The sequence below is a fragment of the Reichenbachiella faecimaris genome (genome assembly GCF_900176375.1).
Lineage (GTDB): Bacteria > Bacteroidota > Bacteroidia > Cytophagales > Cyclobacteriaceae > Reichenbachiella > Reichenbachiella faecimaris.
Genome location: NZ_FWYF01000002.1, coordinates 160,161 through 275,503, shown reverse-complemented (window position 1 = coordinate 275,503; position 115,343 = coordinate 160,161). Strand labels below are relative to the sequence as shown.

Sequence of the window (115,343 nt, the reverse complement as noted above, 5' to 3'; positions counted from 1 at the left end):
TTTCTACCTAAGTTCAATCCTTCAATATTGTCGGCCTGGATGTGATAACCACCCATGACTCTAGAGATGCCAGCCATCTCACCTGCTTTAGTAAATGTTGGGAAATGTAATGTCACTGTATCTCCCAGGTTGTTTGGTTCGGTCAGGATACCTGGTACCAAATCAACTGAGGTTCCGAAATTGTCATCTCCTTTATACAGTTTAAGTACTTCTGCACATCCACCACTGATGGTGCTGTGGCCTGAAACATAACTAGGGAATGGTGGACATAGGAAAGTTTCGGGCGAATAAGGTCGCCATTGTTCGCCTTTCATTTCTGTCATACCGACTTCTGGCCCTCCCCATGCTTTGATCACTTGATCTTGGTAATAATCGTGTACCAAGGCGTATGGTCTGGCATAGTCATAAAACATTTTTGAATCCCAACAGGCAATAAATCCATCCATGGCTACTGCTTCTACCAGGAAGTACATTTTGACATCTTCATCAAGTGTATGATTGTCGCGGATAGATACATTTTGAGCAAAGATCAACCAATGACCTGCTTGCTGAACTGAACTTGGACCATCTCTCATAAATTCTACTAAGGCACGATTTTCATCAGTGAGATTGGCTTGTAAATCAATCACTTCTTTGACTTCTTTTTCCAGTTGCTCAGAGCCAACCATTGGAGGAGGTCCTGGGCGAAATTGACTTGATGAGTCTAACATCAATGGTTTTACCAATTGCCAGTAGGGCGTCAAGCAGCTTGGTGCAAATTTGCCTCCCTTGCCGTCGGAGAAGTACTTGGGCTGCCATCTGTTGATGTCCACATTTTTGTCTACTGTATTTACTGGAGCATATTCTGTGTAGTCATAGTACGGCTTGCCCATTTCACCAGAAAGTTCTCCGTACTGATTTGACCCATCTCCTTTTCTTCCTTCTATTACGGCCCTGGCTGCCAAGTTGCCAATACCAACAGGCGTTGTAGGATCTAAGGACATGTCATCAGGGTCAAGTCCAAGCTCCACCATAAATTCTCTGTACATTGTAGAATCTGAATAATAATATTCGGACATAGCTCTGTAAGCAGCATAGCTGATGGCTATTTCTTTGTTGCGCGTGGTGAGTTCAGCTGCAGGTCGTCTATCGACGTCTGTTAGATAGAGGGGTGTGGCTTTTTCATCGTATCGCGTCCAGGCGTCAAAAATGGAAGTGAAAATCAAGCCCAAAAACCTACTGGTTATTGTTGGTCTTGGCTTAAACATGTCGGTATCATTGGCGGTAGCTTTTAGGGCCATTTGCCCCCATTGATAAGCTACATTTTCTTTGCCTCTTGGCTCTTCTTTTTTTTCAGTTGTGGTCTGACCTGGGCTACACGCCGTGGTCAAAAAAGCGATAAGTATCGCAAAATGCATTAATCGATTCATATTACTTGTTTTACTTGTTCGTTCATTAATATCATTCCTTCTCATCATTCCAGCTTGGAACAAAGTCCCTCAACATATCTTGGCCATGTTTTTTGCCAAAGCGATAGGTAAATGTGAAGTTCAATAGGTAATCTGCGAAGGCTGCGTCTCCATTTCTGTATTCCCCTGTTTCAGCCGTTATTTGTTTGTCCGAATAGCTTTGTACTCTATTTCTTACTATTGCAAAGGGGATGCTTGCATTGACAGCAAAATTATTTTTGCTATATGCGAGACCTGGTTCTACAGATATGGCGTATCCTGGTCGTCTATATCCTGCACTACCACCTATTAGATCATCAGATGGGACACCTTCTAATCGGCCACCTGCATAAAGGCTAAAGCCATGGATCTTGGTGTTGTAGAATGAGCCTACTCTTAGAGCAAATTGATCTGGACATGAAAATTCGCTAGAGCCTGATCTGGTGAGAACACCATTGGTTTCTTTTGGATTCAACAAATAAAAGAGATTAGAAGTCAGTACAATTTTTTCAGAGAGGATGTGATAACCTTGTATATCTAGTGTAATGCCTGTGCCACCATCTCCAGGCTGAATAGATTGATCCACCACAGTATATCGCGTTTCATCCTTATTGTCACCCTGATTATGAAAGTTGTCTTTGTAGTTGTAGCTGCCTGTTGGCAGTTTCAATCCAAGCCCCACAGCGTAATTGAATTTTTTGCCTTTAGCAGGATCTACCAACCAATACCCAATACCCATTCGAATGTCAGATAATCCGCGGGCAGAGGTTTCGTTTCTATCACCCAGACCATTTGGAGGATTGCCGCCATGCTCGTACATGGATGAGCGATTATGATAAGTAATCGGAACAGTAACCGTGCCGTACAGTCTGTCTGTAATGCCGTAGGTCAGTGAAATGTCCAAAAAATAGCTTTTATTGATTACTTCTGTACCATTTTCTATGCGGTCTTTTTCTTCATGGTTTCCACGAAAATGCCGAAAAGATTTGAAGTAGCGAAATCCAGTATTGGCGAAAAATTCACCTTTTGAGGTGCCGAATGTATTGGATAATCCAGAGGAGCATCCACTAAACCCTCTAATTGCTACACAGCCCTGGGCAGTAGATTTAAAAGAGCAGATAGTTAATACGGCCAGTATGACAATACTTTTAGCTTTCATGTTTTGTTTTTTGTAATTGAAAATTAAAACTCAGCTTTGGGTTAGTATTGCTAAATCAATGATAGTTCATAAGACAGTTGAATTATATCCTAAAGGATGAAATGGCTATCTTGGCGGATGAAACTGACTAATGAAAGGATAAGATATGCACTGCCTGATTGTAGATGACGACCCCTTGATTTGTGACTTATTGGAGCACTTTTGTTCCAAAGTTGATTTTGTATCGAATGTTACTGTAACCAACAGTGGCTTTGAGTCTATTAACTTGATTAGCCAAAATCAGTTTGATGTTATTCTGCTGGACTATAATCTTCCTGATATTACTGGAAAAGAGATACTCCAGACTGTGGGGCTGGGCACCTTTGTCATCATGATTACGGCCAATCGTGATTTTGCTTCAGAGTCTTATGACTATGAGCAGATTGTTGATTTCTTAGTTAAACCCATCGATTTTGCTCGTTTTTTCAAAGGCATGCAGAAAGTTCAAAAACAGAGTCACCCGTCTACCCATGATACAGATCAGATTTTTGTCAAGGATGGAAATAAATTGGTTAAAGTGGACTTGAAACAAGTCAAGTACATTAAATCGGCAGCTAACTATGCCGAGTTGGTATTTGAGGAAAGGAAGTTACTCACGCTGATGACACTTACTGAGTTGGCCGAAAAATTGCCCAATTACTTTCAACGAGTTCAGCGATCCTATATCGTAAATGTCAATCACATTGATAGTATTGCCAGTGGAGATGTGCAAGTAGGTCAAGAAGAAATTTCTATTAGTGACCTTTATGAAAAGGAGTTACTGAACAAGATAAAATTGCTAAAGTAGTCGTAATTCATTCCTGAAATAACTCAAGTTGTATTGCAATAGCTTTTTAAGCTCTGAGCGTTTCTGATCATCTAAATTCACTAGCTGATTAGGTATATGCTCATTCAATTTGTGCAATGCTAGGCTTCTGATATGAGTAATAAGCTTGTGCTTAATGGCTATCCACTCTGTTTCATCTTGATTCTCAAAAGCTTGATCTATTCTTACCACATAGGCTTCAAATTCAGAAATGAGTAACGAAAGGAATTTCTTAATCTTGGTCTTGTCCTGATCGTATTGTGCATAGTTAGTGGCCAATTGAGGCTGGTCAAAAATAGACTTGCCTAGCAGAAGAATTGCCAAATCCATCATCTGATCCAAGTCGTAAGGCTTTTGTAGATAGTAGTGGCTGATGAGTTGCATCTGAGGTTCCTCCAGGGCAGACATCACAATGATAGGAATGTCGTGTTTCTCTTTGATGGAAACAAGTTTGCTGCTCACATCCACACTTTCCAGCATCAAGTCGCTAATGATCAGGTCAGGCATTTGTTTTTCAATGAACTGTTGGGCATACGCCCAATTGTTGGTTTGCTCTAATTCCACATTTGGAGATTGTATCAATTGGTTGATCAGGAGTCTGGCTGATTCGTCGTCTTCAATATGAAGAATCGTCATGGTTTTGTCAATATCTGACAACGAAAGGTGGTCAACCATGACGGATGAATTGGTAGCCCGTTCTTCAGCAATGAGCAAGGGGAGCTTTACTGTAAATATGGAGCCCATCTCCATTTCTGATTTCACTAATAACTCTCCAGCAAACAGATCAACCAATTGTTTTACAATGGAGAGACCAAGTCCAAAGCCTTCTGTTGAAGATTGACTTGGTTCTTCTTGATAGAAACGCTCTCTTATTTTCTTCAAATTTTCGGGCAGAATGCCCTTTCCCGTGTCTGCAATTTTAATTTCCAATGTACGGCTACGCTCTACATTTACGTCAATGGTCACTTTTCCGGAGTCGGTAAACTTGATGGCGTTGACGATCAGGTTAGTAATGATTTGAGTAAAACGTAAGGCATCTGTTTGATACCAATTTTCTTTGAGTTCAGCATCGATTTTTAGCTCAAACCCGAGACCTTTATTGATTGCATCAAATCTGTAACTGGCGTGAATATCAGAAAGCAATTCGGAAATCTTGGCAGGCTTGTACTTCAAATGCACCCGTCCTTCCAAAAGTTTTTGATGGTCTAGAATATCATGCATCAATCCAGCCAATGACTGCGCACTTCTATGAATGGCATCTACGATTGGTTCTTGTTTAGGATTTGGTTTATTCTTTTTTATGAGTTGGGTCAAGCCCAATATAGCATTGAGGGGTGTTCTCAATTCATGACTCATGTTTTGTAAGAATTCATCCTTTTCTTTTATGGCTTTTTGTTCCTTGTCCAGTGCGCATTTCAAATCATCCATCTGCTGGCTAATTCTGGCTTTCATAGTCATAAAAGTTCGGGTGAGTACACCCAACTCGTCTTTCCTGTTTTCAGAGAACTTGATAGTGGGCATGGATGCCTGATCATAACTGCCAATCGCCTCTGTGATCGACCCAATTCTCAAAGCCAGAATTCGAATGAATATCACTGCAATAACGAGTGCTGCCAATGCCACTATTGGGATAATTTGATAACTGTATTTTTTAATATAAAGCACACTACTTAGGGCAATATTTTCTTTTAGAAAGGCCAAAAGAAATATCTGATGCTTACCATTTGAATAGGCAATAGATTTGATCTCTGATAAGAATATATTCCCTTTCTTGCTCTTTAGGGTTTCAAATCGACTGGAATCAGTGTGCAAAGTCGAAAATGGAATGGCAAAATCCGCATCAAACCTTTCATAACTTTTAAGTTGTTTACTAAAACATTTGGTCATGTCAGAAGCAAATAAGTACTGCCCATATTGATCTATAAGCATCAATTCTATACCTGATGTCATGATGTTTTTGAGGCTCGTGTAGAAATTTCTGAGATCCAAATTGATAACAACCATATGAGTTGGCGTTTGAGCTGTATTGTAAACCAGACTGACAGCCCTAATCGTTGGGGTCAGAGAAGGGCTTACTACACCAAATTCTTCATTTAAGCTGATGAGAGAAAAGTAAAACTCACTTGGCTTTAAGTTTAAGGCTTCTTGAAAATAGGGGCGATCACGCTTGTTTTGAAGCTTATTCTTTCTGGTAGGGATAACTTCATTGCCTTTTTTGTCTAATCTTATAATTTCTTGTCCTTCTTCTATTAAGCTAATCAGTCTGACTTGAAAGTAATTAGGTTTATTCTTTAAGGTGACATAAAAAAGGTGTTCAATTTCTGTTTGGAGGGTGGGTGTTGGGGCATCAGCATAGGCCTGTAGTTTGGCATTTTCGGCCATAATCGAGATGTCATTTTCGACTTCAGATAGCAAAGAGTAAAAGGCCTGCTCCGCAAGGTTAGAACTGTGTGCAATTCTCTCTTGACTAAAGGTGCCAATGATGGCTGAGGCCCTATTATAGATGAGAAACCCAGAAACAAATATGGCCAAGATGATCAGTCCAATAAAAAAAAGACCAAATCTAGTGACGATAGAATTCCAAATTTTTACTTTCCCTGATGCCATAAATCAATTAGTAAAGCTAAAGCTAGATAAATTTACGGAACAGCCATGAATTGCTTTTTTTGAAAGGACTTATTTGATGGAGTTCAGTAGGGATTGAATTGTTTTTTTTACTTCCTCTTTTGTGGGCTGATCAGTTAATTGTCCTAGGTCATTGATTTTCCCTTTGACTCCTTGAATAAGAAGTTTGCTTTCAGGCTCTACAAGAACCTCAAGTGTAGTCATAATTAAATTTAATGCTTCAAATGCTTTTTGACCAGAAGCAGCTGCTACAATCAGTGCCACTGGTTTTTCTGAAAGCAATGTGGTTGAAACCAGCCACTCAATCGCATTTTTTAAACTTCCAGGCAAACTAAAAACGTATTCGGGTGTACAGACTATGATACCGTCAGCAGCCTCAATCTTCGTTCGAAAATCAATTATGGCCTGTGGAGGGTTGTCGCCATCTAGATCAGGGTTGAAATGGGGCAACTGATCCAGGTCATTGAATAATTCTAATTCAATCAGATTTGAGAATTGTTCGGCAACGTATCGCAAAAGTGCCTTGCTTGAGGATTTTTTTCTTGTACTTCCCGAAATGGCAAAAATCTTTTGCATCTCTATAAAGTTGGGGTTCCATCTGCTAAATACAACTCACGCAAACTAAAGGCAGAAGGCGAGGAGCCTTGCTGCTCCAATTGATCCAATTTGTTTTTGGCTAGTGCCAAGCTCGGCACCTGTCCTTTTTCAACCCACCAGAGTACAACCTGATGACTGTCCATTTTTTCAGACCATTTCTTTCTACTTTTTAAAAAGTAGCTATGCACGGTGTCATAGGTGTATGATCTGAGAGATTCATAATCTTCCCATACGGACATGTTTACAAAAATTGAGGGGTCCTCAAAGGGTGTTTCTACCTCTATGGCCGCATCACCATTTTCATCTTTGAATCGCCAGACGAATCCAGGGCTTTCTTCTGCCAGTAGATTGACAGGAGCCAGAAAATCTCTAAACTCCTTCATCATGGGGTTATCAAGATCTGCTTTCAGTTTGGTGATATTGAATTGGGCAAGGTGGTATTTAATATTGCTCATAGGTAATTAGCATGTGAAGTTATTAAATACGCTGAGTGATATGACTGGTTGAGAATAATTCATGAGCAATCTTCATGATGACCATTAGCCCTTTTGATTCCTAATAAAATGCGTCCTCAAAATGCTCAATTTTGAATTGTGCATCTATAGCAATAATGTCAAATCGTATATGGCCTTGCCAATTCATTTGAGAAATATAGTGTTCGGCTCCCTCTATGATAGATCGCTTTTGATTGGTAGAAACAAAATCTTCGGGATGACCAAATTGGCTTGAGCTACGATATTTTACTTCTACAAATACTAATGTATTTTTCAAAGTCAATATCAAGTCTATTTCAGACCGCTTGTGTCTGTAATTTCTTTCATTTAGCGAATACCCCTTATTCAGTAAAAAAAGTAGGGCATGCTCTTCGGCCTTTTGGCCAATGTATTTAGTGGGTCGGTTAGCGTGCAATGTGATAGGGTTTTGTTGAGCTAATCTATATACAAAGCAGGATTTTTCATTTATCAGCTGGTAAATACTATTGAATGACATCTAAAAAATGAGATATTTCAGTAGATGATTTTCACTATTTACCCAGTTAGATTGAATGAAACTATAGTGATTGTTGAAATCGATAGAAATTTCATAAAAATCAACAACTGAGTTGATGAGTTTTGCAAATAATTCAATTTTAGGGTAAAAAAATAACGAGATATGTAATAATTCACGTAAATATTGAAATATTAGGTATAAAAAATACGTAGTAATACGTAAAAACACTACTTTAGCATCTCAACAGCATTAAAACACCCCCAGAAAGTTTGAATTTTCAGCTAAACAACGAAATTCAGTTGTTTTTTTGACCAATACCTAACTGAGCTGCATAATTCAAGGAGAAAAGCTTGAAAGTCAAAGGTTGACTTTCATGAGGAAAACAATTTAGAACTAAAAATTACATGCTATGATTAATCTGTTGACGAATGTAGTGCAAGACTCAGTCGCGGTAATGGAAGCTCCAGCTGCCGTAGTTGCTGAAGTTCCCGCTGAAGTAACTGCCGCTGTAGCGGACGCTGCTGCTGCTGGTGCTACTGCACTATTCACTGCCAATAACATTTGGATGATGTTGGCAACAGCTTTAGTGTTTATTATGCACTTGGGCTTCGCGGGCGTTGAGGCTGGTTTTGGCCAGTCAAAAAACACCGTAAACATCCTATTTAAAAATACTATTACACCGATCATTGGTTTGATTACCTACTTGATTTGTGGATTCAACTTGATGTATCCAGGTGATTTTGGAATCATTGATGGTGTGCTTGGATTTGCAGGGTTTGGTTTGGACGCTGGCGACGGTGCTTCAATCGACTATGCAGGTGGAGGATACACCTATTGGACAGATTTCTTATTCCAAGGCATGTTTGCCGCTACTGCTGCTACTATCGTATCTGGAGCGATTGCAGAAAGAGTAAAGCTTTCTAGTTACATGATCTTTACGTTACTCTATGTAGGTATTGTATACCCAATCTTAGGTAGCTGGAAATGGGGAGCAGGATTCCTTGATGCTGCTGGATTCTATGATTTCGCAGGTTCTACACTCGTTCACTCTGTAGGTGGATGGGGTGCTTTGGCTGGAATCATTGTGATTGGGCCAAGACTAGGAAAATATGTAGATGGTAAAGTAATTGACAAGCCAGGTACTTCAGTGCCACTAGCCGTAATTGGCGTGTTCCTACTTTGGTTAGGGTGGTTTGGTTTCAACGGAGGATCTGTTCTTTCTGCTGATCCAGATTTAGTGTCATTTGTATTGGTTACTACTTGTATGGCTGCTTGTACGGGTGGACTATTTGGCTTCTTGACCGCTTATGCAGTGTTCAAAAGAATGGATTTGGGTATGGTGCTCAACGGCATCTTGGCTGGTCTTGTAGGAATCACTGCAGGTGCTGACGTGATCTCTGTAAACAACTCATTGATAGTTGGGGCAGTAGCTGGTATCATTGTCGTCCTTTCAGCTATTACACTTGATAAATTCAAGCTGGATGATGTAGTAGGAGCTGTTTCAGTTCACTTGTCATGTGGAATATGGGGTACACTAGCTGTGGGAATCTTCTCAATGAACCCAGAGCATTCTTTTGCAACTCAACTTTATGGTGTAGCGATGTATGCTATTGCTGCATTCCCAATTGCCTTCATCTTGTTCTTTGTATTGAAGAAAACTGTAGGGGTGAGAGTGTCGGAACAACACGAAACAGAAGGTCTCGATACACACGAACACGGTATCAGAGGATATACAATCGTTTACGACGAATAATAAAAAATGCCTGCTGGGTATGTCTGCTAACATGCTCCAGCAGGTCTTAATATCACAAATCTGTATAACAAATTTATGAACCAAAACACAAATTTAATCATGAAGAAATTTCTATCTATTGTTATGGTAACAATTTTGAGCTTATCATATAATAATACTTTCGCACAAGAGGAAGAATCAAGTGCACCAGCATTATCAATTTCTGGTAGTGCAGATGCCTATTATAGAGCAGTATTGAGTGGTGGAACTAACGATGCCAGTGACGGATCATCTTTGGCTCCTTCTACTTCATTTGCAAACCAGACTGGTTTTGCTCTAGGAATGGCCAATGTAATATTAGGCCTGGAAGGCGAAAAGTCAGGATTCGTTGCCGATCTTGTATTCGGGCCAAGAGGAACTGACGCAGTATTTGGATCTACGACAGCTTCTTCCAGTATCGTTAATCAACTATATGCTTACTGGAATGTAAGTGAGGCGGTGACGTTGACAATTGGTAACTTCAACACCTTTTTAGGGTACGAGGTAATCTCTCCAACAGCCAACTATAATTACTCAACTTCTTATATGTTTTCTTATGGGCCATTCTCGCATTCTGGTCTGAAAGCAGATATCACCTTAGGTGAAGCGTCTTTGATGTTGGCGGTATTGAATCCAACGGATGCTACAGACTACAATCCAACTGGAGATTATTTCTTTGGTGCTCAGCTTGGATTTGGAGGAGCATACCTAAACACTATTTTGGGGGATGATTTCTACCAAGTCGATTTAACAGCTGGATGGGATTTGACTGATGCGATTTACTTAGGAGTAAACGCTACTAAAGCTAAGGACAACTTTACTGGAGCGGCACTTTATGTGCAAAATTCCTTCTCTGATGATTTCTCTTTGGGAATCAGAGGTGAGTACTTCAAAGATGAAGGAGTGGGTGCAATAGCATTGGATGAAAATGTGATTGATTTGACATTGTCTGCCAATTATTCAGTAGGGGCATTGACAATCATACCAGAATTCAGAATGGACATGTTGTCTTATGACGGATTCGTAGAGGATAACGATGGATGGGATTTGACAGATCCTGATGATCCATTTTTGATCAACCCAACGTTGAGTAAAAGCCTGTCATCATTTACGCTGGCAGCGGTATATGCGTTCTAAGAAAATCTAGGATTTAGCTTTTGCCGGGGTGCTCTCGAGGGTGCCTTGGCAAATCTTTTAAACTAGTGCTGAGTCATCTGGTTTTTAGAAGCGCAAAGTGAAATAGAATTAAAGTAAAACAGTAAAAGCTAAAATTTAAGTAAAATGGCAAAAGCAAAGTTAGAGTACATTTGGTTGGATGGATATAAGCCAACACAAAGTCTAAGAAGCAAAACTAAAATCGTAGGAGACTTCGATGGGAAGCTAGAAAGCTGCCCAATGTGGTCATTCGACGGAAGTTCTACCGAGCAAGCAGAAGGAGGTTCTTCTGACTGTTTGTTGAAACCTGTAGCGATCTTCTCAGATCCTGACAGAAAAAATGCATTCCTCGTAATGACTGAGGTATTAAATGCAGATGGTAGCTCACACGAAAGTAACGGACGTGCGACTATTGACGATGATGATAATGATTTCTGGTTCGGATTCGAGCAAGAGTATTTCTTGATTGACAACAATACCGGCAAGCCTTTAGGTTTCCCAGAAGCTGGTTACCCAAGACCACAAGGACCCTACTATTGCTCTGTAGGAGCAAGCAACGCTTATGGTAGAGAAATCATAGAGGAGCATTTAGACCTTTGCCTTGAGGCAGGTGTGAATGTAGAAGGAATTAACGCTGAAGTAGCAGCCGGACAATGGGAATTCCAAGTGTTCGCTAAAGGTGCTGCTGAAGCTGGTGACCACGTTTGGATCGGAAGATACTTGCTAGAAAGAACTGCTGAGAAGTACGGAGTTTCTATCGAGTGGAGACCTAAACCTATCAAAGGTGACTGGAATGGATCTGGTATGCATGCTAACTTCTCCAACTCAACGTTGAGAACATGTGGATCTAAAGAAACTTATTCTACAATTTGTGAGGCTTTTGCTCCTTTCGTAAAAGAGCACATCGAAGTATACGGTGCTGAGAATGATCAAAGATTGACTGGTGCTCACGAGACACAGTCTATAGACAAGTTCAGCTTTGGGGTATCTGATAGAGGTGCTTCTATTCGTATTCCAATCGCTACAGTAGAGAATGGCTGGAAAGGATGGTTGGAAGACAGAAGACCAGCTTCTAATGGAGATCCTTATAAAATCGCAGCTAGAATTATCAAAACTGTAAAAACAGCTAAAGTTGCTGACGCAGTAACTGCATAAGAAAGTTTATTTCAAATTGACAAAAGGGAGACTCATTTTTGGGGTTCCCTTTTTTTGTGTCTTTACTTTGAAAATGACGGTAAGCCGAAAGAAAGCGCGAAAGATCAACTAAATCATCAGGAAAGTGGCAGAACAGCTCAGCAGTATGATCATCAAAATCACTACGAAATGTTTCATTATTTCTTGAATTAGTTACATATAAGACAAGCAATAATGAGGCCACCCTCAAATTTCTTTTCTCAAAATTTCTAATGGGCTCTTTTTGAGAACTGGTCTTATATTGAATAATCCAATGATAACTGTGCCTAAAGTGACGGCAACAAATATCAAAACGGTGTAGTAAGTACTGAATAGAAAGTCGTTTTCAAATACAAACTCTGCAAGTAAGTAGCTGAATGTATGGGCCAGAAAAAGCCCAGCTAATGAGGCAATGGCACCCAAGGCAAAATACTCAATACAAGTAATCCAAAATATCTGATAAGAGCGCGCCCCAATCGTTCTGAGTAGCACACTTTCCTGTACCCGTTGTGTTTTGCTGAGCACCACAGAACCAGCCAATACAATCAAACCTGTAAGCACACTAAACCCTGCCATAAAGTTGATAGCGAAAGAGACTTTGTTGAGTACTTCTTCTACCGTTTTAATGATCAACTCAAGGTCTATAATAGATACATTGGGAAACAAACGCACAACCGCCTGTTGAAATCTGGCTGAGACATCTGTTTTATCCACTTTAGTTACAAGTACATGAAACTGTGGCGCTTGCTCCAATACACCAGTCGGGAAAACGATCAGAAAGTTGGTCTGCACCCTTCGCCAATCTACTTTCCTGAAACTTCCAATATACGTTTTGATCAATGCCCCCTGCACATTGAATAGCAGTTCGTCCCCAATTTTCCATTTTCGTCCTTCGGCAAATCCTTCTGAGACAGAAACGAAAATTGAGTCATCAGCTGATTCTACTCTTGATTGTAATTTGCCTTCAGCCAGAGTTTCTGAGTTGATCAATGAATCGCGAAAGGTCACACGATACTCTCTGTTGAAGACCCAACTTGGAATCTCTAGTGTAGAGTCCCTTTCAGCTGCTTTCTTATTGATACCATTAATTGCTTTGAGCCGCATCGTGACGATGGGTACATCTTGCGCAACTGGTAGATCATAGTCCAGAACTAACGTTTTCAATTCTTCTTTTTGCTTTGTTTGGATGTCAAACAGCACCATATTCGGACGCTCATCAGCACCAGTGAGTGTGATTTGCTCGACTAAAATGAATCTAGAAAAAAGAAGGGTAGAAATGAGAACAGCACAGATGCCAATAGTCAAAAGTAGAATTGTACTTTGATTATTTGGTCTATGCAAATTCGCAATACCCTGTTTTACCAAAAAGGAGGACGTCTTAGCTGACACCTTTCTGGCTGCAGCCATCAAACCTTTGGCTATTAGAGCCAACAGGCCAAAGGTGACGGCTAGACCTCCTACAAAAATCAATGACTGTTTCCATTCACCAATTTGGAAATAGGCAAATCCAAGAAGGAAAAAGATCAGAGTTGTGAATACAATAAAAGAAGCCTTACTTATTTTGGACTCATTTGACTCAAAAGTCGCACGGATAGACTGTAAAGGTGAAATTTTGCCCAACCTAATTAAAGGAAGTAGTGCGAATAGTATGGCGATGATTAGTCCTAATAAAATGCCTTCAAGAATGACTGTACCAAATATTTTGGGTTCGAAGGAAAACGGTAAAATTTCGCCCAGTAGCTTTGGTAAATAATACTGAAGTCCCAGACCAAGTCCAGTACCTATCATGGATCCAATCAGTCCCATAAACAATACCTGATAGAGATAAATATAAAAGGCCTGTTTGCTTTTGACTCCCAGACAGCGAAGGATAGCTACTGATTGATTTTTTTCTTTGAGATAGATATGAACTGCTCCTGCTACTCCAATACTTCCTAGTAGGAGTGCTATAAAGGCTGCCAAATTTAAGAAGATGGACATATTGGCGAAAGCTTCACTGGTGTCTTTTTTGCGCTCCTCTACTGTTTCACTTCTCAATTCCAGTTCTTTCAAACGATCGTCATAAGTGGCGATGATATCGTCAGCAGTAGCTTCAGTTGGATATTTGTAAAATTTTGAAAAGGTGACCCTGCTGCCTTTTTTTATCAATCCGGAAGCAAAGGCATTGCTTTCAGATATATAAACCACTGGTGCGATAGAAGTGGACACACCACTTTGACCAGGTACATTTTTTAGTTTACCTCTGATTTCTAAACTCAAACTCCCGATTCTTACCTCGTCACCCAACTCTACATTGAATTGCAGCATGAGCTTTTCATCCACCAGGGCATAAGGACCATTGGTCAAATCACCAGCTGCCCAATGTGGTTCGGTTTCGATTTTCCCATAATATGGATAAAATCCCCGAATTCCTCGAACCTGAACCAGCCTGGTGCCATCTGTTCGTGGGAAATAGACCATAGACCCAAATCGGGTTTGGCTTGACCTTTCTTCCCCAAGGGAATCCAATAGATCATATTGCTCTCTGGTAAATGGTTTGTTGCTATAAATTTCTAAATCTGCACCTAAGAGAGTTTTGGCTTGTAGCTGAATCTCTTCATCCAAATTTCTTTTAAAAGAATTGATGGCCACCAATGCGGCTATGCCAATGGCAATAGAGGTGGTAAACAAGAAAAGCTTGGATCTACTTCTTCTGCTGTCTCGCCAAGCCATTTTTAACAACCAGCTACGTGAATATTTTTTGACACTTACCGAAATTTTAGTGTCCATATCAGCTGGCAATAGAGGCTTTCAACGAAGATTCCATCATCTTGCCACCCTTGAGATGGATCACATGATCCGTTTTTTGAGCCAATTCAGCATCGTGAGTAACCAGGACGAGAGCAGTGCCCTTTTCTCTATTTAGACTGAATAGCAAGTCCTCAATTTTTTGACCCGTTTCTTCGTCTAAGTTGCCTGTGGGCTCATCTGCAAAAAGTATTTTGGGCTCGTTAGAAAAAGCTCTGGCTATGGCCACACGTTGCTGTTCTCCACCTGATAGTTGTGAAGGATAGTGATCTATGCGTTCAGCCAGCCCTACCTGTTTAAGCAGGTTTTTGGCAACAGATTCAGCACCTTTGTCACCACGTAGCTCCAGGGGCACCATCACATTTTCAAGGGCTGAAAGGGTAGGGATCAACTGGAAATTCTGAAAGATAAAACCCACATGCTCATTACGAACTTGTGCACGGTCATCTTCACTCAAACTATTCAATTTAATTTGGTTGATTTCTACATTTCCGGCATCAGATTGATCTAATCCCGCTGCCAGTCCCAAAAGTGTGGTTTTTCCACTACCTGATGGCCCCACGATAGCTAGGGATTCTCCAGCTTGAATGGAGAAACTGATATCATGGAGTACTTGTAGCGATTTAGATCCGCTTTGGTAAGTTTTTGAAAGTCCCTCGACCTTAAGAATTGTAGACATGTAATCTGATGTTTCCGAATTTTACGGAAAGTAATGCCAGAAGTTTATGAATGCAAGCGAAGAGATTGAGATGATTATCTTTTCCAAAGTTTCGATCTTTGGAAAAGATGTCCAATATTAATTAAAATTCATATCACGATTAAGCTCGTATGACTCTTCAAGCCACTGTACGAATTTATTCTTTTCGTCTACCAGTATCGTCTGAGGTTTGATTTCTTGATCTGTCAATTCGTAGCCCATGATGATGATTTCTTCTCCCTCTTTGATCAGGTGCGCTGCTGCACCATTCATGCAAATGGCTCCAGAACCTCTTGGCCCTTCGATCACGTAAGTTTCCAATCGTGACCCGGAAGTGTTGCTTACGATTTGCACTTTCTCACCTTTTCTCAACCCCACCAAATCGATAAGGTCTCTATCAATAGTGATACTGCCCACATAGTTGAGATTCGCTTCGGTTACTACCGCTTTGTGAATCTTCGATCTCATGATCCATCTCATACGCTTCTTGACTTTAATGTTGCACCGCGAAATTAAATAATTTTCAGGCCACTTAAATCTAACCCTGCAAAATTAGGGGTTTTTACCTAAACTTGATTAGGATCAAAAAGGTTTGGAATATGAGAAATTCCTAAGGTTAAAATTTTCATCCTTTTTTGTCAAATAACTATCTTGTATCTTCTAAAAACTTCAAAATATGAAAATCACCATTTTTTCTACTCTACTAGCTCTTTTAAGTTTTTCTTCATTTGCTCAGGCTCCGCGTGAATTTGAGATGAAAGACGGAGATACCACTTATGTAATGAAACAATACTTCATGGGATTTCTCATGCGAGTTCCTGATAAACCAGAATTGGATTCTGCCAAAGTGATGGAAATACAACTAGCACATCAGAATTATATGAGTGAAAATGCTAAAACAGGTGCTTTGCTTGTGGCAGGTCCTTTTGGTGACGATGGAGATATGCGTGGCATTGTGATATACGATGTGGCCACCAAAGCTGAAGCTGATAGTATCATCAGTAACGATCCAGCAGTGAAAGCTGGTCGGCTGGCTATTGATGTCAAACCGTGGTGGGCGGCGAAGGGGTCTACCTTGAAATAAATAATTCTTAATCGCGCTATCCATCTGTACTAACCTAATACTTATGAAATTAAGCTTTGTAAGCTTGCTGATACTTAGTAGCCTCTCCTCACTTGCCCAAGAATATTATATTCAAGTCCAAAATGCGCAATCTGGTAACCCTATTCCATACGCGCACATATCTAGTAGTGACAAACTAGTAACCATTACTGATCATTTTGGGCGAGCCAGGATTCCTCGCAGCTCTGATGTCAGTTATAAGATATCATGCATCGGGTACAGATTATTGACTTTCAGTGACCAATTGTTGTCTGTGGATGAAATGACAATTATCAAGCTAAACCCTGATGAAAAAATACTTGATGCTGTCACCATCACACCTACCACATTAGAAGATATGATAAAGGAGGTATATGACAATATCCCAAATGCTTATATAACTAATCCACATTTGCTGAAAGGGGAGTTGATAGAACAGTATATGGATACCTTGGGTCATGCCAATATTAACTCTTGTGCCAAAATACAAGTGCAGAAAGAGTCCTATACAAGACAGCATAAGAAAGGAGAGGTAAAAATTGATTCCTTATCAAGAATATATGATGTAATTAGTCCACTTTATACCCAAATCCATGCGGGAGCTCACATTCCTCATCGATTTGATTTTGTGATGAAGCGTGAAGAATTTATTAATCCTTTGACCTTCAATAAGTACAATTATGAATACTTGGGAGAATTTGAACTTAATGAGAGTTTGGTGGATGTGATTGGCTTCGAGCCAAATCCCAAGTCCCTAATAGAAGGTCAGTTTGCCGGGAAAATATATCTGGATATGAAAGAAAAAGTGTTTCTCAAGGGCGAGTATCATTATACCCAAACGGGAATATTTAGCAACCCAGAGTCTCGTTGGGTAGATCGACGGCAATTCATTACTGAATACAAACCTAGCGAAAATGGCTGGTACTTTGCCTATACATGGGACGAGGCAGTTCGGGAAAGCGACAATTTTTTATTGAGTCAATATTTCAAAACCAAGTCTATTGACTACGATACGGCAGTGAATTGGGGATATGAGGAAAAAATTCATTTTCATGATATTGTAGAAAAGGAGCCAGCAGATACATTAATCGTTAACAATGAAATGCAACTAAGTGACTCTATTCCACAAGTAGCGTTTATCAGAACTTCAACTGGATATTATAGATTCTTGTCCAAAATTGAAGCTGGTTATGGAATCAAGTTTTATAGCCTAAACCCAGCCTCTATTCATGCGAATGGTGTAGTCGATTATCAAGGAAATTCTTTGTTGATTGATGAAAGTACATCCATGCAAACTATCGATATTGGACTTTATTATTTTGTTAGATACCAACTAAAACAAAACGTATTCTTCCAATTCGGATATGCAGAAAATTTCTGGAATGATACTCAAAAGCGAAATTGGGACTTAGGCATGTTGTATAGGTTGTCCTTAAAGTCTTTGCGTCCATCAAATCTCAATGTGAAGGTCAGTTATACTCAGTTTGTCAGCCAGTTTCGGTTCGATAAACGGGCTGGACTAGAACCATATTTTCAGCAAAGACACCACGGCATTTTAGGAGGATTGGGTTATGAAATTCGATTGAATGGACTGTTCAAATTGGGTCTTGAATACAACTACTTTCATTACATAAACACAAATGAAAAGTTCTATTTAAAAGAGAAGTATGGTCTGTTCAATTTGTTTAGTAAGAAGCATGACTACGATTCTGACTTGGTAGGCTGGGAGGTAAACGGTGAATCTCAATCCTTGCCAGTAAATATATTCGATAATCATTCGTTTGACCTTACACTTATTATCGCCCTTGATCGGTAATTGAGTTATCAATAAATTCCTATCTTCGGAGAATGAACAGGTCAGTTATACTCATTAGTATGTTTTTCTTGTGGAGTTGCCATCCAGAAAAGAAGCAAGAATCATCAACCCCAAAATCTGCTTCTACCAAAGTTGGATCTGAAACAAAAGATGCTAACAAGAAAACCATTCTTTTCTTTGGCAATAGTATTACGGCTGGATATCAGCTAGACTTGTCAGAAGCTTTTCCAGCCTTGATTCAGGAGCGTCTAGATTCATTGGGTTTGGATTACCTTACCGTAAATGCTGGCCTAAGTGGAGAGACTACAGCCAGTGGCAATTCACGGGTGGAATGGGTGATGAAAAATGCCATGGATATTTTCGTGCTTGAGCTGGGTGCTAATGACGGATTGAGGGGGATCAGTACTGAAGAAACAAAGAAAAACCTTGAAGCTATTATCGAAAAGGTACGAAAGAAATACCCAGACTGTAAAATACTATTGGCTGGTATGATGATTCCACCAAATATGGGACAGGAGTATTCAGAAAGTTTTCAAAAAATATATCCAGACTTAGCTAAGAAATTCAACATTCCTCTGATTCCATTTTTGTTAGAAGGTGTAGCAGGTGTCCCTGAATTAAACTTAGAGGATGGCATTCACCCTACACCAGAAGGGCATCAAATACTTGCCGAAAATGTATGGAGTCAATTGGCTCCTATACTATAATCACAACCCAAAATATGTTTGAACTTTTAAAATCCCTTGAGAATTTTTTCAATATTGCCGTCAGCTATGTCTGGGGTTTGCCACTGCTGGTTTTGCTTTTAGGCGGAGGTTTATTCTTTACATTATATGCTCGCTTCCTTCCTTTTCGTTATTTCAAACATGGCATCAACGTGCTACGAGGAAAGTACGATGACCCTGAAGAAAAGGGTGAAATCAGTCACTTTCAGGCCTTGTCTGGTCACTTGGCAGCCACAGTCGGCATGGGCAATATCAGTGGTGTGGCATTGGCCATTGTGGCTGGGGGACCAGGTGCAATATTCTGGATGTGGGTAAGTGCTCTATTGGGTATAACCACTAAATTTTTTACATGCTCTTTGGCTGTGATGTATAGAGGCAAAGATAGCCTTGGAGATTTGCAAGGCGGTCCCATGTATGTGATTAGAGAGGGCATGCCAAAAATATGGAAACCACTTGCCGCCTTCTTTTGTATCGCAGGACTCTTTGGTGCAACACCTATTTTTCAAGCCAATCAGATAGTACAAGTTACCAAAGATGTAGTGCTGAAACCCATGGGGTGGATGGGGCAAAATGAGTTGATGGTAAATATTGGAATTGGGCTAATCATCACCTTTTTTACTGCACTGGTTATTTTCGGAGGGCTCAAAAGGATCGCTGATGTAGCTTCTAAACTGGTGCCAGCCATGGTGGTAGTCTATGGACTGAGCGTAGTTCTGATTATGCTGATTAATGCTGGATCAGTCGTGGAAAACTTCTTTCTGATTTTCGAAGATGCTTTTACAGCAAATGCAGTGCTGGGAGGAGCAGTGGGTGCAGTAATTATAGAAGGAGCCAAGCGAGCGGCCTTCTCCAATGAAGCTGGGATAGGTACTGCGCCCATGATGCATGGAGCAGCCAAAACGAACGAACCCATTCGTGAAGGATTGGTGGCCATGCTAGGGCCAGTAGTAGACACACTGATCGTGTGTACCATGACGGGGCTGTGTATACTTTCTACTGGTGTATGGCAAGCTGGTGGCAATGATGGCATTTCACTTACAGCACAGGCATTTGAGCAATCCATCCCTGTGGTAGGACATTATATTTTATTTATTCCAGTCTTGATTTTTGCATTTACCACGGTTTTCGGAATGGCATATTATGGTAAAAAATGTTTCTCTTATCTATTTGGAGCAGAGCATGGTTATTTATTCAACTATTGGTATGTAGCCATCATTGTGATCGGATCCGTTTGGTCGCTAAATGGCGTAGTGAATCTGATCTTTGTGATGTATGGGCTGATGGCGATTCCTACTATGGTTTCGGCAATTTATCTGTCTCCAAAAGTGCTGAAGGAGGCAAAAAGGTATTTCGCTGATTTGAATGAATAATTAAAAGTGATTAATGAATATTTGAACTAATGTCATTAATCATTATTTCATTTTTCACTATTTCTTTAATTATCACCTCGGCGTGTATTCTTGAATTTTCTATAAACCATTTATTGGTTTGCAAACCGCCGCAAATGACTCCAGCTAAGTAAATACCCTTGACATTGGTTTCCATGGTTTCGGGATTGTGAGCTGGTGTTTGCATTTCGTCCGATTCGATTTTCACGCCCATTGATTTTAGGAAGGTAAAATTAGGTTGATATCCAGTCATGGCCAGTACGAAATCATTGGCCAATGTTTTTGAGCCCTTGGACGTTTGAATGTCCACTTCCTTTTCGCGGATTTCAGTAATTGACGAATCGAAATAGGCCAAAATGGAAGATTCTTTGATCCTATTCTCAATATCAGGCTTTACCCAATATTTTACCCTTGGATTAATCTCAGGTTCGCGCACGACCATAGTGACTTCAGCTCCTTTTCGATAGGTCTCCAAGGCTACATCCACTGCTGAATTGGCTGCACCCACTACAATGATCTTTTGACCGAAATAGGGATGAGGTTCATCATAGTAGTGTTTTACTTTGGGTAGATGCTCACCAGGCACATTTAATAAGAATGGCAAGTCATAAAATCCAGTGGCAATTATCAGGTTCCTTGCGATGTAAGTGGTTTTTTCTGAAAGGATTTCAAAATATTCACCTTTCATTACTTCTTGAACGCCTTCATACAAATTCACATTCAGTTCCCATGAGGTGGTTACTCGTCTGTAATACTCTAATGCTTCTGCTCTTGTAGGTTTATTATTGTGAGAGATGAAAGGTACTCCCCCAATTTCGAGTTTATCCGAAGTAGAGAAGAAAGTCATATTCATGGGGTAATTGTAGAGCGAATTTACCAGACAACCCTTCTCTAAAATCTGATAAGTAAGGTTGTTCTTTTTTGCTTCTATACCACAAGCCAGGCCGATAGGGCCAGCACCAATAATCACTACATCTAATTTATCACTCATATTTCGAATTTATGGATTGAAAGAATAGACGCCCAAAGGAGTGATGCAGTAATCCATTGGGATGTCATGTGGTTCGGTAAACGGGATTTCATCTAGTGGAGGTGCCAGACTTAGTCCTACCTTCACACAGTCTTTAGAGCATTCAGTCAAAAATCGATCATAATACCCTGCTCCATAGCCCACACGCTGACCTAAGCGATCAAACACGATCAGTGGGATAAGAACTACATCCAAATCTTTGGGTAGTACAATGGTGCCATTTTGAGGTTCAGGAATTCCGTATTTACTTTCTTTCAGTTGTTTATAATCTTCAAACAGATAGTGGGTTAGCTCATTGCTAGTAGTACTGCATCTGGAAACTACAATTTGTTTGCTTTTAGATTTGAGCCACTCGATTAGAGGCCAAGTGTTTACTTCCTTGTTTTTCTCGATAGACAAAAAAGAATGAACCATTGAACTGGTGTGCCCATCAAAGAATTTGTGGAAATGATAGAGCAATCTCGCGTTCTTCTTATCAAAGTCCCTGGCTCCGAGCATCTTTCTTTTACGCAAATAAACAGTGCGATACTTTTTCTTGTCGATAATGGGAGTAGACTGACTCATATCCCGAAATTAATACATATCCATAGAGGCATATATTTCGAGACGGTTATTTTTGATAAAATAGTTGTGACTTTTTAGATGATGTAGGATTATAACTACAAAGATTAATTCATTGGATACACATACAAACCGTAATGATTGGGATGAAGAAGAGGCAATGATAGCCAGAGCAAAGACAGACTTGCTTTTCTTCGAACCCATCTACAACAAGTATTATGAAGTAATCTTCAGATATATCCATAGAAAAACGGACGATGAAGACTTGGCCGCGGATTTAACCTCTAAGGTTTTTATGAATGCTATGCATTCGTTGGACAAGTTTGAGTTTAGGGGTGTTCCTTTTGGTGCTTGGCTTTATCGTATTGCTACAAATGAAACGAACAGGCACTTTCGTGACAATAAGAGACGGCTCTTGAGTTTGGAAGACCAGAAGGTGAGTTTGGTAATGACTTGTAGCGAACTGGATGAGGTTGACATGGAGCAAAAGCAAAGAGTGCTGGCCGAGTTGATCAGTGAACTGGAGGACGAAGAGATTAGAATATTGGAATTGAAATTCTTTGAAACCAAGAATTTCAAAGAAATAGCCTTCATTTTGGATAAAAAAGAAAGTGCTGTAAAAATGAAAATGTATCGATCACTCGATAAATTGAAGAGGCGATATGAAAAAATGAATAAGGGGAACAATGACTAGATACGATATCAGATTGAGGAGAAAGGCATTGAGTAAAGGTCAGATTCAGAGGCACATGGATTTCAAAGGGCTTTATCCTAATGAACCAAAAGAGAGCGGTAAAGGTCGCTGGTTTAGGATATTGGCGATTGTGCTAGCAGCTTTAGCTATTGGTGCAATGATGTATGCTGGTATCAAGCGAATTGAAGAAAGGCCAGCACCTACCCAACAAGAAGATGTAGATATTTTTGATGAATTCAAAACCGAATAAATAGAAGACAAAAGACTCGCCCGGGATAGTCTTAGTTCTGATTCGCCAAAGTGGTGAATGTATTACTAACATAAATTCAATAATCATGGAATTAAGAAAAAATCCAAAGATCGATTTGGAACGGAAGAGGAATGCCTTTTTTAATATAGGGCTAGCGACCAGTCTGATGCTTGTCATATCCGCCTTTGAGTGGCGGTTTTATGGGGATGGAGGTTTGGTTAATCTCGGCGAAATAGATGATGATTTTGAGGAAATCATGGAAATACCGCAAACGCTGCAGCCCCCTCCACCACCCCCAGTAGTGGTGCTGCCGAAGATAGTTGAGGTGCCGGATGAGGAAGAGATCGAAGAAGATGTCAAGTCAATTATTGATGTTGAAATAAATGAAGATGATACTTTCGAAGATCCAATTTTTGACGAGCCATTACCACCAGAAATAGTTGAGGAGGTATTGATATTCGTTGAGTCAATGCCAGAACCTATTGGTGGTATGTCGACCTTTTACAAACATGTGGCCAAACAAATGAAGTACCCCAATCAGGCCAGACGTATGGGCATAGAAGGCAAAGTATATGTACAGTTTGTGATTGATAAAAACGGGAAGCTCACGGAAGTACAGGCCATCAAAGGTATAGGAGCTGGTTGTGATGAAGAAGCAGTCCGTGTAATTAAAAATGCCCCGGATTGGTCACCAGGTAAGCAAAGGGGTCAGCCAGTAAAGGTTCGAATGATACTTCCAGTCACTTTTAAACTAGGCTAATAAAAAAGGCGAATCATCTGATTCGCCTTTCCTTTTCATATTTTTCATTGTCTTAGTTGATACTCAATATCCTTACTGTAGAAACCAAAAAGTCAGCAATGGAAGCAGCTAATTCATTGTCTGCACTTCTGCCTATGATATAGGCAATGAATAAGAAGTAGATGACTAACAGAATAAATGCTTTGAGCTTTCCTATGTATTTGGTAGACGTAAAAATCACTACGGCAAGCACCGTTAGTATTAGCAACAAGAATCTTAATTCACTACTCAAATCTACGATCTCAGGTGGCATGTGAATAGGGCCATGGATGATACAGAAAATAAACAATGGAAATCCTAGGGCGAAACACACGTCAAAGATGTTGCTACCCAAGGCATTGGATATGGCATCATCATATTGTCCACGTTGAGCATCTTTGATAGAAATGATGGTATCCGGGAAACTGGATGCGGCAGAGGCCAGTACCAATGCTACAAACATCAAAGGAATACCCAAGCCATTAAAAGATCCAAGATAAGGGACTTCATAAACCTCCGCTCCCATCCATTCGCAGGCTACCACAAGAAGGTAGCATACCATAGCAATAGATAAAGTAGAAAATATGAGTAATGGCCAAGCGTTTTTGCCTGTAACTTTATTGTTTCTAATAAAAAGATCTTCAAGGTTAAAGGTGATGACACTGATGAAGAACGATGGGGCTGGCCCGCCATCTTCTTCCTCTTCTTCCTCTTCTTCCTCCTCTTCTTCGGTCTCAGATGATTCTGAATTTTTCTGACTGCTCCTCATCGACATAAACATGTATGTAATATATACCACATACACACCCATCAGAATGAGTCCATGATACCAATCGAGCTTGGATCCGCTAATTAAAACTAGAAAAATCAATTCCGTGATAATCAAAGCAATCCCATCTCTTAGCATCACTTTTTTAGAAACCTCAATTCTTTTTGCTAGCCCAATGCCAATAACAGCAATAACAGATACTGCAGGAATAACCATACTGTTGAAAATGGCACTACCAGCAGTTGTTCCTATCCCACCAGAAAAGCCTGATGCATCCATTAAAACAAAAAGAAAAAATAGGGAAGTAAATACTTCTGGCATCGAACTCGCAATCGCATTAATTGATGCTCCCCGTACGCCTTCTGAAAGATTTCTGCCAATGTATTCTGATGCAGTCATGAAACCATCTCCGGCTCTCCAAATTACTACACAGCTTATCGCGATTAAAATCAACGGTATAATGATGCCCATATATTGTATTAATTTAAGTTATGCTTGGTTCAGAAACTAATTGAATTTAGAAAGCACAACTCAATATATATAATGTTTTTAAAATGCTGATTGGGTTTCTAAATTAAAGCATTTTTTTAAACTAATAGCAAAATGGCATCAAATATGTAAGTTTTACGTTATGCTCAATTTCCATAAAAATGAAAACTTTATGGACAAATTGAAAACAATTAACTACCGTCTGCCATACTGACCTATATAGGAAATAACTTAGTTGATGAGTTTATTTTGTGGCACCACCAAATCAAGCGACCATTCAGTCCTTTTAATTTTGTATATTTATTTTGAAGCAAAAGGTATTAAAATGGACATTCGTACTCAGATGAGCATTCTCATTCAGCTCTCCTTGGTGGATAAGCAGTTGTCCCCACTAGAAAAGCGAATGATTTATACCTTGGCTGAGGCTAACCATATACCAAAAAAGGACATTGATCAATTATTTCGAGGACTTATTAGCTGAAAAGCAACATGAATTGCCAACCATAGAAAATCTTTCGGAAGATGATAAATTTGAATATCTATATAATCTAATTCAGTTGATGAAAGTGGATAAAAAGGTATATTTAAGTGAAATTAGATTTTGTGAGGAACTTGCAGAAAGACTGGGCTACAAAAAACAAGTGGTGAGTGCATTGAGTAGTCGGATATTTGGAGACCCAGCACTGAGCGCAAATAAAGAAATGCTCCTCTCAATAATAGAAAAGCATAAATTGATTTAATTTTTACCTTTGAATGCGCTTGCATTTATAAACCTTAATAAACAATGAGCATAAAATCACAACTAAGCATGTTAGTGAAGTTGGCAAATATCGATAACGACTTTGCGGACGATGAAAAAGAAATGATTTTAATGGTCGGAAAGGCCAATGGAGTTTCTGAAGATGAAATTTACGGTTTGTTAGAAAATCCAGAACCGTTACCACCATTGAATACAATGACTGACGATGATAAATTTGAGTACCTTTTTAATGTAGTTCAATTGATGAAAATTGACAAGGAAGTATTCCTTAGTGAGGTGAAGTATTGTGAAGAGGTAGCTGTGAAACTTGGATTCAAGAAAGCCGTCATTGCCGAGCTATCTGCCAAGGTCTATTCAGACCCAACTATAGTAGCCAACAGAGAGTCATTGAAAAAGGCTGTATTGAAGTACCAAAACTAGTGGTCATCACAACACCTAAGCAACTTATTGAAGGGAGGGCAAACCTCCTTTTTTTATGCCTTTTGGAAATAATAAGAGGAAAAAGAATTGGCTGGATTTTGGTGTCAGCAACAAAAAAAACAGAGCCTCTTTTAAATAGTAAAAATCCTTACCTTTGCAGATTCATTTTTGCTCATGTGGTATAAACTTTCACAAATCATACTCAAGCAGAGGCTCATTTTGATCCTTGCACTTTTCGGCATTACAGGCTTTATGGCCTATAAGGCTCAGGAAGTTAAATGGTCGTTTAGTCTGGCTAATATCGTCCCTAAGACGGATCCAGAAATGATCTATTTTAAGGAATTCAAAAAAGAATTTGGGGAGGATGGTAATATCCTGGCTATTGGTATAAAGGACAGCGCGGTCTATCTGGCAGACAATTTCCGCAAACTAAAATACATGACTGATGAACTTGCCAATATTAGTTATGTCAAAGATGTATTGAGCCTGCCAAGTTTAAAGCGATTGGTTAAGGATAAAGAAGACAATCGCTTCGAACTAGAAAATGTTTTTACTGATGTACCATCAGATCAAAAAGTATTGGATAGCTTGATTGCCTACTGTCAAAGTTTAAAATTTTACAGTGGTCAATTGCTTAATACCGAAAATGGAGCCAATATGGTTTTGGTGACCATTGAGAATGAAGTGATGAATTCCAAGGCTCGCAATACTGTTGTAGGTGATATCCTTCAAGTGACTGAGCAATACAAAGAACATACGGGTATCAATCTAAGATACGCTGGGTTGCCATTTGTTCGATATATCAATACAGTTAAGATCAAAAAGGAACTGAATATGTTTTTGGTCTTCTCAGTCATGGTGACAGGTTTTATCCTATTCCTGTTTTTCAGATCTTTCAAAGTAGTGCTTGTCGCACTATTTATTATAGGTATGATCGTGGTTTGGGTCATGGGGACGTTGGCCTTATTCGATTATGAAATCACGCTACTTACAGGTCTGATACCACCAATCATTGTGGTCATTGGCATACCCAATGCCGTGTACATGTTGAATAAGTATCACCAGGAGTATTTCCAACATGGCGATCAGCGAAAAGCATTAGAAACGATCATAAGAAAAATTGGGATTGTTACTTTGATAACCAACTTCACAACAGCAGTTGGTTTCTTGGTGCTGGCTTTTACGGACATTGTGGTTCTAAAAGAATTTGGTGTAATAGCAGGGGTCAATATTCTGGCAACATTTGTGGTCAGCTTGATTATGATACCTGCCGTATTTTCTTACCTGAAGCCACCTTCTAGTAGACACTTAAAGCATCTGGAATTTGCACCACTGGATAAAGTACTCACTGGTCTAGATCTTTTAGTTCACCGCCACAAGTATTACATATTTGCAGCAGCTGCCATAATTGTTGTATTATCAGCCTATGGTATATCAAAAATCGAGGCGCGTTCTTATATGGTAGATGATTTGCCAGAAGAGAGCCAGGTCAAACAAGACTTAAAGTTTTTTGAAGACAATTTTGCTGGGGTAATGCCGCTGGAGATCATTATTGATACAGGCACAAAGAAGGGTGTTCAAAGCCTGAAAAATCTCAAGAAAATCGACGAGTTTGAGACTTTCCTAAACTCACTGGATGATGTTTCTCAACCACTTTCTGTGGTTAGTTTTATCAAAGCTACCAGACAGGCATTTTATAATGACAATCCCGACAAGTATGCTCTGCCTAACAACAGAGATAAAAATTTTATTTTCAGATACCTGAAAAAGGAGTCTGATCAGAAAGGCATTTCGAAGGCATTTGTAGACTCTACTGGTCAAAAAATCCGAGTATCACTAAAAATAGCAGATATCGGGTCAAACAAATTGGATGTTCTTGTAAACGACGTCATTCAGCCTAAGATTGATGAGATTTTTGGTGAGACCAAAATGAAAGTGACCATCACAGGCACGACCCTCTTATTCATTAAGGGAAATAAGTTCTTGATTGACAATTTGATTACCAGTATGATCATTGCTTTCTTCATCATTGCATTGATCATGGCGCTGTTGTTCAAGAATTTTAAAATGATCATTTTGTGCCTTATTCCCAACATTATCCCACTGATGATTACAGGTGGTATGATGGGATTTGCAGGTATACCACTGAAGCCAAGTACTGCATTGATTTTCAGTATTGCTTTTGGAATATCAGTAGACGATTCTATTCATTTCTTAGCTAAGTATAGACAAGAGTTATTTGCCAACAACTTTTTTGTGCCTGTTGCGGTTAGTAAAAGTCTGAGAGAAACAGGAGCAAGTATGATTTATACTTCGATTATCCTCTTTTTTGGTTTTGTCATTTTTGCTGCATCCGAATTTGGTGGGACAGTGGCTTTAGGGGCATTGACTTCAACCACACTCCTGATGGCCATGCTGACGAATTTGATTGTGTTGCCTGCGTTATTGTTGAGATTCGATAAAGGAAGCAGAGATACGCACAGTCATCCATTAATTGAGAAGTATCCTGAATTTTACGACGAGCGGGAAGATGAGGAAATCGATTTGGATATGATCGAAGTGAAAGATTCTAATTAGCCCATTCATTTTTTAGAAATCAGTTTTTTAATACGCATTAGAAAGTAAAGCATTGAGTTACAAAGAATATAAGAATATCAATTACGCTGAGGTAGCAGACGAGGTATTAGCTTTTTGGAAGAAGAATGACGTCTTTCAAAAGTCAGTGGATGAGAGAGAAGGAGCAGAGACCTTTGTATTTTATGAAGGGCCACCATCAGCTAATGGTACACCTGGTATTCACCATGTAATGGCTCGTGCAGTCAAGGATATTTTTTGTAGATACAAAACACTGAAAGGCTATCAAGTAAAACGAAAAGGTGGGTGGGATACTCATGGCTTACCAGTTGAGCTGCAGGTGGAAAAGGAACTAGGCATTACCAAAGAGGATATTGGTAATAAGATCTCTGTAGAGGAGTACAACGCCAAGTGCCGTGAGGCTGTGATGAAGTTCAAAGACCAATGGGATGACCTGACAGAGAAGATGGGCTATTGGGTAGATTTGGATGATCCATATATTACTTTTGAAAAGAATTATATTGAAAGCCTTTGGCACCTGCTAAAGAAATTTTACGACAAAGGGCTCCTCTATAAAGGGTACACGGTACAGCCCTTTTCGCCAGCTGCTGGAACAGGGTTGAGCTCTCATGAGTTGAACCAGCCAGGAACTTACCGTGATGTGAAAGACACCTCAGTGGTTGCCCAGTTCAAAGTCAAAAAATCTGACCTCTCGTCCAAGTTATTTGATGGTGATGAGGAGGTGTTCTTCCTGGCTTGGACGACTACTCCATGGACCCTGCCTTCTAATGGTGCCTTGGTGGTAGGGAAGAAGATCAAGTATGTGAAAGTGAAAACTTTCAACCAATACACGTTCCAACCCATTTCAGTGATCCTTGCTAAAGACTTGGTAGGAAAATACTTTTCTGAAAAGGCTAAGAATTTAGCTCTGGAAGACTACAAGGAGGGAGACAAACTCATTCCTTGGCATATTGATGCAGAATATGCAGGAGCGGATTTGCTTGATATTCGCTATGAACAATTGTTCCCCTATGTTACTAATGACGATTTGGAAGCCCATGCTTTCAAGGTTATCCCAGGTGATTATGTAACCACTGAGGATGGTACAGGTATTGTCCATGCTGCAGCTCTTTTTGGCGCGGACGATTATTTTGTTTCTAAGGCAGCAGGTGTACCACCTGTGGTCGCTAAAGATGACAAAGGCGATGACATTCCTTTGGTAGACAAACAGGGAAGGTTCATTGCAGAGGTCACGGACTTTGCTGGTAAATATGTCAAAGAAGAATATTATTCAGACGAGGAAAGAAAATCGTCAGACTTCAAGCCTACTGATGTACTGATAGCCATTCATTTGAAGGAAGCCAACAGAGCTTTCAAAGTAGAAAAATACGAACACAGTTACCCTCACTGCTGGAGAACTGATAAGCCAGTTTTGTATTACCCATTGGACTCATGGTTTATCAAAACCACTGCTTACAAAGACCGATTGGTAGAGCTGAACAATACCATCAACTGGAAGCCAGCTTCTACAGGGTCTGGAAGATTTGGTAACTGGCTGGAGAATCTGGTAGACTGGAATTTAAGTCGTTCAAGATATTGGGGTACGCCATTGCCTATATGGGTAACGGAAGATAGGCAGGAGCAAAAATGCATTGGGTCTATTGCAGAATTGGAGGCAGAAGTGAAGAAGTCAATAAGTGCTGGTTTCATGACTGATGAGTTAGGTGAAGATTTCGATTTGCATCGGCCATTTGTAGATGATATTTTCTTGGTGAGTGATTCTGGCAAAAGAATGACGCGTGAACCAGATTTGATAGACGTATGGTTTGATTCTGGGGCTATGCCTTATGCGCAGTTCCACTTTATGGGAGATGACCCTAAGGATGCCAATCAGGCAAATGGAGGACTGAGTGACGTCTATCCTGCTGACTTTATTGCAGAGGGTGTTGATCAGACACGTGGTTGGTTTTTCACTCTGCACGCCATAGCCGTCATGCTTTTTGATAAAGTATCGTTCAAAAATGTAATTGCTAATGGCTTGGTGCTAGATAAGAGTGGCAATAAGATGTCTAAGAGACTGGGCAATGCTGTGAACCCATTTGAAACTTTGGCCAAGTATGGTCCTGACGCCACACGATGGTATATGATCTCAAACGCCAATCCATGGGACAATTTAAAGTTTGACATTGAGGGAGTAGCTGAGGTGCAAAGAAGATTCTTTGGTACGCTGTACAATACCTACAACTTCTTTGCCCTATACGCCAACTTGGACAAATTCAATTTTAGCGAAAGTGAAGTAGATGAAAGCAATAAGACTGAGAGTGATCGCTGGATCATCAGTAAGTTAAATACTTTAATCGGTCTGGTGGACGACGCTTACAATGAATATGAGCCTACAAAGGCCGCTCGAATGATTCAAGACTTTGTGATTGATGACATGAGCAACTGGTACGTTCGTTTGAATAGAAAAAGATTCTGGAAAGGGGAGTATAATGAAGATAAAATGGCTGCTTATCAGTCGCTTTATACTTGTTTGAAGACCATTGCCAAATTAGCAGCGCCAATTGCTCCATTTTACATGGATAGATTATACAGTGATTTGAATGCCGTTTCTGGACATGAATCTCATGATTCAGTTCACCTTTCAAACTATCCTGTGGCGAGTTCAGAATTGATTGATAAAGCATTGGAAATTAGAATGGAAATGGCTCAGAAAATTTCTTCTTTGGTTCATTCTTTAAGAAAAAAGGAAAAACTGAAGGTGCGTCAGCCGTTGTCAAGAATCATGATTCCTGTGCTGAACAAAGAAACAGAAATTCATGTGAAAGCAGTTGAGGAGTTGATTCTGAATGAGGTAAATGTAAAGGCCATTGAGTTTTTGGACGACACTTCTGGAATTCTTGTCAAATCTATCAAGCCGAATTTTAGAAAATTGGGTAAGGAGCATGGGTCAAGAATGAAAGATATTTCTCAGAAGATTGGTGCTTTTACTAAAGAGGACATTGCTCAATTAGAAGCTAGCAACAATTTTGAGTTGGATTTGGGTGACCAAAAAATTTCTTTGACGTTAGAAGATGTAGAAATCAGTTCTCAGGATATTCCTGGCTGGTTGGTAGCTTCTGAAAACGGCCTGACTGTGGCATTGGATATTCAGTTGTCGGCCGAGTTGAAACAAGAAGGAGTGGCTAGAGATTTGGTGAATAGAATTCAAAACCTAAGAAAAGATAGTGGGCTAGAAGTGCAGGACAAGATTGTCGTTCAGCTTCAGAGCAGTGATGAATTGCTGAAGGCCTCTGTTGAGTCATTTAGGGATTATATTTGTCAGGAGACACAAGCAAACGAATTGAATCTTGTTTCTGATTTAGAAGGAGGACAAGCTTTAGAAATGGATGAATTTGAGGTAGCTGTGAAGCTGGATGTTATAAAATAATAAAGAGATAGCGTGAAGTATTATAAGTATTATTTGTTGAGTTTGGGAGTGATCCTATTGGATCAAGTGGTTAAGTTGTTGGTGCACTTCAACATGGACATGGGTATGCCTGGTCAAATACATGTCATTGGAGATTTTTTTAAATTATATTATCTGACCAATCCAGGGATGGCTTTTGGGATGAAGTTAGGAACCGAATATGGTAAACTTTTTCTTACGCTATTCAGGTTGGTGGCCATGGTAGGTATTGGTTATTATTTGTATACTTTGATCAATAAGGGTGTCCATAAAGGTATGCTGATCTGTATCGCGATGATTTTAGGAGGAGCCATTGGCAATGTGATAGACAGTACATTTTATGGTGTGTTTTTAGACAATGCACCCGTGGGTTCGCCAACCCCATGGTTCTATGGACAGGTAGTAGATATGTTTTATGTTGATATATGGGAAGGACATATTCCAGACTGGATTCCGTTTATGGGAGGTAAGTATATGTCGCTATGGCCAGTATTTAATATAGCAGACGCGTCAATTTTTATAGGTGTATTTGCGATTCTCACCTTTCAGAAAAAATTCTTTCATGAAGAAGTTGAAGACAAAAGCACGGAAGAAGGAGCCATTCAAACTGAGACAGTAGAAGTAGAGGCTTAGGACAGGCTTCAATATCTAACAAAAAGGGCTTCAAGTTTTTACTTGAAGCCCTTTTTGTGTTTCAGTCATTGGTGATTCTAGTTCTCCAATAACTCAAGCAGTGTAGTCAATTTTCTTTTCAGGCTTCTTCTATCTACAATAAAGTCTAAGAAACCATGATCTAAAACGAATTCAGCACTTTGAAATCCTTTTGGCAAATCCTTACCAATAGTTTCCCTAATGATCCGTGGGCCTGCAAATCCTATCAGAGAACCCGGCTCTGCAATGTTGAAATCACCCAACATGGCATACGAAGCAGTTACGCCACCAGTTGTTGGATCCGTAAGCAAGGAAATGTAAGGAATCTTAGCTTCTGATAGCAAAGCCAACTTTGCAGAAGTTTTAGCCATTTGCATCAAAGAGAATCCAGCTTCCATCATTCTGGCTCCACCTGATTTTGAAATCATCAAGAATGGAATTTTATGCTTCAGAGAGTAGTCGATTGCTCTAGCGATTTTTTCTCCCACCACGGATCCCATGGATCCACCAATAAAACCAAAGTCCATACAGGCAATGACAATGTCTTTGTTGTGCATTTTCCCAACGGCACTTCGAACGGCATCCTTCAGTCCCGATTTTTCCTGTGTTGCGGCAATTCGGGCAGGATATGGCTTCGTGTCAGAAAACTTCAACGGGTCTGCTGAAGTCATCTCAGCATCCAATTCTTCGAACTCATTATTATCAAACAAAATTTCGAAATACTCCTTTGATCCAATTCTTACATGATAATCGTCCTCAGGACTCACGTACGAATTGTTTTTGAGCTCACGCATGTGTACGATTTTCCCACTAGGGGTTTTGTACCAAAGCCCGTCAGGAGCTTCTTTTTTTGCAGTAGTAGGCGTCTGGATGCCCTTGTCTTTTCTATTAAACCAAGCCATAAATTACCTTTTGTTAGAAGGATTGCAAAGATATATTAGTTGAGAGACTTTCGAATACGAGCCGTTATTTATTTGAGGTTCTACTCCTTGCCATCTGCATAATCTTGCAAATAAGTATAGTAAGCAGTCAGTTTTCCGCTTTGAGCTATAGTAGCTCTTTCTATTATTTTATCTGGATCCTCACCCAATAAACATGGCAGCACATTATTAACTAATTCTTTGCCAAAATCTTCGGAAGCATTCCTTGGGAGTTCACAAGGTAAATTATCTACAGACATCACTGTGATGTTTCCTTCATCAGAGAATGGAGGCAATTCTTTTCCTGTTGTAGGATCATAGTCAAATACAGGCTCGTCTATGGTTGCCGGGCGTATAGTAGAAGGTATTGACCCTTCAATGTCGCATGTCACATCCGCAACAATATTGATCTTAAAATCTCTATGTGTTGCCTCTTCTCTAGTGAAGAGCACGGGAGCTGAAGGATGCCAATAAGCACATGCGACCAACAGATCGGCACATTTGGCGTATTGATAAAAGTCAGATTCAAAATGCTCTGGTTGTTCAAAAAACTCTGTTCTTTCGAAATTTTTGCCGTCTTTGTGCTTGTTGTAGTCTCTGCTGTTGAGTTGAGTGAAAACAGGCTCCTGAAAATCTTCATTGACAAATCGCTCTGGGGTCACTTTCCGGATATTCAAGCCTAAAAGAACCTCCATTGCTCCTTTGGCAACTCGTCCGCCACCTGTGATTACAATTTTGATATTGGGAAGTTTGACCTTGCTGTATTCAGTCTTCATGTCTTCCAAATCAAAACATTCATGAGCACGTCTGATATTGAACAGGTTGTAACGTTTGCCAAATGACCAAATACCATTGTAAGCACCTACAATCCCAGCATATCTACCAAAGGCAATAATACGCTGGCCGTTTATATCAGTGAGTGTTTCATAGTCTATGAGGCGAATGTTTTTGTCCAGCACCTCGTTCAGCAATTCCCTATTATACTCTTGTTTTTTGATGGTATGTGAAAAGAAGAAATAGGTTTTGTTTGGGATCAATTGACCTAAAGGCACTTCTTTCACACCAAAGATGACGTCACAATCGTCTACTTGAGTCACTAGCTCTATGCCTTCATTGGCATAGTCTTCATCAGAGAAACATCTGATGTCACTATGCTGGCAGGCAAGGTCTACAGCTGAAAAATTTTCTTTGATGAATTTGGCTTGTGAAGGGATGATTGCCACACGTCGATCAATCGGAATTTTACCTTCTTTGAGGATACCAATTTTGGTCATTTGTAATGGGTTTTTGAATATAATATTGCGGCGCAAATATGTGGCATTTTTAGCCGATTTAAAATTTGCATTAGTCCAATTTAAAAAGGTGAATGGCGCAAAGGAAAGTGCGCTAAAGCTCACCCCTAAATTCTATTCTAAGAAGTTTCCTAAAATGGAAGAGGCTTCCTTGGTGGCATTTTTACCATAAGGGGCAATCGCCTGAATGAGTTTGCGAATAGGCATGGACTGGAGCCATACTTTGCCAGTGCCTTTCATGGTAGCCAAGAACATGCCTTCACCACCAAACACCATGGATTTGAGTCCCCCAGCCGATTGGATGTCAAAATCTAAGGTGGATTCAAAGGCTACTACACAGCCTGTATCGATTCTTAAAGTTTCGTTATTGAGTTGTTTTTCAATTACCGTTCCGCCTGCATGCACGAAGGCCATGCCATCTCCTTGCAACTTTTGTAGTATAAAGCCTTCTCCACCTATTAGACCCGAACCGAATCTTTTGTTGAGCGTGATAGAAACTTTGGTGCCTAAAGCGGCGCATAAGAATCCATCTTTTTGAACGATTAACTCCTGATTAGGTGATTGCTGTAAATCAATTGGAATAACTGTACCTGGATATGGGGCAGAAAAAGCAACTTTCTTCTTACTCGCACCCTGATTAGTAAAGTGGGTCATGAATAAGGACTCTCCAGTCAATGCTCTTGTCCCAGCCGAAACTAATTTTCCGAAGAAGCCTTGATCAGGCTCTGAGCCATCACCCATTTTGGTTTCAAAGACAATCCCATCTTCCATAAAAAGCATGGCTCCAGCTTCTGCAACTACAGTTTCTCTTGGGTCTAGTTCTACTTCTACGATCTGAATGCTCTCACCTTTGATCTCATAGTCGATTTCGTGACTTCTCATGTTTGTGTATCTTAAGTTTAGGGAATTATTTTTTGGAGTCGTCCAGGTCTTCTCTGTCTTTGAGTTTTTTGTCTTCTACATTTTTATTTAAAAACTGATTGAGTTCATCAATTTTTAATGAAGACTTTATTTCGCCAAAGGAGTTGATATTGACTTCAAACCCTTCTAATTCTGGGTTGACATTTGGTTTGTTTTTTTTCTCTTTCTTACTCATGAGTGGCTGCCTGATCAAAAGCTTTAGTTGCTTTTTTTATACGTTCAGACACTTCATTAGTTCCAAGCACTTCCATGATCTTCATTAAGTCTGGCCCGCCAGCTTCACCTGTGATCGCTACGCGCAATATTTGCATCACCATGCCCACTTTTGTTTCATGAGTTTCTACAGCTTGCTCCAATGCCTTTTGAAAATTGTCAGCATTAAGTTGCTTCCCTTCTATCTGTGTAGTAAATGTGTGGAAGACAGATTTCGCATTTTCATCCCATTTTTTCCGAACTACTTTTTCCACATACTCAGCAGGGGCCTCAAAAAAGTACTTGCCTTTAGAAAGCAATTCTGGAATGAAGTCAATTCGTTCTTGTAGCAATTCTGCTATGTCTTGAGCTTTTTGGTCGTTGCAAGCTATTCCAGCAGCATTGGTTTGCTCCAATAAGAAAGCACCCAAATCTGAAGCACTCATTTTTCGAATGTATTGTTGATTGAACCAAATGGCTTTGTCAATATCGAATTTGGCTCCGGCCTTACTCACTCTTTCAATGGTGAATGATTCAATCAACTCGTCCAAAGTGAAAATTTCATTTTCCGTACCAGGATTCCATCCGAGTAGCGCCAAGAAGTTCACGAATGCTTCGCTTAAGTAACCTTCTTCTTTGAATCCTTTCAGAGAAGCATCTTCTTCGGTGATTTTCCATTCCATTGGGAAAATCGGAAATCCGTGCTTGGCGGCATCACGCTTACTGAGCTTACCATTGCCATCGGGCTTCAACAATAAAGGCAAGTGAGCGAACTGCGGCATACTCGCTTCCCATCCTAAATATCTATATAGCAGCACATGTAGTGGAGCAGAGGGTAACCACTCTTCCCCACGGATCACATGCGTAATTTTCATTAAGTAATCGTCAACCACATTGGCCAAATGGTAAGTAGGCATGCCATCTGATTTCATGAGGACTTTGTCGTCCATAGTGGAGGTATGCACATTTACCCATCCACGGATCATGTCGTTGAGACGAATGTCTTCTTTTGCTGGCACCTTTATGCGGATCACATAAGGATCACCTGAATCCAATCGCTGCTGTACTTCTTCTGCAGAAAGTGTCAGCGAGTTTTTCATGGTATTTCGAGTGATCGAATTGTAATTCAAGGAATTGGCTTTAGCCGCCTTGAGTGTTTCACGCATTTCATCCAATTCTTCAGCCGAATCGAAGGCATAGTATGCGGTGCCTTCGTCGATCATCTGCTGTGCGTATTGCTTGTAAAGGTCTTTGCGCTCAGACTGTTTGTAAGGCGCATATTCGCCTCCCTGGTCGGTGCCTTCATCGATTTGAATGCCACACCAGGCTAGAGAATCCTTGATGTATTGCTCAGCCCCTTCGACAAACCTGGCCTGGTCTGTATCTTCTATGCGAAGTATGAATTTTCCTCCGTGTTTTTTGGCAAATAGGTAGTTGTATAGCGCTGTACGTACGCCACCAATGTGAAGAACGCCTGTTGGACTAGGTGCAAATCTTACTCTTACTTCGTTACTCATCGATCAATTTTTTACAAAAAAATATGCCGGAGGGTATCCGGCACGGCAAATTTATCAATATTTCGGTCTAGATTATACTACGGCGATGCAGGAAATTTCCACATTCACGTTTTTAGGCAGGCAGCTTACTTCCACCGTTTCTCTGGCGGGAGGATTGCTGGTGAAATACTCGCCATATACCGCATTGATTTTTCCAAAATTGCCCATGTCGCTCACGAAGATGGAGCACTTCACTACATTGGAGTAGTCCGCACCGGCTTCCTTTAATATAGCTCCCATGTTTTTCATTACTTGGTGGGTTTCTGCTTCGATGCTGTCGAGTAATAGATTGTCCGTACCAGGTACAAGTGCTATTTGACCAGATACGTATAGCGTATTCCCTGCTAAAGTAGACTGGCTGTATGGGCCTATTGGAGCTGGGGCATTTGCGGTGTTGATGATTTGTTTCACGATAGTTCGCTATTTGTTCAATTAAAATTTATTCCATGGTACAAAAATAGTCTTAAACAAGTGGAGCTGCCCACCATTGGCTAAATTCTTAACCCTCCAAAGTTTCCAAGCCTTGGACGCTTTACTGGATCGTCACCGATTGCCTTTGGCTTTTTTCTTCTCAGGCTTAAAAAGCGGGGCGGTGTACTCGCTGTAGAGATCGAAGAGATATTCGATCCGGGCGGTCTCGTCTACGAAAGCTTGCGGACGGTAGCACAAGTCCACGGCTTTGTCCAGTGCCTGATGTGCCTTGACGAGGACGGGCGGCATGGTGAGCGGATCGTAGAGATCAGCCAGCGAACTCTTTGGAAACGAAGCTCGGGCATCCAGCACCGCCTGTGCACAGGCTTCTACTTTCTTTTTATTCTTCGCACTTGGGTCTTTGGGCCAGGGGTAGTTGTTGTAGACAATGGTGTTAGAATATCTAAAATCACTTTTTAATCGCCCACAAACATTTCTTACCCAAATCATATGCATAATAGAAACCAAAACGCCAAAATGATATTTACTTGCATTTGGCACCAACTGAATAGTGTTACTTGCAATTACACTTGAATTTAAATAGGCAATGGGAATGTATTTTCTTCGTTCAGATGAAACTTCAGGCACAGCTAGATAATCCGAATCTGGTTGTGAGGTTTGAGCAAACAAGGTAGGTGTTAAGGCTTTTTTTCTAGTTGCTTCAGCCTTACTATCAATTCTGAACCTCTTTATTTTTTCAATACGGTCGATAACATGAGGTAATTTCTTAAGTTCATTTGGAGTAATATCCTTTAGCCAAAGACAGTACCTATAGTTATTATTAATCAAATTTTGACCACTTAAAAATGGTCTTACCCAATTTCTCGCATTTGGTTCTATAATCAAAAATTCTTCTTTCTCTTTTTCATCAGCAAATAGAAAATTGCCGTCATCTGTTGGTTTGTTGCCCCATATCATTTTGGGTACGTCACATATTGGATTGCTTGTATTTCTAATGATCACATCAGCAGCATTCACTAAATATGGATTGATATGTTTAGCATTTTCTTTTGTTGGCTCTCCTTTGATATCAGAATAATGATAAATGGCATTTTGTTTTTTATCATGTACTCCAAAACCAATAATCACAACATGAACTGCAGCATTAGACCTTGCCTCATTACTCCAGTTAAATGTCCTATGAGCAAAACTAATTTTGAGCTTGTATTTAATTAATTCACTCCATAACAAGCCAACTTGTTCTCCTTGAGATATACTACTCGTTGATACAAAGGCTACCTCTACATTTGATTGTTGAATATACTGGGCTGCTTTGACATACCATGCGGACACATAATCAAGCACTCCAGACCCTTTCACATCTACAAAAATGTGTTTCAGATCTTTCTTTTGTTCAGGACTCTGATAATGATGTCCTAAAAACGGCGGATTGCCCAAAATATAAGACAACTCGGACTTAGGTACCACTTCCTGCCAATCGATGCGCAGAGCATTGTCGTTCACAATCTTGGCGGACTTTTTCAGCGGTAGCCGTGCGAAGTATTCCCCAAACTCCTGGGAGATGACACGGTTCATCTGGTGATCCACCAGCCATAGGGCCACCTCGGCGATCCGTGCCGGCCACTCGTCGTATTCTATGCCGTAAAACTGATCCACGTCCACCCAGATGATCTGGTCAATCGCAATAGCCCTTTGTTTTTTGTAGGTCACCCGAAGGATTTCCAGCTCAAGCATCCGTAGTTCGCGATAGGTGATCACCAGGAAGTTGCCACAGCCACAGGCCGGATCGAGAAATTTCAGTGTGGAGAGTTTCTTGTGAAACTGGGCCAGTTGTTTGGTGTTTCCTTTCACTTTTTCAAACTCATCATAGAGTTCGTCGAGGAAGAGGGGCTTGATCAACCGAAGGATATTTTTCTCTGAGGTGTAATGTGCACCTAGATTTCTGCGTTCCTCGGGATTCATCACCGACTGAAACATGGAACCAAATATGGCCGGGGAGATCACCGACCAATCGAGGTAGCTACACGCCAGGAAGATCTGGCGCATCTCGGCATCAAAGTCCGGGATCTCTACGGTCTCAGCGAATATACCGCCATTCACATAGGGAAACTGCTGTAGGTCTTCGTCCAGATTGGTCGCCCGCTTGTCCATCGGTTTGTTGAGCACCTGAAAGAGTTTACTCAGGTGCATGCCCAGATCAGAGCCGTCAGGGTTTGTCCGCCGCTCGATGTATTGCAGCAGCAGGTCTTTCTCAAAAATCCCCGCATCATCCGCAAACAAACAAAAGACCAGCCGGACGAGGTAGATTTCGAGCTGATGCCCTTCGAATCCATAGGATTCCAGTTTTTCGTGCAGTTGTCCCACCAGTTGCGCTGCCTTGATATTGACTGGGTCTTGCTCAACAATCTTGCGTTCTTCGTACCCGGAGATAAACCCGAAGAGATGGGTCTTGTTCTGAAATTCTTTGAGAGGAAACGCATGCTCGGTCTTGTTGTCGAGATCATACAGTTTGAACCGCTCGAAATCCGACACCAGCACGTACCGGGGCAGTTCTTCGTCTTTGATGCCGGGGAAGTAATCAATGGCCTGTCCGTAGGCCTTTTCCAGATTGCCCCCTCGGGATTTATGCTCTACGATCAGTTGGCCTTTCCAGAATAGGTCGATAAATCCCTGTGCACCGCTGAGTTTTTTGACAGGCTCTTCAAAAGAGGCTACTCGCCTTCTTCCTACACCGAATACCTCAAAGAATTCATTCCAGAAGGTGTCTTTTTCTGCGCGTTCGCGCTTTTCGCCTTCCCATGTTTTGGCAAAGGCCAGCGCATTTTTTTTGATTTGATTTTTACTTAATAGCATTCGGCTAGGTTATAAAATAGACGAAGGTAAATATAATGAGATTGCCGGATCAAGATAATCCGTGAGGGTTTAATTGGAGGTATCCTGCTACTAGGTTTGTCTGCCTACTTGGTCTGGTGCTATCAACTACCTTTTCTGATGTTTCAAACATTAGGATTAGTGAGAACTAAAAAGTCCGCACAATCCACTCAAAGGACTACACAAAGCCCTCCGACGGCTGCAAAGTATACTTGCCACCTTGCACAAACCACTCTAAGGTCTGCATAGCCTCTATCGAACCCTGCACAGACCACTTGGTGGGCTGCACATACCCCTCTGAACCCTGCACAGAGCACATCCATCCCTGCATAGCTCGCTTGGTGGCCTGCACCCAGTACTCCACACCCTGCACAGGCTCTTGCTAGATTTGCATAGCCCTATTGCTAGATGATTGTGGTAGTTAATAACACATATTTTCATGCAATTTTATTTCCCTTATCAGGTATTTGTCGTATTTTCATCAACCAGCAGCATTTTATTTAACCTTTTAATAACTTAATAAAATGACGAAAGAACAAATCAACCGACTAGAGATGGCACAAGCCACCAATGCGTATCTCGATACCCATGCTGCCGTATGGAGTGCCATTCCGATCATCAGCAATTACAAAACCACGTTGATTCAAGCGATACAGGGTATACAAACGGCTTCGCTCGTGCAAGAATCTTCGCAGGTGTTTATAGGAGGGTCGCTTCGAGAGCTCAAATATCAGATCGCCCAAAAGATGGACATCCTCGACGACTTGCTAGAAGCATTTGCTGCCGACACAGCCAACGCCGAACTTTTGTCCCTATCCAGCAATTCGGCCTCAGACTACTTCCGACTATCCCACGAGGACTTTGAGATTAAAACCAAAAATGTAATCGACCTGCTAGAAACTAATTTGGAAGACATGACGGACTACGGGATGTCAGCCGAACAGATAGAGGAAGTGAAAACGTCTTTTGCGGTCTTTCAGGACAAGCGTGGAGTGCCCCGATCATATCAGATACAGTCTAGAATGGCTACCGATGATTTGGCCAGCCTCTTTGACGAAGTAAACAAAACACTCTCTCGAATGGATAATGTCCTCAAGCGATTCAAACGCGCCAATCCGAGTTTTTTCACCGGCTATCAAGCCGCGCGACACATTGTTAAAGATTGATATTGACTGCAACTAATATGCGCCAACCTTACAGGTTTTCAAAACCTGTAAGGTTTCTACTCTGACCAATACCACGTTGCTGCGATATATGGATACACCATTGTTATAGTGCTGTTTGTATGCTAAATCAGATGGTGCCGTTGGAAGTTTAAAAATGAAGGAGGGTCAATACGTCTATGTCCCTTACTCTACAGTTACAGATTTGGCTAAATTTCTTGGTTGATCTACGTTGCACCCTCTCATGACGGCAATGTGATAAGATAATAGTTGAAGTGGAATAACTGAAATTAACGGCATCAAAGCTTCCTCACAAGGTGGAACCTCAATGATGTAATCTGCAAGTGCTGGGATGAGTGCGTCCCCTTTTGTTACTACTGCTATCACTACACCCTTTCGAGCTTTTACTTCCTGAATGTTTGATACCACTTTATCGTACGAACTGTCACGTGTTGCTATAAATACAACTGGCATTTCCTCATCTATCAGCGCAATAGGTCCATGCTTCATTTCCGCAGCAGGGTAGCCTTCTGCGTGGATGTAAGAAATTTCTTTCAATTTTAAGGCGCCTTCGAGTGCCACTGGGAAGTTATATCCACGACCCAAATAGATGAAGTTCTTGGCGTCTTTAAATCGCTCGGCGATTTCTTCTACTACTGCGTTATTGTCTAGCACTTCCTTGATTTTCGCAGGTATGCGAGCCAATTCGACTAAAAGTTCTTTGTAACGTGTCTGAGTGATTGTGCCTTTTTTATGAGCTACGCTCAATGCGATCATCGTGAGGACAGAAAGTTGTCCCGTAAATGCTTTGGTACTAGCTACACCAATTTCCGGTCCAGTATGAAGGTATGCACCTTCGTGTGTTACTCTGGAGATAGAAGAGCCCACAACATTTACAATCCCAAGAATGATTGCGCCTTTTGATTTAGCTAATTCGATAGCGGCAAGTGTATCGGCCGTTTCACCCGATTGAGAAATGGCAATCACAATATCTCCTTCGTGAATCACAGGGTTTCTATACCTGAATTCTGAAGCGTATTCCACTTCCACTGGGATTCTACAATATTCTTCGAATAAATATTCGGCTACCAGGCCTGAGTGCCAAGAAGTCCCGCAGGCCAGCACAATGATTCGCCTTGCATTGATCAGTGCTTGAGAGTACTCGTAAATGCCCCCTAGCGTCAAGGTTCCGTTGGCCGCGTCGAGTCGCCCACGCATGCTATCAGCAATAGAATTAGGCTGTTCGAAAATTTCTTTAAGCATGAAGTGCTCATATCCCCCTTTTTCAAGCTCTTCAAGTTTCATTTCTACTTTTTGTATATAGGGCGTTTGCTCTACATCATCAATATTGGTGATTCTGAAATCCTCTCTATTGACAATGGCGATTTCTCGATCTTTTAAGTAGACTACTTCATTGGTGTATTCAATAATAGGCGTAGCATCAGATGCTATAAAGTATTCATCTGTCCCGACGCCAAGAACCATAGGGCTACCTTTTCTGGCTGCTATTAATTGATTTGGGTTTTCTTCGTTCAGAATCACGATTGCATAGGCTCCTTCAATGGCATGCAATGCCGATCTAACAGCTTGTTCCAAATCCCCTCCGTTTTGCTTTTTGATATCTTCTATGAAAGTGATTAATACTTCAGTATCCGTGTCGCTTTGGAACGTATAGCCTTTGGACAGAAGTTCTTTTTTTATGGTATCATAGTTTTCAATAATACCATTGTGAATGATTGACAAAGATTTGTCAGCTGAAAAATGTGGGTGAGCATTTCTGTCATTGGGCTCTCCATGCGTGGCCCATCTTGTATGGCCTATTCCGACAGAAGCCTTGATCGTCAGTTCTTCTACTGAAGACTCTAATTCAGCAACCTTTCCGGCTTTTTTGAAAATTTTGAGGCCATTGTCGTGAACTGATATGCCAGTACTGTCATATCCTCTATATTCCAATCTTTTAAGTCCTTTGATAATTAAAGGAAAGGCATCTTGGTGACCTATGTAGGCTACAATTCCACACATATATTATTTATTATTCGGGAAGCGTGTAATAAAGTTTGATAATAAAGCCAGTTTCTTCATCAAAAACGGAAAAATCTGGAGTGGTCACATCTTGAGGAACAAGGATTATGTGATCTACTTCTATGGAGCCAGTCTCTACTAGTTGAGCAAAGAATGTAGGCACACCAGTATACGTTAAAGACGTCTCATCTAAAGATGCAATAAGAGGCTCAGAAGAACCCGATATATACCCCGCATCAGAAAGTATGGCCGTCTCCCCTAGTATATTGGTAAGCAGCCCATTTGTGTTGATTTTGGAGCCATCAGCTTGATCCACATACAGAAATCTAAAATTCCCAACATTGGAGTTGTATGCACTATTCTCTTTAGTCTCTATCGAAAATTCCATCCGATTGATTTGAATGTTAGGGTTTGCAGCAAAAAATTGGTTTAATGCATCAAAATTTAGCTTTGGGAATATCCCACTAGCCGGCTGAAGGTAGATGTTTCCATCCCCAGTCGTGAAACCATTATAATTTCCAGTTTCACTTGACATTAACGAGCCAGAACGATCCGTCGATATTTGATTATAGTAGGCTCCATTTGAACCAAGAGAGTAATTCAGAAATAGGGAATCGACAAGTACAGAGTCTAATGAATTTCCATCTTCCGTGTAGGGGTCAACCACATGGTAATGCACCCTAATATTGGTAGAATCCACGTGATCAATATCCAATAAAACATTGTTTGCGGCATCCCCAACAATGGCTATGCCTTTGAACTCATACCTGAGTGCACCTGATGGTGAGACACTATTTCCTTTTTGTCCATTAGCTATGGCAAAAAGCTCATCACCTAAAGAAGCAGACAATTTTTTTTGAACCAGATAGTTTTTTTCGTCAATTAGATTAAGACTAGATGCTGATAACTTGATATCAAAATTTCCAAATGACTCATCAGTTCTATAGTTGGTAATAAAATCTGATAAATAATATCCTGATGTAAAAATGGTATCTGTTAATTGATAGACCGTAAAACTTTGGACATTAGAGATATCATCTGTATGGGCTTTATTAATATTGAGATTGATGACCGTTGAATCCACTACATAATAATGATCATCACCACTCAATCCTGATAGCGTATTGGTAAGGTTTATCTGAGAAAGCGCGGTAGATACAGTTGTTCCGAAAATTGGATCTGCATATTTGCCTATCAAAAGTCTAGAAGAATTACTAGTACGGATGCTGTCGATCCGTACATTAGTTGCCGCAAGGGGCAATTCTTCATACAAAACATTTACCCTTACGCCATCTGGATCTAACCCTAACCCAATGTCACTAGCGTCTTCACACGAAAAAATGGCTAGGGCTACAACAATCAGTAACCCAGGCCAGTTTTTATCCAACAAGTTCATTATATAAGTTGTAATAGGAGTCTAAAAAGTTATCGTCTTTTTGAATGGTTTCTACTTTTTTGTCTTTTGGAGCAGATGAAATCAATTTGTCAATGATTTCACTTGTTTCATTCTTAGACTTAATGACAGCATCGGCATATTCGATGCCTAGCTTCACAAAACCTTCGAAATCTTTTGTGTTTAAATGCTCCAACATACTCTCCTCGATGTCCATCATCATCACCTTGTTAATCAAATCTCCTTCAAACTTATGTTCGAATTCATTATCATATAGAGTGAATACAGACTTAGCGTCTTTGAATATAGGATCGTTCTTGTAAGTGGTTTTTAAATAAAGTGGTATGAGTGCTGTCATCCAATCGTTGCAATGCACGATGTCAGGAGACCAACCTAACTTTTTAACAGTTTCTAATACACCCTTGCAGAAAAAGATAGCTCTTTCGTCATTATCTGCATGAAAATTCTCTTCCTTATCAAAAAAGACAGACTTTCTATGAAAATAGTCCTCATTGTCAATGAAATAAACTTGAAGTTTGGCATTAGGAATTGAAGCTACCTTAATGATAAGTGGCTTTTCCTCATCGCCCACTGCGATATTTATGCCTGATAATCTTACGACTTCGTGGAGTCGATTTTTTCTTTCATTGATCAATCCAAACCTTGGAACCAATATCCTAATTTCCATTCCCCTCTCTTGCATCGCTTGAGGCAACGCTCTCACAAAATCGGCTACTTCTGTGGTTTGTAGAAAAGGATTAATTTCACTTGCCACATAGAGTATTTTGTACTTTGACATAAACCGTGTTTTTAGTTTGATAATTTCAAAATGACCACAAAATTACACTATTTTTGAATCTTTTTCAATAGTGGAATGGGGTTTAAGTTTATATAGCCGCCTGATTAGCAGGAATTAATGAAAATATTTGAAAGTATTGCTGGGTTGCAAGCCCATTTGGATTTACTAAGAGGGGAAGGCAAGGTGGTTGGGCTCGTTCCTACCATGGGTGCACTGCATGAAGGACACATTCAATTAATTAAAGAATCCATCAGCCGTTGTGAAATTACCGTGTGTAGTATTTTCGTGAACCCAACACAATTTAACAACCCAGATGATTTGTTGAAATATCCGAATCAACTAGAGAAAGATGAACAAATGCTACTTGACGCAGGTTGTGATATTGTTTTTGTGCCCTCTGTACAGGAAATGTATCCGGAAAAAAATGAGTCACTCACCATTAACTTCGGCTTTTTAGAGACTGTATTGGAAGGTGCGTTTCGGCAAGGCCATTTCTCAGGGGTTGGCACTGTGGTCTCCAAACTTTTAAATATTGTGCAGCCTGACTTGTCATTTTTTGGTCAAAAGGATTTACAACAATTAGCAGTAATAAAGAAGCTGACGAATGACTTGAATATTAGAACTAAAATCATTTCAATCCCAACAGTTAGAGAATCGAGTGGCCTGGCGATGTCGTCTCGTAATCAAAGGTTGACCAACGAGCAGAAAGTACTGGCAGCAAAGCTTTACCAAACTATGGAGAAATTGAAGACTCGTATAATATCTGGAACACCAATAACTGAAGCACTGGATCTGGCAAAAAAAGGCTTGCTTGAGCATCGTGAAATCGAATTAGAATATTTAGAAGTAGTAAACTCAGATTCCATGGTCACAGTTGTAGAAATGAGTAAGGTTGAAAACATCTCAATATGCATAGCAGCGCATATAGGAGGCGTGAGATTAATAGATAATTTGTATTTAAAACAAGAGGATTGAAAATATCATCAGTCATAAAATATGGCTTGTCACTTATGCTGGCGGGCGTATTATTTTATTTTGCTTTTCGAAATGTTTCTGTAGAGGAGTTTTTAGAAAAAGTGACAGAAGTTAATTATTGGTGGGTAGTGCTATCTATCATATTGTCATTGCTAAGCCATTGGCTCCGAGCCTATAGGTGGAATTTAATGCTGGCTCCTTTGGGTTATCAGAATCTGTCTAATGGAAGAACCTTTCTGGCTGTCATGAGTGGTTATTTAGCCAATTTGGCCTTTCCTAGGCTAGGTGAAGTGACGAGATGTGGGGTGATGAAACGGAATGAAAAAATCCCAATGAGCATATCATTTGGCACTGTCATCACAGAAAGGGTTTTAGATTTTTTGATTCTTCTTTCTTTAATCGTCCTTGATTTTTTCGTTGAATTTGAGCTCGTTTATGATTTTTTCATTTCATCTGTAGGATGGGATACTCAGACGGATCATACGACAAACATTGTAATCATTATAAGTTCGCTAATCTTGATAGGAATTGGGGGTATAATGATTTTGAAAAGAATATTGGAGCATGAGTTTGAAAATGTGCTGCTTCAAAAAGCCCACCGAATTTTGACTGACATTGTCAATGGATTGATGTCTATCCGAAAGGTCAAGAATATATTAGGTTTCGTGCTTTCGACTGTCGGGATATGGGTCTTTTATTATTTAATGAGCTATGTAATATTCTTCTCTATTACCGAAACCGCATCTCTGGGGTTCGGAGCGGGGTTATCAATATTGGCGGCAGCTGGAGTGGCTATGGCCATGCCCGTTCAGGGGGGGATTGGTGCCTATCATACCCTGGTGAGTGGGGTGCTAATTATTTATGGAATTGAAGCTACAAGTGGTCTGTTTTTTGCTACTTTGCTGCACACTTCTCAACTGATGTCTATTCTGTTTTTTGGAGGATTGAGTGCTTTAGGCACTGTTTTTATTGCTCGTTTGAGAAAAACAGAAATGGACGGAAATCCGTAGAGGTACTTAGAATAATGAACAACTAAATTTTTACATAAATGTTAATCATATTTTTAGTCTTTTTTGTGGTTGGGCTTTACGTAAGCAATAGGCTCAAAAGCAAGTTTAAAAAGTATTCCCAGATTGGGTTGCAGTCAGGCCTCTCAGGAAGAGAGATTGCAGAAATGATGCTTCGTGATAATGGTATTACAGATGTACAAGTGATTTCTGTTGAGGGTCATTTGTCCGATCATTATAATCCAGCCAATAAAACAGTAAACCTCAGTCCTGAAGTGTATGCTGGACGAAGTGCAGCAGCTGCAGCCGTGGCATCACATGAGTGTGGGCATGCTGTCCAGCATGCGACTGCTTATAGCTTTCTCGAATTCAGATCTGCTATGGTACCCATTCAAAATCTAAGTTCAAGAATATTGAACTTCATTTTGATTGGAATGTTCTTTTTTGGTTTTGCCATGAAGTCATTTGGTATGGACACCATTTTTCTTGTAGTAGTAGCGGCACAGTTTGTGATTACACTTTTTTCTTTGGTTACACTTCCAGTGGAATTTGATGCTTCTAAGCGCGCATTGGCCTGGATAGATCAAAGAGGCATTGTAACCAGTCAGGAGCATGGCATGGCCAAGGACGCGCTGCATTGGGCGGCAATGACCTATGTGGTGGCAGCGTTAGCGGCTATTACTCAACTGTTATATTTTGTTATGCTTTTCTTAGGAGGCAGAGACTAAGACTGCATATCACATAAAGATAATGTAAAGGATTTGAATGTTGTTCAAGTCCTTTTTTTATATATTTGTATGCATACATACTATTTTATATCAGAATAATATGTTGAAAATGTGGCTATATCAAACATATTTAGAATAATAGTTTATATAGAATGATAAAAACAAATTAAATTTTGCAACTAAAACAAATCCCAAAATGAATTTCGCATTGACAGAAGAACAATTAGCCGTTAGAGACGCAGCAAGAGAGTTTGCACAGACTGAGCTTTTGCCTGGTGTAATTGAGCGAGATGAAAATCAGCAATTCCCTAAAGAGCAGATTAAAAAAATGGGCGAATTGGGATTTATGGGAATGATGGTTGACCCAAAATATAATGGTGGGGGTATGGATACGATTTCTTACGTCCTTGCCATGGAGGAGATTTCGAAGGTTGACGCTTCTTGCTCTGTTGTCATGTCAGTGAACAATTCATTGGTGTGCTGGGGATTGGAAAAATTTGGCACTGAGGAGCAAAAGCAGAAGTACCTGACCAAGCTAGCCACAGGCGAATGTATTGGTGCTTTTTGTTTGTCTGAGCCAGAGGCGGGGTCAGATGCTACTTCACAGCGTACCACAGCAGAAGACAAAGGAGATCATTATCTGCTTAATGGAACCAAGAACTGGATTACGAATGGTAGCAGTGCATCTTTCTATATTGTGATGGCTCAAACTGACGTGGAGAAAAAACATAAGGGCATTAATGCCATTATTGTTGAAAAGGGCATGGAAGGTTTTACCATTGGTCCCAAAGAAAACAAGTTAGGAATAAGAGGGTCTGATACTCATTCTTTGATGTTTCAGGACGTTAAAGTTCCCAAAGAGAACAGAATTGGAGAAGATGGCTTTGGTTTTTCTATGGCCATGCAAGTACTTAATGGCGGAAGAATTGGTATTGCTTCTCAAGCTTTAGGTATTGCGAGTGGGGCTATGGAGTTGGCTGTTAAATATTCTAAAGAGCGTCAATCATTTGGCAAACCCATCTGCCAACACCAGGGAATCCAATTCAAATTGTCCGAAATGGCTACAAATATTGAGGCTGCAAGATTGCTCTGTCTACAAGCCGCGGCTAAGAAAGATAAGAAAGAAGATTTCGTGAAGGAAGCCGCTATGGCGAAATTATTTGCCTCTAAAGTAGCCATGGAAACCACGGTTGAAGCCGTTCAGGTGCATGGTGGGTATGGTTTTGTGAAAGAATTTCATGTGGAAAGATTGATGCGTGATGCGAAGATTACACAGATCTATGAAGGTACTTCAGAGATACAAAAAATTGTAATTGCCCGTGAGATATTAAAATAGTCTAAATAGCCCTTGGTATTAATTTATTTATAATCTTTGTATTTATTATACATTATATTAGATTTATACAATAATACCAATGGAAATTAGCTCAAATCGAAGGGCTACTCCGAAATAATTCAATGGAGGACTATAATAAGATCATTGAGTCTCTTTCAGTAAGATTCATCTCAGCTAAGAATATTAATATTTTACAACCACTAACGGTTGAAAACTATTATGATGTAGAAAATGTGTTCATCTATGTACACAAAGGAGAGGTGAAATTTGGCAAGGAAAAAGAGGTTGTAAAAGAAAACGAAATTCTCTTTGTCCCTGGCGGAAAGATGGTGGGTCTGACCTATGGAAGTGGGGAGTCCGTGAACCTTTCTAATGACGATTTCATCAACAACAAAGAGAAGTTCTTTCAGACTAGTGAAGAGTTTGTAGCTACCCCTGCGCATGAGAATATCACCATGATCAACTTTGAGGCGAAGGTTTTTGATACGGTCAATTTCTTCGCGTCTTTGGATATTCCTGCCTTTGTGATCAAAGGCAATCACAATCTAATTTCTTTGGTTAAGTTGATTGTGTCCGAAATTTATTCTGAATCACCTGGTAAGGCTAGAGTCGTCAATTTGGAGACCGATCACTTGGTGGTTGAGCTCATTAGACACATTCTCAACAAAGGACTGTTTGTTGAGCAATTAGCTACCAACTCAACATACTTCAAGGATCCAAGGCTCATTGACATCTTCTCTTTTATCAAAGACAATCTTCAAGAAGACCTGTCCAACAAGGTATTGGCTAATGTGGCCAATGTTTCTGAGGACTATGTAGGTCAATACTTCAAAATGCTGACTGGAATCAATCCACAGGATTATATTGAGTATCAGCGCATGGAAATGGCTGTGAATATGCTTCGTACTTCCAAGAAAAGCATTCGCGAAATCGGCAAAGAGGTAGGGTATAAGGATACCGCTTATTTCTGTCGAAGATTTAAAATGATGTTTGGTATTCCTGCCGGAAAGATGAGAAGACGGGAGACCTTAATGAATGTCTAAATTTTTATTGATCGAATGAATCCGGTCAGAAACCTGGATTAAGAAGTTTTCCTCTTTCTCAATAGCATTTCCAATCACTATCAAGTCTGCTCCAGCTTCCAGTGCTTTGTTGACTCGACTGATTGAATTCAATCCACCACCTACAACTAAAGGAACCTCAATGGATCTTGCCACTGTTGAAATGAGTTTTTGAGGAATGGGCTCATCTGCCCCACTACCTGCGTCTAAGTAAATAGTTTGCATGCCAAGCATTTCTCCAGCCATGGCAGTACAGGCTGCTATGGTAGGTTTGTTTGCTGGAAGCGGAACGGTATTGCTCATATAGCTGGCTGAGGTAGGGACTCCTGAGTTTACCAGCATGTAGCCCATGGGAATGATCTCCAATTTACTCTTCTTTAAAACAGGTGCGGCTAATACATGCTGCCCAATCAAAAAATCAGGGTTTCTACCTGATATTAATGATAGCAAGAAGATAGCATCAGCATTGGAATCAATTTGTATATGATTGCCTGGGAAAATGACAACTGGAATTTCACAGTTTGATTTTATAATAGAGACAACTCTAGAGAAATTGTCATTAGTGATCAAACTTCCTCCAACCAGAAGATAATCAACCTTATTTTCAACACAGAGGTTGATCAGTCGCATGAGCTTGCCCAAATCAGAGGTCTTATCTGGGTCGATAAGTACAGCTAGTGACTTGACCTGGTTTGCCTTTTTATCTTGAAGTTGATTCAGCAGCTTTTTCATCTTTAGGTTTTTTTGCTGTTGAGCGAGAAGAATTTTTCTATGACTAAAGGTATTAGTTTTTGTAAACCAATGGATATCACTGAGGCAGTTAATGGCGAAGGTTTGCCATTGGTTTCTTTAATTTTTTTCTTTTTACCTGTTTTGACTGTTGATTCTGGAGCTACTACTTTGAATAGAATAGTGACAGCCAAAACCCCAGCACTTATAACTGCTAGTGTTTTTAAAGTACTTGCTAATTTAGATTCTACTTCAGTGGCTTCATTTTCTAATGCTGCAGCCAACTGGCGCTCTTTGGATAATAATTGTTCTCTTTTCGTTGGTATCACCTGACTACTCTTCTTCATTCTTTGACTTTTCATTGGAAATATTTTCCATCAATTTGGTCTCGAAAAATGCTTTGAGTTTCCCTGACTTTAAGAAGTAAAAAACAAGGAGCAAAAAGAATAAATAGATACCAGCAACAATCAAATAACCAATGGATTCATGCTCGAAATAAGCATTCAGAAAGTGAGCCAAAGCTATGCTAAGAAAAGTAATCATCAGGCCAGAAATCACTAGAATGACCAAATAGGCAATCAATTGAGCCAAAACATTGGAAAGGTGTTCTGTCAAGTCAAGCTTAAATAGTTCGAACTTGACTCTGATGTATTCGGTAAAAGTTTCCTTTAGTTTACTGATCTTTAAAATATCCACTTGCTATCATTTAGGGCATAAATATAAAGGATATCAATCAGACGATGGATTACTTGAGAGAAGATAAAAATAGAGATATGTCTAATGTCCAGACGATGGGCATGATCACATAAACAATAAGAGTGATTAATAGAATGGATAAAATATTGAGCAAAATGCCCACCTTGATCATGTCTTTCATTTTAACGGTACCGGCACTAAAAGCAATCGCATTGGGTGCAGTGGCAACTGGGAGCATAAAGGCACATGAAGCAGCTAGAATCGCTCCAACCATTAAATAGTATGGGTGCGTATCAATTGATATGGCCAGTGCAGCCAAAATGGGTAGAACCATACTTGCCGTAGCGATATTGGAAGTGATTTCTGTCATGAAATTCACAGCAGCAACTATCAGTGAAATGAGTAGCACTAATTCTAAATTTCCCCAAGTGTTGAGCAATGCCCCTATCCATGCTGCTAGATCTGTTTTAGCCACTGCGTTGGCGATAGACAAACCACCACCATATAAGACAAGGATGCCCCAAGGTACTTTGCTCATCAGTTGCCAGTTTAATAATTTTCCTCCTTCAGTATTTGGGATAAGAAATAAACACAATCCTCCAAATACCCCTATCGTGGTGTCATTGAGCCCAGGTAGGATGGGATTGAGGAGATAAGTTCTTGACATCCAACAAATAGCAGTAAACGAAAAGACCGCCAATACTCGTTTTTCTTCCGCGCTCATTTTTCCCAATTCTGCCAATCTTTCATTTATGCCAGCATTGGACAAATTCATGTCAGGTGAAATTTTGAATGCATATTTGGTGATCACCAGCCAGGTGATCCCGATCATTAGTATGGAAAAAGGGAGGCCAATTATCATCCATTCCATGAAATTGACTTCCACGCCAAAGGTGTCTTTAACAATACCTGCAAATACGATATTTGGAGGTGTTCCGATTAAAGTTGCCATTCCACCAATAGAAGCAGAATAGGCAATGGCTAGTGGCAAGGCTTTAGCGAAATTCTTGTTTTCATCCAAATTAGCAATCACGGAAAGCCCTATGGGTATCATCATCAGTGTAGTAGCCGTATTGGAAATCCACATGGATAAGAAGCCAGTGGCAATCATAAAGCCTAGAATCAATTGGCTGGGATTTGATCCTAACAATGAAATAATGTTTAGCGCAATTCGCTTGTGCAGATTCCACTTTTCTATGGCTATTGCAATCATAAATCCCCCAAGAAAGAGGAATATGAGTGGATGTGCGTAGGGGAAAGTAGTTGACCTCATGTCAACTGCTCCAGTAAGAGGAAATAGTACCATTGGAAGTAGTGCTGTTGCCTCGATCGGAATGGCTTCAGTCATCCACCAGATCCCAACCCATGCTGTAGTGGCCAATACAGCTCTTCCTTCTTCACTCAGGCCATCTAAAGGCAAAAAGAAAAACAGTATGATAAATGAGGCAGGGCCTAATGTTTTACCAATAAGCTTTCTGTCAAGTCTCATTAGGTGTTCAACTCATTGATGGCCAGCCATGCCATAAGTCCCGGGCCATGTGATAGTGCATCTTCATCAATGTCGAATGTAGGTGTATGCACACCAGACACGATGCCTTTCTCTTCATTTCGAGTACCCAATCGGTAAAAACAGGCATCTACTTCTTGAGAGTAATAAGAAAAGTCTTCTGCTGCCATCCAGATATCTAGATCAACTACATTTTCTTTACCCAAATAAGCAATGGCAGCTTGTTTGGCCCTTTCTGTTAACTCTGGTTCGTTCTTTAGAAAAGGATATCCTACTTGAATATTAAAATCACAAGAACCACCCATTGATTCCGCCATACCTTCCGCCATTTTCTTCATCTTGAGGTGCGCTTCTTTTCTCCACTTTTCGTCAAGTGTTCTGAAGGTGCCTTCAATTTTCACTTCGTTTGGAATGACATTGGTTGCACCCATGGCTTGTACTTTTCCAAAGCTAAGCACACTTGGGATTTTGGGTGCTGCCATCCGACTGACTACCTGCTGTAGTGCTATGATGATGTGGGATGCAATCACTATAGGATCAACATTGTGCTCAGGAAGTGCGCCATGTCCACCCTTTCCAGTCACGGTGACGTACAACTCATCTGCACTAGCCATATACATGCCTTTTCTGAAACCTACTTTGCCTACGGGTATTAAAGGCATCACGTGCTGTCCTATGATGGCATTTGGCGTTGGATTTTCTAGAATGCCTTCCTTGATCATAAGTGAAGCACCACCAGGGAAAAGTTCTTCTCCTGGCTGAAAAATAAACTTAATGGTACCTTCAAAATCGCCCTTGACCTGATTCAGAATATTGACAGTAGTCAATAGTGACGAGGTATGTACGTCATGTCCACAGGCATGCATCACTCCTTCATTTTTTGATTTGTAGGGTTTGCTGCTGTCTTCTATGATAGGAAGGGCATCCATGTCAGCGCGAAGTGCAATAACTTTTTTCTTCGGGTTTTTGCCTTCAATGATAGCCTCAATGCCATTGCCTGCAATACCAGTTTTTGTTTTTACACCAAATTTTTTGAGTTGATCAACTACGTATTTAGCAGTCTCAGTTTCTTGAAAGGACAACTCAGGGTTGGCGTGTATGTGCTGCCTATTGGCTATTGTTTCTTTGTGAAGTGCTTCAGAAAGAGTCTTTATTTTGTCTATTAGCGCCATGAATGAATTTTTGGTAATTTAAAAAAATTATGCAAAGCCTTCCTGGAGTCTATTGTTATTAACAAAAACTATTAAAAATTTACAAAAATGACTAACTGCTTTTGCGAGATTGAATCTTGCGTGAATGCTAATTAAGGTAAAACACTCCCTTGAGTCTGGCTTCCTCCCAAGGCTTTTGCTCTCCGTTTGATAATATTTCTACGTTATTTCTTGTATTGATAAAAACGTCTTCGATCCTTTGAAAAATTAGCATTTGTTTAACGAGCTCTCCAGTGTAGAGTCCATTGTCTCCCGTGCCATCGGAAGCAGTAGCTCCTGGCTCAGTGGCATAGGCGATGATGGTTCCACTCGTGGCTGTTTCCCGAGCAAGTCCTGCACCTCCTCGTTTACCTGTTGGGAATGGGTTATTTCTACAGGCATCTAGAATAATCATATTGAGTCCTTCATCATTCGCATAATCTATGGTTCTTAATACCCCTGTCAGCGGAATGGTTTTCAATTTGACGTCTAGACTGGAATTTATGTTGGCATCTGTTGGTACAAGATAATTCACCCCATCCACTTCAAGACCATGACCAGCGTAGTAAAACATTGAAACATCCACATCTTGGATAAGGTCGCCATATCTGAAAACCGCATTTTTCATCTCTTCATAACCGACATTGATCAATTTGATAACTTCAAAGCCTAAAGACAAGAGTGCCTGCTCCATGGCTTCTGCATCCTTGGCTGGATTGGCCAGAGGAGATACATTAGCATAGTCGGAGTTTCCTATGACCAGAGCTATTTTTTTCTTTTTTAGATTGGAGTGTTCAGATTTATTTGCATTAGGTGTGGGATCTATATTCCTAGTGAGGAAAATGTCTTTTACTATTCTGTTTTGCTCGTGATCCAGCGCCTCAATTCGAATTTTATTTTTCCCAGGTGCTAATGCGATTTTGGTCTCGAATTCGCCGAAGTTATTTAGAGAGGCTTCTCTTCCATTGATGGTCAAGGCCTTGAGCCCTCTGATGTTTTCAATGGTTCCTTTTAGGTTTATTTCTCTGTTGCTTGTTTGTGAACCATTCAACCCCCGACTTATAGGTGGGGACAAAATCTTGATTTCTGCGGTTGCATTTCTTTGAAGTTCGAAAATTGCAATCTGGCCATCTTCAGAGCCAGCGGCCAGCAACTGATTATCATCCGAAAGTTTCAGTATCGTTGGCTTAAAAGTGGTACTGACTCGATGCATCAGGCTGCCTGATTGGATGTTGATCAAGTTAATTTCACTCTTGTCATTACTGATGTAGATTAGGGTTTCAGGACCAGGACCTGCTACTATCTGATCTACTCTATCATTGGTTTTTATGCGTTTGATTTCGTTTCCTGTATCCCAATCATAAACAATCAGCATATTTCTCCTTTCAGGTTGTTTGCCCGATTGCATACCTCCTTTGGGGATAAAAATTTCTTGCAGTCCTACGATGAAATAATTGCTTCCTTTGCTAGTAGTGGCGCTATGTATTATTGATTTAGAACCATGGTACTCTCCACTCTCTAGTTTCAAGTGTTTCAAGATATTTTGCGTAGCAGGGTTCCAGATTCTCACTTCTCCCAAGTTGGAGATTTGTGCTATATATTGTCCAAATCGGTCAAATCCTATAAACAAAGAGTTTTTAGAATCATTCCGGCTATCCATTTTGGCGTAGCTCATATTTACCGATAGGTCAAACAGTTCGATGTACCCTTCTTTGGTAAGGGTACTCATTATTTTTTTATCTGGGTCTAATGTGGCAAGAACTGGAACAGTCCCTGTTTCGCTCTGGAATATTTGATCAAAATTTTGATCTAATTTTAAGAGTTCCCCCTTTTTATTGAGTAGCGTAATGAACGCTTTACTAAAAGAGGTGAGTAGGTAGGGCGTTTTTGATTTGGTCTCTTTTTGCTTTACCAGATTGGGAACATCCCACAACTGAAGTAATCCCTTTTTGTCTGTGAGCAAGATTTGTTCGCTATCCAGAGAGAGGTCTATAGTAGATATCGGTTGACCGTATGAGGTCTCAAATTGTTTGTAGGGCAATAACGAGTATTGCTGAGCCATTGAGAGCTGGCTCAGCAATATCGCAATCAAAAAAGTAATCGTTCGGTGATTCAACTCTTAATTTGGGAAAATGATACTGAAACCAATATTTAAGGCCAAATTTCCGCCGTCTGGTACCTCGTCAAGTGACGAATGTATGTATCCAGTATAACTTAGTTTGGCATCAATACTGGTTCTTTCTGTTAAGAAAATTTTCATGCCTACATTTCCGCCAAGAGACCCAAAGCTCGGTGGCTCATCAGATTCACTGTCGATGGTTGATAGAAAGGTGTACTGTGCACCCACATAAGGCATGACAACTCCAGCATCAGTAAGAAAAGAATAGTTGCCCAATAGATTGAGACCAACCCCGCCCGAATCAGCTGCGTCACTAAAACTGGCAAATAGCAACGGGCCAGCACCAACCGAAATATTATCTGTAACATATATTTCACCTGACGCTACCAGAAAGGCCTGGGTAAAAGTGAAATCTCCAACGGTTTGAGACGTGATGGATAAATTAGCTCCCAGCACTTTATCTCCCTTTTCGACTTGGGCAGTAGCCACCAACGCACAGGTGCAATACATTCCCACTAAAAGTATTTTTTTGAACATAGTATTTGATTTGAATTAAGGAAATTATCTTTTTTGTCCTATATAAGATAAAGGAAGAAAAGCACAATCAATAAAACAATACCTGAAATTAGGTATTTAATTCACAATTTTAATCTTGACTGGTACCAGAACAGCTCTAGAAAAGTGATTTCGTAAGGTTACGAAATCAGTATTAGCCTCCAGGCGCGAATAGTACTCGCCTACACGCACTTTGTAATTGGGTTGGTCATAACTCACTCTGGGACGCTGATCTTCCAGCACTTCGTAAGTTTTCACCTTCACCTGATTGGCTTTGTCTCTATTGTTGCCAGAGTAAAGCTGTATAGAATAGCCATCTACGTATTTGATATTTTCCCGTGACTTTTTGATTCTGTAAAGTACAGTGTCTAATTCGGCCTTGATATGGTTCGTAGGAGTTATAAATTCGGCTGTGGAAGCGTAAGTTTTCGTTGTTGTAGCCACTTCTACTTCTTCAGTTGCTTCTTCTGCCATCGTATAGGACGGTCTATGTATGGACAAATCCTCTTCATATACAGAGCTACTTGTACTAGTAGATGCTGTCGGGGCACAAAATTGCAAAAGAGTGACAATAGTAACTATTGGAAACACGAAGCTTAACTTTGATAATATGGTTTTCAAAATACGAAATTTAAAATAACTCATGAATAACTCAAGGTACAAAGTCGACTCTTAACTTTCAACAATTACACATTTTCCTTGTGCCACATCTGCCTCTACACTCTTGAATTTCACATCTTCTTTCAAAGAGCCATCAGCATATTGTGCAGTCACGCGGTCGTTTCTGCCATATACTTTTTCTGATTTGATAGGGGCGGTTTTTTCAACTGGAGCTGTTCTATTGTTAGCCGCCAATGTAGACCCACTGTCTGCTTTTGATTCGCTATAGTTTTGAGCTGCTCTTTGTTGACGAGCCTCCTGGACTTGATCTGGTTCTTGGACCGCAATTTCCGCTTTGGTCAAGAAGGAAATCGTGTCTTCATTCACTCTTGCCAAGAACTGCTTGAACATTTCGAAGGCCTCAAACTTATAGATCAATAAGGGGTCTTTTTGCTCATGGACAGCCATTCTTACTGACTGTTTCAAATCATCCATTTCGCGCAAATGCTCTTTCCAGCTTTGATCAATAATTGCCAAGGCAATCATTTTCTCCATAGCCTTGATCATCTCTCGGCCTTCCGTTTCAATAGATTTCTCTAATCCAGCTACAACACCAATTTGTTTTTTACCATCACTAAATGGGATCTGAATTTCTTTTACAGTTGCACCTCTTGTCGTTTGTATGTTTTTCAAAACAGGAAGTGCCCGTTCAGACACCATCTTGTTTTTAGTATGATATGCATTCAGTGCCTCATGATAGAGTTTTTCTCCCAATTGCTCAGGGCCTTGACTGGTGAAGTTTTCCTGATCTATTTTAGTATCCATGCCTAGGATACCCAAGCAGTTTAATTTCAGACTATCAAAGTCACCAGTGGACTTGGCATTAATAGCAATATCATCAGCCGTATCGTAGAGCATGTTTAAGATATCAAGATCTAGCCTTTCTCCATACAATGCATTTTTTCTTCTTGAATAGATCACTTCACGCTGCGAGTTCATTACATCATCATACTCAAGCAAGTTTTTTCGTGTGGCAAAGTTGTTTTCCTCTACCTTGGTTTGCGCTCTTTCGATTGACTTGGTAATCATGCTATGCTGGATGACTTCTCCTTCTTCAAGGCCCAATCTGTCCATGATCCGAGCAATACGGTCCGAGCCGAAAAGCCTCATCAGGTTGTCTTCCAAACAAACGAAGAACTGAGAAGAACCTACATCTCCTTGACGACCAGATCTTCCTCTCAATTGCCTGTCTACACGTCGAGATTCATGTCGTTCAGTGCCAATAATGGCCAAGCCTCCAGCAGCTTTTGATTCAGGAGTTAATTTAATGTCTGTACCACGGCCAGCCATGTTGGTGGCAATAGTCACGGTTCCGGGCTTGCCTGCCTCTGCCACTACGTCTGCTTCTTTTGCATGTTGCTTGGCATTCAGTACCTGGTGCTTGATGCTCTTCATGGTCAGCATTCTACTGATCAGTTCGGATATTTCTACGGAAGTGGTACCTACCAAAACAGGTCTTCCTGCATGGGTCAATTCTACAATTTCGTCAGCTACAGCATTGAATTTTTCGCGGATGGTCTTGTAGACCTTGTCTTCCATGTCCTTTCTTTGGATTGGACGATTGGTAGGAATCACGATAACATCCAGCTTGTAAATCTCCATGAATTCACCTGCTTCAGTTTCAGCAGTACCTGTCATCCCTGCTAGCTTGTGATACATCCTGAAGTAGTTTTGTAGAGTGATCGTAGCATAGGTCTGAGTAGCGTCTTCAACCTTCACATTTTCCTTTGCTTCTATCGCTTGATGCAAGCCATCTGAATACCTCCTGCCGTCCATCACACGACCCGTTTGTTCGTCGACAATTTTAACCTTGTCTTCAACAACTATGTATTCTGTGTCTTTTTCGAAAAGCGTGTAGGCTTTGAGCAATTGATTGACAGAGTGGATTCTTTGTCCTTTTACAGAATAATCACGGATTAATGCTTCTTTCTTGTGAAGCATGTCGTTTTCACTCAATGAAGAGTCTTGCTCCAACTGAGCGATCTCCAATCCAATGTCGGGAAGTATGAAGAAGTTTTGATCTTCACCCTCACCAGTAATCAAATCTATACCCTTGTCGGTCAGCTCAATGCCATTCGTCTTTTCATCAATAGTGAAATACAATGGTTCATCTGCTTCTGGCATCAGTTTTTGGTTGTCTGCCAAGTAAATATTTTCGGTTTTTTGAAGAACCTGACGAATGCCGGTTTCGCTCAAAAACTTAATCAATGGCTTGTATTTAGGCAGTCCCCTGAATGCTCTGAAAAGGGCGAGTCCACCATCGTTTTCATTGCCTTCTGCGATTAATTTCTTAGCCTCATTCAAGAACTGAGAAGTAGTCTTGCGCTGTGCATCTACTAGCTTACTGATTCTTGGCTTGAGCTCATAGAATTCATGCTCATCACCTCTAGGAATGGGGCCTGAAATGATCAATGGCGTTCTGGCGTCATCAATCAATACAGAATCGACCTCATCAACCATGGCGAAGTGATGCTTGCCTTGCATCAACTCGTCTGGATGACGAGCCATGTTGTCTCTAAGATAATCAAAGCCAAATTCGTTATTTGTGCCGTAGATAATGTCGCTTTCATAGGCGGCTTTTCTTTGAGGAGAACTCGCCTGATGTTTGTCAATACAGTCAACTTTTAAACCGTGGAATTCAAAGAGTGGTGCATTCCACTCGGCATCCCTTTTGGCAAGATAATCATTGACAGTAATCACATGAACGCCACGACCAGATAGGCCATTCAAGAAAGCTGGTAACGTAGCTACCAGCGTCTTACCTTCACCTGTTGCCATCTCTGCAATTTTGCCCTGATGAAGAACAACTCCACCCAGCAACTGTACATCGTAGTGGATCATATTCCAGACTACGTCTTGGCCAAATGCTTTCCATTCGTTGTGCCAAGTGGCAGTTTCGCCATTAATTTCTATGTGTGGTTTACTTGCGGCAAGCTGCTTGTCCATCATGGAGGCTTGAACTGTCAGCTTTTTGTTTTCTGTCAGTCGACGTGCAGTATCTTTTACAATCGCAAAGGCTCTAGGGAGAATGTCAAGTAGTTTTTCTTCGAGCTGTTCGTCTCTTTTCTTTTCGAGTTCATCAATTTTATTAAAGACTGTTTCTTTTTCGACAATATCAAGATCAGGATTGTCTTCAACTTGCTGATGCAAAGCAGCCATTTCGTCATCTATGGATTGTAGATGTGCTGCTATTTCTTCTTTCAACTCTTGAGATTTTCCTCTGAGTTCATCGTCTGAAATTTGGGCTAATTTCTGATATTCACCATTGATCAAATCCACGTAAGGCAAAAGCTCTTTCAAATCTCTATCCGCCTTTGTACCAAATACTTTGGCTATGCCTTTTGTAATAATATTTAACATGAATATTTACTTTTTATGCAATGTCTGTTTATAAATGAGTCTATGCCTAGCACCAGTACTCCAAAATGCAGCGTATGGTGTAAATATCTCATAGACTCTATGTAATGAATCGGTAAATTTAATTTCTTTTTTGTTCTAGACGTGAATCTGAGAAGGGTAATAACAAAAAACGAACCGTTAGTTTTTTATATGTCAAACTGGCCGACAAAAACTTGTTCGGCTGGGCCAATCAGCCAGATGTTTGAGAATGACTTATCAACGTTTTGCTCAAATCTGACCTCTAATTTTCCACCCTTTGCCTCAATGAAAATTGGGCTTCTGAGTCCTTTGTCAGCTGCGGCCAATGCTGAGGCGGTGATGCCTGTGCCACATGATAAAGTTTCGTCCTCTACACCTCGTTCATAAGTACGAACATATATGGTGTGGTCTTCTTTTACCTGCACAAAATTGACATTGGTTCCATTTGGTTTGTACGCGTCGGAATACCTAGTAGTCGCTCCTAAATTGCGAACATCTTTTTTGTCGACATCGTTGACGAACTCTATGTGGTGAGGGGAACCATTATTCAAGAAATAATGAGAATCAAACTTTTTTGGGTTTTGCTGGTCGCGCATATGTAGATGAATTAAGCCATTTTTAATGTCAGCTTCATATTCACCATCTATAGTCAGGAAATTGGCATGATCCTGTATAATACCTAAGTATCTAGCAAAACTTACGGCGCATCTACTACCATTTCCACAGAGACTTTGGCTGCCGTCTGCGTTGAAATACACCATTTCAAAATCCAGCTTATCATGATGCTCTATCAGAATGAGCCCATCAGCTCCGATGCCGAATTTTCTATCGCACATTTTTGAGACTAAACTGGTTTCGTGAGAAAAGATCCCTTCACGGTTATCAATCATTACGAAGTCATTGCCTGTTCCCTGGTATTTATAAAACGTAATTTTCATGGTTCAATCCGTATACGCGCTTTAGTACTTATATGTCCACAAAACTAGAAACAAAAAAAGTCCCGATAGATCGGGACTTTTTAAATATTTTGGTGAGCGAGGATTAAAGTCTCTCTTTAATTCTAGCTGCTTTCCCTTTTCTACCTCTTAAGTAGTATAGTTTCGCTCTTCTTACTTTCCCTTTTCTCAAGACTTCGATTTTCTCGATGTTAGGAGAAAGCATTGGGAAAATTCTCTCCACAGCAATGCCGCTAGAGATTTTTCTTACTGTGAAGGTTTCGCCATTAGAGCTAGGGTTTTTGATTTGTAAAACAGTTCCCTGAAACTGCTGAATTCTTTCTTTATTACCCTCTTTGATCTTTACGTGAACATTCACAGTATCACCTGGGTTGAAAGAAGGCATTGCTGCTCTCTTTTCTTTGTATTCGTCTTCGATTAATTTAATTAAGTCGCTCATTTTATTAGCTTTATATGCCCCTCCAAAAATCGGACTGCAAATATAGAAATTTATTTATTAAATAGTTCAAAGGGATTCAAAATAAAATTTTAATTCCTTTGATCAATCTTCGGAATCTGGGTTTTTAAGCAAATCAGGCCTTTTGGCCTTGGTTCTTTGTACTTGTTGCTCAAATCTCCAGGCTTCTATTTTAGCTTGATGTCCTGATGTCAGCACGTCTGGCACTTTCCAATTGTTATATTCGGCGGGCCTGGTATATACAGGTGGTGCAATCAGATCATCCTGAAAAGAGTCTGTAAGAGCAGAAGTTTCATCGTTCATCACGCCAGGCAATAATCGAATGACAGAGTCTGCCACCACTGCTGCTGCCAGCTCACCACCAGTTAGCACATAGTCGCCAATACTGATTTCACGAGTGGCGAGATGTTCGCGAACTCGCTCATCTACACCTTTATAATGACCACAAAGAAGGATGATGTTTTTTTTAAGGCTCAATTCATTGGAAACCCCTTGTGAGAGTGTTTCTCCGTCTGGGCTCATGTAGATCACCTCATCATATGCTCTCTCAGATTTGAGTTTGGTAATACACTTATCAATGGGCTCAATCATCAACACCATGCCAGCGCCACCTCCAAAGGCATAATCGTCGATTTGATTATGCTTGTTGATCGCAAAATCTCTAAGATCGTGAACATGAATTTCGGCCAGGCCTTTATCGGCAGCTCTTTTTAGTATGCTCTGATCTATTGTGCCACTAAACATGGCAGGCACACATGTGATGATATCAATTCTCATCTTCAAGATATATGTCTATAAGGCCATCAGGTATGTCAGCGTCAATCCTATTGTTTTGGATATCTACCTTTTTGATGATCTCATCTTTCAGGGGGATCAGCACTTCTTTTTCCTGGTGTATAACAGAAATAAGTTCTTGCGGACCTATTTCAAAAAGCTCTTTTACCTTACCTATATAATTATCTTTGTCATAAAGATCCATACCTACCAATTGGTGCAAATAATACTCACCAGCCTCCAGGTCAGGCAATACACTCAAAGGTAAATAGAGTTGGGAAGCAACAAGAACCTTGGCTTCTTCTATATCATCAACTTCCTCGAATTTAGCAATGGCCTTACTAGCGCTAATTTGAAGATGTTCAATAAAAAATGGAATCAACGAATCGTCCTGTTGAACGAGCATTGATTCCATTTCTTGATATGCTAAAGGATTGTCAACATCTAAAAAGAGTTGAACTTCACCTTTTAAGCCGTGGGTCTTGATTACATGACCAATTTGGTAGCAATCATCAACCGTCATAATAAATTATTCAGCGGCTTTTTCTTCTTCTTTTGAAGCGTCTTCAGCTGGTTTTTCTTCCACTGCAGGTGCTTCTTCTTTAGCTTCTGATACAGGTGCTTCTTCCTTCACCTCTGCTACTGGAGCTTCTTCCTTTTTCTCCTCTACTGCTGGAGTTTCTGGAGTTGCTTCATCTGCAGGCGCCTCCTCTGTTGGAGCTGCTGCCTCGGCTGCAGGTGCTTCTTCAGTTGCTGGAGCCTCTTCGGCACTAGCTTCAGCTTTGGCTGCTACTTCAGCTTCTTCAATGGCTAATCTTTTCTTAGCGATCTCCTCTGCTCTTGCTGCATTCACTTTAGCCTCAGCTTCTAGCTTGGTCTTGTTAGCTTCATCTTTGGCTTTTGCCAAATTATCAACTTTTCCTTGAACCTTGCTTTCTTTCTCAGTCATCCATGCTTCGAATTTCTTGTCGGCATCTTCTTGGGTGATTGCACCTTTATTTACACCTACTTGTAAGTGTTTTTTGTACATCACACCTCTGTACGAAAGAATTGCTCTCGCGGTATCAGTAGGCTGCGCACCGTCCATTACCCACTTAAATGCTCTGTCTTCATCAATGCTGATGAATGCAGGATCTGAATTGGGGTTGTACGAACCTAGCTTTTCGATAAATCGGCCATCACGTGGCGCACGGGCGTCTGCTACGACTACATCGTAAATTGCCTGTTTTTTTCGCCCTCTTCGGGCTAGTCTAATTTTTACTGCCATTTTATATGGTATAGTTTAAATGTTGCGGATCACGTCCACTTGTATTAAAAAGTCCGCAAATGTAGTGTTTTTTTATGAATAAATTAAAAATGAACTAGACAATAACTTATTAGAATATCTAAAAGTACTCTGGATGGGTTTAAATTAATATAATTTGATAAACGATTATACGGTTTTTGATTGTTTGATGTGAGGACTATATTTGTGCCAGCAAAGACAAATTAGCAAATGGATAAATATTCTTATATCGCCAATGCACACAGTGGAGTGATTGACGATATGTACCAATCTTACAAAGCCGATCCCAATTCTGTTGACGTTTCATGGCAACGATTCTTTGAAGGCTTTGAGTTCTCTCTTCAAAAATATGGTGAAAATGGTGAAGCAAGCACAGGTGCTGTTTCGAATAAGGAACTCGCTGTACGTGATTTGATTCATGCGTATAGATCGCGTGGACATTTAAAATCGGATACGAATCCAGTTAGGCAAAGAAAGGATAGACGAGCACTTTTGGATATTGAGGATTTTGGGTTGACCAAGGAAGATCTTGATACCGAATTTGAATGTGGAAATATCATTGGAATAGGGAAGGCTTCACTGAAGAAGATTGTAGCTTCTCTTAAAGATATTTATGAGGGAACAGTGGGGTTCGAATATATGTATATCCGAAAACCAAATATTCTGGAATGGTTCAAAGAGAAGGTGGAAAGAGAAGCGCTTAACTTCAATCCACCTGTTGAAGAGAAGAAACAAATTTTATCTAAGCTTAATGAAGCAGTTGTTTTTGAAAATTTCCTTCACACAAAATATTTAGGTCAGAAAAGATTCTCACTTGAAGGTGGTGAAACCACAATCCCCGCCCTTGATGCTGCTATCAACAAAGGTGCAGAATTAGGAGTGCAGGAAGTCGTAATGGGTATGGCTCACAGAGGCAGACTCAATGTGCTGGTAAACATTATGGGAAAAACCTATGAGCAAGTGTTCAATGAATTTGAAGGTGGGTACGTTCCTGATCAAACTATGGGTGATGGTGATGTAAAATATCACATGGGATTCTCATCTCAGATCGTGACTCCAAAGGGTCATACAGTGGATTTGAAATTGGCACCAAATCCATCTCATTTGGAGGCAGTAAACCCAGTTGTAGAAGGGTTTGCAAGAGCTAAAATTGATGGTCTATATGAGAATGATAATTCGAAGATCATGCCGATTTTAATTCATGGTGACGCTGCGATAGCAGGCCAGGGAATTGGCTATGAGTTGGTGCAAATGTCGAAGTTGGATGCATACTCAACAGGTGGTACGATCCACTTTGTGATTAATAACCAGGTTGGATTTACTACTGATTTTGATGAAGCAAGATCGAGTATCTATTGTACAGATTTAGCTAAAACGGTTGATGCGCCTGTGCTACACGTAAATGGTGACAATCCAGAAGCTGTAGTGTTCTGTATGAAAATGGCTGTTGAATACCGCCAGAAATTCAAGAGAGACATTTTCGTTGACATGGTGTGCTATAGACGTCATGGCCACAATGAGTCAGATGAGCCGAAATTCACTCAGCCTTCTTTATACAATCTGATTTCGAAGCATGCGAATCCTAGAGAGGTTTATAATAAATCGCTTATTGATAGAGGAGATATTGATGCTGGATTGGCCAAGTCAATGGATAAGGAATTTAAGGCACAGCTGCAAGATCGCTTAAATCAAGTGAAGCAGGACAAGCTTCCTTATACTTTACAACAAAGTGAAAAGGAATTCTCAGAAATGAGACTTTCAAAGCCAGAAGATTTTGATCAGTCGCCTGACACTTCGATTTCATTGGATACAGTGAAAAAGGTAGGCGAAGCAATGTCTAAAGTGCCAAAAGGTTTCAAACCATTGAAACAAATTGAAAAGGTGTTGAAACAGCGCAAGGAGATGTTCTTTGATAAAAAGGAACTCAACTGGGCAGCTGCTGAAATGTTGGCTTATGGATCTATGCTCCTGGATAATAACACGGTTAGGATTTCTGGTCAGGATACCAAGCGCGGTACATTCTCGCATAGACATGCTGTAGTAAGAGATATGAACACCAATGAGGCGTATAGTTTCTTGGATCATATTGAAGGTTGTGAGAAAGACTTTAAGATATATAACTCTTTACTTTCAGAGTTTGGTTGTATGGGATTTGAGTTTGGCTATGCCATGGCTGATCCAAATGCAGTTGTAATTTGGGAAGCGCAGTTCGGAGATTTTGCCAATGGCGCCCAAGTGATGGTAGATCAGTTTATTTCTTGTTCTTACACCAAGTGGAGGAGAATGAATGGACTTGTACTTCTATTGCCGCATGGATACGAAGGCCAAGGCCCAGAGCACTCTAACGCTAGACCTGAACGTTATTTGCAGCTGGCTTCGGGGAACAATATGTATATCTGTAACCTGACTACACCAGCGAATTATTTCCACATGATCAGAAGACAGTTGGCGATGCCATTTAGAATGCCCTGCATTCTAATGTCGCCAAAATCTCTTTTCAGACATCCATTGGTAATGTCTAAAATGGAAGAATTTACCAAAGGTAAATTTAGAGAAGTAATTGGCGACGATTATGCAGAACCTAAAAAGGTCAAAAAGGTGCTGTTGTGCAATGGCAAAGTGTATTTTGATTTGCTAGAAAAGCAACAAGCAGATAAGCGTAAGGATGTGGCGATCATTAGAGTAGAGCAGTTGCATCCATTTCCGAAAAAACAAGTTTTGGCTGAACTGAAAAAGTACAAAGTAGACATGGTTTACTGGGTACAAGAAGAGCCAGAAAACATGGGTGCTTGGTCATTTATTTTGAGAGTATTCAGAGAGGTGACGAAAGATGTGATTTCGCGAAAGGCGGCGGCTTCACCTGCGACTGGTTATTCCAAGGTTCATAAGCAAGAGCAGGAAAACTTGGTAAATCAGGCCTTCACTTTGTAATATCAAACGAGACTTAAAAAATTTAATAATAAAGAAATGATTGAAGTTAAAATACCAACCGTTGGTGAATCGATAACCGAAGTGACGGTTTCGCAATGGACCAAGCAGAGTGGCGATTATGTCGAAATGGACGAAGTCATCTGCGAACTGGAATCAGACAAAGCAACCTTCGAACTCAATGCTGAGGCAGCTGGAATTCTCACTATCAAAGTAGAAGAAGGCGAAACTATAGAAATAGGTACGGTCGTTTGTACTATTGATGAAACTGCTGCAGGTGCAGGAGCCTTATCATCAGCACCTACTGCTAAAATCGAATCTGTACCAGCATCATCTGATGGAGGAAAAACTGGAGAGACCTTAGAAATGAAAGTACCTACTGTAGGCGAGTCAATTACTGAGGTAACTATTGGTGCTTGGATGAAGCAAGATGGTGATGTAGTGGAACTCGATGAGCCAATTGCTGAAATTGAGTCAGACAAGGCTACTTTCGAATTGGCTGCCGAAGCTCGTGGTGTTCTCAAAATAGTAGCTCAAGAAGGTGATACAATCGAAATAGGTGCACTGATATGTAAAATTGACGTGATGGCCGGAGTGGCATCTGCACCTGCGGCAGCACCCACTCCAGAGGTAACAGCAGAAACCCCAACTGGAGCTCCAGGTTACGCAGCTGGACACCCATCTCCTGCTGCGGCTAAGATTTTGGCTGAAAAGGGCATTCCAGCTGGCGATTTGGTGGGTTCTGGTGTTGGAGGCAGAATCACAAAGGATGACGCACAAGCAGCTCAAAAATCTTCTCCTGCTGCAGCTAGCACCCCAGCTAAAGAAACTGCTCCTGCGGTTCCAGCTTTTGGTGGTGGTAGAGAACAAACCAGAAAGAAATTAACTCCATTGAGAAAGACGGTAGCAAAGCGTTTGGTTTCTGTAAAGAATGAAACAGCTATGCTGACTACTTTCAATGAAGTAGATATGAAGCCAGTCATGGACCTTCGTAAAAAATACAAAGATGCTTTTAAGGATAAGTATGAGGTCGGCTTGGGTTTCATGTCTTTCTTCATCAAAGCAGCTTGTCAAGCCCTGCAAGAATGGCCAGCAGTAAATGCACAGATTGATGGCAATGAGATTGTATATAATGATTTTTGTGATGTGTCAATAGCAGTATCTGCTCCTAAAGGCTTGGTGGTGCCAGTAATCAGAAACGCAGAATCACTTTCGTTCAATCAAGTAGAAAGTGAAGTGGTAAGACTAGCTAAAAAGGCCAGAGACAACAAATTGAGTATTGACGAGATGCAGGGTGGAACATTTACTGTGACCAATGGTGGTATCTTTGGTTCTATGCTTTCTACACCTATTATCAATGCACCTCAGTCGGCCATTTTAGGCATGCACAATATTGTAGAACGACCAGTGGCTATCAACGGACAAGTTGAAATCAGACCAATCATGTACTTGGCGTTGTCTTACGACCATAGAATTATTGACGGTAAAGAGTCTGTAAGTTTCTTGGTAAGGATAAAAGAGTTGCTTGAAGATCCAGCTCGATTGATGTTAGGAATTTAAAACAGTACAAAGTCTAAAGTACAAAGTTTTAGAATGAATCGATATCAAGATTTACAAGTTTGGAAAAAGTCAATGGATCTTGTTGAAGAGGTTTATGCTGTGGTGAAAAGTTTTCCAAATGACGAAAAGTTCGGTTTGATTAGCCAGATTAGAAGATGTGCAGTTTCAATTCCTTCAAATATTGCAGAAGGTAGTGGACGCACTTCAAAAAAGGAGTTTGCCCATTTTTTATCGATTGCAACAGGTTCTCTTTTCGAGTTAAATACTCAAATCCAGATTTCAACAAGAATTGGTTACCTGAAAAATGAAAAACAAGAAGTTCTAACCCAAAACATAGATGAAATCCATCGAATGTTATTTGGCCTGATGACTTCCTTAAAATAAGACGAACTGTACTTTGTACTCAATACTTAGTACCATATACTAAAATTATGAAATACGACGTAACGGTAATAGGATCCGGCCCTGGGGGCTATGTAGCAGCTATCAGATGTGCACAATTAGGATTCAAAACTGCGATAGTAGAAAAATATAATACATTAGGAGGAACCTGTCTGAATGTGGGCTGCATTCCTTCCAAGGCTTTGTTGGATTCGTCTGAGCATTTTCACAATGCCGAACATACCTTCAAAGAGCACGGGATTGATATTCCTGCTCCAAAGGTAAACTTCAAACAAATGATTGCCCGAAAGGGTGATGTGGTAAAGGCAAATACTGACGGTATTCAGTTTTTGATGAAGAAAAACAAAATTGATGTTTTTCATGGTCATGGCTCGTTTGTTGACAAAAACACTATTAAAGTAGCGGGCGAAAAGGAAGAAACTATTTCAACAGACAAGGTAATAATAGCGACAGGATCAAAGCCATCTTCTCTACCCTTCATCAATATTGATAAGAAAAGAGTGATCACAAGTACCGAGGCACTAGAGTTGAAAGAAATTCCCAAACACATGATAATCATTGGTGGTGGTGTGATTGGATTGGAATTGGGTTCTGTTTACAAAAGACTGGGTGCCGACGTTTCTGTTGTAGAATTCTTTGATAGAATTATTCCAGGAATGGACAGTACCATGTCTAAAGAATTGACGAAGTCTTTGAAGAAACTAGGAGTAAAATTCTACCTCAAGCATAAAGTGACTGGCGTAGAAGTCAAAGGCAAGAATGTAACCGTGAAAGCCGATACCCCCAATGGGGAGGTAGTTGAGCTCAAAGGCGATTATTGCCTAGTGTCTATTGGGCGAAGAGCGTATACTGATGGACTTGGACTAGAGAATGTTGGAATCACAACAGACAAAGCTGGGCGTATTGAAACGGACGATCATCTGAGGACTTCGGCTGATAATATCTATGCGATTGGCGATGTGGTGAAGGGGGCTATGCTCGCTCACAAAGCGGAAGAGGAAGGAGTTTTAGTAGCTGAGCAATTGGCAGGGCAGAAGCCGCATATCAATTACAACCTGATTCCAGGGGTAGTTTACACTTGGCCAGAAGTGGCTGGAGTTGGACAAACAGAGGAACAACTGAAAGAAGCTGGCAAAGCGTATAAAGTAGGATCATTTCCATACAAAGCCCTAGGTAGAGCCAGAGCCAGTATGGATACGGACGGATTGGTGAAAATCTTGGCTGACAAAACCACGGAAGAGATTTTAGGTGTTCACATCATTGGTGCTAGGGCAGCAGATATGATTGCCGCTGGTGTGACGGCCATGGAATTTAGAGCGTCTGCAGAAGATGTTTCCAGAATGTCACATGCTCACCCGACTTACATGGAAGCCGTGAAGGAAGCATGCTTGGCAGCAACAGATGCAGGGCCGATTCATATGTAAAAGGTTAGTGTTTAACATGTATCCTCCTATAATTTGTGGCTGATAAAACTATACTCATGAACCAATCTAGACTTAAATTACTTTTCTTTTTTGTATTTATTTTCTTTTCTTCTTGTGATGACAACGAAACATTACCACCACAGTTGGATAATGAGAAATTCTTGAGATCCTTTCATAGAGTCATATATAGAATTGTTGGATACCAATCCCCTACTTACGAGGGCGAGTTTAGACATGAATATGACGATAAAGGTAGACTGATAAGAAGTTCAAGAAATATCCAATACTTGGGTGAGATCGGAGAAGAGGTGGAGGTATTTGAGCATTCAGTCAGTGATGACGGATTTATATCATCATCAGTTTCTATTTCTTATGATGAAAGTTCAAGAAGAGACTATCCAATATATTATTTATTTAATTACGACAAGGATGGACTAATTGAAAAAGTGAAAATATCAACTGATTATGGTCAAATCTCTGACCTGACCATAAGACATAATTCTGAAGGCTTAGTTGAGCGCATTGAGGAAAAAAATGAATATTGGGTAGAAAATCATTTCTTTTTCTACGATGAAGATAAAAATACGATTAAAATTAGAACGGAGTCAGAAGGATCGTATTTCGAAGCTTTTTTCGAATATCAAGAAGAATTGCTTACTAAGTATTCTACATCTTTTAACGGTGAGTTAAATTCGTATTATTATACATTTGAATATGACAGTAAGAATGTCTTAATCAAACGAAATAATTTCTCCGACCATGGTGATTCCTTTACTAGGTTCGAATATGGAGATTATTACCGTGAGCTGTTGTTTAAAGATGATAAAATACAGAAGGAGAGTGTATACGGTAATAAACTAAAACTTCGAATGCTTTACGATTACCAATACAACTATTATCCATCCGAATATTTTGAAGGAGAAATTAATTTTTGTTATCTCATAAAGTGGACAGACGACTCTCTTTTAGAGCATACATTTTATGAGATATCAAATGGAGAGCTTTTAAAAGTTGGACATGGAACCACAAAATATTTCCAGTACGGAGAGGAAAATCATCAGCTCGGGGATACTGGAGTCTCAATCGTTAAATTCTATGACGCTACTTCAGAGCTGATCTATACCGCTGAAATTTCATGGATATGGTCTAGTGAGTATAGTGTTTTAGGTGATGGAAAGGTGGTTGAAAAGATTATATGGAAGGACAAAAGTGATGAATTAATTGAATATTCAAATATTCAAGAAGGGTGGGTTAAATTTTTATTTATTAGACTTAATGATGCGGAAACTTTAGATTAGTGACAAGTTTAAATTCTTTTTTCAAAGAAGTAGGAGATCATTAAAAGTACCAAGGCAATTGCTGCGAGATCATGTCCTCCATCGTTGGCATGCCAATGCGCCATAAAGGCAAGTATAAAATCAAAAAAGAAACCAGCATAAGCCCATTCCAACAGGCGAGTCGGTCTTCTGGTCAGAATAATGACTACTCCAATCAGTTTAGCAATTCCTAAGGGGAGCGTGATAAAACCAGGGAACCCCAATCCTTCAATGACACTAGTGACTTCTTCCGTGTTGACTAAGTAGATTCCTCCAGACATGAGCATCATAATAGAGATTAACCCGGTGGCAACCCAGTAAATGATTTTGTCTCTTTTCATATTGAGTAAATAATATAGTCAAATAAAAAGCTCAAACCAATTTTGTTACTCCACCAAATCCAACACTTTACTATAATTGGGAACATCATTATAGTGCCACTTGCCTTTTACTGTGCCATTGGATAGCAACCACAATCCAGGGTTTGATCGAGTAATGGTTTTTAATACAGTAGCGTCTGTGTAGTAATATGGAATATCTAATCCCACTTCTTTTTGGAATGTTTCAAAAGTAGAGCCGTCAGATGCAGTCAGGGCATAGACTTCAATATGGTCTCCCAATGCTTTTATGAGATTGTTGATTTCAACTATGCTGGATTTATCCGATTTCGAAACGTCGTACAAAATCACAAATAGCTTATTTCCAACAAATACCTCAGAAGTAAAATCTCCGTCATCATTCCAAACGCCAAAATCTGTAATTTTCGGAGCAGCTTCGGGGTTGAGATGGTTCATGGCCACAAATGTGAAAGAAGGATCAGTAGGGTAGGCCTCAAATTTGAACTCTTCTCCCTCTTTTTCCATCACATACTCATAGATGTATTCAGCAGAGGGTTGCATCTCTGTGGGAATGTTGTTGCCAACTTTGTACGCTCTAAAATCTACGAAAGGCAAATGAGCCACTGCATAAATGGCTAAGCCCAGAGAAAGTACTAACGAACCCCCAACAAGAAAATGTCCCCTTTTTTCGGCTGCCTCAGATTGTGGATCATGCTGGCTCAGGTACAAAAACAGGATCATCACCACCAAGACAAGGTCTTTGATGAATGACTCCCATGGTGTTAGTTTGATGGCGTCACCAAAGCAGCCGCAATCTGTTACACTATTCGTAATAGCCGACCAGCCTGTCAGAAATGTGAAGAATACGATAATGGCCAGCAGCGCTTTTAGCGTCCAATTCTGTTTGTAGTTCAAGATTAAGGCGATACCCAATACCACTTCCAATACCACCATGAAAATGGAAATAGGAAGAGCCAAAGGGACAAAGTAGTGAAAGAAGTTGGCGATCTCAAGAGAGAATATTTCAAAATACTCAGACATCTTGATCGCTGTTCCTACAGGATCATTTACTTTGATCAATCCAGAGAAAATGAAAAGTCCTCCTACAAAAAATCTTACAAGGGTCAATGCTAATTTCATATACTGATTATTTTAGAAGCTAAAGTTAATGAACTATCTGATGGTCTTTTTTGAGTCATTCGACAATAACAAGTTTTTAACAGTTAGCATAACTAATTCTTGTTTGTGAAGCCCATAAGAATCAAACAAAAAACAGAGTAGTTGATCATGTCTTGATAATTGGCTTCTACACCTTCTGAGATCAAAGTCTTTCCTTGATTGTCCTCAATCTGCTTAGTTCTCAATATTTTCATCAGAATGATATCAGTCATGGACGATACACGCATATCTCTCCAGGCTTCATCATAGTCATGATTTTTATTGGCTAGCAAATCTCTGGTCTCATCAGCTATACCCGAATATAAGGGCTCAAGTTTATCATACGGAATTTCCATTCCCTCATTTCCATTCATGCGAACCTGCATGATGGCCATGATACAATAGTTGATAATAGCTACAAATTCCCCAGCAATATCTTCTTGTATTTTTTGCTCCCCTTTTTCCTGAATGGAGCGGATTCTTTTGGCCTTAATGAAAATCTGATCTGTCAGTGAAGAAGCTCTCAAAATCCGCCAAGCCGTGCCGTAGTCCTTGGTTTTCTTTTCGAAAATGTCTTTACAAGCCTTTATAACTTCTGTATATTCGCCTACCGTTTTTTCTTCCACTATTTCGTCCGATTTTATTGAATTGAGCGGCTAAAATTAAGGCGTAAATAGCTGGCAACAAATTATTTCAGAAATTAATGACTGAGTCCAAATTCATAAATATCAAAGGAGAACTTATGGCCCTATCTGAGCCTAAGGTAATGGGCATTATCAACCTGACGGCAGACTCATTTTATGATGGGGGCAAGATCAAGTCAGATAGTGATTTGTTGACCAAGGTGGAAAAGATGGTTAATGAAGGTGTTAATATTTTGGACGTAGGGGCATATTCAAGCAGACCTGGCGCCACAGATATTCCGATGCGAGAGGAGTGGGATGCTGCTGTTGCGGGCATAGATGCCATACTCAAGCATTTTCCTGAGGTGATCATCTCCATTGATACATTTAGAGCCACAGTGGCCAAAGGCGCCATAGAACATGGAGCTTGTATGGTCAATGACATCTCAGCTGGCAATCTTGATGTGGGTATGTTTGATTTGATAGAGGAGCTTAATGTGCCGTATGTGATGATGCACATGAGAGGCAATCCGCAAACCATGGCGAATCTTACGGACTATGATCAGATGGTTTCGGAGATTATTGATTATTTTAATGCGAAGGTCAAAGAACTGAGAAGCAGAGGGGTCAAGGATATTCTTATTGATCCAGGTTTTGGCTTTGCAAAGACTAAAGAACAAAATTTTGAGTTATTAAATAAGTTAGAACTGCTGCGTATATTGGGCGTACCCATACTGTGTGGAGTATCTCGAAAGTCCATGATATTTAAAGAACTTGAGAGTTCACCTGATCGGGCACTCAATGGAACTACGGCACTTAATATGGCATGCTTGATGAATGGAGCCTCTGTATTGAGAGTACATGATGTAAGAGAAGCCAAGGAGACCATCAAGCTTTACGAAGCAATGACAAAGAACAAAAAATGATTTTAGGATTTCAAATTGGGTTTTTAGAAATAGGATGGGTTGATGTATTCGACATTCTTTTTGTGAGCTTTTTCTTATACCACGTGTATAAGCTCATGAAAGGAAGTGTGGCCATCAAGATTTTTCTGGGTTTCCTGTTTCTGTATTTGATCTACCTGGTGGTAAAGGCTGTGGATATGGAACTCTTGAGTATCATACTGGGTCAGTTTATGGGCGTTGGGGTTATAGCAGTCATTGTGTTGTTCCAGCAGGAAATCAGAAAATTCCTATTGCTTTTGGGAAAAACAACTGTCTTTGAAGAAGGTAATATCCTCAAAAATGTCCAACAGTTTTGGCACGAAAAGTACGACAAAAACCACTTGGATGTATCTCCAATCATTGATGCTATTAAGAATATGGCTGGCTCTAACACGGGAGCACTCATCGTATTTTCGAGGAGTTCAGAACTTAAATTTTTTGCAGATTCTGGAGACAGGTTAGAAGCCAAGATTTCCAAGAGGCTGATTTTAGCTATTTTCAATAAGCTATCTCCTTTACACGACGGAGCGATTATCATCAATAACAACAGAGTGGTGGCCGCCAGATGTATACTACCTGTGTCAGAACGAGACGATATTCCCGCCCAATTTGGCCTCAGGCATCGCGCGGCACTGGGTATGTCAGAAACCACAGACTCTCTGGTCGTAATTGTGTCCGAAGAAACTGGACAACTCACTGTCGCAAGGGGTGGAGAGTTCGAATACAACTTGTCTACACAAGAAATTCGCGCACGAATCAACGAATACCTGAGCAACTTAGACGAATCCAAAAATGAAAGTTTGATGGCCAAGGCGATCAAGCCAGATCAAAAAGAAAAAGCCAGCAAAGATGAAGCTACCAAATCTGAGTTGTCGTTAGATTAAAAATCTCCTTTTTCAAGTCTAGGTATTGAAATACAATTCCCTACTTTTGCCCAAATTTTAAGTCTTATGATACAACGAGTTCAGTCTATATTTTTATTTGGTGTTGCTGCCTGTATGATTACCATGTTGTTTTTTCCGATTTGGAATAAGTTGGATAGTGAGAAAAGTGAATTGGTAGAATTGACTGCATTAAAATTTTCACATACCAAAAAAGATATTGAGACAGGTGAAATAGCCGTAATTACTGAAGGTCAAACCTTTTATATAGCCATCTTGGCTGTGCTGGCAGCTGTAGTAGCCCTTTATTCTATTTCCCGATACAATGATCGTCTGTTGCAAATGAAGTTAGGAGCTTTGAATTCATTGTTTATGGGAGGTGCTATGGGCTTGATAGTTTATCACGTCTATCAAGCTGAGCGATTAGTCGCTCCCACACAACAGGGCAATTATTTATTTGCTTTTTATTTGGGAGTGTCCGCCTTGCTTTTCAATTTGCTGTCTAACCGTTTCATCCGCAGAGACGAAAAATTGGTCAGATCAGCTGATCGTATCAGATAAATAATCTGGAGTAACTTTTCTAAAGTGCTGAAACTTTGGAAAAAATTAAACCCACCAAACTGTCAAAAAATCCTAATCCGCTGACATCCTGTCACGGATTTCTTTTTTCAAGTGTTTGGAATGGCATTTGATAATCAGCCCACTACTGGACATTGTCCGATCAAACTTTAATTCATTAAATAAAAATATATCATGCAAGAGAAAGGTAATATTTCGATTCACACCGAGAATATTTTTCCCATCATCAAGAAATTTCTTTATTCAGATCACGAAATATTCTTGAGAGAATTAGTTTCCAACGCAGTAGATGCTTCTCAAAAACTGAAGCAGTTATCTGGTATGGGTGAGTACAATGGTGAACTTGGCGATTTGAAAGTCGAAGTGAACTTTGACGAGAAAGCAAAGACCATCACCATTTCGGATAAAGGTATCGGAATGACAGCTGATGACATCAAAAAATACATCAACCAGATTGCATTTTCTGGTGCTACTGAGTTCGTAGAGAAATACAAAGACAAGGGTGACGAACAGCAGATCATTGGTCATTTTGGACTAGGTTTCTATTCTGCTTTTATGGTTGCAGATAAGGTAGAGATCAATTCTTTGTCTCACGTAGAAGGCGCAGAACCAGCTAATTGGATTTGTGATGGTAGTACAGAATTCGAGATCACTGAGGGTACCAGAAAAGAAAGAGGAACAGATATCATTCTTCATATCAATGAAGAGTCTGAAGAATTCTTGAATCAAGCTAGATTGCAGGGAATTCTTTCCAAGTATTGTAAATTCTTGCCCGTAGAAATCCAGTTTGGACAGAAGGATCAGAGCGTACCTGATGGTGAAGACAAAGATGGAAAACCACAGTACAAGACAGTAAAGAAAGATAACATCATCAATAACACGACTCCGCTTTGGACCAAGTCTCCAGCCGAGTTGAAAGACGAAGATTACTTGGCTTTCTACAGAGAGTTGTATCCAATGTCTGAGGAGCCATTATTCTGGATTCATCTGAATGTAGATTATCCATTCAACCTGACTGGAATTCTTTATTTCCCAAAAGTGAAGAATGAGTTAGAACTTCAGAAAAATAAGATCCAACTATATTCTCGCCAGGTGTTTATCACTGATGAGGTGAAAGATGTGGTTCCGGAATTTTTGATGTTACTACATGGCGTGATTGATTCTCCAGATATTCCACTGAACGTATCAAGAAGCTTTTTGCAAGCGGATGGCGCAGTAAAAAAGATCAATACCTACATCACCAAGAAGGTAGCTGATAAATTGGCCGAACTATTCAAAAAGGACAGAAAAGCCTTTGAAGACAAGTGGGAAAACATTGGCCTATTCGTGAAGTATGGCATGCTGAGCGATGAGAAGTTTTATGATAAAGCAAAGGACTTTGCTCTGCTACAAAATACAGATGATGAGTTCTTTACTTTTGATGAGTACAAAGAGAAGGCGTCCGCCCTTCAAAAAGACAAAGATGACAATCTGGTTTATCTCTATGCGACTAATCCAGCCAAGCAACATGCTTTTATAGAGTCAGTTAAAAATAAATCTTATGATGTGTTGAAATTCGATGGGCCATTGGATAGCCATTTTATTGGTACACTGGAACATAAGCTAGAAAAAACACAATTGAAACGTGTAGATGCCGAGACGGCAGACAAACTGATCGACAAAGACGAAAAGGTAGAATCTGTACTTTCTGATAAAGAAAAAGAATCTGCCAAGGCGCTTTTTGAGAAGGCTATCAATGACAAGAACTCAACAGTAAATGTAGAATCATTGGCTGCTGACGAAATGCCTGTGATTGTGACTATGCCTGAATTCATGAGAAGAATGAAGGATATGCAGAAGCAAGGTGGTGGAGGTATGATGATGATGGGTGATATGCCAGATCAGTATACTGTGGCAATCAATGCTAACCATCCATTGGTTTCAAAAATATTGAAAGCGAAGAAGGCTGAAAATAAAGAGCAATTGGCTCGTCAGGCTTATGACTTGGCTTTGCTTTCTCAGGGTCTGTTGGAAGGTGCAGCCTTGACTAGCTTTATCAAGCGTTCTGTAGCGATTAGCGCAGAGTAAGTTTAGTGATATAAAGGAATAGCCATGGGTGAAAACTCATGGCTATTTTTGTTTGTGGCCTGGGCAAGTTTTTTAATTGCCCACATATATTTAGTTTTGAATTTGGCAATGATTGTAAATGATCCTCGTTGCGATATGACAATGACACAACCTACTGTAAAATATGTTCTGTTTCTGCTTCTGGTATTGCAAGTCTCCTTTGCAAAAGGTCAGGATTATACTGATGATGATTTTGAGACCCAATATGAGAAGCCCCTTACTGTGGATTTGGATGCAAAGGATCCAGAGGATGTCATTGAAATAAAAAAGAAAAAACCTAAGCGGAATGTGTTTTATGGCAAAAAGACCAGAAAGGCATTTACCCGACAGGGATTTGGAGGAAATACGGTAACAGAACTGTTTTCAGTACTAAAGGTTTATGAAGATCCTGTTCCGTACGTTCGAGATGTCTACTGGTATGATTTCAGAAAGAGAAAAATCATCAAGTCTAGAAAGATAGATAAAGACAATGCTGGCATTCTGCATGGCCCGTACAAAAAAATGCTTGGCGATCAGGTGATTGAAGAGGGTATATTCTATATGGGTACCAAGCACGGACGCTGGTCTACATGGAATAAGCATAATATTCTTCAGTCAAAAGAAAAGTATTATAAAGGCTGGCCAAAACAGTCTTTGGTGGCCTATCACAATAAGGAGACGAAACAAATAGAAGAAATCATTCCTGTTCACTTTGGAGAGAAAGAAGGCAACTATTATGCTTTTCATAAAAGTGGTAATCTGGCGGCAATGGGGGAGTATCACTTTGACAATAAAGTAGGCCTTTGGCGAGAATATTATGATATTCGAAATCGCAGAAAGCGGGAGATTGTCTATTCTAAAGATCCATTTGACGACGAATTCAGACCCTATATCATACGTGAATGGGATAAGCGTGGAAAATTGATATACGAAAGGGAAGATTAAATAAAATTCCGACCCTGCATCCATTTGAGTCTCTGTACGTAATCTACTGACGTACTAAATTTACCCAATGACTCCAGTTACTTTACGCTTAGCAACAAATGCTGATTTACCCACTCTTTATGAATTTGAGCAAGGCATTATCCAAGCCGAACGCCCATTTGACCCAACTTTAAAATCCGGTCACATCAATTATTATGACCTGAAAGCACTTATAGCCTCTGATCATGCCAAAGTCATAGTAGCTGAAGTGGAAGGGGTAGTAGTGGCATCTGGCTATGCCAATATAATAAGTGCCAAAGAATACCTGAGACATGAAAAATATGCCTATCTGGGCTTCATGTTTGTTGATCCCAAACAAAGAGGAAAGGGAATCATAAAACAAATACTAGACGAACTAAAACTTTGGAGTCGATCCAAAGGAGTCAATGAAATCAGACTAGAAGTCTATGAAGACAATGTACCTGCTGTGCGAGCCTATGAAAAAGCAGGCTTCAAAAAGCACATGGTGAAGATGCGCTTGTCAGTCAATTCAGAAGAGTAATTTTAAAACCACTTAATCATAAAACTCACCACCCATTTTTTGAAGCCATTGAAAGGCGGATAGAAAAGCAAGGCATTGGTGAGACCAATGCGCTGACTCAAAACGGATTTTTGATTTGAGAATTCCATGAATCCATATTTCCCATGTGATTTGCCAATACCACTGTGATTGACTCCGCCAAAGGGTAAGTTAGGATGGGCATACTGCACGACCACATCATTAATTACCATGGTACCAGCTGATGTTGCTTGGGTAATGTGCTTCTTCATTTTCCTACTTGTTGTAAAGAGGTATAGAGACAGAGGTTTGTCATTTTTGTTGATGTGATGGATCACATCATTGATGTCTTCGTACACTTTCATAGGCATGATGGGTCCAAAGATCTCTTCTTGCCAGATGCGATTAGATTCGTCTATGTTTGACAAGAGAGTGGGCTCGATAAATCTATCCTCTGTACTGTGATCACCCCCAAATTCTATTTTAGCACCAGATTGCTTGGCTTCTTCTAGCATATCTACCAACCTACTGGCATGATTCGCATTGACTAGCCTGGAGTAGTCTTTTGTATGGGCCATTCCTTCATTATTGCTATCGAATAGCTGCGAAACGTATTTTTTGGCGGATGCGACAAATTTGTCTTTTACAATATCGCTAATGAAAATATAATCAGGAGCAATGCAGGTTTGGCCATTATTATTGAATCTTCCCCAGACTATTTTGCGAGCGGCATCATCAGCACTGGCGGTTTCATCTATGATTACAGGAGACTTGCCGCCTAGTTCCAATGTAACGGAACTGAGGTTTTTGGCTGCGGCTCCCATCACTATTTTACCCACATTCGTGCTGCCAGTGAAAAAAATGTGATCAAAAGGCAACTCTAGTAAGGCTGTAGTTTCAGGAACAGCACCTTCTATTACAGTTACTAATTCCGGCTCAAACACATCTTCCACCATTTCCTTAATGAGCTTAGAGGTTGCTGGTGTATGCTCTGATGGCTTTAAAATAGCAGTATTTCCAGCTGCCAAGCATGAAGCCAACGGACTGCCAATCAAGTTGAATGGGAAGTTCCAAGGTGCGATAATCAGACAGACCCCTTTGGGCTCTGGTTTTATTCTGGCTGATGTCCCTAGATATGTCATGCCAGGAGAAACGTGCTGTGGTCTGGCCCATTGATGCAGATGGCTGAGTGCGTCATTAATTTCCGTTGTGACTGTAAATATTTCTGTGATATCTGTCTCAGTTTCTGATTTTCTTAAGTCTGCGTGCAGAGCCTTTCGAATTTTATCCTTGTTGTTTAGAATCCAGGTTTTAAGTGATTTCAGCCTTTGTCGTCGGCATGTAATAGATTCGGTTCGAAGCGTTAAACTCTTTACTTTTTGTTTGTCGAATTGAGATTGAAACTGGTTTGCCATAGGGAATGTTTGTTTAATAAAAGCCTAGAAAGATAATGAAGGCAGGCCAAAAAGGACTTTCATTTGGGGCAAGACCACAGATTTTTATAGGTAAAAACATGATTTTTCATCGAAAAGTGCCCGCTTGGCAACGAGGGCTCAATTTTGGTTAGTATATTTGTTAACAATTAGGTAACATTGAAGTAACATTAAGAAAATCAATTAACCAGTATGAAAAAAATACTCATTGGATTGGCACTTTTGACTCTGCATGCGACCACATCGCAAGCTACGGGGGAGAAGTATTTGTCCAGTGACACAAAACTGGGACTGTTTATCAGATCTGAGTTCGACGATCTGTCGGCAGATCAAGTTTTGGCTTATGAAGAAAGTTATGCTGTACTTGTAGATAAGTTGAGAGAAAGACAAGCAAGTTCAAAATCTGATGCTTTATTCCTAAAATATGTGTTTTACACAGTTCATCGAAAGATGCTTGGAGAATATGAGCAGTATGTTACTTTCAGTGAAATCTTCAAGAAAGAAAAAAAATACGACTGTGTAACAGGTACAGCTTTGTATGCCTTGATTCTGGATGAGTTAGGCTTTGATTATGAAGTGCACGAAACAGATTATCATGTGTATTTGATGGCCAAATCAGGTGGGAAGAAATATTTATTTGAATCTACAGATGCTTTGGCTGGATTTGCCTGGGATGCTCAAGAGATTGCCGAAAGGACGGCTTTTGTTGATCAAGAATCTATTAGAATCAACACAGAGTTGGGAATGACTGGTTTGGCAAGTAATGAAGCAGCCATGCAAGGCCCTGAGTACATCAATAATATTGTTGACATGCGTCAATTGGCAGGATTACATTATTACAATCAGGCGCTTAAACAATTCAATAACAATGATTATCGACAGGCCTATAAGATGATCATTATTGCTCAAGGCATCTATCCAAGTCAGCGGATAAAGAACGCTAGTTCTTATATGTTCTCAGCTGCATTTGAGGACTAATCTAGGAGGCCAGCTATGTCAGCCTTTGTCAATGTTTTCACAAAACTTTCTTCTGTAGTAATTAAGTCGTCTGCCAATTTTTGCTTGCTTTGCTGAAGCTGTAGAATTTTTTCTTCTACTGTGTTTTTGGTGATGAATCGGTAGGTGAAGACCTTGTTCTTCTGACCAATTCTATGCGCTCTGTCTATAGCCTGTGCTTCTATTGCTGGATTCCACCATGGATCCAATAAGAAGACATATTCAGCTTCAGTCAGATTGAGCCCTAAACCACCAGCTTTGAGTGAAATCAAAAACACTTTTATACGCTCATCATTTTGAAAATTTTCTACTTCTTTCTGTCGGTCTTTAGTACTGCCGTCCAGATAGGAGTATTTTATATTATGTTCCTCCAAGTATTTTGAAACGATTTTCAAATGCTTTACAAACTGAGAGAACACAAGAATTTTATGATTCTTATTGATGGCGTTCTCTAGCATATAGCTGATGTCTTCCAGCTTGCCTGAATCCTCTTTATAATCTTCGTCCGCGAGAGAGGGGTGATTAGCTATCTGACGAAGTTTAGTCAATCCCTGCAATATCATGAATTGCGATTTGCCAATACCACCTGCTTCTATCTCCTCCATGATCTTGTCTCGATAGGCGGATTTTACTTTTTCATAAGCTTCCTCTTGCGCTTCGGACATGGTGCAATAGCGTACATTTTCAATTTTCTCAGGAAGGTCTGTAGCTACTTGTGACTTATGTCTCCTGAGGAGGAAGGGCTTGATAATCGTATAGAGTTTTTTGGTTTTTTCTTCGTCGTTTTTCTTTTCAATCGGCAGCTGAAACTGATTTCTAAAGAAAGACTTTCCTCCCAATAGGCCAGGATTCAAGAAGGTCATTTGAGACCAAAGATCCATGGTTGTGTTTTCAATAGGTGTGCCTGTCAGTATGAGCTTATAAGATGAGTTTAGATCTCTTACACATTTAGAAATAATTGAATCTGGGTTTTTAATAACTTGAGATTCATCTAGAATGATATAGTTGAAATGAAAATCAGCTAATAAGTCTATGTCTTGCCTGATCAGCCCATAAGAAGTAATGACCAGATCGTATGTCGCAAATCGCTTAGGGTCTTTGACTCTTTTGACGCCAGTATAGTTTAGTATTTTTAGCTCTGGCGTAAATTTCTCAGCTTCTTTCTCCCAGTTGTAGATCAATGAAGTAGGCATGACTAAAAGACTGGTTCCATTGTCGTTGCCCTGATGTACGGACTGAAGTAGCGCTAGAGTCTGTACAGTCTTACCAAGACCCATATCATCTGCCAGACAGCCACCTAACCTGTATTCATTCAAAAATCGCATCCAGTTGAATCCAGCACGTTGATAAGCCCTGAGCTCACCTTTGAACCCAACAGGGAGTTCGTAATCCTCAATGGCGTCAAAATCTCTGAGCCTTTCAAGTTTATTGGTCAATTGCAGATGAGCTAAATTGGACTCGTCCAAATCTTTGACTAGCGAAATATGATGTTTTTGCAATTGAAGAGATTCTTCTTCCCCTACGTCTGCAAAAGCCATTAATTCTGAGTATTGAGTAAACCATTCTTCTGGAATCACAGCAATCTCTCCATTGGGCAACTCTATTTCATGTTTTTTCTTCAGGATATAGTTCCTGATGATATGAAATGGAATTTCAAACTCACCAAATTTGATAACTGCATGAACGTCAAACCAGTCGATATTTTCCTTGATTTGAACGGTCATTTCTGACTTGCCCAGAAAGTATTTTTTCTCGCCTTTTCCGTTTTGTTTTAAGGTAATGCCAGAATCTTCAAGTAGTTTTTTGGTGTTTTGAATCCAAGAAAAAGCCTTGGCCGTTTCCATGGTAGACCTGGCGTGTTTTAGCAACAGGCCAGTTTCTCCTAAGAAGGATACAAATTTCTTTTCCTTGTCAAGATTTCGCTTGATGCGATGAAAGGTATATTGGTCATCTTCCTTTTCTACGTGCACACTTACTTCTTTTAGATGCTCGGCACTATAGTGGTGATTGCCATAGTTGAACTTCAATTCAAACAAGATTTTAGATTCCGAGTCAACTGCTCTATTGCCATTGGAATCGAACAATTCCATAGCGTTGCCATTAGAAGCTAATTCTGAGAAATAAAGCATAGGCTTTATTTCGGCCGTTTCGGTTTTGATGTCAAATCCTTTCGCATATACATCAAAAGAAGCCACTAATGGGGCGACAAATTTGTTGTAATAGTTATCCTCAATTTTTCTTGGAATTGCAATGAATTTCTTGTTGAGAAACGGCTTAATTTTATTGGCATCTACATTTTTTTGGAAGCTATAGAGCTTGTTTTCGATGACAATATAAGCTGGGTCGTTACAAAGAATGTAAGCTCCTTTGTATTGAAATTCTATCTTCTCATCATTATATTTGATGGTGGGAAAATAGTGCGTGTTTTCTTCATTTCTTCTAAAATGAAAAAGAACACTGGCTTTTTCATTCAATACTTCTATCTCTTTCCATGCGGGCTCACCATCATTACCCATTTCGAAGAGTCGCTTGCCATGCATCAAGGGCATGATCTTAGCTCGTCTTCGCTCTACGTAGTTTTTGATTTCTTGCTGTGCGTGCTGATCCCCAATTTGTTCGTCAAAACATTTCAAAAAGAAGTCGTCTGGCTTGGATTTTTTTCTGTCATATTTTTTAGCCACCACGTCGGGTTGCATAGAGTCCATCAGCTTAATGAGCTCATAGTCATTCTCGTCCAAGCCTTTGTCAAATTCCTTGGCATTTTTGGCCGAGATATTCTGATGCGAAAAGGTCAATCGGCCTTCGCTGTCTAATTGAATCACAAAAGACTCGAACAGATAGCCGAGATATTGGTGTTCAAAAAGTGTATATATAATTTGAAAAGACTGACTTGGTGATACTTTCATATGGACGAATGCAAGAGGTCAATCTTGCTATAATTCTTACTGGACTAAACTTTGCAAGTTAAGCGAAATGAGATAACTGAAAAGAGAATAGGATGAAAAAAACCGATACCAATTTTGTAAAATAATGTATGTAATTTAGAATTTGATCGGGTGAACTCATCAGAGCAGTATTTACCACATAAAGTCAGCATATTTATGAAATTCAGCGAATTGAGCAAAAGCTCTCAGGGAGAAATGATACAACTGCCATTGGATATTACTGTGCGCGGCTTGGCTTTTGATTCGCGACAAATTGCGATTCAATCAGGTGTGGTATTTTTCGCTATTTCAGGTCAAAACCATGATGGGCATCAATTCATCAATGATGCTTACGAAAAGGGCGTTCGGCTATTCGTCATTGAGCGGGAAGTCAAAATGAAGGCAGATGCTTCCTATTTTTTGGTAAAAGACGCGATAGCCGCCATGCAAGGAATGGCGAAATCACAACGCAGTGAATTCAACTATCCGGTCATTGGCATCACGGGTAGCAATGGAAAAACTATTGTAAAAGAGTGGTTGGCCCAAATGCTGGATGATCAGTTCGATATCGTGAAAAGCCCAAAGAGCTACAATTCTCAATTAGGTGTCCCTTTGTCTGTCTGGGCGATGGGCCATCACCACAATCTGGGAATTTTTGAAGCAGGAATTTCAGAAGTGGGAGAGATGGAGCGTTTGGAGCGAGTGATTGGCCCAACCCTCGGCATCTTTACCAATATTGGTGAAGCACACAATGCAGGATTTAAAGATTTATCCGAAAAGGCTATGGAAAAGGCAAAGCTGTTTGTTCATGCCCAAAAGGTAATTTACTGTGCGAGTCATGATACCCTGAAGCAAGCTTTGACAAAGACCGTTTCTCAAACTACCCAACTCATCCCATGGAAAATCAAAGAGCAAAAAGGGAAGAAGTATGTGTTGGATGTTCAAGAAAAAGAATTGAGTTTTTTCCTGAAGTATGACGACCCTGCTTCTGTGGAAAACATTATGCATTGCACGGCCATGCTGGTTGTACTTGGATATGATCAGGAATTTATTCAACTGAGGTTGAATAGACTTTCGTCAGTAAAAATGAGGCTTGAAATGAAGCAAGCCATTAATAGATCCTACGTAATTGATGATACCTACAATAATGATTTGTATGGTTTGGAGGTGGCACTTGATTTTTTAGGTAGACAAAATCAACGATCAAAAAAAACAGTTATTCTTTCTGATTTGTACCAAACGGGATTATCGAGTGATGCACTTTATCAGCGTGTCAATGAATTGCTTCAAAAGAACAATATTCAAAAATTTATAGGTGTTGGTAATGAAATCAATCAATCTCGTGCTTGTTTTCATATTCCTGCTAAGTTTTATAGTTCGACCCAGGATCTACTGGAATCAGGTTACGCACCTAACGATGAAATCGTCCTTGTAAAAGGCGCCAGAGATTTTGAATTTGAGCTCATCGTAAATAGCCTGGAACAAAAAGCGCATGGTACTATTTTGGAGGTGAATCTGGAAAATCTCATCCACAATCTAAATTACTACAGAAGTAAATTAGCACCCGAAACCAAAATCATGGTCATGGTCAAAGCACTGGCTTATGGTGGAGGTAATTTTGAGATAGCCAACTTGCTTCAGTTTCATAAGGTGGACTATTTGGGTGTGGCCTATGCAGATGAGGCTGTTGAATTGAGGAAAAACGGTATACACATACCTATTATGATCATGAATGTGTCTCCTGCTTCTTTTAGGCTGTTGAAGGAATACAACTTGGAACCTGAGATTTATAGTTTAGATCAGCTGATAGATTTTCTCGACTATTATGAAAGTATGCAGGATCTACCTGCCATTCATATCAAGCTCGAAACAGGAATGAATCGCCTGGGATTTACGGAAAGTAATCTGCAACGTCTGATTGAGCAGCTCAAGCTCAATAAACAGTTGAAGGTAAAAAGCATATTCAGTCATTTGGCAGGGAGTGAAGACCCAAGACATGCCGATTATACGAAGCAACAGGGAGAGCGATTCGAAAGAATGAGTACTACTATCATGGAAAGTCTATGGTATAAACCCATGCGTCATATAGTAAATACAGGAGGGATAGTCAATTATCCTGAATTGCATTTTGATATGGTCAGATTGGGCATTGGCCTTCATGGTTTTGACCCTACCCAAACAGAGCAAGGAAAATTGAAGATAGTGAGCGCTTTGAAATGTAGTGTTTCTCAAGTTAAAAAGATAGCAGCTGGTGAATCTATAGGCTATGGGCGCAGTGGGTTTGCAAAAAAGGACACGACGATTGCCATAATACCCATTGGCTATGCAGATGGTTATTTACGAGCTTTTGGTAATGGTACAGGCCAAATGTTGGTCAATGACCAGCTCGTACCTACCATAGGTAATATCTGCATGGATATGACTATGGTAGATGTGACTGATGTACCCGTCAAATCAGGTGATGAAGTGGTTGTTTTTGGCGAAAAACCCAATATCAGTGAATTGGCCGAGTGGATTAAGACCATTCCTTACGAAATATTGACGAATGTCAGCCAAAGAGTGAAAAGAGTCTTCTTAAGTGAATGATGCACTTTTTAGTGCGTGAAAATACGGATTGAAGCCATTTGGAGGAGGCCATACCTTGCAGTAGATTAAAAACCATCTGCAATGAAAATCTCACTAAAATCTGTACGTGCCAGTACCACTGGAATACTTGCAGTGGGTCTGCTTTTGATTTCTCTTTCGTGTTTTGGTCTTTCTGACCCTTCAGGTGAGCTTACGCTCAATAGAAAAAACGACGCGTTGATGGTGTTCACACAGTGGCATTTTGTAGACTTCAAATTGCCAGGTGGAAATTTAGAGGCACTCGAATTTACGGCGCATGTGTTGCCGATTTTTGAGGTAAAGAGACGAGTCTACCTCAATTTGGATGAGTATCAGGATCAGGTAATTGTGATGCGTGCCTATCAAGGCTCCCAGGTAGGCGAAAATCAATTTATAGCAATGGCAGAAATTAAAATTCAAGAAGCAATCATATCAGGGTATTTCATATATGGTCGAGCAGAAGATCATCAGTATGCAATCGAAGGACACTTCGAAACGGAGGGAAATCTTGTGGTGCCAGATATGATGGGAGAAGACATCAATTATGTATTGAAGGCACGGCTTACTCATAAGTGAAAGGCAGTTTTGAGCCACTCTTGTTGAACATATTATCTTGCACTATTAAGCAAATCGTATTGTATTTTTCTATTATTCTAGAATTAGTATTTTTCACCTAATTTAAAGTGAAACTCAATTAAGTAGCTGGTAAATATCAGTAAATCAATGATTTAAAAATATCTTACTAGGAAAAAGACGCAAAAACACTTTAGGAGATTTTACCAATTGACTTAACTAGTTCTGATCCATAACTTGCATAGTAAATTAATTTGTATTTCATCACAAATCTTTTGTATGTCAGCTATTGAAAAAATTAGAATCCAAATCTTAAGAGCTTATATTTTGGTTTGGGCGGCTGGTCTGGCAGCGTTTTTATACGCTACTATTTGATCAACCACAACCTAAGAATTTTTTAAAATCGACGTCTGGAATTCCTTCTGAAGGATTTTCAGACGTCTTTTTGGTTTCAGGCGCTGCTGACTTCTCTTTTGGCTTATCTTTTTTAGCCTTCTGCTTCGGTTTTTTATTTGTTCTGTTCATCTTCGTTCTTGAACCCAAGAAGAAATTTAATGAATTCGACAGATAAAATATACTTTCAAAACCACATGCCTGAGAATGTTTGCTTTGGGTGTGGCATTCACAATGATCAAGGACTACACATCAAAAGTTATTGGGAAGGTGATGAGTCTGTATGCCATTGGCAATCTGAGGAGCACTATCATGGCTGGTCTGATTTGATGAACGGAGGCATTATGGCTACTTTGATTGATTGTCACTGTATGGGTACGGCCATGGCGCATGCTTACAAAGAAGAGGGTCGTGACTTGGATTCTATGCCTGAGTATAGATATGCTACAGGCACATTGAACGTCAGATACCTCAAACCTACCTCAAATAAGCATGTCGTAGAATTGAGAGCTAGAATCATAGAAGTGAAAGGCAGAAAAACAGTGATGCAATGTGATTTTTATTGTCAAGGTGAGAAAACTGCTGAAGCAGAGGTTGTTGGAATTCGCGTATTTGACAGCAGTCAAGCAGAAGGAGGGAATGTTTTTAAATCATGAATACATTTTAATAAAATAGGTCAGAATTTAAACCCTGGCCTATTTTATTAATTATATGAAAATCATTATCTATCATTTTCCTGCTTAGTGGCTTCTTTTCTTTCAATAAAGTAAGAGGTAAAAAGTCCTGCCCCTCCGAAGATCATCAGGAATGAGAAAATGGCTGCCTCATCATCAATGATTCGCGCTTCGGCTACAATATTACCTACCAAAATTCCGATTCCAGCCCCTATAAATAAGAGCCCATACCTCAATGCTGGGAATGAATTATTTTTTTTGTTTGAATTGAAAATATTGGCATCTCCTCCTTTTTCTATGAGGGCCAATCGTTCGTCATTCTGAAATTTTCTGATGACGATAAGTACTACAGCAATAGAAATGAATAGGACGATTGGGATTAGCGTTTCATGTGCGTGCATAATTTTAAATTTTTGATTTGCTCATTGGACAGCACGTCGTATCAGCTGGTTACAAAAAAATAAAAATTTATTCTTTGTAACTTGAAAGAAACTCATGGCGTCACATTGGTAATCCATGGGCCTTGTGATCTGTTTGCAAGGCAGCTGGCATAAATAATTTTTTACCGAGGAGAGCCTTGAAGCATTAAACCTCACAGGTGAGTGAAAGAGTCCATTTCAGATATTCAATTGATAGAAAAAATCAAAACTGGAGATATGTCCAGTTTCGAAATGCTAGTAAACAGGCACAAAAACTTTGCCTTTACTATAGCAGATCGAATTCTTCAAAACGAAGAAGATGCTGAAGAGGTCGCTCATGATGCCTTTGTGAAACTATTGACTTCCATAGATAAATTCAAAGGCGAATCAAAATTCACTACCTGGTTTTATAGAATAGTTATGAATATGGCTATTAGCCGTACAAGAAAGAAAAAAATCAGAACGGAGGATATTGATAGTAGCCCAGAGGGCATAGCCGAATATTCGAGCTTTGAAGAATTTGGAGGACTCAATGCAAATGACAGGACATTTTACCTAAATAAGGCCGTAGGGCAGTTAAAGGATGAAGAAAGGTTGCTCATTACATTGTATTATTTCGATGAACTGGATATGGATGAACTCGTGGAGGTGACCAAAATTGATAAAGGAAATCTCAAAGTGAAAATATTCAGAGCCAGGAAGAAACTGGCAGAATTGTTACGCAAATTATTACTAACAGAATTAGAGAGCATACTTTAATCTGTTTTGATAGAAACATTAACTTTGGAAATTATGGAGAGTAATGATAAAGATATTGAACAGTTTGATGCGCTTGAAAGCAGCAGAATGGTTAAGGATTTGAAGGATGTTCAGGATTTGGATCAATGGATGAAATCACTTCCACTCAAGGAGGTGGGGACTAATTTTACGTCCACAGTTATTGCTTCCGCATTATTAGCCAAAAAGCGACATGCCAATTTCAAATTATTGGTTTGGATGATGGCTTTTTTCGCCGCGCTTATTGCAACTTCATACTTTCTGATGGGCAGTGGAGCGCCTGGATTAGAGATCAGATACCTGGATCAGGTGAGAACACAATCGATGGAAGTGCTTGATTTTATTGCCGACCCAAGGCTCAGGCAGCTGTTTTTGATTGTCGAAGGCGTCATCTGTTTAGTGATTGTAGAAAAGCTGGTAAGTAGCTTTCGAATCATAAAACATGCGACCTGAAAAATATTCTTAAAATATTTCATGAAAGAGTTGATAAATTAAAGTGGCTATCTATCTTTGCATTCCATTAGCCAATCGGGCTGATAAAAAGCGAAAGTAGCTCAGCTGGTAGAGCGCCACCTTGCCAAGGTGGAGGTCGCGAGTTCGAACCTCGTCTTTCGCTCCAATTGAGTGTGAGAGTGTATGTGAGTGAGAAGGTGCAGAAGCATCGCGCATACACTTTTTTTGTATCCAATTCATGCTTAAGAGTCTACTGCCGGAATGGTGGAATTGGTAGACACGCAAGACTTAAAATCTTGTGACTTTCGAGTCGTGTGGGTTCAAGTCCCACTTCTGGCACTTTAAAAGCTTCCTTTAGGGAAGTTTTTTTTGTTTGCAGCCATTTTATGATTTTAAGTCTTTTGAAACCTAGTCTTGTGACTTTCGAGTTGTGAGGGTTCAAGCGGGGCGCGCAGCCTCCCACTTCCGGCACATAAACCCTTGGTAATCGCCTGATTGTCTGGGGTTTTGTGTTTGTGTGGTGTCGGTTTTGGTGTCGAAAAATATTTTATCTTTTTTTCCAGTAATAGATTATTACTCCTTCTTGGATAAAATCCCTCTCTGAAAGGCTCGTATTATGGAGCTGGCGTAGTTGACATCTTTATCTAATTTTCTTGCCCAGTCTCGTGCAATTGCGGATTTCTCATTGATAGTAAGTTCGTTTTTTAGAATACCAGTGATCCTATCAGATAGGGTTGTAGATTTTTCAAGGTATATTCTACATTTTCGACCTAATACTTCGGCTGAGACTAATAATTCGTCTAGAATATCGGTTGCCAATAGATCATAATGGTGATCTGCTATATCATCAAATTCCAAGTCATAAAAGTGCTGAATTATTCTAAGGATATCTGATAAATCATTTTCCCGTTCTTCAGGTCTGTCATTCCATGCTACTAACTTCAAAATGACCATTCCTGGTAATGAAGGTATCTGAGCTATTTTCTCTTCAATATGCACTTTTTCACTTTTTTCAAGTACTTCCTTGAACCCTAGCAGGTGTAAGTCAGCGTATCTCTCAATGAATCCTAAGGTGTCTTGCTATTCAATTTCCCCAAAGGGAAGAATGTCTATGGCTACATTGTATTTTTCCGAATAGAAAGTCCAAGGTGCTTTTACTTTGTTGTATCCTTCGTTTGTGAGGGTTTTGCTGATCTCTTCATATTGATGAATGGTTGAGACCATAATGGCAAAATCTATATCCTTTGTGCCTCGATTGGGTTTGATTCCTTTCTTCAATAATTCTAGTGCAATCGCGCTTACCCCAATTAAATAATAAGGGAGGTGATGTGCGGACATAATTTTGTCAATATCTTCAAATACCTCTTTGAAGTATGGAATAGCTAATTCTTTATAGGTTTGGTTTGATATGTTCATTGTAGATTATCTGCGCTGTTTCGTTATTTCGTTTACCTCCTGTTAGTTTAAGGTCAGCATAGACAAGTATTGCTGGAGCCATTTGATCGATGTCCTCATTCCAGAATTTTTCTAAAGTGGTTAGTTCTCCAGTTGGTTTGGGTTGCAGCTTATAATTTTTAATTAGATCTATTTGAGTCTCTTTTGTGTATAGGGTAAATATTTCTGGTCTGAGATGATTCGTTAGTAGATCAGCTGCTGGTTCTCCTCCCCATACGGTTCCATTTGTTAATTTCAGGTCTTGCCAGTCACCTCTTATAGCATATGTGTTCTTTTTCAATGTGGGCTTGAGTGTGGTTTGATAGCCATCAATCCAACGCTCAATCAATTCTTCCTTTTTTTCCCAGATGTATGTCCTCTTGTTAAGAGGAAGTAGATAGCCAGTTTCTTTTAGGCCATCAATAACTTGTGGGATGTTGCCTAGAGCTACGCCTGTGATTTTAGCTATCTCTCTTTGTGTTTTATTAATGAGTTCTGGATTAATCAATAATTGAAATACTACTTTGAGGCCAGTTTTAGTAAAGGCTCGATTTCCAGTCTCTTTGGTAATTTTAATTGGCTTGATAGTTTCTAAATGAATGAACATATCTGGAGTTTCCAAGTACATGTTGCCATTGGCCTCAATGTATGGAATGGTTAATTCTTCAAGTTTTCTTTTGGTTGCCTGGGGAATACGCTCTGCTATCAGTATTAGGTCTGGGTATTGCTTTTTTAATGCTTGAAGTTGTTCTACTATATAAGGCTTTACATCTTTTTTAACTTCAACAGTGAAATCATGTTTCTTGCCTTTGTAGGCAATAGTGATTTTGCCATCTAATACTTTAGCTGGCTTGTAGGCTCCTGTTACTCCAGTAAAATTCGAGAGGTTTGCTATGGCAGTATTTATAATTTTTCGCTCCATTTGTTCACAAATATACATTGTTCATTTAATTCGAACAAAATGAATTATATGAACAAAATTTAAAATTAATCTTAACATGATCCAAATCAACGAACAAAAACTGGAGCTGATTCCCGATCGGATAGTTGACAAAATTGATGGGTGAATTGAAATCCTGATCGGTCGCATTTCCTAATACGGCTGAAATCTTATGAGGCATTTGAAATACCAGCAAGATACAATCGCCATACCCTTGCGACGGAGCAGGATTTTTTTTCGTTTGGGGGTAGTTTAGACTTATTGTCTACTCCTTTTATACTTTCTTACCCCAGCCCTCACCAAAAAATAACTCAGCACAGCAATAGGAGTGGACAAAAATAAATTGCCAATCAAGAAGCGCAGGCTGTAGTCAAAAACTTGATCCCATTCTTTGATATCAAATATTACTTTTTCTACATCCCCAAAGATGGCTTCTCCTATTTCATAGCTTGCCCAGTAGATAGGAGCTAGTGTCCAGATATTCCAAACGACCATGGCCAGAAAGAGGGCGTATTTGTTGATGGTTTTGAAAATGGCGACAATACCAATGCCAATAAGAAAACTAATGCCAGGCGTGGGCAAAATGGCGACAAAACTTCCTACCGCAAACCCCATAGCTACAGAGTGGTCAGAGGTTTTGGTACGTAGCACTTCTAAGAAGTGCCGTTTGAGCTTAAAGACAAATTTGTTTTTATAATTTTTCACTCCAATGGGATCATATCCATTTTTTTACTTTAAAATAAATCAGCATGGCAATGAAAATTGCTCCCATGACGCCCCAAGTGTAGAAATAGCCATTGGGGTTATGCAATTCTGGCATGTTGTCGAAGTTCATGCCATAGATACCTGCTATGAAAGTCAGAGGGATGAAAATCGTAGCCACTGTGGTGAGTACCTTCATGGTTTCGTTCATTTTCTGACTTTGAGAGGCGAAACAAATATTGGTCAATCCCTCCAAAGTTCTTAACGTAGATTCAATTTCTTCCATGGCGGCAGAGGCAGAGTTGCCCAGGTCTCGAAAATACTTCAAGTTAGTCTGCTGAATTAGTTTGCTATCTCCATTCATCAGATTGGTGAGTGCCTCTTTGAAGGGCCCCAGTGCCTTTTTTATGGTTTGAGCATTTTGTTTATGTTTTTCAAGCACAATAAGTGTTGATTTATCAGGATCATCAATTACCACTTTTTCTATCAGAGAGATGGCCTCATTCGTTTGGTCAATGGTTTCAAAATAATTATCCAAAATGGCATCAAGCAACTGAGAAAGCAGATAGTCGCTAGATCGTTTGCGAACGAACCCTAGTCCTTCTTTTAGTTTGTTTCTGATGCCATCAAAATGGTCTCCAATTTCTTCCTGAAAGGAAACAGCATAATGAGACCCTAGTACAAAAGACAATTGCTCCACATCAATTTCTTCTTTATTTTTTGCAATTGATTTCACACTGAAAAACAGGTGATCATCATACTCATCTACTTTTGGACGTTGCGTAGTATCAAGAATTTGCCTGATGGTGAGCCTATCAAGATGTATGGCTTTGCCTACTTTTTTCAAGAGTTCTACGTCATGTACACCATGAAAATTCAGCCAGGATATATTGCTGCCTTGCGCCTCTTTTAGGAAGGAAAAATCGTCCAAGTCATTTTCCACTGTATAGGCTTTGGCGTCAAATTGATAAAGCTGACTTTGGACAGATTCCATTTTCTTTTTGCCAATGAAGGTCAGTTCTGCCTTTGCTTTGGCTTCAGATTTTTTGTCTGAATACAGGTTTTGTCCTAAGGCACCCAAGGTCTTGATGCCTTTCAATAACAGTTTGTCTGGTCTGGTGATATCTATGCCTTTCATTTTTATTGCTTCAATCTGATGTCCAAATGAGACGAACCACAGTGAAATCGTCCATACATTAAATGTAAATAAATGATTCCTTATAATCGCTTGTAAACAGGCTACTCTCCCTTGAATTTAGCCTCTCTTCTTTCCAGAAATGACATGAGCCCTTCCTTAGCATCTGTAGTTTGCATGAGTTGATGAAGCATGGGCATCAAGTCTTTTTCTGCCTGATCCTGTCCATCTAAAAGGGCTGTTTTGGCACTGGCTAAAGTGGCTTGCACGGCCAAGGGTGCCTGCTGGGCCATCCGCTCGGCCAGCTGAATGGCTTCGCCTACTGGATCCGCACTCAATTCCTGCACAAGTCCGATCCTAAGGGCTTCCTGCGCATCAAACGTGTCTCCGGTCAACAAGTATTTCATGGCATTTCCCCAGCCACATCTTTGTTGAAATCGGATGGTGGCTCCGCCAAATGCGAGTATGCCGCGCTTTACTTCTATCTGTCCAAATTTGGAATTTTCACCAGCTATACAAATGTCATTGGCCAAAATCATTTCAATACCAATGGTTAAGCAAGTGCCTTGCACGGCAATGACTACTGGCTTGGTTCTTTTCTTGTCAAATATTTGAAGTGGATCAATGTTGCCTTCCTCGAAAAGGTTTGCTCCCTTTTGAATGTTTTTTGAAACATCAGCTAAATCTAGTCCAGCAGTAAAGTGATCGCCATTTGCATAGACTAAGCCACATCGTAGACTGGGGTCAGCTTCCAATTGGGTATAGGCTTCGGACAGTTCTTGCAGCATGGCATAGGTAAATGCATTCATCTTGTTGGCCCTGTTGAGGACGATGTGCAAGACGTGATTTTTGATTTTGGAGGTAACTAGGGAATGGCTCATATTCTAAATTAGTTGAATTATAGATAAAATGGTTGAATCTTACTTTGAATCGTTTCTGAGATATAGTTTTGCCAGATGACAGAACACGAGCAACTGGTTGAAGATTTAAAACAAGTAGTCTGTAGCGCAGCCGCAGCCGCTAAGAAATTTGTAGGGACGGGTGAGAAAGAGGCAGGCGACCAAGCTGCAGTAGATGCCATGCGCAAGTCGTTTGAGGAGGCACAGATGGATGCAGTAGTTCGAGTGGGGGAAGGAGAGAAAGATGAGGCACCCATGCTCTATATGGGTGAAAAATTAGGGAATGGAGTAGGTCTAAAATTGGATATTGCTGTGGATCCAGTAGAAGGCACTTCACTCATGGCTGCGGGCAAACCAAATGCCATAGCGGTTGTAGCAGCTACTGACCAGGGCAAGTTCTGGGATGCAGGGAGTGCTTATTACATGAAGAAAATTGTGGTTGGAGCGGCAGCAAGAGGTGCCATTGACATTACAAAGTCAACGGCTGATAATTTGAAATCAATTGCACAAGCCAGTGAAAAAAAAATAGAAGACCTGGTCGTATATGTACTGGATAAGCCACGACATATTGAACTTAGAAAAGAAATAGAAGCCTGTGGTGCGCGAGTAGACTTACACGCTGAAGGAGATGTGATTGGTTCTGTTTTGGCACTGATGGAAGCTAGTGAGGTAGATGCCTTGATGGGAATAGGCGGCGCGCCAGAAGCGGTCATCACAGCAGCAGCTGTTTTGGCTTTAGGAGGAGATATGCAGGGTCAGTTAGCCCCTCAGCAAGAAGACGAACGAAGTGCTCTACTAGCTGAGGGTACTGATATTGATAAAGTATTGTTGCTCAGCGATCTGGTCCAATCAGACTGGGCAGTATTTGTGGCAGCTGGAGTCACGGCTGGTGTGTTGTTGGACGAACCAAAAGAGAGCACTAATAATGAAGTACTCGTAGATTATTTGATGATTGGCCCTGAGGCTGGTCAGGTTGAAAATGACTTGTTCGAACTCTGATTTGCAATTACTCACCTCTTGATCTCCTGGAGATCAAGAGGTGGTTTACTACTCCCCAATCAGTACAAAAGGTGCCCAATAATAGGGTTTGTTGTACTTTTCGTCATTGATCAATGATAGTTTGGCTTTTCTCAATGCTCCACTAAATGTGTTGTGCGTGGTGGAGTACAAGTGATTGTTGTAAAAGTCTATCATCAATTGTGAAGTAGAGGCATCTGCTACCGTCCAAAGTGACACGATCAGGTTCTTTGCTCCTGCATAAAGCAAGGCTCTTGATAGCCCAATGATACCTTCTCCTTTTGAAATCTTCCCCAAACCAGTTTCACACGCACTCAAACAGACCAAATCGGCATTGATATCAATGTTGTAAATATCTCCCGAATACAAACTACCATCCCGCAAAAAAATTCTCGAAAGGCTTGGCTCAGATTCGTTCACCATGCCATGCGTAGCAAAGTGAATATACTTATATGGTTTGATGTTTTCATTTGTAAGATTCGCTTTAGTGGCTTCTGATTCTGTGAGTAGGGTGGCTCCCCTAGCATTCGCTTTAAACAAGAGTTTTATTTCATCAATTTCTGCTTTAGAACCTGGTAAATCATTTAGCCTGCCTGTAAGCCCTTGGTATTGGTACTTGTCAAAGTTGATTGGAGCTACCAGCAAAATATCCTCTGTGGCTCCCTCATAATTGTCAATCTCTTTCTTACGTTGCACGAAAAGCGTAGCTGAGTTGTCATAGCTGACATTATATTTTTTAATCAAAAAAGGCATTTGCGAATAGCTCAATTCGTCTTCCAATTTCTGCTCTGTGATCAGGGCCTCAAATGGGATAGTTGATAAGCCACCCTCTGGAATAATCAAGAGCTGATTGATGTGGCTTTTGATTTTCATAGGAAAAAGCTCGTCATATAGTCGCTGACCCGTTCTGACAAATGCATTTTTCATATCATATTTCATCGCGTTTCTGAGCCCGAAAATTTGTTTGTCAAAATCATCTGCTTTTGATTCACGAAATACCTGAAAGTTGTCCATAGTGACATAGAAAGTATAAATCCTATTTTCGGTAATAAAATGTGTCACCAGTGCTGTGTTTGCTCCAAGTGCGGTTTGAAGTTCTGATAAACCAACATGCTTCACGTTAAACTTCAAGTTGTAATAATTTGGATAATCGGCTTCAAGTTGTCTCACAAACTCGTTGTACCTATTGTTTAGCGTAAGCAATTCTTGCTTTAAATTGGCTTCTTTTTCTGGCTCCTGATTAGTTGCTAAAAGCTGTTCCTGTAGTACAATGCTGGCTTTTAGTTCACTTTCCTCTGTGATCAACTCTGCTGGGATGCCAGAGAATTCTTTGGCATTGGTGTCTTGAATTGCAGAAAGCAAGACTGCCGATTTACTTTTTTCAGCAAAATAAAATGCTTTCTCAAGGTAGTCTTTGGGTTTAAATACCACCTGACTCATTTGATAGGACAGGGATACTCCAGCTTCATAGATTTCAGAGGCCTTGGCACTTAGCGAAATTTTATCCTTCTCACTTAGCCGAATTTGCCTGATATGACTTACCAGCTCATCTGCTTTTTCTAGTGTATTGAGTGCAGCCCCAAGGTCTCTAAATTTTAGTGTCTTACTATAATGATAAGTTTCAAAAGCGTCTGACTTTTGTTGGAGGGAGCTCAGCAGGATGTCAGCATTGTAATAACTTTCCAATTTTGGATTTTGATAAATGTCAGTCAATTCCTGATCTGATAAATTAGCATAAATGGCTTTTTGTATAGTCTCCAGTGCCATTCTGTATTCACCTTTTTTCAAATAGATATCTCCCTTGAGATTGTAAATGTTCGCAATCTCAGGGTGCTTGGGTCCGTAGAGTCGAGTGTACATTTCTAATGCCTCATTCTGATAGCTGAGTGCCTGATCGTATGATTGCTGATGGTAGTACACATTGCCAATACTAAAAGCTACAAAGGCTTTACTTGGATGATCACCCTCATGCAAATGGTTGTAAATGGCCGAGACCTGTTGCAAGTCCTCTAGCGCCTGCTCATAATTTTCTTGCACATCATACTGCAGTGCCAGATTATTGAGTACCAGAGCGATCTTAGGATGATTTTCGTCATAGATAGAACGATACACTTTCAGGGCATTGTTGAAATAGATAACGGCCGCAAAAGTATTGATGTCAGCATTGACCAAACCAATGTTATTGTAAGAATCTGCTACTTCTGGATGATGCTCTCCATAAAGTTCTTCTCTGATATTCAGTGCATTTTGCAAATACTGCAAGGACAAGTCTGTATTGCCATTGTTCCAATAAGCAATCCCTAAATCATTGTAGCAATTGGCCATTTCTTTGGAAGAGCTGACTCCGGCATTTTGAAAGAGGTTTTGTGCTTTAAGCAAATCCTTAATAGCCTCTCCATTTCTTCCCAGATGCAAATACGCATCACCTTTCACACTGTAATTTTCAGCCAATAGAAAGGGGTCATCTTGCAGGCTGTTTTCTAATGCATGGCACATGTCCAATCCAACTTGGGCATTTCCCATTCGGGTGTTTACCTCTGCTATTCTAAGCTGGCACTGGCCAGCTTGTCTGACATCTAGCTTTTGCACGGCAGATTCATATTTAGCCAGGGCTGCAGCAAATTCACCAGCCTCAAAATGTTTTTCTCCTGCCAAGTAGTCTGGATTGTCTATGGAATGCTGCCCAAACGAAATGGAAAAAGAAAGACAACAAAGAGCAAATAGGGTGATTACTTTATTTCTCATGTTTCTAAAATCTAAATCCATACGCTACAATGATTACATGTTGTCTAGTAAGTCCATCAGGATTTACTTTACGATCCATGAATTTTTTTCCGAAAGAGACCTTGATGCTATTGGTCACATCAAAATGATATGAAAAGCTACTAAGCAAAGTAAGTGCAAGACCAGTGGTATCATCCAATTTCATGTACTCTCCCGTGTCGCGATCTTCAATTTGATCTTTGGTGATTCTATAAATTGGTAGAAGCCCGATGTTAAAGCTATAGTTGGAGAACCTGAAGTTGCGTTCTACACGAATCATCACGTCTGTTCCTCTTTTGAGATTAGTAGCTACATCGTAATCTCTCACATAGGATTCGTCTGGATAAATACCTACCCATTCTCCAGGCCAAAAGTTATTGCTATTGGTAGTCAGCGCCGCCTGGATACCTGTAGCAAAAAGCCATTTAGAACTGATATAAGAAGCTCCCGCTACCACATCATAGCTACCCAAACTGGTTTGATAATACATAGGAAGCGACAATCCTTTGGCCTCTGGAAATTTGGAACCACTGTCTTTGAGGTCACCATCATTGCTTGGAATTTTCATTCCCAGTGTGGCACTTATGTCATAATTTTCATTTCCTGAGATTCGCTGCGTCGCACTCAAGGAAATGTCCCCCATCCCTGAAGTATTGTCAAAATTTCCATTCACCCACTGATAAGGCAGTTTGATTTGAAAGCCTAAATTGTTGGTAATAGAAAAAGAGGCATCAAGGTTAACCACATTGATCAATGGAGACAGTGTAGATGCTCCATGATAATAGCTAACCTCAATAGTTCTTAGCTTTAATTTAACTTTCTTGTTGAAGGACTGGTCGGGCTTCATTGCGCCCATTGTGCAGAACCCTGCATCACTGCACCCTTGTGCATTTACCTGCTGATAGGTAAGCACCATGATCGCTGAGAGTATCAATGACCATCTTAAAAATTTTCTTTCCATAGCTCGAAATTAATTATTGTCTAGTATTGCTAAAATTTCTTAGGTCAATACGGGCTATCTTTCGATTAAACCAAATTAATCTTCGGTAGAATCTTCAGCCAATGTATTCACCACTGAATCATTACTTAATTCCCCGTTTTCGGAAAGTGCAATGGCCACAAACCTCAAACTCGGAATTTCTTCACAAACAATAATCATCATAACGGTAATGGGTACACTTAAAATCATACCCATTATTCCCCAAATAGCGCCCCATATCGTCAAAGATAGAACCACCACCAGAGAACTCATGTTCAACGAATTCCCCATCATCTTAGGTTCGATAATATTGCCGACAATAACTTGTATGACTCCAACAGATACCAAAATGTAAACAAATGGTGCTAATTCGCCGAATTGCAGAATGGCAAAAAAGGCTGGAAACAATGTAGCAATCAAAGAACCTACCGTAGGGATGTAGTTGAGGACAAAAATAAGCATTGCCCAAAAAAATGGAGAGTCAATGTCAAATAAAAATAAAATAATATAGCTGAGTAGGCCAGTGATGAAGCTTACAAAAGTTTTGAGCAACAGATATCGCCCAATGTTCCTGTCCATTTTGTTTAGGAGGCCAAATTTCTTTTTGCGAACATCTTCATTGGGATAGAAGGACTCCATTTTTTTGTCAAATACAGTTTCTTCAATGAGTAGAAAAATGATATAGATTAGAATTAAAAAGGCATCTCCAAGCAAGGTAGTCGCTGTATCGATCATCATACTGATATACTTGGTGAAGTCGACATTTTGCACATATTCTATGAGTTGAGAAGATACATTGATCCCTGCAAGTCCATCTAATTCAGTCAAAGCCAAAAGCAGGTTTGATTGGTATTCTTCAAGGTTTTCAGAAAGATGAGACATGCTGGCATAAAGTAGTTTTCCAACTATGAAGAGTATTACATTCATAAAGAGGAAAGAAAAGGTGCTCTGTGCCCAGACAGGAACCTTATCCCGAACTATAGGGATCCTCACCAAATACTCTCTGGCTTCATGGATGATGAACCAAACGAGCATAGCGACTATAAATGGAATGACATATTCTTCCGAATAGTATAGTACCATCACTACAGCTACAGTACTGATTAAAAGGTATGTGATTTTGGCTAGGTCGGGTGTTTTGGCAGAGTTAAGCACAGACATGGTTTACGTTTTAGTTTACTATAGTTGAGCCGCTGGGTTGAAAATTTAACATCTAAAGATATTGTAAAATTATGATCCTGCCATAGTAAAAAATCGTTGTCTCATGAAAGTTTATTTTAGGGTGGTTTTCGCTGAACCCCATGATTTACATTAAATTTGTATTCTTAAGTAATTAACGAGCTTTCAGGTCATTTTGAATGATAAAGGAAAGCCACTGGAGCCATGGAGCAATTGGAAGTAGTACCGAAGACCAGATCAGAATATCTGGAAGAAATTGTCAGACTGAAGAAAGAAAAAAATGCCGTTTTGCTGGCGCATTATTATCAGGAGGCTGACATTCAAGACATAGCCGATTTTGTAGGGGATAGTTTGGGATTATCTAGAAAAGCAGCCGAAACAGATGCTGACATTATAGTTTTCGCAGGTGTACATTTCATGGCCGAGACAGCCAAAATCATCAACCCAACTAAAAAAGTGATTCTTCCTGATGTCAATGCAGGATGCTCCTTAGCCGAATCAGCACCTGTTGGACCCTTCAAAGCATTTGTAGAGGCTCATCCAGACCACATCGTGGTGACTTATATCAACTGTACGGCTGAGATCAAGGCGATGAGCGACATCATTTGTACGTCATCTAATGCAGTGGATATCATCAATTCCATTCCAAAAGATCAAAAGATCATTTGCGCGCCAGATCGAAACTTGGGTGAATACTTGATTCATCAAACGGGCAGAGACATGTTGCTGTGGGATGGAGCCTGTATGGTGCATGAGGCATTTGCCATGGACAAGATTTTGGATCTGCACAAAGCAAACCCACAGGCCAAATTCATTGCACACCCCGAGTCTCAGCAGCAAGTATTGAGAGTGGCCTCTTTTGTGGGTTCTACTGAAAAGCTGCTAAATTTTGTTCAGGAGGACAAATCAGAAGAGTTTATTGTGGCTACAGAAGCAGGTATTTTGCATGAAATGCAAAAGAGAGTACCCAATAAGCGATTGATTCCTGCTCCCGCCAAAGAAGACAACACTTGCGCTTGTAGCGAATGCCATTTCATGAAAATGAACACCCTAGAGAAATTATATCTCTGTCTTAAAAATGAAACCCCAGAAATAGACGTTCCCGAAGATATAAGGAAAAAAGCGCTCATCCCTTTAGAGCGTATGTTTGAACTATCTAAATAATTAATGATCAAACACGATTTTCTTATTATTGGCTCTGGCCTGGCAGGACTGACCTATGCGCTCAAGGTAGCTAAGAGATTTCCAGAAAAGAAAGTGGCTATTGTGACTAAGGCTGCTGCCAACGAATCAAATACTAAATACGCTCAAGGTGGAATGGCCGTGGTTATTGATACAGTCACGGATTCTTATGAGCAGCACATCGAAGACACGCTCATGGCAGGGGACGGCCTTTGTGATCGGGAGATTGTAGAAATGGTGGTTAGGGAAGCGCCCGACAGATTGAAAGAGTTACTCAGCTGGGGAGCTGAATTTGACAAGAACAACCTAGGTGATTTTGACTTAGGCAGAGAAGGGGGGCATTCTCAGAATAGAATTTTACATCACAAGGACATTACTGGGTTTGAATTAGAAGAAACCCTGCTGGATCAAGTAGCACAGTGCGACAATATCAGTTTGCTTAGTCATCATTTTGCTGTGGATTTGATCACCAATCACCATATCCAGGAATGGAAGGGTAGAGAAGATAATAAGTGCTATGGGGCTTATGTACTGGATGAGAAAACAGGAAAAATTGAAACTTACCTCTCTAAGATAGTGCTACTAGCCAGTGGTGGTATAGGCCAAGTTTATCAAAATACCACCAATCCAAAAGTAGCCACTGGGGACGGTGTGGCCATGGCTTATCGCGCCAAGGCGCAAATTCAAAACATGGAATTTGTGCAGTTTCATCCAACAGCACTCTATGATACCAGACCAGGTCAAACCTTTTTGATTTCTGAAGCTGTACGAGGTTTTGGGGCACTCTTGCGTAATCGAAAGGGTGAACTTTTCATGGGGCAGTACGACGAGAGAAAGGAATTGGCTTCTCGTGATATTGTCTCGCGCGCGATTGATAGTGAATTGAAGAAAAGTGGTGATGACTACGTATACCTAGACTGTCGTCATTTGGATCCCATAGGATTTGAAAATCACTTTCCTAATATTCTGCAAAAATGTAAGGAACTGGGGATAGATTGGAAAAAGGACATGATCCCTGTGGTTCCTGCTGCTCATTATCTGTGTGGAGGGGTGGTTACCAATGCCTTTGGTCAGACACAAATAGCCAACCTATATGCTTGTGGCGAATGTGCTTGTACAGGTTTGCATGGCGCCAATAGACTGGCCTCTAATTCATTGCTCGAAGCGTTGATTTTTGCTCATCATTGCTATGAAAAATCATGTGAAGAAGTAGAAAGTGTGGAAGAAAACGCTAAAGTACCTGACTGGAGTGAAGAAGGCACCACCAATCCAAAAGAGCTCATCCTGATCACACACAACAAAAAGGAAGTGCAAGCCATCATGAGCAACTATGTGGGGATTGTACGATCAGACGAGCGGCTCAATCGCGCTTCAAATCGATTGAAAGTCCTCTATGAAGAAACTGAGGATTTATACAAAAAAACAAAAATCTCTCCGCAACTTTCTGAACTACGAAACTTGATCACTATTGCCTACCTGATAGTAAAACAATCACAAGCTCGAACTGAAAATAGAGGAGGGTTCTATAAGGAAGCCTGAAACGGATAAGGGTATTTGGGCACAATGAAGTTTATTTGTTACCGTTAACCTTCATTGATATGATTACAAAGTTTAAATACCTCTCACTGCTGGCCATCTGGTTGTTCACTGCTTGTGATGACGATGTTGACCCCAGATTTGTACTCCCTACAGATGCGGATTTATCAGATGCCTTTTATGTGCATATCAATTTGAATGATCGATCGGATGATACTTTTAAGGTAGAAATGTATGTGGATGGATTGTCTCAAGACAATGATATCTTGCAATTTGCGGCTACGGTGCCAGGCACGTATGATATTTCTAATGCTGGCAGATTTGTTCAGAACTTAAGGGTATTTGATGAAGAAGGCAATAAAATAACCGCTACAGCTATTTCCACCAATCAATGGAAAATAGCAGATCCCACCTCTGCCTTTAAAATCATATATGAAGTGAGCGAGACTTTTGATACGCAAGTTTTGGAATATCCTATTTATGCTATGGCAGGGACATCTATTGAAAATGACCACGTGTTATTGAATACGCCAATGGTCATAGGATACCCGGAAGGGCTCAAAGAGCGAGATTATTTTGTATCTCTTGGTTACCCCAAAAGCTGGTCTTTGGGGACTGCTTTGCCAGTGTATGAAGAAGGTGTATTTAGAGCTACAGATTTCGACCATCTAGCTGATTCTCCAATCTTACTTGGGAATTTGTCCAGCACATCTACTGAAGTAGGAGGGGCAGATATCAACATCCATGTCTATTCCGCGAGTGGAGCGATTACGGCTGCGAACGTATTGGCAGATGTCAATCAAATTTTGCTGGATGCAGAAGCATTTCTCGAAGTTTTACCCACGGATCAATATGACTTCTTATACCATTTTGGAGATCGGAATGCAGGGGCATTGGAGCATTCTAAAAGCTCTGTTTATGTCCTTCGCGATCGTGATTACACCGTAAATTTTGGAAGGGCAATAAAAAGTATTTCTGCTCATGAGTTTTTTCATGTGGTCACTCCTTTGAATATTCATAGCGAGATTATAGCTGATTTCAATTTTGCAGTTCCTACACCCTCACAGCACCTTTGGCTATATGAGGGTGTAACAGAATGGGCGTCTGATTTTATGCAGTATAGAAATGGGTCTATGGATTTGCCCACTTTATTGTCAGAGATCAGCACGAAAGTATCCATAGATAGTCAATTTGATCCAAGTTTTAGTTTGCAGCAAATTGGTTCTGAGGCCTACACTAGCAAAGGAGGAGGCGAGTTTGGCAACATCTATAACCGAGGAGCATTCGTAATTAGCTTGTTGGACATTCGGCTGCTAGAACTATCCAATGGAACCAAAGGTATGCGAGAAGTGGTACTAGAATTGATTGATACTTTTGGGCCTGACCAAGCGTTTTCTGAGGCTGATTTTTTTGAGACTATAGTAGATATGACCTACCCGGAAATAGAAACCTTTATCAATGATTATATCAAAGGAACCGAGGCCTTGCCCATTGCTTCTTATTATGAAAAAATAGGAATTGACTACAATCCCACGAATTTTAGTTTTGCTCAAATAATTGATCCTACGGCCAATCAGGCTGCACTATTTAAGGTTTGGTCAAAGAATTTGTAGAAGGCTACCAGCCCATTCTGCACTCTTCGTAACCTCGTTTTTTACCGGCTTCATATCCAGCTTGATAGCCGATTTTTTTGCCCTGCGTAAAACCAGCCTCATATCCTTTTTCGTGTCCTTTGGCATGACCTGCCTCGTGGCCCTCTTCAGCACCTTGTAGTTGCCCAGCGTCAAACCCACTTTCGAAACCTTCTTCTCTTCCCAGAATTAGACCCTCAGTTTTTCCTTGCGCTATGCCTTCTTTTAATCCCTGTTCGTATGAGCCACAAGAACTTAGTAAAAGTAAAGTAAGGAAATATAGGATTTGCGTTTTCATAGCTAGCTTGACGAACAAAATATAAATTTAGCATGAATTGCATGTAATTATACTAAGAAATAAAAATACCTTTCTATTTATAGATTTTAAGCCTTGATCAATTCGTAGGCCTTGAGTAATAGGGCGCTTTCTTGAAGAAGGTTTTTGAGTTCAGTAAATTCCTGAAAATCAAGATTGATTTGAATGTCTTTGTGTGGAGTTTTGATGATGATTCTGGCCGACTCATCCGGGAAGTACACCGCATGATGGTTAAAATTAATTTTGGAGTAGTTCTCCACGAACCTTGCAAAATGCTTGCGCGAATATCCAATCAGAAGATTTTTGTAATAGAGTCCGATATGCTGGCAGCGGTCACAATGAGTGAGGCTAAAGTGAGGCCCTTGAGATAGGATATGTGGATCACAGTTTTTCATCTTGCTGTTGGTTTGATAAGATTTGCCACCCCTTCCCATCCCTCCGTTTGAGGGATGGTCAAAGTCTCCTTTTGAGAAGAAATTTAGAGGTGGATTTTTACTTCAACGAAGTAAGCATTTGATCACTCTTGAGGTGCATTTGAATCACGGCTTTGATTTTAGTTTTAGAAGCTCCTGAGTCATAAGGCTGCGCACCTATCATTTCTTTTTCCAAAGCAAATAGTCTTTGAAACATGATTTTGTCGTCCACTTTCATGTTGATGGCCACAGTCTTGTTTTGTGCAAACAGCTCATCCCAAACCAGACGAACATCTGCCCAGTACGCCTGATTTTTTGCCCACCATTTTTTGGCTACCTCACATTTGGAATCATCTGTCTTGGTGTAGGTATTCCAACCTTTTTCCTGGGCAAGTAGCACATCTTCATCTTCAGTACGGATGATTTTGTCGTTGTCCTGCTCATGCACCCAGCCATAGTCTGTGATCTCCTGACGGTTGATTCTCTTCATCACGTTATAGTCTTTTCGCTTACTGAATTCTCTTCGTGGTAGGGGCGCATCAGCTTCACTTTCCCAGTAGTGTTTGCCATCTACATGTACCCATGTGGCGGAGCCTTCATAGCGCGGGCTATCATCTACTTGATAGACTTTTTGAGTCCATTGCCCCTTTACTTGCGCTGGATTTTTAGATTTGTACTCCCATGTATTTTCCTTGTCGAAGGAGTAAAAATCAGTATTTTCATATAGCCAATCTTGTCTCCAATGTTTGATAATCATGGTGTCGCCAATTACCAACAAGTGCTGTAATACAATTTTGTCCTTGTCTTCTGAAATAGGAAAAACATATTCCAATGCGCCAGAAGTGTAGTTTTCGTGAAACTCATAGTCCTTGTCTGGAGCGAAAGTTTCAGCAAAGTTGAAACGGATATCATAGCATCCGCACATGGCTTTGATAGCTGCGATATCTTCTTTTTTTTGTTTTTGTCCATAGGCCACTGTCGTGGAAATGAGCAAGATTGCGATTATTATTTTTTTCATTGTTATAAGTGCTTACTTGGTTAAAAATGCAATTTTCAATTTTGGGTAATCATAGGCGAGCAGGGCCATATTGATCAATAGATAAAATCCAGTTTGAATGAGTTCGCCAACTTCATGAGGCTCTAAATACAGATGAAACAGGAATATATTTAGCGAAAGCGGAACAAGCATGACAGCACCTAGAAGTGCATAGAGCTGACTGATCAGCAGCAGTCCGCATACAATTTCTGCGACACCAAGCTGTGGCCAGAAGTAGCCAGTCCCTTTCAGGCCGCCAATCATGGATTTTATTTTCACCACATGGTCAGGCAATTCTACCCCTTGCTCAGCTGCAGGTCGAGGAGGTTTGGGAATAAATTTTTGTGCCCCAGCGTAAACGAATAGCCCACCAAGGGCTATCCGTGTTACTAAAATCAGAATCTTTAGTTTGTTCATTGTAGTAGTTCGTATGCTATTCCTGCGAATCCGCGTTCTCCGTTATCTGCACTGTACATGCTGGTGAATTTTAGCTTGTAGTAGTTATCTTCCGAATCCTGAATGACGTAGAACCTGTCTTCCTTCAATGATGGTTCTGAGGTAGGCCCACCTCCATTTCGCCAGTTTGATCCTATGGCGCTTTGATCGGAAGAAAAAGTAAGCGAAGCTGCATCTGCCAGATTGAAAGAGTCATAAGTGAGTGTACTACTTATTAGTACTTCAGACACTTGGGTTTCATGTCGGTTAATTATGACAAAGTCATTGTATGAATAGGGCAGGAAATAACCAAAGTTGATGACGTTGGTGTAAGCGCCGTACATGATGTCCCAACTGTCCTTGGTTGGTTCTGCATCTGCCAATCCATTGTCTAAATCAAAGAAAGAAAAGTTGTAGGCCTCGTCTTTTGCGATATCTACTGAAGTGAAAGTGTCGGCATCAATGTCTGCATATTGCAAGGTGTATCCACTGCCATTCTGAAGCACTCGGATTTTTTTCCAGTTACGGTTTTCTCCTTCTCGGCTTACAATATAAACCTTGTTGTCTCCATCAGTAGTTGCTACTTTGTTGAGTGCTAAAGAATCTAAATTGCCATCAGGGCTGTCCACCCAGTCTGTAGCGTCACCATTGTAGGCGGCAAAACTTTGTGTGGCTGCAAATCCAATGGTGTCTGCTGCCGTCACTATAGTCAAATCAGTGGCATCGATCTCCTGTGCCATCATTTTAGCTCCATTGTTGATAATCACTCGAAAATCTTCTCCAGAGGAAAAACCTAAGTCCCAAGTGTATTTGTCAATTTTGGTTTGCGAAATTTTGCTCAAATCGAAATAAGCCTGATGTGTAAACTCTGCTCCTCCTGCATCAAGTATTGCCGTACCAGATGGTGCTACAAAGTTCTCAGAAAACACTACTGTCAATACCGTCTGATCGCCTAAGTCAAGTACTTGAGCTTCGTCAGAAACGGTGAGCGTGATAGATTCGTCTTGCTCAATGTTGAGCGCACTACCAGACATCACAGTAACTGTGACAGATTCGTCTCCAACTACATAGGGCAATGCAATTACATTTTCTGTAGCCAGGGGCGAGGTATAAAAGTCTGCTGTCTCCCCATAGCTGAGGGTTTCGCTGGTAATGCTTATGGTAAGTGATCCGTCCGCTTCTGCAGGTCTGGAAAACGAGATTTCCAAATCAACAGATGGACTGGTTTTTGAAATGCCTGCTTCCGTATTGGTGAAGTTGACTTTTACTGGTGATGCTTCATCTTCCTCACAAGCAGTAGTTCCGAATAGAACAAGCGCTGAGAGTAGAAGCGTGGTTATTTTAATATGATTCATTGTATAATTATTTAGAAAAATTGTAATTCAGTTTTAAAAAATAGGAGCGTCCATAAGCAATGGAAGACTGTCCATCTCCATTGCCAGCATGAGCGCTACTGGTATTGCTAGTATTATTGACGGACGTCACGTCCATCAAATTTTTTGCTCCTAGGCTAATAGACAGGGTTTTGAAAAAGTCTTTGGATATAGTCACATCCCAAAAATGAAAACCGTCGAGTTGTCGCAATTCTGGTGCTGATGACCCGTCAGTCTGTGTCACAGATTGGTACTGCTTAGATGCACCCGTGAATTTGTAGAAGCTGGCCAGTTTGATTCCTGTTTTGAATAACTGGTATTGCATGTTGGCAATGAACTCTGGAGAATATAGGAATTGTGGAATACTAAAGCTGCTGGCGTCACTGCTGAAACTATGGTATCTACCAATATAGGAAAAGCCAATTTTGGCAAGTAGTGAATTTTTTTTATAGTTGAGAAAGCCAGAACTTCCCAGTGTTTTGTAGCGCAGGAGGTTGGTGTAGGTAGTCGCTTGATTGGCTCCTTCTGGAGTGAAGTAGGTGATGCGATTGTTGATGTCGTTGTAGAATCCTTTGACTGAAAAGCTCCATTTTGTGTTCTTAAATTGGTGACTGAAATCACCATTGAGATTGTTGGAATATTCAGGTTTTAGCTCAGAATTGCCGAGAATATTATGATTGTTGTCCACAAATTCATGGTATAATTCCCGAAGTGATGGAGCTCTGAATCCTCGACCGTAGCTCAGTCTTATCTGGGATTGAGCCGTGAGGTCATACTTTAGATTGATAGAAGCAGAAGGATTAGTACTAAATGTGGAGTTGTGGGTCAATCTTATACCAGGCCTTACTTTAAAACTTGACCCTAGCGCAATTTCAGTTGAAGCAAAGAACCCTAGGTCGTTCATGTGCTTATCTCCGTCATTGAGTGTTGTACCATGGGCAGATTCAAACGTACCATCGATTCCTATCTGAGTATGCCACTCAGTTTGCCCTAATGACCATTGGATCGCATCGTCAAGGGTAGTTCTAAAGAAAAAGGTGTTGAAGGTGATAGCGTCTTGACCGTCTGAAGTAGTGACGTCTGCTACGCCTGGTATCAGGTAGGATTTGAATCTGTGTGTCATTCTATCATAGTCAGAATAGGAAGCTACCGTATGAATGGCCCCCTTCTCCAGCATATAATCGGCCTGCAGTTGATGCATCCATCGAGAAGTAAGGTAGTTTTTATCAAAAGCGTATGGATCGTCCTGATTGGTGACAGGTTCGGGTTGTCCTTGGTTCTCAATAGTTTCGTTGAGGTAGTCTAATCTGTAGTGAATGCTCAGATTGTTTTTGCTGTATCGTAATAGTGCCGACTGAAAAAACTGAGACTTAGGATACCAGAGTTTGTCTCTGCCAGTACCTCCCCAGCCACCAAATTTTTGATGTCTGATTTCAGATTGAACAGACCAAGAAGCGTTGAGTGCGTATGAAGCAAGCAGTGAGAGGTTGTGAATACCTTCGTCAAAAAGTTGATATTCTTTGCCTGCGGTTTCTTCTTGAATAGCGAGGTTTATGGACCATTTGTTGGCGTCAGGTTGTTTGGTTATCAAGTTGATTACACCTGCCAAAGCATCAGCGCCGTAGTTGACTGCCATGGGACCCTCTACAATTTCCACCTGTTCTATTGAATTAATATTGATTTGACTGAGATCAATTTCATTACTCACGCCGCTGCGACCTACCAATGGAACGCCGTCTATCAGCACTTTAATATTCTGTCCGGATAAGCCTTGTAAACTGGCAGTGGAGCTGCCTACGGCATTGTCTCTTCTAAATCTAAAATTGAGTTCCGTGGCTAATACTTCTGGAAGTGATTGAGCAGCCTGTGCTTCTAATCGATTTTTATTTAAAACACGAACATTGTAAACCGATTGCTTAACTGACTGAGGTTGAAATTGGCCTGTCACCACCACTTCACCTAGCAGATTTTCTTTTGGTGTCATTTGCCATTGGAGCTCACCGTGTTTAAATATGGTATCCACTCGAGTTTCATAATTGATGTGGCTGGTAGTGGCTATGTAGGGAGGATCGAGATTGATATGAGCCAGCCCAGTAGCATCAGTGATGTAGGTATCAGAGATATTTGAGAGGGTATTTACCCGTATAGCCGCATGAGCAATAGGATCATTTTGATTCAGTAGCTGAATTTGTTGTCCACTGCTTTTCCCTATTATTAGGAAAGTTAATATCCCTGTAAGTGCTGATTTGATCATTTCGCTTATTATTTAGAATCATTCTAAACAATGCAAAATTTGAGAAGTTATGCCTGATCTACAATCGCTAGAGATAAGGAAATTCGAGTCGCTATATGTAGTAGGTAGATGTAAGTTTACTAGCTAGAGCTAGTGAGATATTGGTGAGCTTGAGGTGATTACAGGTTCACAAGACCTGTTTTAACGGCATAGACTATAAGCTCCACTGGTGAGGTTAGTCCGAGTTTTTTGAGCATGTTTTTTCTGTGGGAATTGATCGTATGTGTACTTACATTTAGCTGATCTGCTATTTGATGAGTTGTCAGACCTTTTACAACCCATTCCAGTACTTCGATTTCGCGAATGGAAAGGACTTCGTCCTGGCTGGTTAGCTTCTCTTCCACAGGTGGATGCATCATTATTTCCAAGATATCTCCACAATAGAACCTTTTCCCAAGACGAATACTTTCCAGAGCACTTTTAATCTCTTGCGCGTCACAGTGAGTGGTTAAAATACCTCGAACATCTATTTCTTTAAGTTTTTGGATCAGACTATGATTAGCCATGTCTACGACAAGCAATATATCTACATTGGGCTTGCTCATATAATCTGATATCTGGTTCAAATAGCGATCTCCAGCCTTGGAAAGGTCTGCCAGAACCAAACTATTAACAGTAGTATCCACTGAGACGAGCTCCTCCATGTCGTAAGCTGAACCCACAAGCTTATAATATGGAGAGTCTCCTATTATCTGCTTCCAGCCCATCAAAGAGATGTAATTTGGATTGACAAGATAAGTGCGAGTAGCTGGCAATGTTTTCTATTTAGAATAATTCTAAACAAAACTAGATGCGAATGAGGTCATTTGCAAATTGTTTGGAATCATTCTAAATAAAAGCTTGAAAGTTTGCTTGGTTATATAAAGACAACGCTAGTTTTTATAAACTATTCGAGCCCTATAGATGCTGTTGCTGATCGAAGTACGAACTTGAGACTGACCTTCAAAAATGAGCATAAACATGGAAGCACTGGTATCTACCTCCCTAGAAATATCAAACGAGAATGTTTGCTTTTGTCCAGAGCTTTTGGAGGTGCCAGCATTTAGCTCAGAAGGTGGGTTATTACCAAAAGGAATTTCCCAAAGGCTTACCTTAACACCAATGAAATTTGTGTCATCTACTACCACATCTACTTTTTCAATTACAACTCCATTGGGAAGGTTTATTAGTGCGGCTAGTTTGCCAGGTGTATTTGTTTCAGCAGATATGATAAAAGCTCTGCCATTTTCTGGCCCTCCTTCGTTGTCGTATCCAACATTAAAATTGTAGTCTTTTGAATCATCATATACTTGAAAATCTTGTGCGAAAACATAAAAATACTGCGTACCAGCATTGCCAACTGGTCCCTGTGGCCCTTGTGGGCCTGTAGCACCTGTATCTCCCTTATCTCCTTTTGCACCTGGTGCTCCGTCAGCCCCATCGTTTCCTGCTGGCCCCTGAGGTCCCGTGGGTCCTGCAG

Annotated in this window: 104 protein-coding genes and 2 tRNA genes (1 of these 106 only partly in view); 46 read left to right on the top strand and 60 right to left on the bottom strand. The window is 40.3% G+C overall.

The window, feature by feature from the left end:
• Nucleotides 1-1,409 carry the 5' portion of a vanadium-dependent haloperoxidase gene (locus tag B9A58_RS09000; protein WP_084373190.1) on the bottom strand. The gene continues 64 nt to the left of window position 1, outside the view, so 1,409 of the gene's 1,473 nt are visible here — the first part of the coding sequence; it begins with the start codon at nt 1,407-1,409; its stop codon lies off the left edge, out of view.
• Nucleotides 1,410-1,440: 31 nt separating this feature from the next.
• Complete coding sequence (locus tag B9A58_RS08995) at nt 1,441-2,586, bottom strand: transporter (RefSeq protein WP_084372487.1); 1,146 nt, start codon at nt 2,584-2,586, stop codon at nt 1,441-1,443.
• 145 nt (nt 2,587-2,731) lie between these two features.
• On the opposite strand from B9A58_RS08995, the gene B9A58_RS08990 reads away from it, so the two are divergent.
• Nucleotides 2,732-3,412 carry a LytR/AlgR family response regulator transcription factor gene (locus B9A58_RS08990; protein ID WP_084372485.1) on the top strand — a complete coding sequence of 227 codons (681 nt, stop codon included), beginning with the start codon at nt 2,732-2,734 and terminating at the stop codon, nt 3,410-3,412.
• Here B9A58_RS08990 and B9A58_RS08985 read toward each other — a convergent pair.
• The 4 genes from B9A58_RS08985 to B9A58_RS08970 form a co-directional block, all read right to left on the bottom strand.
• Nucleotides 3,404-6,037: a hybrid sensor histidine kinase/response regulator gene (locus tag B9A58_RS08985; protein ID WP_084372483.1), complete on the bottom strand. Its 2,634-nt coding sequence runs from the start codon at nt 6,035-6,037 to the stop codon at nt 3,404-3,406. The genes B9A58_RS08990 and B9A58_RS08985 overlap by 9 nt on opposite strands.
• Before the next feature lie 69 nt (nt 6,038-6,106).
• Complete coding sequence (locus tag B9A58_RS08980; protein WP_084372481.1) at nt 6,107-6,631, bottom strand: NADPH-dependent FMN reductase; 525 nt, start codon at nt 6,629-6,631, stop codon at nt 6,107-6,109.
• A gap of 2 nt (nt 6,632-6,633) precedes the next feature.
• The gene (locus tag B9A58_RS08975) at nt 6,634-7,107 is read right to left on the bottom strand and encodes a DUF3291 domain-containing protein (protein ID WP_084372479.1); all 474 of its coding nucleotides are present in this window, start codon (nt 7,105-7,107) and stop codon (nt 6,634-6,636) included.
• Between the two features lie 100 nt (nt 7,108-7,207).
• Nucleotides 7,208-7,642 (bottom strand): YraN family protein, encoded by a 435-nt coding sequence (locus B9A58_RS08970; RefSeq protein ID WP_084372477.1) that lies wholly within the window; start codon nt 7,640-7,642, stop codon nt 7,208-7,210.
• 409 nt (nt 7,643-8,051) lie between these two features.
• Here B9A58_RS08970 and B9A58_RS08965 point away from each other — a divergent pair, with 409 nt between their 5' ends.
• The 3 genes from B9A58_RS08965 (at nt 8,052) to B9A58_RS08955 (ending at nt 11,723) form a co-directional block, all read left to right on the top strand.
• On the top strand, nt 8,052-9,395 hold the full coding sequence (locus tag B9A58_RS08965; RefSeq protein ID WP_245827046.1) for an ammonium transporter: 1,344 nt from the start codon (nt 8,052-8,054) through the stop codon (nt 9,393-9,395).
• A 99-nt stretch (nt 9,396-9,494) separates the two neighbouring features.
• Entirely contained in the window at nt 9,495-10,550 is a 1,056-nt protein-coding gene (locus tag B9A58_RS08960; RefSeq protein WP_139793813.1) for an outer membrane beta-barrel protein, read from the top strand.
• Nucleotides 10,551-10,694: 144 nt separating this feature from the next.
• Nucleotides 10,695-11,723, top strand: a complete 1,029-nt coding sequence (locus B9A58_RS08955; protein WP_084372473.1) for a glutamine synthetase beta-grasp domain-containing protein — start codon at nt 10,695-10,697, stop codon at nt 11,721-11,723.
• 225 nt (nt 11,724-11,948) lie between these two features.
• On the opposite strand, the gene B9A58_RS08950 is transcribed toward B9A58_RS08955, so the two are convergent.
• The 3 genes from B9A58_RS08950 to panD all read right to left on the bottom strand — a co-directional run bounded on the left by B9A58_RS08950 (nt 11,949) and on the right by panD (nt 15,705).
• Nucleotides 11,949-14,510: an ABC transporter permease gene (locus tag B9A58_RS08950; RefSeq protein WP_245827044.1), complete on the bottom strand. Its 2,562-nt coding sequence runs from the start codon at nt 14,508-14,510 to the stop codon at nt 11,949-11,951.
• 1 nt (nt 14,511) lies between these two features.
• Nucleotides 14,512-15,207 (bottom strand): ABC transporter ATP-binding protein, encoded by a 696-nt coding sequence (locus B9A58_RS08945; RefSeq protein WP_084372471.1) that lies wholly within the window; start codon nt 15,205-15,207, stop codon nt 14,512-14,514.
• 117 nt (nt 15,208-15,324) lie between these two features.
• Nucleotides 15,325-15,705: an aspartate 1-decarboxylase gene (gene panD / locus B9A58_RS08940; protein ID WP_084372469.1), complete on the bottom strand. Its 381-nt coding sequence runs from the start codon at nt 15,703-15,705 to the stop codon at nt 15,325-15,327.
• A gap of 196 nt (nt 15,706-15,901) precedes the next feature.
• On the opposite strand from panD, the gene B9A58_RS08935 reads away from it, so the two are divergent.
• From B9A58_RS08935 to B9A58_RS08920, 4 genes are read left to right on the top strand one after another with little or no spacing between them, the layout of a single operon-like run.
• Nucleotides 15,902-16,309 carry a YciI family protein gene (locus B9A58_RS08935; RefSeq protein ID WP_084372467.1) on the top strand — a complete coding sequence of 136 codons (408 nt, stop codon included), beginning with the start codon at nt 15,902-15,904 and terminating at the stop codon, nt 16,307-16,309.
• Between the two features lie 43 nt (nt 16,310-16,352).
• Nucleotides 16,353-18,143: a hypothetical protein gene (locus tag B9A58_RS08930; RefSeq protein WP_084372465.1), complete on the top strand. Its 1,791-nt coding sequence runs from the start codon at nt 16,353-16,355 to the stop codon at nt 18,141-18,143.
• Nucleotides 18,144-18,175: 32 nt separating this feature from the next.
• A complete protein-coding gene (locus tag B9A58_RS08925) occupies nt 18,176-18,850 on the top strand; it encodes an arylesterase (RefSeq protein ID WP_084372463.1) in 675 nt (224 codons plus the stop codon).
• Between the two features lie 14 nt (nt 18,851-18,864).
• Nucleotides 18,865-20,238, top strand: a complete 1,374-nt coding sequence (locus B9A58_RS08920; RefSeq protein ID WP_084372461.1) for an alanine/glycine:cation symporter family protein — start codon at nt 18,865-18,867, stop codon at nt 20,236-20,238.
• Between the two features lie 10 nt (nt 20,239-20,248).
• Here the strand turns inward: B9A58_RS08920 and B9A58_RS08915 are convergent, their stop codons facing one another.
• Nucleotides 20,249-21,247 carry a YpdA family putative bacillithiol disulfide reductase gene (locus B9A58_RS08915; protein WP_084372459.1) on the bottom strand — a complete coding sequence of 333 codons (999 nt, stop codon included), beginning with the start codon at nt 21,245-21,247 and terminating at the stop codon, nt 20,249-20,251.
• 9 nt (nt 21,248-21,256) lie between these two features.
• On the bottom strand, nt 21,257-21,850 hold the full coding sequence (locus tag B9A58_RS08910) for a 5-formyltetrahydrofolate cyclo-ligase (RefSeq protein WP_084372457.1): 594 nt from the start codon (nt 21,848-21,850) through the stop codon (nt 21,257-21,259).
• Nucleotides 21,851-21,962: 112 nt separating this feature from the next.
• Here B9A58_RS08910 and B9A58_RS08905 point away from each other — a divergent pair, with 112 nt between their 5' ends.
• The 3 genes from B9A58_RS08905 (at nt 21,963) to B9A58_RS08895 (ending at nt 23,551) form a co-directional block, all read left to right on the top strand.
• Nucleotides 21,963-22,541 (top strand): RNA polymerase sigma factor, encoded by a 579-nt coding sequence (locus B9A58_RS08905; protein WP_084372455.1) that lies wholly within the window; start codon nt 21,963-21,965, stop codon nt 22,539-22,541.
• Entirely contained in the window at nt 22,534-22,791 is a 258-nt protein-coding gene (locus B9A58_RS08900; RefSeq protein ID WP_084372453.1) for a hypothetical protein, read from the top strand. The genes B9A58_RS08905 and B9A58_RS08900 overlap by 8 nt, the downstream gene beginning before the upstream one ends.
• Nucleotides 22,792-22,876: 85 nt before the next feature.
• Nucleotides 22,877-23,551 carry an energy transducer TonB gene (locus B9A58_RS08895; protein ID WP_084372451.1) on the top strand — a complete coding sequence of 225 codons (675 nt, stop codon included), beginning with the start codon at nt 22,877-22,879 and terminating at the stop codon, nt 23,549-23,551.
• 52 nt (nt 23,552-23,603) lie between these two features.
• Here the strand turns inward: B9A58_RS08895 and B9A58_RS08890 are convergent, their stop codons facing one another.
• Nucleotides 23,604-24,809, bottom strand: coding sequence for a sodium:calcium antiporter (locus tag B9A58_RS08890; RefSeq protein ID WP_084372449.1), 1,206 nt, complete (start codon nt 24,807-24,809; stop codon nt 23,604-23,606).
• 343 nt (nt 24,810-25,152) lie between these two features.
• On the opposite strand from B9A58_RS08890, the gene B9A58_RS20515 reads away from it, so the two are divergent.
• From B9A58_RS20515 to B9A58_RS08860, 6 genes are all read left to right on the top strand, one after another.
• Complete coding sequence (locus B9A58_RS20515) at nt 25,153-25,308, top strand: hypothetical protein (RefSeq protein ID WP_221407843.1); 156 nt, start codon at nt 25,153-25,155, stop codon at nt 25,306-25,308.
• Entirely contained in the window at nt 25,277-25,567 is a 291-nt protein-coding gene (locus B9A58_RS08880; protein WP_084372445.1) for a hypothetical protein, read from the top strand. The genes B9A58_RS20515 and B9A58_RS08880 overlap by 32 nt, the downstream gene beginning before the upstream one ends.
• A gap of 44 nt (nt 25,568-25,611) precedes the next feature.
• Entirely contained in the window at nt 25,612-26,007 is a 396-nt protein-coding gene (locus tag B9A58_RS08875; protein WP_084372443.1) for a hypothetical protein, read from the top strand.
• A gap of 174 nt (nt 26,008-26,181) precedes the next feature.
• Entirely contained in the window at nt 26,182-28,584 is a 2,403-nt protein-coding gene (locus B9A58_RS08870) for an efflux RND transporter permease subunit (protein ID WP_084372441.1), read from the top strand.
• Nucleotides 28,585-28,636: 52 nt separating this feature from the next.
• Entirely contained in the window at nt 28,637-32,011 is a 3,375-nt protein-coding gene (gene ileS / locus B9A58_RS08865) for an isoleucine--tRNA ligase (protein WP_084372439.1), read from the top strand.
• A 12-nt stretch (nt 32,012-32,023) separates the two neighbouring features.
• Nucleotides 32,024-32,662 (top strand): lipoprotein signal peptidase, encoded by a 639-nt coding sequence (locus B9A58_RS08860; RefSeq protein WP_084372438.1) that lies wholly within the window; start codon nt 32,024-32,026, stop codon nt 32,660-32,662.
• A gap of 77 nt (nt 32,663-32,739) precedes the next feature.
• On the opposite strand, the gene accD is transcribed toward B9A58_RS08860, so the two are convergent.
• From accD to B9A58_RS08820, 8 genes are all read right to left on the bottom strand, one after another.
• The gene (gene accD / locus B9A58_RS08855; protein WP_084372436.1) at nt 32,740-33,582 is read right to left on the bottom strand and encodes an acetyl-CoA carboxylase, carboxyltransferase subunit beta; all 843 of its coding nucleotides are present in this window, start codon (nt 33,580-33,582) and stop codon (nt 32,740-32,742) included.
• Between the two features lie 80 nt (nt 33,583-33,662).
• Nucleotides 33,663-34,874 carry an NAD(P)-dependent oxidoreductase gene (locus tag B9A58_RS08850; protein WP_084372434.1) on the bottom strand — a complete coding sequence of 404 codons (1,212 nt, stop codon included), beginning with the start codon at nt 34,872-34,874 and terminating at the stop codon, nt 33,663-33,665.
• A 132-nt stretch (nt 34,875-35,006) separates the two neighbouring features.
• A complete protein-coding gene (locus B9A58_RS08845) occupies nt 35,007-35,774 on the bottom strand; it encodes a TIGR00266 family protein (RefSeq protein WP_084372432.1) in 768 nt (255 codons plus the stop codon).
• 25 nt (nt 35,775-35,799) lie between these two features.
• The gene (locus tag B9A58_RS08840; protein WP_084372430.1) at nt 35,800-35,988 is read right to left on the bottom strand and encodes a hypothetical protein; all 189 of its coding nucleotides are present in this window, start codon (nt 35,986-35,988) and stop codon (nt 35,800-35,802) included.
• Complete coding sequence (gene gltX / locus B9A58_RS08835) at nt 35,981-37,522, bottom strand: glutamate--tRNA ligase (RefSeq protein WP_084372428.1); 1,542 nt, start codon at nt 37,520-37,522, stop codon at nt 35,981-35,983. The genes B9A58_RS08840 and gltX overlap by 8 nt, the downstream gene beginning before the upstream one ends.
• Nucleotides 37,523-37,594: 72 nt before the next feature.
• A complete protein-coding gene (locus B9A58_RS08830) occupies nt 37,595-37,975 on the bottom strand; it encodes a RidA family protein (RefSeq protein ID WP_084372426.1) in 381 nt (126 codons plus the stop codon).
• Nucleotides 37,976-38,104: 129 nt separating this feature from the next.
• Nucleotides 38,105-40,846: a DNA methyltransferase gene (locus tag B9A58_RS20615; protein WP_084372424.1), complete on the bottom strand. Its 2,742-nt coding sequence runs from the start codon at nt 40,844-40,846 to the stop codon at nt 38,105-38,107.
• A 196-nt stretch (nt 40,847-41,042) separates the two neighbouring features.
• Entirely contained in the window at nt 41,043-41,228 is a 186-nt protein-coding gene (locus B9A58_RS08820; RefSeq protein WP_139793812.1) for a hypothetical protein, read from the bottom strand.
• 160 nt (nt 41,229-41,388) lie between these two features.
• Here B9A58_RS08820 and B9A58_RS08815 point away from each other — a divergent pair, with 160 nt between their 5' ends.
• Entirely contained in the window at nt 41,389-42,030 is a 642-nt protein-coding gene (locus tag B9A58_RS08815; RefSeq protein WP_084372420.1) for a hypothetical protein, read from the top strand.
• Nucleotides 42,031-42,213: 183 nt separating this feature from the next.
• Here B9A58_RS08815 and glmS read toward each other — a convergent pair whose 3' ends face one another.
• Genes glmS through B9A58_RS08800 form a run of 3 tightly spaced genes read right to left on the bottom strand, consistent with a single transcriptional unit; the run spans nt 42,214 to nt 46,241 of the window.
• Complete coding sequence (gene glmS / locus B9A58_RS08810; RefSeq protein ID WP_084372418.1) at nt 42,214-44,049, bottom strand: glutamine--fructose-6-phosphate transaminase (isomerizing); 1,836 nt, start codon at nt 44,047-44,049, stop codon at nt 42,214-42,216.
• 10 nt (nt 44,050-44,059) lie between these two features.
• Entirely contained in the window at nt 44,060-45,436 is a 1,377-nt protein-coding gene (locus tag B9A58_RS08805) for a DUF4270 family protein (protein WP_176214733.1), read from the bottom strand.
• Nucleotides 45,429-46,241 carry a glycogen/starch synthase gene (locus tag B9A58_RS08800; RefSeq protein ID WP_084372414.1) on the bottom strand — a complete coding sequence of 271 codons (813 nt, stop codon included), beginning with the start codon at nt 46,239-46,241 and terminating at the stop codon, nt 45,429-45,431. The genes B9A58_RS08805 and B9A58_RS08800 overlap by 8 nt, the downstream gene beginning before the upstream one ends.
• Before the next feature lie 117 nt (nt 46,242-46,358).
• Between B9A58_RS08800 and panC the strand changes: the two genes are divergently transcribed.
• The 5 genes from panC (at nt 46,359) to B9A58_RS08775 (ending at nt 51,330) form a co-directional block, all read left to right on the top strand.
• The gene (gene panC / locus B9A58_RS08795; protein ID WP_084372412.1) at nt 46,359-47,216 is read left to right on the top strand and encodes a pantoate--beta-alanine ligase; all 858 of its coding nucleotides are present in this window, start codon (nt 46,359-46,361) and stop codon (nt 47,214-47,216) included.
• Nucleotides 47,213-48,226, top strand: coding sequence for a lysylphosphatidylglycerol synthase transmembrane domain-containing protein (locus tag B9A58_RS08790; RefSeq protein ID WP_139793811.1), 1,014 nt, complete (start codon nt 47,213-47,215; stop codon nt 48,224-48,226). The genes panC and B9A58_RS08790 overlap by 4 nt, the downstream gene beginning before the upstream one ends.
• A gap of 38 nt (nt 48,227-48,264) precedes the next feature.
• A complete protein-coding gene (locus B9A58_RS08785) occupies nt 48,265-48,951 on the top strand; it encodes a zinc metallopeptidase (RefSeq protein WP_084372408.1) in 687 nt (228 codons plus the stop codon).
• Between the two features lie 196 nt (nt 48,952-49,147).
• Complete coding sequence (locus B9A58_RS08780; RefSeq protein WP_084372406.1) at nt 49,148-50,287, top strand: acyl-CoA dehydrogenase; 1,140 nt, start codon at nt 49,148-49,150, stop codon at nt 50,285-50,287.
• A gap of 122 nt (nt 50,288-50,409) precedes the next feature.
• On the top strand, nt 50,410-51,330 hold the full coding sequence (locus B9A58_RS08775) for a helix-turn-helix domain-containing protein (RefSeq protein WP_084372404.1): 921 nt from the start codon (nt 50,410-50,412) through the stop codon (nt 51,328-51,330).
• On the opposite strand, the gene B9A58_RS08770 is transcribed toward B9A58_RS08775, so the two are convergent.
• From B9A58_RS08770 to B9A58_RS08705, 14 genes are all read right to left on the bottom strand, one after another.
• Nucleotides 51,316-52,080 carry a phosphoglycerol geranylgeranyltransferase gene (locus tag B9A58_RS08770; RefSeq protein ID WP_084372402.1) on the bottom strand — a complete coding sequence of 255 codons (765 nt, stop codon included), beginning with the start codon at nt 52,078-52,080 and terminating at the stop codon, nt 51,316-51,318. The two genes, B9A58_RS08775 and B9A58_RS08770, sit on opposite strands and share 15 nt — an antisense overlap.
• Before the next feature lie 2 nt (nt 52,081-52,082).
• Entirely contained in the window at nt 52,083-52,424 is a 342-nt protein-coding gene (locus B9A58_RS08765; protein WP_084372400.1) for a hypothetical protein, read from the bottom strand.
• A complete protein-coding gene (locus tag B9A58_RS08760) occupies nt 52,411-52,773 on the bottom strand; it encodes a phage holin family protein (RefSeq protein ID WP_084372398.1) in 363 nt (120 codons plus the stop codon). The genes B9A58_RS08765 and B9A58_RS08760 overlap by 14 nt, the downstream gene beginning before the upstream one ends.
• A gap of 49 nt (nt 52,774-52,822) precedes the next feature.
• On the bottom strand, nt 52,823-54,262 hold the full coding sequence (locus B9A58_RS08755) for an SLC13 family permease (protein ID WP_084372396.1): 1,440 nt from the start codon (nt 54,260-54,262) through the stop codon (nt 52,823-52,825).
• Complete coding sequence (locus B9A58_RS08750; protein WP_084372394.1) at nt 54,262-55,452, bottom strand: M20 metallopeptidase family protein; 1,191 nt, start codon at nt 55,450-55,452, stop codon at nt 54,262-54,264. Before B9A58_RS08750 ends, B9A58_RS08755 begins: the two co-directional genes overlap by 1 nt.
• 127 nt (nt 55,453-55,579) lie before the next feature.
• Nucleotides 55,580-57,532 (bottom strand): caspase family protein, encoded by a 1,953-nt coding sequence (locus B9A58_RS08745; RefSeq protein WP_084372392.1) that lies wholly within the window; start codon nt 57,530-57,532, stop codon nt 55,580-55,582.
• A 57-nt stretch (nt 57,533-57,589) separates the two neighbouring features.
• Nucleotides 57,590-58,126, bottom strand: coding sequence for an outer membrane beta-barrel protein (locus B9A58_RS08740; RefSeq protein WP_084372391.1), 537 nt, complete (start codon nt 58,124-58,126; stop codon nt 57,590-57,592).
• 96 nt (nt 58,127-58,222) lie between these two features.
• A complete protein-coding gene (locus B9A58_RS08735) occupies nt 58,223-58,765 on the bottom strand; it encodes an SPOR domain-containing protein (protein ID WP_176214732.1) in 543 nt (180 codons plus the stop codon).
• 51 nt (nt 58,766-58,816) lie between these two features.
• A complete protein-coding gene (gene secA, locus B9A58_RS08730) occupies nt 58,817-62,164 on the bottom strand; it encodes a preprotein translocase subunit SecA (RefSeq protein ID WP_084372387.1) in 3,348 nt (1,115 codons plus the stop codon).
• 185 nt (nt 62,165-62,349) lie between these two features.
• Nucleotides 62,350-63,120, bottom strand: a complete 771-nt coding sequence (gene dapF / locus B9A58_RS08725) for a diaminopimelate epimerase (RefSeq protein WP_084372385.1) — start codon at nt 63,118-63,120, stop codon at nt 62,350-62,352.
• 103 nt (nt 63,121-63,223) lie between these two features.
• Complete coding sequence (gene rplS / locus B9A58_RS08720) at nt 63,224-63,577, bottom strand: 50S ribosomal protein L19 (protein ID WP_084372383.1); 354 nt, start codon at nt 63,575-63,577, stop codon at nt 63,224-63,226.
• Nucleotides 63,578-63,679: 102 nt separating this feature from the next.
• Nucleotides 63,680-64,372, bottom strand: coding sequence for a tRNA (guanosine(37)-N1)-methyltransferase TrmD (trmD, locus tag B9A58_RS08715; protein ID WP_084372381.1), 693 nt, complete (start codon nt 64,370-64,372; stop codon nt 63,680-63,682).
• Nucleotides 64,362-64,892, bottom strand: a complete 531-nt coding sequence (gene rimM / locus B9A58_RS08710; protein ID WP_084372379.1) for a ribosome maturation factor RimM — start codon at nt 64,890-64,892, stop codon at nt 64,362-64,364. Before rimM ends, trmD begins: the two co-directional genes overlap by 11 nt.
• Nucleotides 64,893-64,898: 6 nt before the next feature.
• Nucleotides 64,899-65,636, bottom strand: a complete 738-nt coding sequence (locus B9A58_RS08705; RefSeq protein WP_084372377.1) for a 30S ribosomal protein S16 — start codon at nt 65,634-65,636, stop codon at nt 64,899-64,901.
• Nucleotides 65,637-65,864: 228 nt separating this feature from the next.
• On the opposite strand from B9A58_RS08705, the gene B9A58_RS08700 reads away from it, so the two are divergent.
• Genes B9A58_RS08700 through B9A58_RS08680 form a run of 5 tightly spaced genes read left to right on the top strand, consistent with a single transcriptional unit; the run spans nt 65,865 to nt 73,266 of the window.
• Nucleotides 65,865-68,585 carry a 2-oxoglutarate dehydrogenase E1 component gene (locus B9A58_RS08700; protein WP_084372375.1) on the top strand — a complete coding sequence of 907 codons (2,721 nt, stop codon included), beginning with the start codon at nt 65,865-65,867 and terminating at the stop codon, nt 68,583-68,585.
• Nucleotides 68,586-68,621: 36 nt separating this feature from the next.
• Nucleotides 68,622-70,142 (top strand): 2-oxoglutarate dehydrogenase complex dihydrolipoyllysine-residue succinyltransferase, encoded by a 1,521-nt coding sequence (gene odhB, locus B9A58_RS08695; protein ID WP_084372373.1) that lies wholly within the window; start codon nt 68,622-68,624, stop codon nt 70,140-70,142.
• Between the two features lie 33 nt (nt 70,143-70,175).
• Nucleotides 70,176-70,526 carry a four helix bundle protein gene (locus B9A58_RS08690; protein WP_084372371.1) on the top strand — a complete coding sequence of 117 codons (351 nt, stop codon included), beginning with the start codon at nt 70,176-70,178 and terminating at the stop codon, nt 70,524-70,526.
• 47 nt (nt 70,527-70,573) lie between these two features.
• Entirely contained in the window at nt 70,574-71,968 is a 1,395-nt protein-coding gene (lpdA, locus tag B9A58_RS08685; RefSeq protein ID WP_084372369.1) for a dihydrolipoyl dehydrogenase, read from the top strand.
• Nucleotides 71,969-72,024: 56 nt separating this feature from the next.
• Nucleotides 72,025-73,266, top strand: coding sequence for a hypothetical protein (locus tag B9A58_RS08680; RefSeq protein ID WP_084372367.1), 1,242 nt, complete (start codon nt 72,025-72,027; stop codon nt 73,264-73,266).
• An 8-nt stretch (nt 73,267-73,274) separates the two neighbouring features.
• On the opposite strand, the gene B9A58_RS08675 is transcribed toward B9A58_RS08680, so the two are convergent.
• From B9A58_RS08675 to B9A58_RS08665, 3 genes are all read right to left on the bottom strand, one after another.
• Nucleotides 73,275-73,625, bottom strand: a complete 351-nt coding sequence (locus B9A58_RS08675) for a DoxX family protein (protein WP_084372365.1) — start codon at nt 73,623-73,625, stop codon at nt 73,275-73,277.
• A 45-nt stretch (nt 73,626-73,670) separates the two neighbouring features.
• Nucleotides 73,671-74,762 (bottom strand): BT_3928 family protein, encoded by a 1,092-nt coding sequence (locus tag B9A58_RS08670; RefSeq protein ID WP_084372363.1) that lies wholly within the window; start codon nt 74,760-74,762, stop codon nt 73,671-73,673.
• Nucleotides 74,763-74,854: 92 nt separating this feature from the next.
• The gene (locus tag B9A58_RS08665; RefSeq protein ID WP_084372361.1) at nt 74,855-75,406 is read right to left on the bottom strand and encodes a DUF1599 domain-containing protein; all 552 of its coding nucleotides are present in this window, start codon (nt 75,404-75,406) and stop codon (nt 74,855-74,857) included.
• Between the two features lie 77 nt (nt 75,407-75,483).
• On the opposite strand from B9A58_RS08665, the gene folP reads away from it, so the two are divergent.
• From folP to B9A58_RS08635, 6 genes are all read left to right on the top strand, one after another.
• A complete protein-coding gene (gene folP / locus B9A58_RS08660; RefSeq protein ID WP_084372359.1) occupies nt 75,484-76,329 on the top strand; it encodes a dihydropteroate synthase in 846 nt (281 codons plus the stop codon).
• Nucleotides 76,326-77,231, top strand: coding sequence for a diadenylate cyclase CdaA (cdaA, locus tag B9A58_RS08655; protein ID WP_084372357.1), 906 nt, complete (start codon nt 76,326-76,328; stop codon nt 77,229-77,231). The genes folP and cdaA overlap by 4 nt, the downstream gene beginning before the upstream one ends.
• Nucleotides 77,232-77,297: 66 nt before the next feature.
• Nucleotides 77,298-77,789: a DUF4293 domain-containing protein gene (locus tag B9A58_RS08650; protein ID WP_084372355.1), complete on the top strand. Its 492-nt coding sequence runs from the start codon at nt 77,298-77,300 to the stop codon at nt 77,787-77,789.
• Between the two features lie 192 nt (nt 77,790-77,981).
• Nucleotides 77,982-79,874 carry a molecular chaperone HtpG gene (gene htpG, locus B9A58_RS08645; RefSeq protein ID WP_084372353.1) on the top strand — a complete coding sequence of 631 codons (1,893 nt, stop codon included), beginning with the start codon at nt 77,982-77,984 and terminating at the stop codon, nt 79,872-79,874.
• A 135-nt stretch (nt 79,875-80,009) separates the two neighbouring features.
• The gene (locus B9A58_RS08640; RefSeq protein ID WP_245827041.1) at nt 80,010-80,837 is read left to right on the top strand and encodes a toxin-antitoxin system YwqK family antitoxin; all 828 of its coding nucleotides are present in this window, start codon (nt 80,010-80,012) and stop codon (nt 80,835-80,837) included.
• Between the two features lie 67 nt (nt 80,838-80,904).
• Nucleotides 80,905-81,378 (top strand): GNAT family N-acetyltransferase, encoded by a 474-nt coding sequence (locus B9A58_RS08635; RefSeq protein ID WP_084372351.1) that lies wholly within the window; start codon nt 80,905-80,907, stop codon nt 81,376-81,378.
• A gap of 2 nt (nt 81,379-81,380) precedes the next feature.
• On the opposite strand, the gene B9A58_RS08630 is transcribed toward B9A58_RS08635, so the two are convergent.
• Entirely contained in the window at nt 81,381-82,790 is a 1,410-nt protein-coding gene (locus B9A58_RS08630; protein ID WP_084372348.1) for an aldehyde dehydrogenase family protein, read from the bottom strand.
• Nucleotides 82,791-83,000: 210 nt separating this feature from the next.
• Between B9A58_RS08630 and B9A58_RS08625 the strand changes: the two genes are divergently transcribed.
• On the top strand, nt 83,001-83,786 hold the full coding sequence (locus B9A58_RS08625) for a hypothetical protein (protein WP_084372346.1): 786 nt from the start codon (nt 83,001-83,003) through the stop codon (nt 83,784-83,786).
• Here the strand turns inward: B9A58_RS08625 and B9A58_RS08620 are convergent.
• Nucleotides 83,783-86,710, bottom strand: coding sequence for a DEAD/DEAH box helicase (locus tag B9A58_RS08620; protein WP_084372344.1), 2,928 nt, complete (start codon nt 86,708-86,710; stop codon nt 83,783-83,785). The genes B9A58_RS08625 and B9A58_RS08620 overlap by 4 nt on opposite strands.
• Before the next feature lie 195 nt (nt 86,711-86,905).
• Here B9A58_RS08620 and B9A58_RS08615 point away from each other — a divergent pair, with 195 nt between their 5' ends.
• From B9A58_RS08615 to B9A58_RS08605, 3 genes are all read left to right on the top strand, one after another.
• A complete protein-coding gene (locus B9A58_RS08615) occupies nt 86,906-89,314 on the top strand; it encodes a bifunctional UDP-N-acetylmuramoyl-tripeptide:D-alanyl-D-alanine ligase/alanine racemase (RefSeq protein ID WP_084372343.1) in 2,409 nt (802 codons plus the stop codon).
• Between the two features lie 81 nt (nt 89,315-89,395).
• Complete coding sequence (locus B9A58_RS08610) at nt 89,396-89,908, top strand: hypothetical protein (protein WP_084372341.1); 513 nt, start codon at nt 89,396-89,398, stop codon at nt 89,906-89,908.
• A 551-nt stretch (nt 89,909-90,459) separates the two neighbouring features.
• Entirely contained in the window at nt 90,460-90,954 is a 495-nt protein-coding gene (locus B9A58_RS08605) for a PaaI family thioesterase (protein WP_084372339.1), read from the top strand.
• A gap of 65 nt (nt 90,955-91,019) precedes the next feature.
• Here the strand turns inward: B9A58_RS08605 and B9A58_RS08600 are convergent, their stop codons facing one another.
• Nucleotides 91,020-91,373 (bottom strand): DUF6249 domain-containing protein, encoded by a 354-nt coding sequence (locus tag B9A58_RS08600; protein ID WP_084372337.1) that lies wholly within the window; start codon nt 91,371-91,373, stop codon nt 91,020-91,022.
• Between the two features lie 201 nt (nt 91,374-91,574).
• On the opposite strand from B9A58_RS08600, the gene B9A58_RS08595 reads away from it, so the two are divergent.
• From B9A58_RS08595 to B9A58_RS08580, 4 genes are all read left to right on the top strand, one after another.
• On the top strand, nt 91,575-92,150 hold the full coding sequence (locus B9A58_RS08595; RefSeq protein ID WP_084372335.1) for an RNA polymerase sigma factor: 576 nt from the start codon (nt 91,575-91,577) through the stop codon (nt 92,148-92,150).
• A gap of 33 nt (nt 92,151-92,183) precedes the next feature.
• The gene (locus B9A58_RS08590; RefSeq protein ID WP_084372333.1) at nt 92,184-92,621 is read left to right on the top strand and encodes a hypothetical protein; all 438 of its coding nucleotides are present in this window, start codon (nt 92,184-92,186) and stop codon (nt 92,619-92,621) included.
• Between the two features lie 90 nt (nt 92,622-92,711).
• Nucleotides 92,712-92,787 (top strand) — tRNA-Gly (locus B9A58_RS08585).
• 89 nt (nt 92,788-92,876) lie between these two features.
• Nucleotides 92,877-92,960: transfer RNA gene (locus B9A58_RS08580), tRNA-Leu, on the top strand.
• 234 nt (nt 92,961-93,194) lie between these two features.
• Here the strand turns inward: B9A58_RS08580 and B9A58_RS20505 are convergent.
• The 6 genes from B9A58_RS20505 to B9A58_RS08555 all read right to left on the bottom strand — a co-directional run bounded on the left by B9A58_RS20505 (nt 93,195) and on the right by B9A58_RS08555 (nt 97,713).
• Nucleotides 93,195-93,620, bottom strand: a complete 426-nt coding sequence (locus B9A58_RS20505; RefSeq protein WP_221407842.1) for a hypothetical protein — start codon at nt 93,618-93,620, stop codon at nt 93,195-93,197.
• A gap of 81 nt (nt 93,621-93,701) precedes the next feature.
• Nucleotides 93,702-94,037: a hypothetical protein gene (locus B9A58_RS20500; RefSeq protein ID WP_221407841.1), complete on the bottom strand. Its 336-nt coding sequence runs from the start codon at nt 94,035-94,037 to the stop codon at nt 93,702-93,704.
• Nucleotides 94,012-94,977 (bottom strand): type IV toxin-antitoxin system AbiEi family antitoxin, encoded by a 966-nt coding sequence (locus tag B9A58_RS08570; protein WP_084373186.1) that lies wholly within the window; start codon nt 94,975-94,977, stop codon nt 94,012-94,014. The genes B9A58_RS20500 and B9A58_RS08570 overlap by 26 nt, the downstream gene beginning before the upstream one ends.
• 276 nt (nt 94,978-95,253) lie before the next feature.
• Nucleotides 95,254-95,700 (bottom strand): DUF2062 domain-containing protein, encoded by a 447-nt coding sequence (locus B9A58_RS08565; RefSeq protein WP_176214731.1) that lies wholly within the window; start codon nt 95,698-95,700, stop codon nt 95,254-95,256.
• Nucleotides 95,701-95,710: 10 nt separating this feature from the next.
• Nucleotides 95,711-96,835, bottom strand: coding sequence for a magnesium/cobalt transporter CorA (gene corA / locus B9A58_RS08560; protein WP_084372329.1), 1,125 nt, complete (start codon nt 96,833-96,835; stop codon nt 95,711-95,713).
• A gap of 101 nt (nt 96,836-96,936) precedes the next feature.
• The gene (locus B9A58_RS08555) at nt 96,937-97,713 is read right to left on the bottom strand and encodes a crotonase/enoyl-CoA hydratase family protein (protein ID WP_084372327.1); all 777 of its coding nucleotides are present in this window, start codon (nt 97,711-97,713) and stop codon (nt 96,937-96,939) included.
• Nucleotides 97,714-97,788: 75 nt separating this feature from the next.
• Here B9A58_RS08555 and glpX point away from each other — a divergent pair, with 75 nt between their 5' ends.
• A complete protein-coding gene (gene glpX / locus B9A58_RS08550) occupies nt 97,789-98,730 on the top strand; it encodes a class II fructose-bisphosphatase (RefSeq protein WP_084372325.1) in 942 nt (313 codons plus the stop codon).
• Between the two features lie 48 nt (nt 98,731-98,778).
• Here glpX and B9A58_RS08545 read toward each other — a convergent pair whose 3' ends face one another.
• The 3 genes from B9A58_RS08545 to B9A58_RS08535 form a co-directional block, all read right to left on the bottom strand.
• Nucleotides 98,779-101,493 carry a CHAT domain-containing protein gene (locus B9A58_RS08545; RefSeq protein ID WP_176214730.1) on the bottom strand — a complete coding sequence of 905 codons (2,715 nt, stop codon included), beginning with the start codon at nt 101,491-101,493 and terminating at the stop codon, nt 98,779-98,781.
• A gap of 4 nt (nt 101,494-101,497) precedes the next feature.
• Complete coding sequence (locus tag B9A58_RS08540) at nt 101,498-102,472, bottom strand: hypothetical protein (RefSeq protein ID WP_084372321.1); 975 nt, start codon at nt 102,470-102,472, stop codon at nt 101,498-101,500.
• 75 nt (nt 102,473-102,547) lie between these two features.
• Nucleotides 102,548-103,651 carry an AI-2E family transporter gene (locus tag B9A58_RS08535; protein ID WP_084372319.1) on the bottom strand — a complete coding sequence of 368 codons (1,104 nt, stop codon included), beginning with the start codon at nt 103,649-103,651 and terminating at the stop codon, nt 102,548-102,550.
• 222 nt (nt 103,652-103,873) lie between these two features.
• On the opposite strand from B9A58_RS08535, the gene nadA reads away from it, so the two are divergent.
• From nadA to B9A58_RS08520, 3 genes are read left to right on the top strand one after another with little or no spacing between them, the layout of a single operon-like run.
• A complete protein-coding gene (gene nadA / locus B9A58_RS08530) occupies nt 103,874-104,833 on the top strand; it encodes a quinolinate synthase NadA (RefSeq protein ID WP_084372317.1) in 960 nt (319 codons plus the stop codon).
• A 3-nt stretch (nt 104,834-104,836) separates the two neighbouring features.
• Entirely contained in the window at nt 104,837-106,390 is a 1,554-nt protein-coding gene (gene nadB, locus B9A58_RS08525) for an L-aspartate oxidase (protein ID WP_084372315.1), read from the top strand.
• Between the two features lie 59 nt (nt 106,391-106,449).
• Entirely contained in the window at nt 106,450-108,000 is a 1,551-nt protein-coding gene (locus B9A58_RS08520) for a M61 family metallopeptidase (protein ID WP_084372313.1), read from the top strand.
• 4 nt (nt 108,001-108,004) lie between these two features.
• Here B9A58_RS08520 and B9A58_RS08515 read toward each other — a convergent pair whose 3' ends face one another.
• The 8 genes from B9A58_RS08515 to B9A58_RS20710 all read right to left on the bottom strand — a co-directional run.
• Entirely contained in the window at nt 108,005-108,316 is a 312-nt protein-coding gene (locus B9A58_RS08515; protein ID WP_084372311.1) for a Yae1 family protein, read from the bottom strand.
• A gap of 86 nt (nt 108,317-108,402) precedes the next feature.
• Nucleotides 108,403-108,729, bottom strand: a complete 327-nt coding sequence (locus B9A58_RS08510; RefSeq protein WP_139793809.1) for a DUF6686 family protein — start codon at nt 108,727-108,729, stop codon at nt 108,403-108,405.
• A gap of 97 nt (nt 108,730-108,826) precedes the next feature.
• The gene (locus B9A58_RS08505) at nt 108,827-109,765 is read right to left on the bottom strand and encodes a DUF6607 family protein (protein WP_084372307.1); all 939 of its coding nucleotides are present in this window, start codon (nt 109,763-109,765) and stop codon (nt 108,827-108,829) included.
• 12 nt (nt 109,766-109,777) lie between these two features.
• Nucleotides 109,778-110,200, bottom strand: coding sequence for a DoxX family membrane protein (locus B9A58_RS08500; RefSeq protein WP_084372305.1), 423 nt, complete (start codon nt 110,198-110,200; stop codon nt 109,778-109,780).
• Nucleotides 110,197-111,573 (bottom strand): HmuY family protein, encoded by a 1,377-nt coding sequence (locus B9A58_RS08495; protein WP_084372303.1) that lies wholly within the window; start codon nt 111,571-111,573, stop codon nt 110,197-110,199. The genes B9A58_RS08500 and B9A58_RS08495 overlap by 4 nt, the downstream gene beginning before the upstream one ends.
• 7 nt (nt 111,574-111,580) lie before the next feature.
• Nucleotides 111,581-113,845: a TonB-dependent receptor plug domain-containing protein gene (locus tag B9A58_RS08490; RefSeq protein ID WP_084372301.1), complete on the bottom strand. Its 2,265-nt coding sequence runs from the start codon at nt 113,843-113,845 to the stop codon at nt 111,581-111,583.
• A gap of 158 nt (nt 113,846-114,003) precedes the next feature.
• Nucleotides 114,004-114,639 (bottom strand): response regulator transcription factor, encoded by a 636-nt coding sequence (locus B9A58_RS08485; protein ID WP_139793808.1) that lies wholly within the window; start codon nt 114,637-114,639, stop codon nt 114,004-114,006.
• A gap of 117 nt (nt 114,640-114,756) precedes the next feature.
• On the bottom strand, nt 114,757-115,343 hold a 587-nt coding region (locus tag B9A58_RS20710; protein WP_176214729.1), incomplete at its 5' end, for a collagen-like triple helix repeat-containing protein.

Coding starts and splice junctions, on each gene's coding strand:
- B9A58_RS08995 (WP_084372487.1), bottom strand. CDS start 2,586: ATGAAAGCTAAAAGTATTGTCATACTGGCCGTATTAACTATCTGCTCT.
- B9A58_RS08990 (WP_084372485.1), top strand. CDS start 2,732: ATGCACTGCCTGATTGTAGATGACGACCCCTTGATTTGTGACTTATTG.
- B9A58_RS08985 (WP_084372483.1), bottom strand. CDS start 6,037: ATGGCATCAGGGAAAGTAAAAATTTGGAATTCTATCGTCACTAGATTT.
- B9A58_RS08980 (WP_084372481.1), bottom strand. CDS start 6,631: ATGCAAAAGATTTTTGCCATTTCGGGAAGTACAAGAAAAAAATCCTCA.
- B9A58_RS08975 (WP_084372479.1), bottom strand. CDS start 7,107: ATGAGCAATATTAAATACCACCTTGCCCAATTCAATATCACCAAACTG.
- B9A58_RS08970 (WP_084372477.1), bottom strand. CDS start 7,642: ATGTCATTCAATAGTATTTACCAGCTGATAAATGAAAAATCCTGCTTT.
- B9A58_RS08965 (WP_245827046.1), top strand. CDS start 8,052: ATGATTAATCTGTTGACGAATGTAGTGCAAGACTCAGTCGCGGTAATG.
- B9A58_RS08960 (WP_139793813.1), top strand. CDS start 9,495: ATGAAGAAATTTCTATCTATTGTTATGGTAACAATTTTGAGCTTATCA.
- B9A58_RS08955 (WP_084372473.1), top strand. CDS start 10,695: ATGGCAAAAGCAAAGTTAGAGTACATTTGGTTGGATGGATATAAGCCA.
- B9A58_RS08950 (WP_245827044.1), bottom strand. CDS start 14,510: ATGGACACTAAAATTTCGGTAAGTGTCAAAAAATATTCACGTAGCTGG.
- B9A58_RS08945 (WP_084372471.1), bottom strand. CDS start 15,207: ATGTCTACAATTCTTAAGGTCGAGGGACTTTCAAAAACTTACCAAAGC.
- panD (WP_084372469.1), bottom strand. CDS start 15,705: ATGAGATGGATCATGAGATCGAAGATTCACAAAGCGGTAGTAACCGAA.
- B9A58_RS08935 (WP_084372467.1), top strand. CDS start 15,902: ATGAAAATCACCATTTTTTCTACTCTACTAGCTCTTTTAAGTTTTTCT.
- B9A58_RS08930 (WP_084372465.1), top strand. CDS start 16,353: ATGAAATTAAGCTTTGTAAGCTTGCTGATACTTAGTAGCCTCTCCTCA.
- B9A58_RS08925 (WP_084372463.1), top strand. CDS start 18,176: ATGAACAGGTCAGTTATACTCATTAGTATGTTTTTCTTGTGGAGTTGC.
- B9A58_RS08920 (WP_084372461.1), top strand. CDS start 18,865: ATGTTTGAACTTTTAAAATCCCTTGAGAATTTTTTCAATATTGCCGTC.
- B9A58_RS08915 (WP_084372459.1), bottom strand. CDS start 21,247: ATGAGTGATAAATTAGATGTAGTGATTATTGGTGCTGGCCCTATCGGC.
- B9A58_RS08910 (WP_084372457.1), bottom strand. CDS start 21,850: ATGAGTCAGTCTACTCCCATTATCGACAAGAAAAAGTATCGCACTGTT.
- B9A58_RS08900 (WP_084372453.1), top strand. CDS start 22,534: ATGACTAGATACGATATCAGATTGAGGAGAAAGGCATTGAGTAAAGGT.
- B9A58_RS08895 (WP_084372451.1), top strand. CDS start 22,877: ATGGAATTAAGAAAAAATCCAAAGATCGATTTGGAACGGAAGAGGAAT.
- B9A58_RS08890 (WP_084372449.1), bottom strand. CDS start 24,809: ATGGGCATCATTATACCGTTGATTTTAATCGCGATAAGCTGTGTAGTA.
- B9A58_RS20515 (WP_221407843.1), top strand. CDS start 25,153: ATGGACATTCGTACTCAGATGAGCATTCTCATTCAGCTCTCCTTGGTG.
- B9A58_RS08875 (WP_084372443.1), top strand. CDS start 25,612: ATGAGCATAAAATCACAACTAAGCATGTTAGTGAAGTTGGCAAATATC.
- B9A58_RS08870 (WP_084372441.1), top strand. CDS start 26,182: ATGTGGTATAAACTTTCACAAATCATACTCAAGCAGAGGCTCATTTTG.
- accD (WP_084372436.1), bottom strand. CDS start 33,582: ATGGCTTGGTTTAATAGAAAAGACAAGGGCATCCAGACGCCTACTACT.
- B9A58_RS08850 (WP_084372434.1), bottom strand. CDS start 34,874: ATGACCAAAATTGGTATCCTCAAAGAAGGTAAAATTCCGATTGATCGA.
- B9A58_RS08845 (WP_084372432.1), bottom strand. CDS start 35,774: ATGAGAAGTCACGAAATCGACTATGAGATCAAAGGTGAGAGCATTCAG.
- B9A58_RS08840 (WP_084372430.1), bottom strand. CDS start 35,988: ATGAGTAAGAAAGAGAAAAAAAACAAACCAAATGTCAACCCAGAATTA.
- gltX (WP_084372428.1), bottom strand. CDS start 37,522: ATGAGTAACGAAGTAAGAGTAAGATTTGCACCTAGTCCAACAGGCGTT.
- B9A58_RS20615 (WP_084372424.1), bottom strand. CDS start 40,846: ATGCTATTAAGTAAAAATCAAATCAAAAAAAATGCGCTGGCCTTTGCC.
- B9A58_RS08815 (WP_084372420.1), top strand. CDS start 41,389: ATGACGAAAGAACAAATCAACCGACTAGAGATGGCACAAGCCACCAAT.
- glmS (WP_084372418.1), bottom strand. CDS start 44,049: ATGTGTGGAATTGTAGCCTACATAGGTCACCAAGATGCCTTTCCTTTA.
- B9A58_RS08800 (WP_084372414.1), bottom strand. CDS start 46,241: ATGTCAAAGTACAAAATACTCTATGTGGCAAGTGAAATTAATCCTTTT.
- panC (WP_084372412.1), top strand. CDS start 46,359: ATGAAAATATTTGAAAGTATTGCTGGGTTGCAAGCCCATTTGGATTTA.
- B9A58_RS08785 (WP_084372408.1), top strand. CDS start 48,265: ATGTTAATCATATTTTTAGTCTTTTTTGTGGTTGGGCTTTACGTAAGC.
- B9A58_RS08780 (WP_084372406.1), top strand. CDS start 49,148: ATGAATTTCGCATTGACAGAAGAACAATTAGCCGTTAGAGACGCAGCA.
- B9A58_RS08775 (WP_084372404.1), top strand. CDS start 50,410: ATGGAGGACTATAATAAGATCATTGAGTCTCTTTCAGTAAGATTCATC.
- B9A58_RS08770 (WP_084372402.1), bottom strand. CDS start 52,080: ATGAAAAAGCTGCTGAATCAACTTCAAGATAAAAAGGCAAACCAGGTC.
- B9A58_RS08765 (WP_084372400.1), bottom strand. CDS start 52,424: ATGAAGAAGAGTAGTCAGGTGATACCAACGAAAAGAGAACAATTATTA.
- B9A58_RS08755 (WP_084372396.1), bottom strand. CDS start 54,262: ATGAGACTTGACAGAAAGCTTATTGGTAAAACATTAGGCCCTGCCTCA.
- B9A58_RS08750 (WP_084372394.1), bottom strand. CDS start 55,452: ATGGCGCTAATAGACAAAATAAAGACTCTTTCTGAAGCACTTCACAAA.
- B9A58_RS08745 (WP_084372392.1), bottom strand. CDS start 57,532: ATGGCTCAGCAATACTCGTTATTGCCCTACAAACAATTTGAGACCTCA.
- B9A58_RS08740 (WP_084372391.1), bottom strand. CDS start 58,126: ATGTTCAAAAAAATACTTTTAGTGGGAATGTATTGCACCTGTGCGTTG.
- secA (WP_084372387.1), bottom strand. CDS start 62,164: ATGTTAAATATTATTACAAAAGGCATAGCCAAAGTATTTGGTACAAAG.
- dapF (WP_084372385.1), bottom strand. CDS start 63,120: ATGAAAATTACGTTTTATAAATACCAGGGAACAGGCAATGACTTCGTA.
- rplS (WP_084372383.1), bottom strand. CDS start 63,577: ATGAGCGACTTAATTAAATTAATCGAAGACGAATACAAAGAAAAGAGA.
- trmD (WP_084372381.1), bottom strand. CDS start 64,372: ATGAGAATTGATATCATCACATGTGTGCCTGCCATGTTTAGTGGCACA.
- rimM (WP_084372379.1), bottom strand. CDS start 64,892: ATGACGGTTGATGATTGCTACCAAATTGGTCATGTAATCAAGACCCAC.
- B9A58_RS08705 (WP_084372377.1), bottom strand. CDS start 65,636: ATGGCAGTAAAAATTAGACTAGCCCGAAGAGGGCGAAAAAAACAGGCA.
- B9A58_RS08700 (WP_084372375.1), top strand. CDS start 65,865: ATGGATAAATATTCTTATATCGCCAATGCACACAGTGGAGTGATTGAC.
- odhB (WP_084372373.1), top strand. CDS start 68,622: ATGATTGAAGTTAAAATACCAACCGTTGGTGAATCGATAACCGAAGTG.
- B9A58_RS08690 (WP_084372371.1), top strand. CDS start 70,176: ATGAATCGATATCAAGATTTACAAGTTTGGAAAAAGTCAATGGATCTT.
- lpdA (WP_084372369.1), top strand. CDS start 70,574: ATGAAATACGACGTAACGGTAATAGGATCCGGCCCTGGGGGCTATGTA.
- B9A58_RS08680 (WP_084372367.1), top strand. CDS start 72,025: ATGAACCAATCTAGACTTAAATTACTTTTCTTTTTTGTATTTATTTTC.
- B9A58_RS08675 (WP_084372365.1), bottom strand. CDS start 73,625: ATGAAAAGAGACAAAATCATTTACTGGGTTGCCACCGGGTTAATCTCT.
- B9A58_RS08670 (WP_084372363.1), bottom strand. CDS start 74,762: ATGAAATTAGCATTGACCCTTGTAAGATTTTTTGTAGGAGGACTTTTC.
- folP (WP_084372359.1), top strand. CDS start 75,484: ATGACTGAGTCCAAATTCATAAATATCAAAGGAGAACTTATGGCCCTA.
- cdaA (WP_084372357.1), top strand. CDS start 76,326: ATGATTTTAGGATTTCAAATTGGGTTTTTAGAAATAGGATGGGTTGAT.
- B9A58_RS08650 (WP_084372355.1), top strand. CDS start 77,298: ATGATACAACGAGTTCAGTCTATATTTTTATTTGGTGTTGCTGCCTGT.
- htpG (WP_084372353.1), top strand. CDS start 77,982: ATGCAAGAGAAAGGTAATATTTCGATTCACACCGAGAATATTTTTCCC.
- B9A58_RS08640 (WP_245827041.1), top strand. CDS start 80,010: ATGACAATGACACAACCTACTGTAAAATATGTTCTGTTTCTGCTTCTG.
- B9A58_RS08635 (WP_084372351.1), top strand. CDS start 80,905: ATGACTCCAGTTACTTTACGCTTAGCAACAAATGCTGATTTACCCACT.
- B9A58_RS08630 (WP_084372348.1), bottom strand. CDS start 82,790: ATGGCAAACCAGTTTCAATCTCAATTCGACAAACAAAAAGTAAAGAGT.
- B9A58_RS08625 (WP_084372346.1), top strand. CDS start 83,001: ATGAAAAAAATACTCATTGGATTGGCACTTTTGACTCTGCATGCGACC.
- B9A58_RS08620 (WP_084372344.1), bottom strand. CDS start 86,710: ATGAAAGTATCACCAAGTCAGTCTTTTCAAATTATATATACACTTTTT.
- B9A58_RS08615 (WP_084372343.1), top strand. CDS start 86,906: ATGAAATTCAGCGAATTGAGCAAAAGCTCTCAGGGAGAAATGATACAA.
- B9A58_RS08610 (WP_084372341.1), top strand. CDS start 89,396: ATGAAAATCTCACTAAAATCTGTACGTGCCAGTACCACTGGAATACTT.
- B9A58_RS08605 (WP_084372339.1), top strand. CDS start 90,460: ATGAATTCGACAGATAAAATATACTTTCAAAACCACATGCCTGAGAAT.
- B9A58_RS08600 (WP_084372337.1), bottom strand. CDS start 91,373: ATGCACGCACATGAAACGCTAATCCCAATCGTCCTATTCATTTCTATT.
- B9A58_RS08590 (WP_084372333.1), top strand. CDS start 92,184: ATGGAGAGTAATGATAAAGATATTGAACAGTTTGATGCGCTTGAAAGC.
- B9A58_RS20500 (WP_221407841.1), bottom strand. CDS start 94,037: ATGAACATATCAAACCAAACCTATAAAGAATTAGCTATTCCATACTTC.
- B9A58_RS08570 (WP_084373186.1), bottom strand. CDS start 94,977: ATGGAGCGAAAAATTATAAATACTGCCATAGCAAACCTCTCGAATTTT.
- corA (WP_084372329.1), bottom strand. CDS start 96,835: ATGAAAGGCATAGATATCACCAGACCAGACAAACTGTTATTGAAAGGC.
- B9A58_RS08555 (WP_084372327.1), bottom strand. CDS start 97,713: ATGAGCCATTCCCTAGTTACCTCCAAAATCAAAAATCACGTCTTGCAC.
- glpX (WP_084372325.1), top strand. CDS start 97,789: ATGACAGAACACGAGCAACTGGTTGAAGATTTAAAACAAGTAGTCTGT.
- B9A58_RS08545 (WP_176214730.1), bottom strand. CDS start 101,493: ATGAGAAATAAAGTAATCACCCTATTTGCTCTTTGTTGTCTTTCTTTT.
- B9A58_RS08540 (WP_084372321.1), bottom strand. CDS start 102,472: ATGGAAAGAAAATTTTTAAGATGGTCATTGATACTCTCAGCGATCATG.
- B9A58_RS08535 (WP_084372319.1), bottom strand. CDS start 103,651: ATGTCTGTGCTTAACTCTGCCAAAACACCCGACCTAGCCAAAATCACA.
- nadA (WP_084372317.1), top strand. CDS start 103,874: ATGGAGCAATTGGAAGTAGTACCGAAGACCAGATCAGAATATCTGGAA.
- nadB (WP_084372315.1), top strand. CDS start 104,837: ATGATCAAACACGATTTTCTTATTATTGGCTCTGGCCTGGCAGGACTG.
- B9A58_RS08520 (WP_084372313.1), top strand. CDS start 106,450: ATGATTACAAAGTTTAAATACCTCTCACTGCTGGCCATCTGGTTGTTC.
- B9A58_RS08515 (WP_084372311.1), bottom strand. CDS start 108,316: ATGAAAACGCAAATCCTATATTTCCTTACTTTACTTTTACTAAGTTCT.
- B9A58_RS08510 (WP_139793809.1), bottom strand. CDS start 108,729: ATGAAAAACTGTGATCCACATATCCTATCTCAAGGGCCTCACTTTAGC.
- B9A58_RS08505 (WP_084372307.1), bottom strand. CDS start 109,765: ATGAAAAAAATAATAATCGCAATCTTGCTCATTTCCACGACAGTGGCC.
- B9A58_RS08500 (WP_084372305.1), bottom strand. CDS start 110,200: ATGAACAAACTAAAGATTCTGATTTTAGTAACACGGATAGCCCTTGGT.
- B9A58_RS08495 (WP_084372303.1), bottom strand. CDS start 111,573: ATGAATCATATTAAAATAACCACGCTTCTACTCTCAGCGCTTGTTCTA.
- B9A58_RS08490 (WP_084372301.1), bottom strand. CDS start 113,845: ATGATCAAATCAGCACTTACAGGGATATTAACTTTCCTAATAATAGGG.